The organism is Mycoavidus cysteinexigens (assembly GCF_003966915.1).
In the GTDB taxonomy this organism is placed as follows: domain Bacteria; phylum Pseudomonadota; class Gammaproteobacteria; order Burkholderiales; family Burkholderiaceae; genus Mycoavidus; species Mycoavidus cysteinexigens.
This window is the reverse complement of sequence record NZ_AP018150.1, coordinates 2,018,503-2,133,845: the sequence shown is the minus strand read 5'-3', so window position 1 is coordinate 2,133,845 and position 115,343 is coordinate 2,018,503. Positions and strand designations below refer to the sequence as shown.

Sequence of the window (115,343 nt, the reverse complement as noted above, 5' to 3'; positions counted from 1 at the left end):
GCAGGTGATGCAGAAATTGGCTTTGCATTTGATGGCGATGGTGACCGGCTAGGTGTAGTTACCAAAGATGGCCAGATTATCTATCCAGACCGCCAGTTGATGTTGTTTGTGCGTGATGTGTTATCGCGCCATGTAGGCGGGCAGATTATCTATGACGTAAAATGCACACGTAAGCTTGCACCATGGATACGGACACATGGCGGTGAGCCATTGATGTGGAAGACAGGTCATTCACTGATTAAAGCAAAGCTGCGCGAAACCGGTGCGCCGCTTGCGGGTGAAATGAGTGGACATATCTTTTTTAAAGATCGCTGGTACGGCTTTGATGATGGCCTTTATACGGGGGCGCGGTTACTTGAAATACTGTGTCGCACGGATGACCCGAGTGCGTTACTTAATGGGCTACCGGATTCGATTGCAACCCCTGAGTTGCAAATAAAATTAAGCGAGGGAGAAAATTTTAAGCTGATTGAAGAATTGCAAAAATCGGCGCGCTTTAATGGAGCCAATGAAATAGTGATGATTGATGGTTTGCGGGTTGAATATCCAGATGGTTTCGGTCTGGCGCGAGCATCCAATACTACGCCTATGATTGTGCTGCGCTTTGAAGCAGATGATGAAGAAGCGCTTGAGAGGATCCAACGAGATTTTCGCCGCGTGATTCTGGCGAAAAAGCCTGATGCTAAACTGCCTTTTTAAGCGCTTTTAACAAAAAAGCACCCAAGTATAATTTTCGTTTAGGTTTGAGTTGTAAGCCATTTGATTTAGATGCAGAAAATATTAATAGTGAAAGTATCGTCACTTGGCGATGTAGTGCATACGATGCCTGTGATCGCCGATATTCGGCGGCAGCATCCGACCGCGCAAATTGATTGGCTAGTTGAAGAGGGCTTTGCTGATCTTGTGCGTCTTGTGACTGGGGTACGCCACGTGATTCCATTTTCGCTGCGTCGTTGGCGTAAACGCTTATGGGCACCTGCAACCTGGGATGAAATGTGTCAATTGCGGCGGCGTTTAGCAAGCGAAGCTTATGATCTTGTAATTGACTGCCAAGGCCTCATCAAAACTGCTTGGGCCGCGCATTGGGCGCGGGCCGGAGGCGCTTGGGTAAGCGGGCTGGGTAATCGCACAGAGGGTTCTAGTTATGAATGGCCGGCGCGCTTTTTGTACGATCAGTGTGTTTCGATCGAGCCGCGCATTCATGTTGTTGAGCGTTCACGCCAGTTGGTTGCCGTTGCGCTTGGAGATCCTGTACCGTTAGCGACCGAGATTGATTTTGGTTTGGATCTGCACACGGCCATAGCGGCGTTTATAGAAACTGGCTTTAAGCTGCCGTCGCCCTACGTGGTTTTGGTGCATGCTACTTCGCGCGCAGATAAGCAGTGGCCGCAAGAACGATGGATCGAACTTGGGCAGCTACTGCTCCATGCCGGCATATCGTTAGTATTGCCTTGGGGGCAGGCGGCGGAACGTGCTGTCAGCACAAAGATTAGTGGGTGGCTCAATGCGCGTATGGCGTCAGTAAGCAGTACAAAAGCAGCCGCCTACGTGCCGCCAGCATTAACTTTGCCGGCAGTGACCGGCTTACTGGCTGGCGCAGCGGCTACAGTAGGCGTTGACACCGGGCTGGTGCATATTGCGGCGGCATTAAAGCGGCCCACGATTGAGCTGTACAATTTTGATACCGCTTGGCGCACGGGGGGCTATTGGGCGCCAAACATTGTTAATTTGGGGGGTGCTCAACACTCTCCGAAAATGGATGATGTACGGCGCGCGCTAGTTGATTTCGGTCTACTGTAATTCGCTTATGTGCAGCCATTTTTGTGTCTGTAATAACCTGCATATGATGGCGCGGCGGGCGATTTTGGCTTCCCTGACTAAGGCTTTCTGTTAAATCTCGTTGATGCTACGCCAAATTTATCGTGCTTTGTGGTGGTTGATCGCTCCGATTGCTGTGTTGCGACTTTTATGGCGTTCCCGCCGCGAGCGCAGTTATGCGCGGCATATTGGCGAACGTTTCGGCTTTGGTTATGCGTCTGATTTGCCAGAGAGTGATGCGCCTGTGCTATGGGTGCATGCAGTCTCGGTGGGCGAGACACGCGCAGCGCAGCCATTGATTGAAGCTTTGCTGGCAGCCTATCCAGAGGCGCGTGTATTAATTACTCATATGACTCCTGCTGGCCGCGCCATGGGCGAGACGCTTTTGGGCGCGCGCGTATTGCGTTGTTATTTGCCCTACGACATGCCATTTGCTGTGCGACGTTTTTTAGCGCGCTATCGGCCAGTACTTGGGGTGGTGATGGAAACAGAAGTGTGGCCAACGCTAATCGATGAGTGCCGCCGAGCTGGCGTTCCACTGGCATTAGTTAATGCCCGCATGTCTGAGCGTTCCTATCAGCGCGCCGCTAAATTTGGGCCGGCGGCCCATAAAATCTTTGGCGGCTTGGCGCGCATATTTGCGCAAAGCGAAGCGGATGCACAGCGACTTAGCGCGTTAGGCGCGCGCCAAGTTACGGTGCTAGGAAATCTGAAGTTTGATATGGCTGCGCCTGCTGCACTGGTTGCTCGCGGCCAAGCGTGGCGTTTAGGATTTGGCGCGCGCCCAGTATGGGTCGCGGCCAGCACGCGCGCGGGTGAGGAAGCGCTGGTACTTGACGCATTTAAACGTAGTGGGCTGGCGAATCAGGCTGTATTGATTTTAGTGCCGCGTCATCCACAACGTTTTAATGAGGTTGCTGCATTACTTGCACGCGAGGGTTGGCGCTTCGCTCGGCGCTCCGCCTTACATGCGCCGATCTCTGCGGTTGCTGCTGATGGTTTTTCAAAACCAGCAACCGATTACGCCCAGCAGCCACTGTTTGAGCCTAAGATGCAAGTATGGCTTGGCGATTCGATGGGTGAGCTAGGCGCGTATTACGCTGCGGCGGAGGTGGCTTTTATCGGTGGTAGTCTGTTGCCATTTGGCGGGCAGAATTTGATCGAAGCATGTGCGGCGGGGGCGCCAGTTTTAATTGGCGAATATACCTTTAATTTTGAGCAGGCCAGCGCGGATGCAATCGCGGCAGGCGCAGCGCTACGCGTAGCGGACTCAGCTGCACTTGGCGCAGCGTTGCGCACATTGCTTACAGATAGATCCCAGCGTACCACCATGAGTGCCGCGGCATTAGCGTTTGCTGCGCTTCACCGCGGCGCAACAAAGCGCACCGTGGAAGCGCTAAGGTTGCTGCTCAAAGACTTAAATTAAAATTTCTGCAGGACGTCAAAAACTAAAACGTGGCGCTTCGATTGCGTTGACTAAAGGGGTGACCCAAGTTTCGAATAAATCTTCGCTATGGTATTCCTTTTGACCCACGCAAGTAATCAGTTGCGCTTTCATCACTGGCGCAGCGCCAACAAAAGCGCACAGGCGGCCGCCTGGCTTAAGTTGCGTGAGTAATGCGGGCGATAAGACGGATAATCCGCCGGAAACCACAATAACATCGTAAGGCGCTTGCTGTGGCCAGCCGTGCACCCCATCGCCAGTTATAACGTTGACCTTTGAGATATTGTTTTTACGCAGATTTTCTTGCGCGAACGCGGCAAGTTCAGGATGGATTTCAACCGTCAGTACCTGCGCACTGTGATAAGAGAGAAGCGCCGCCATATAACCGCTGCCCGTACCGATTTCAAGGACTGACTCATGAGGTTTCAATTGAAGCGTTTGTAGAAGCCGTGCTTCAATTTTGGGCGGCAGCATATGCTGCCCGCAAGGTAGCGGGATTTCTAGATCGGCGAAGGCAATATTTTGGTAGGCGGGTGGCGCGAAGTTTTCGCGTTTAATGATTTCAAGCAAATTCAGCACATCCTGGTCGGACACCTGCCAGGGGCGAATCTGCTGTTGAATCATATTGTGGCGGGCCTGTTCGAGATTCATAATAAAAGTGGCTATTTAGCGTAGGCCGAAGAATGATAAAAATTAGGTAAATACAGTAGAAAAAGCTGCCAAAAGCTCAGCCCAAGTGGCGCACAAGCGGCCACTCAGTTTATGATAACGGGTATTGTATCAAACTGATGAAACGATGAGTCCTCCTTTCACTAACACTAAGCGCCGCCGCCAGATCTTATGGGGGGGCGCCGGATTTTTTGTGCTTGCGCTGTTGCTGGTTGCTTGTACAAAATCTCTCTTCCCATTTGTTTCTGGGCAGTATACTTTCTCGGTGCAGGAAATCCAGGCCGCGGTCGAGAAGAAATTCCCCTATGAGCAGCAGCTTATACAGATTTTTAAGCTCAACTTGACTCAGCCTAAAATCACTTTACAGCCCAAAGCAAACCGGCTCGCGATTGCGCTAGATGCGCACATTAGCAGCCCTTTTATGGCGCAGCCAGTAAAGGGTCAATTCACGCTCAGCAGCGAGCTTGCATATGATCGTGTGAGCCGCTCGGTAGTGCTTAAACACCCACAAGTCGACCACTTGCAACTGGATGGCATGGAGGATGAATACAGGCGGCAAGTCAATACCGCTGCTGCATTGTTAGCAACTCAATTATTGGATAACTATCCAATTTACACTTTTAAGCCTGATCAACTGTTATTTGCTAACGTGAATTATGAGCCCAGTACGATTACTGTTGTGTCGAGTGGTGTGCGGATCCAGCTTGTTGAGCGTTAAGCTCTAGCTTATAAGACGGTCTATTGGGCGCCCCAGTTTTCCCTGTGACGAAATTTAGCTCAATCTTTGCTGGCCCGCATGGAACGAATTTTTTTCTGCGATTGAGAGTCAAAAGGGGCAATTAAGTTGGTTGCTTAAGCGCTTGCCTCCTACCTGAAAACTCCAAGTGGTATTGATTGGGCGAACTGAGCGCGTATACCAATTTTGCCAAGTATGGCGGCTTAAATCGTGCTTAGTAAAGGATGGTTGGATCAGATAGCAGCATAACGGATACTCATTTACTCTAGCAAAAAGGAACGTAGTTTGAACATCGATTGGATACTTGCTTTTAAGGCGCTGTTACTTGGCATAGTCGAAGGATTGACCGAATTTCTACCGGTCTCAAGCACGGGTCACCTGATTGTGGTGGGAAGTCTGCTTAATTTTACTGGTGCGCAAGCCAAAGCATTTGATGTGGTGATTCAGTTTGGCGCGATTCTCGCCGTATGCTGGGAATTTCGCCGTAAGATTGGAGAGCTTGCGAGCGGTATCGTAAGCCGCCGCCCCAATGCGCGTCGTTTCATCTTAAACATTATTGTCGCGTGCATACCTGCGGTGATCTTCGGGCTGATGTTTGATAAACAGATTAAAGCGTTCTTGTTTACGCCGGTGTCAGTCGCGTTAGCGCTGGTTATTGGGGGGATCGTCATTCTGTGGGCGGAGTGGCGGCAATCTCATGGGGATAAGAGGCCACGCGTGCGTGCGCTAGATGAGCTAACCATAACAGATGCGCTCAAAGTAGGGCTCGCGCAATGTTTGGCTTTAATTCCGGGCACCTCCCGTTCGGGTTCAACGATTATTGGCGGCATGTTATTTGGGCTTGAGCGGCGCATTGCGACAGAATTTTCTTTTTTCTTAGCAATTCCCCTCTTGTTTGGCGCGACTGTCTATGAATTATATAAAATGCGCGCCATGCTTGAGACAATTGATATTGGCGCTTTTATTTTGGGTTTGATCGCTGCGTTTGCGAGTGCATTTATTTGTGTACGCTGGCTGTTGCGCTATATCACTACCCATGATTTTAAAGTTTTTGCCTGGTATCGGATTGGTTTTGGCTTATTGATTTTAATCACAGCCTATACCGGTGTGATCAAGTGGGCCGCATAACTACTTAGTCTCGACTAGGGAGCGGATGCTCCCCGGTTGAATTTAGTCTGCGCGGCGCTGAAACACCAAATCCCATACTCCATGTCCCAGCCGTAACCCACGTTTCTCAAACTTGGTGACTGGGCGATAAGCGGGGCGAGCTGCGTAGTCGCGCGCGGTATTTTCGAGTAAAGGTTGAGCGCTGAGTACATCAAGCATTTGCTCAGCATAATTTTGCCAGTCTGTGGCGCAATGCAAGTAAGCGCCGGCTTTCAGGCGAGAGGCAAGTAAGCTGACGAAAGGAGCTTGGATCAAGCGACGCTTATGGTGTCTTTTCTTATGCCATGGATCTGGAAAAAAGATATGAATGCCATCTAAGCTCGCAGGAGTAATCATGCGCTCAATGACTTCAACCGCATCGTGTTGGATGATGCGGAGATTTTCAAGCTGGTGTTCATCGATAAGTTTTAATAATGCGCCCACGCCGGGCTGATGGACCTCAATCCCTAAAAAATTGCTATCAGGCAAATGGGTCGCAATGTCAGCCGTTGCGGCGCCCATGCCAAAGCCAATCTCCAATATACAGGGTGCGTTTCTGCCGAAAGTCGCTTGCCAGTCAAGTGCTGCGGTGGCGGCGGAACAAGGCAACACAAAGCGTGGCGCAAGCGTGTCGAGTGCATACTGTTGTGCGTTGGAGATACGTCCAGCACGCGTCACAAAACTGCGCACGCGGCGCTGGGCTAAAGCTTCAGGGGTGGGGTTAGACTCTATCAATTTCGATTCTTGTAGATACGGTCAAAAGCCAGCGCGCGCGCCGCTTCTGCCTCGCTGCTAAAAAAACGACGGCGCAATTGTTGGATTTGCAATGCTTTTTCGTCGTTGGATAAACCGGCGGTGGTTTCAATTTGTGTCCGTTGGCCGGCATAATCTGCGTATTGCGCTTGCCAGGCTTCTTCTGCCTGGCGTGCTTGTTGTATGCGCTCGGTGGCTTCTGGGCTAAGTTCCACAGGTTGGCTTTTTTGTGGCGGGCCTAGGGCTAACAAGCGTTGCTTCTTTTCAGTTTCACTTAGGGTTGTATCAGCCCCAATTTTAAAGCGTTCTAGCGCGGTTTGGTTTTCTTTATTTTCTTGCGCAAACCAAACTTCAGCTACATCGCTTAGATACTGTTGCTGTAGCGCTTGCTCCTGATTAAGTGTTGTCAGCATTTCATCGACTGCGCCGGAGGCGGATGAATGGTTGGATTGCTGTCCGAGCGCCGCGCGATAAGTTTGATAGCGGCGCCATAAATCTAGCGCTTCTTGGATCGCGGCAGCAGAGGTGAGTTGGGCGGTAATTTGCTGAAGTGCAAAAGCATTCAGTTGTTCAGCGGGAAGTTCATTTTGCGCAATTAGCAGAAAATCAAAGAAATCGCGCACATCGCTGGTTTTTTGTAAATGTTGATGCGCATCCTCTTTCAAAAGCGTAGGTATGGTTGTCCCTTGTAAAGAGGCGGGCAGGTTAACACTGATGGAAGATGCTGCGTCACCAGCGAGCCATGACGTCGGCATAGAGGGCTGCATTGCAGGTAGGGTGAGCTGCGCTGCGGTTGGCGCAGGCGCTGCCATTATGCGCCAGCCGAAATATCCCACCACTGTTCCAATCACGGCTACGAGTACTCCCAGCCATATTGAATGCTTCATCATGGTTATTTTTTGAAGAACCTAGAGATTATTATTAACGAGTCGTATCAAGTGCGCGTAAATGACAGCTCGTGGATCAGGCGAACCTATTTGTAAACGACCGGCTACGCCATTCGCTTCGTTTAAGTGGTCCCATTTATACGCTCCCACTACTTTACCAAATAAGCTACTGCATACCGGCACTGCACCGTCATTCTCACCACCCTCTTTTAACTTGATCATCGTACCAGATACTGAGAAGACGAGATCGATAAAACTAGGCATTTTTAGGTTACTAAAGTCAAACGGCCGGTAGTAATAATTCCCTGTCCACGAATAAAGCTTTTGCACGTGGCCTGCGCGGACATCTTGCTCTTGGCCATACCCACACCTTTGCGAACTGAGTCCCGCGGTTGGAAAATCTCGCGTAAAAGCGGCGGCGCCTGCTGGTGTCATAAGTTTGAGCGGGTTTTCGACGTCTTGCTCATAATTGGCATCATTAAACCAACTCATCAGAGTTCCGACGAAATTGGCGACAGGCGCTGCCAGCTTAACTAAAAAGCGACCAATATCCATTTCGGCATATTCTAGCAGCTCGGTTCCTTTATGCGGCGAGCCGATAGTGGTGATGGAGGCAACTTGCGCTGGCATAATCGTTGCTACATAACGGGAATCAAAGCCGCCTTGGCTGTGTGCAATTAAATTAACCTTTGGCGCGCCGGTTACATCCAGGACGCGCTGTACTTGCGCGCGTAATTGTTCACCGCGCACTAACTCACTATTAAAAGCGGCAACATCCGCGACATAAACTTGTGCGCCATGGCGGGCTAGGTAAACTGGAATTTGATACCAATATTCCGATACGCCAAACCGAATCGCGGCGCCGGCTATGCCGTGAACTAAAATGATTGGGTACTGCGTGTGCGCTGTTTGATCCGTTGCGCTAACTGAAGGTTTAGAGGCAATGATGTCGTACTCGGCACAAGCTAATGAACTCACTAAAAGCGTGCTCGCTGCGATACAACGCCTGAATAAGCCATGCGTTCTCATAAAACTTCTCCCTATATATGGCTTTAAATATTGACTGCTTTAAATGCAAGATAGCTAGATGGTTAAAGGCTTTTGAGAGGCATGCGAAGCACCCGCTGAAAATCCGAAGTGGCTGATTTAGAGTAGGTTTTCGGAAGCTGCATTGAGGCTTGTTGGTTAAGGCAGTAACGAGGTGCTATGCTTCGCGTTTTTTATTTTTTTAGATTTGCATGAAGCGCGCTCATCGATATACATCCGGGTTGATTATGGCTTGTGCTACGACTTTGCCAGTTCAGGTCAGCGCCCAACCCGAAGAAGAAGTCCGCCATGGTTTAACGCATCAGCCAGTGGTGGTGACGGCAACGCGGCAAGCTACGCCGTTGAAGGTCATAACGAACCCTAAAGAATTTAACCAAACGCCAGTGAGTGATGGTGCGGACTACTTGAAAAAAATTCCTGGGTTTTCGGTGATCCGAAATGGCGGCGCGAATGGAGACCCTGTATTGCGCGGCATGTTTGGCTCGCGTTTAAATATCCTGACCGATGGCAGTACGTTATTGGGAGCATGCGGCAACAGAATGGACGCGCCGACTTCTTATATTTCGCCTGAAAACTATGATGAATTGACGGTCATTAAAGGGCCTCAAACCGTAACTGGAGGCCCAGGGGCCTCAGCCGGCACGATTCGTTTCGAACACCGCGCGCAAAGATTTGACACGGCGGGTATCCGCTTTGATGGAAGTGTGTTGGGCGGAGCGTGGGGCCGTAACGAGCAAAGAGCCGATTTAACCGTGGGTGCTGCAGAAGGGTATCTGCGGCTAATGGCGAACCAGGCGCATGCCGGCGACTACGCGGATGGGGCGGGTCAGACCGTGCCATCTGGCTGGGATAAATGGAATACGGATGTCGCGCTAGGATGGACGCCTGCGGCGCATACGCGCTTAGAATTAAGCGCTGGTACTGGCGATGGCGCCGCTCGATATGCTGGGCGGGGTATGGATGGCGCGCGTTTTAAGCGCAATAGTTTTGGTTTGCGTTTTGAGAAAAAACATTTAAGTGGCTTATTGGATACGCTAGAAGCACAGATTTATTACAATCACGCAGACCACGTAATGGATAACTACACATTGCGTCCGGTTCCGTCGCAGGGGCCAAAAGCGTCTGAAGTAGAGCGCCAGATTGTAGGGGCGCGTCTGGCAGCTACTTTACCGTGGGGCAATGACGTCAAACTGGTAAGTGGTTTGGATGCGCAGACTCATCAACGCCAAGGGCGTTTCGGTGCAGGATTTGGCGCTTACGAGAGCAAGCCATGGACGAAACAAGTCAGCCTTTCCCAAATGGGGTTTTTTAACGAATTGACCTGGTATATGACCGAGCACATGCGTGTAATTAGCGGTGCTCGCTTAGACTGGGTCCAGACCAAAGACCATCGGCCTTTTAGTCCTACTTCTAATCAGCAGCGTCATGCTGTTTTGCCTAGCGCGTTTATGCGCTATGAGCGTGATTTAAATCGTCTTCCTGCTATGTTGTATATAGGTATTGGTCATGTCGCGCGTTTTCCTGACTATTGGGAGCTTTTTTCGCCCGACTTAGGCCCGACGGGTTCGCTGAATGCGTTTGCTGGCATTCAGCCTGAAAAAACCACCCAGCTTGACTTGGGTGCACGCTACGTGACGGATCGATTGCAAGTATGGACGTCGGCTTATTTGGGGTATGTGAATAATTTTATTTTATTTAAAACGCTGAATGCAAAAACGGCAACGACGCAGGTCAATGGCCGCATTATGGGCGGCGAGTTGGGAGCGAGTTGGCAGTTAGCGAGTCATTGGAGCGTGGAAAATAGCCTGGCCTATGCTTGGGGTGAAAATACCCATGAGGGTAAGCCTTTACCTCAGATGCCACCGTTAGATACGCGTTTTGGGCTGCGTTATGATGATAGCCGCTTATCAGCTGGAGCAATTTGGCGGTTGGTTGCTGCGCAGCAGCGATACGCATTAGCTCAAGGTAATGTGGTTGGCAAGGATTTGGGCCGAAGTGCCGGCTTTGGTCTATTGTCGCTGAATGCGGGTTATCAAATCAATAAAATCGCGCACTTGGCAGTGGGTATAGATAACGTGTTGAATAAAAATTATGCTGAGCATTTAAATCGAGCAGGGAATGCAGGATTTGGCTACCCAACGGATAACTTGGTCCCAATTCATGAACCGGGGCGGATGGTGTGGGCGAGGCTTAGATTGAGGTTTTAGGCATAGCGATTGTTTAATTTAGAAAAATGGCAAAGTTCTGCTGTATGCAGGTTCTATTTTGCGTATTCTTGACCAGAGCGCTTAACCTAGTCGCTAGCGTAGATCTAAATTCAGTTGGCCGAACAGTAAGTAGATTGCATTACCAAGCTTGATAACGGTAGTCATAAGGATTGGTTGTTGCATCGTCTGATTGAGCTTTATTAGGTTGGTTCCGGATCTTGGCACTAGAGTTTACTTGAGTGCTCTGAGATGGAACGGTGGTGTCAGGTACTTGAGCGCTCTGATGTGGGGCAGCGGGGGCTGGTACAAAGGTTGCTATATCAAAGAGGGTCAGTTTTTTTTCTTCGCATGTCTCCATTAAAGTATGTATATTATTAATCATTTTCTCTAAATTGATAAGCTGATCTTCCCTTATGGGGATTAAATTGCAAGTATTAAGTGCCTTGTATTTATCTTTTAAATCTAAATGATTTAGACGTAAATTTTTATATATTTCTGCAATCTCATTAATTGGCTTTCCTTTTATTTGTTTTATTTTTGGATTAATTTCTTTAAGTGTATTTTTCCTATGAAATTTTTGTTCAGGCTCCTTGAGTAAACTGATTTTTTCCCCTGCGTTATCATAAGCATTAATATTAAGATCATTAAGCTTTTTGAGATAAATTTCTTCGATTTCAAAAGGTAATTTTTCTATCTGAGATGATAAATCACTACGTATTCTTTCTAATTTTTCGTCAATAACTTTAAGGTCTTCTTCGTCATACTCTGCACTTTCTGAGGGATTGCATAAAATTTGTACTCTCCGATCAATTAAAGAAGATTCTTCTTGTTTTAGTTTGAAGAAATTATTATATAGATTGAAAATAAGTTGTTCAGGTTTATTTGCTTCGAGTAAAGCGGTGGGCCCTTGGATTAAAGAGGCATCCTTTCCTGATAAAGAGACATGAGAATTGTGAAGTATTTGAGGGGGCAGGACTTGTTGATAGTCTACTTGTGTTGGGAATAAGCGTTGCCTTACTGGATAATTATTGTGTTTTGAGGGGGTGGGATTAGAAATTGACGGATTTTGGGATGCAGTCGAAATATCAGCTGCTTCCAATTGCTGTTCATTAGTGGCTTGATTGCCATTCATCTGAGCAGATATTGTTGCATACATACTTGCCAAATATTTTAACATTTTTGCTTTCCTAAACTATAGAAGCAAAAATGTAATATGCACCCCATTTATTCTAATGGCTAATTTGCGAAATTAAGTGAGTTAAACCGAAGTTTTATTCCTAAACAATAAATTCCGCAATTCCGCAGGAGAGTCAACGATATAATTGGCCTGCCATTTTTCAGGTGACAATTGCCCACCATAGCCATACGCTGCGGCAATGGTTTTCATCCCGGCTGCTTGGCCAGCCTGTATATCGCGTAAATCATCGCCGATATAGACAATCTGCGTCGGTATAAGCTGAAGTTGTTGGGCCGCGTATAAAAGCGGCGCTGGGTGCGGCTTAGCATGAGCTGTAGTGTCTCCACTGACCACACAGCTTGCGTGATTAAGGCCGAGCCGTTCTACTAACGGTTGCGTCAATCGGTCGATTTTATTCGTTACAATGCCCCAGCGCACCTGATGGGCGGAGAGTTCGGCGAGCAAGGCGGCAATGCCTGGAAAAAGCACGGTTGCACTGTCAAGGTCAGCCGCATAGTTAATTAAAAATTCTTCAACCATCGTTGGAAGGTCAGCGTGGGTTGCATCAACCCCGAATGCGCCTTTGAGCAGTCCGCGTGCACCGGCAGAAGCAAACGGCCGTAACTGCTCAAGCGGTAGCATTGCCATACCGCGTGCCTGGCGCATTTTATTGGCTGCCGCTGCAAGGTTAGGGGCAGTATCAGCAAGTGTGCCATCCAGATCGAACAGAATTGCCCGTTCGGCACTCGGTGAGATAAATGAGATATTGGTGTGACTGGACATAGAAACAGCCGGATTAAATTAGGTTGAAAGCGAGCTCGATTGGGCGGCCAGTTAAGCTTATTGGGTTAGGTTTTCAGGCCTTGCGCCGACAAGCCAACATATAATTAATGCGGGTGTCATTAGAGAGCGTAAAGCGCTGGCTGATTGGCGCATAGCTGACCCCTTTAAATGTGTGTAAACGCAAACCTGCTGCACGCACATAGGCACTCAATTCAGCCGGACGGATAAAGCGGGCATAGTCATGTGTGCCGCGAGGTAACATACGAGCGATATATTCTGCTGCAATGATGGCAAATAGATAAGATCTTAAATTCCGGTTAAGGGTTGAAAAAAATACCCAGCCGCCTGGTTTAACCAGCTTGGCGCAAGCAGTGACAATGGCGCTCGGGTCCGGCACATGCTCGAGCATTTCCATGCAGGTCACCACATCATAAGCACCTGGCTCACGGATGGCGAGCGCTTCGGCTGAGATTTCTTCGTAGTCTAGTGCTACGCCACTTTCAAGGCGGTGCAACTCAGCGGCGTTTAATGCATCAGAAGCTAGGTCAATGCCTTTGACCTGAGCGTTAAGCTGAGCCATTGATTCAGCCAGAATACCTCCACCACACCCTATATCTAAGATGCGCTTGCCATTCAGTTGCGCATAAGAGTTAATCCATTCAAGCCGCAATGGGTTGAGTTGGTGCAGGGGTTTGAATTCGGCATTCGGATCCCACCAGCGATGGGCTAAAGCGCTAAATTTTCTGAGTTCGTGTGGATCAGCGTTGATCATCGATTTAATCTGGACTGTAAAAAAAAGCCCTGCAGCAGCAGGGCCTTCGTATCACTATATACCGCTTAGCTTAATAAGCAGGCTTAACCGTCGTTACCTCAGGTTGAGTCGGCTGATTGGTTTGCGCGGTCACGGTGCCTACCACTTCAATTTCAACGCGGCGGTTTGGAGCCAAACATTCAATCAAATCCTTGCGTTTCTTTTGGTGGCAATCGGTGACTACAGGATTACGCTTGCCTTTAGCTTCCGTATAAATCCGGTTGGCGTCAACACCTTGGCTCGCCAAATAGGTTTTAACGGCTTGCGCCCGTTTCATTGAAAGCTGATCATTGTAACCATCCTTACCGATTTTATCAGTATGGCCTGTCGCAACGATGACTTCAAGGTTAAGGCTCTGGACTTTATGTACCAGTGTATCCAATTCGGCCTTGCCGCTTGCTTTGAGTACTGCTTTGTCAAAATCAAACAGTGTATCCGCCTGATACGTTACTTTTTGGCTAGTAATTTGTGGCACGACAGGAGGTGTCTCAGTAGCTTGAACGACAAGTGCGCCATCGCATTTTGGATTGGCGGTGGTTGGCGTCCAAGTTGCACTGCGCCAGCACAGTTCATTGGAACCATTGGTCCATACATATTCTTGACTGCCGTTGGCCCAATTGTCGGTGCTTGTTTGTTGCGAAAGCGGCACCGATTGCGCCGAAGCGGATGCAGCGAAAGCTGCAGTAGCTGCGATGAAAGCGAGCTTGGATAGTTTGTTCATATTTCTCCTCTCGAGTTTGAGATATATCGCAGGTTTGCTGCGTGTCTGATGATTAGAAAAATGATGCTCGCAGGGTGGCATTGAAAGCAAGTGAAAAATACTCAATAAATTGCACTGCAATGTCTGTTTGCGCATAGCTATTCTGCCATATCGTATCCTTCCGTCGGTGAAGATTCTTTCTAAAGCGGGCTGTGATTAGGTGATTGTGGCAAGCACGCAACAGGTGGGCGGGGATAACTGGGCTTGGACAAACAGCTGCGCATGCTAAAATTACGCGTTTTTCATCTGTACCTTGGCTCTTGATACAGCCCCTTATTCTTAATGCAGTAGCCGTTAGCGCGGCTTCTTGCCGTAGAACCAACTAGCCTGATACATGGATCAATTCGCCAAAGAGACTTTACCCATCTCGCTTGAAGAGGAAATGCGTCGTTCTTACCTCGATTACGCGATGAGCGTTATCGTAGGACGAGCTCTGCCCAGTGTGTATGATGGCCTTAAGCCAGTGCATCGGCGTGTGTTGTATTCAATGCACGAGCTGAATAATGACTGGAACCGCGCGTATAAGAAGTCCGCCAGAATTGTCGGGGATGTCATCGGTAAATATCACCCCCATGGCGACGCAGCCGTCTACGGTACGATTGTGCGCATGGCGCAAGACTTTTCGTTACGCTACATGCTGATTGACGGCCAGGGTAATTTTGGTTCGGTCGATGGGGATAATCCCGCAGCGATGCGTTATACCGAAATTCGGATGGCTAAGATTGGCCATGAATTGTTGGCAGACCTGGATAAAGAGACGGTCGACTTCGAGCCGAATTATGATGGCAGTGAAAGTGAGCCGGTGGTGCTGCCCGCGCGCATGCCAAATCTACTGGTGAATGGCTCGTCAGGGATTGCGGTTGGGATGGCAACAAATATCCCGCCCCATAATTTGAATGAAGTGGTGGACGCTTGCCAACTGCTGTTGCATCGCCCTGAGTCATCGATCGACGACTTAATCGAGATTATTCCGGCGCCTGATTTCCCAACTGCTGGCATTATTTACGGTATTGCTGGGGTACGTGATGGCTATCGTACAGGCCGTGGTCGTGTGGTGATGCGGGGTAAAACGCATTTTGAGGAAATCGACCGAGGCCAGCGTAACGCGATCATCATTGACGAGCTGCCGTATCAGGTCAATAAGCGGATGTTGCTTGAGCGTATTGCTGAGTTGGTGCATGAAAAGCGCTTAGAGGGTATTTCCGATATTCGGGATGAATCGGACAAAAGCGGCATGCGTGCCGTGATTGAGCTCAAGCGTGGTGAAGTGCCCGAGGTGGTGCTGAATAACCTGTACAAAAATACTCAGCTACAAGACACCTTTGGCATGAATATGGTGGCCTTGGTCGATGGTCAGCCAAAGCTCCTGAATCTGAAAGAAATGCTGGCGTGCTTTTTAGCACACCGGCGCGAGGTGATCACGCGCCGTACGGTATTTGAATTGCGCCGCGCACGTGAGCGTGGACATGTATTGGAAGGGCTCGCAGTCGCGTTGGCGAATATTGATGAGTTTATTGCGATTATCAAAGCCGCTCCTTCGCCACCGAGCGCGCGGCAAGAATTAATGGCGCGCGCATGGGATTCTCCGCTGGTGCGCGATATGCTACTGCGCGCCGCGAGCGATACACCTGGCGGTGGTGAGGCGTATCGGCCAGAGAGCTTAAATCCGAGCTTTGGGATGCACTCTGATGGGCTCTACAAACTATCCGATGTGCAGGCGCAAGAAATTCTGCAAATGCGCTTGCAGCGACTGACTGGACTTGAGCAAGATAAGATTTTGGCGGAATATCGCGAGATGATGACGCAAATTTCCGATCTGCTGGATATTTTGGCAAAACCGGAGCGGATTCGCATCATTATTGGCGACGAGTTAGCGGCAATTAAAAAAGAATTTGGCGATGCGCGTCGTTCGCAAATTGAATTCAATGCAACTGAGCTCAATACGGAAGACTTAATTACGCCGCAAGACATGGTTGTGACGCTGTCGCATAGCGGTTATGTAAAGGCGCAGCCATTATCCGAATATGGTGCGCAAAAACGGGGTGGGCGAGGCAAGCAAGCGACTTCGATGAAAGAAGACGATTGGATTGAAACCTTATTTATCGCGAATACGCACGATTACATTCTGTGTTTTTCTAATCATGGCCGGGTGTATTGGGTTAAGGTTTATGAAGTGCCACAGGGTTCGCGGAATGCGCGGGGGCGGCCTATCGTTAATATGTTCCCATTGAATGAAGGTGAACGGATCACCGTGGTGCTGCCGGTTAAAGAATTCTCTACGGAACGTTACATCTTCATGGCTACCTCGCTTGGCACGGTCAAAAAAACCCCGCTTGAAGCTTTTAGCCGTCCGCTCAAAAAAGGGATTATTGCGGTCAATCTAGATGAAGGTGATTATCTGATTGGCGCGGCGATTACGGATGGCGAGCATGATGTCATGCTTTTTTCAGACAGCGGCAAGGCGGTACGTTTTAGCGAAAACGATGTGCGGCCGATGGGGCGTGGTACGCGTGGCGTGCGGGGCATGAGGTTAGAAGAAGGGCAGCAGGTCATCGCCTTGTTGGTGGCGGATAATGAGCGTCAGTCTGTGTTAACCGCTACTGAAAATGGCTTCGGAAAGCGTACCCCAATTGCTGAATATACGCGTCATGGGCGCGGCACCAAAGGGATGATTGCGATTCAAACGACAGAGCGTAACGGCAAAGTGGTTGCCGCCGTATTAGTTGAGCCGGAACACGAAATTATGCTGATTACAACGGCGGGAGTATTGATCCGCACGCGTGTTTCAGGCATACGAGAAATGGGCCGCGCAACCCAGGGTGTTACACTCATTAGCTTAGACAAAGGAACCACATTATCGGGACTGCAACAGGTCGCTGAAACCGAGACAGAGGAAGAGGCGGATACCGAGACCAGCCTTGAGGCAGGTTCTAACCCTGAAACACAGTTAACTTCTATGGAGTAATTCATGCAGATACAATTTAAACAGTGGATGTTGTTAGCCCCTTGGCTTTTGTTGGCGCCGGCTTTTTCTATGGCTCAGCCGCTGAATATGCAAGGTGATGCGTCTTCGACTTTGGCTCCCGCAGCAGTGCCGGTCGATCCAGCTCAGCAGGCAGCGATTAAAGATTTGCTGGCGGCGATTGATGCGGATAAGCATGCTACCGCAATTGGCAACAGCGCCCAGATGCAAATGAAGCAGTTAGTGCCGGCGATTTTGTCCGATGCTTTGTCAGAGAATAAAAAACTGACTGATGCACAAAAACGCGCAGCCGTTCCACAATTGCGGCAAAGCGCGTTAGCTAAGCTTGCTGAGCAAGCTGGCCAGCCGTTCACAACCGCGCAATTTCACCAGGATGCGCTGCAAGCGCAACGCGATGCTTATGCTAAGTATTACACTGCAGATGAAATTAAAGATTTAACCAAATTCTACAAAAGTAAAGCGGGCAGCAAATTTCTGCAAGTACAAGACCAAGTTGGCGGTTATGTGCTCAACAGCTTAATGCAGAAATACATGCCACCATCGGTCCAAGCGACGCGTGAGCAAGCTGATAAAGAGATTGAGTTGGTTGCCAAGTCGCGCGCTCCGCAAAAACCGGCAAACAAGGCAAATAACCCTGCGAAGTAATCCGAGTGATGCGTTTTTAAAAAGAATGGCCGTTTTGCATATCGCTGTAAAACGGCCATAATGCATTTAATTTAGGTCAGATTGTCTCGCTCTTTGCTGCACGCTTCTCGATGGCATAGGCACAGATTAAAAGTTATCTGCTTTTACCTGACTCAGAATGCTTTTGTGCTGCGTAGTTCGACGCATGATAGCGACCCAAAGATTAGCTGAAATGCCCTTGAATATAAGTTATACAGATGCGCGCCTTTAATTTTTCTGCTGGTCCCGCGGCACTCCCCGTTGAAGTTTTGCAGCAAGCTGCCGATGAGATGCTGGATTGGCATGGTACGGGTATGAGTGTCATGGAAATGAGCCACCGTAGCCGTGAATTTGAATCGATTCATCAAGCTGCATTGGCGGATTTAGCTGAATTGCTCGACTTGCCGGAAAATTACCGGCTGCTTTTCTTGCAAGGCGGAGCACTTGCTGAAAATGCATTGGTGCCATTGAATTTGCTTGGCGCGCGTAAAGTGGCGGATTATGTGGTGACGGGATCTTGGTCGCACAAATCGCAATTGGAGGCGCGCCGGTATTGTGACGTACACATTGCGGCGACGAATGAAAAAAAAGCGCCTACTCCTCACCAAGCTGGCGAGCGGATTGGTATTCCTGCGTTTACAGACTGGCATATGTCGGCGGATCCGGCCTATCTCCATCTTTGCACAAATGAGACCGTAAATGGGGTTGAGTTTTTTGACATCCCGCATCTAGGTGACGTGCCATTAGTCGCCGATGCTTCATCGCATTTATTATCACGCCCGCTGGACGTAACCCAATTTGGCGTAATTTACGGAGGGGCGCAAAAGAATATCGGTATCGCCGGAGTGACTTTAGTCATTGTGCGCGAAGATCTGTTAGATCGAGCGCTGGCGATTTGTCCTTCGGCTTTTGCATGGAAGACGGTTGCCGCGCACAACTCAATGTATAACACACCGCCTACTTATGCGATTTATATCGCGGGTCTGGTCTTTAAATGGCTTAAGCGGCAAGGTGGACTCGCTGCGATTGAAGCGCGCAATATTGAAAAGGCGCAACTGCTTTATCAGACTATTGACGCCAGTGATTTTTATATTAACCGGGTTGAGCCAGCAGTTAGATCGCGCATGAATGTACCGTTTTATCTTGCTGATGAAGCGCGTAACGATGACTTTTTGGCTGGCGCGCGCGCGCGCGGCTTGCTGCAATTAAAGGGACACGCGTCAGTTGGCGGCATGCGCGCCTCAATTTATAATGCAGTGCCGCTTGCGGCAGTCTCTGCGTTGGTTGCTTATATGCAAGAGTTTGAGCGCCGCCATGCCTAGCCAGGTGCTGCTCACAGAGCTCAAGCTGGAGCCGATGATCTACTTTTTTATTGCCGCCTTATTTTGAATAGCATGGATGATGAACAGCCGGCGCTGCAGCCTTTACGCGACCGTATTGATTTGATTGATGAACAGTTGCTTGCGTTATTAAACCAGCGTGCAGGGCTAGCGCTTGAAATCGGTGCGATCAAAAAGCATTTTAAAACACCGATATTTCGCCCTGAGCGTGAACTATTAGTGTTTACGCGTTTGCAAGCACTTAACCAAGGGCCTTTGCAAACCGAGCAAATTGCCGCGATTTGGCGAGAAATCATGGCGGCGAGCCGCGCCCTTGAAAAACCGTTCACGGCGGCCTTTCTTGGGCCGGTTGGCACCTATAGCGAAGAGGCTCTCCATCAATATAGTGGATCTGCAGTAGAAGCGTTGCCTTGTCCATCGATCGATGAAGTATTTCGAGCGGTAGAAGCGGGCGCTGCCAAGATTGGCATTGTCCCAATTGAAAATTCAACTGAGGGCGCCGTCTCGCGCACGCTTGATTTACTTTTAGATTCGTCACTTAGGCTAACGGGTGAAGTGGTGCTACCCATCCAACATAATCTATTAACTCGCACGGGCACATTGGCTGGCGTCTCGCGGGTGTGCGCTCACGCGCAAGCGCTGGCGCAATGTCAACATTGGTTGGCGCTGCATGCGCCCCAGCTTGAGCGGCAAGCAGTGGCGAGCAATGCCGTTGCCGCTCAATTGGCGGCTGAGGATGCAAGCGTAGCGGCGATTGCCAGTGAACGTGCTGCGACGCGTTACAATTTAGCCATAGTGCAGGCTATGATTCAAGATGATCCGCATAACCGCACGCGCTTTGTGGTGATTGGGGAGCAAGCGTGTGCGCCCACTGGGCGCGATCAAACGGCGCTGATCTTAGCGGTAAAAAACGTAGCGGGCGCAGTGTTTCGGATGCTCGAGCCTTTGGCGCGTCATGGCGTATCGATGACGCGTTTTGAATCGCGGCCAGCCAAAAGTGGCGCTTGGGAGTATTATTTTTATATCGACCTAGCCGGGCATTATGCCGATGCGCCATTAGCTGCCGCATTTGCCGAGTTAGAGCAAAGCGCGGCGTTTATTAAAATTTTGGGTTCTTACCCGCGGGCGCATTAACATGTACTCAGACGCGCCTTTTTCTGCCGCCTCTTCTCCTTCTGAGGCTTTGCCCGCTAGTGATTTCTCGTTTAAAAAATTAGTGATTGTTGGCGTGGGTTTGATGGGGGGCTCTTTGGCGCGTGCACTGCGGCGGGCGCCCGCTGAGGCTAGAGGAACAATTGTTGGAGTTGGCCGCACGCTGGACTCGATTGCTCGCGCGCTGCAGCTGGGCGTAATTGATCAGGCTGTCGCGTGGTCTGATCCTATGGCGTTAAGCCAAGCTCTGTCTGGCGCAGATTTAATTGTCTTGGCCGTGCCTGTGGCGCAAACGGGTGGCGTGCTTGAGCGCATTGCGCCGTATCTTGAGGCGCAGGCATTAATCACTGATGTGGGCAGCACAAAACTGGATGTGCTGGCTGCTGCGGCTACCGCTTTGGGCGATAAAATAAATCAGTTTGTGCCAGGGCATCCAATTGCTGGGCGTGAGTTAAGTGGGGTTGAGGCGGCGCTAGATACGTTATATGCGCAGCGTAATGTGGTGTTGTGCCCGCAGCCAGAAAATACCGAGTCAGCATGTGAACGTATCGCAGCGATGTGGCGCTCGGTTGGGGCGAAGATTCATATTATGACGCCAGCGCAGCACGACCAAGTATTGGCTGCGGTCAGTCATTTGCCGCATTTACTTGCCTTTGCATTGATTGAGCAGTTGCTTACAATGGGTAACCTTAAGCTCAAGCTCGCTCTTGCGGGAAGTGGGTTTCAGGACTTCACTCGGCTGGCCGCGTCAAACTCGGAAATGTGGCGCGATATTTGTTTGGCTAACCGGAGCGCCTTGCTGGCAGAATTGGACGGTTATCTAGCAGTAGTAAACAATTTGCGCAGGGCCCTTGAAGAGAGTGATGGCCTAGCCATTCAAGCCCTGTTTGAGCGCGCTCGCACTATACGCACACACTGGTCATTATCTAAAAATGAAACATCTTGATTTAGGGCCGTATACCTATGCCGGGGGTACGGTGCAGTTACCGGGCTCAAAAAGCATTTCAAATCGCGCGCTTTTGCTAGCGGCGCTGGCATCTGGAAAAACCGTTATTGCTAATCTGCTAGAGGCGGATGATACGCGCGTGATGTTAGATGCATTAACTCAACTTGGCGTGCATTACGTACGACAAGGGCAAGATTATCTAATCGACGGGATAGGCGGTACGTTCCCCGTTAGAAAAGCACAGCTTTTTCTGGGCAATGCGGGTACGGCGGTGCGATTACTAAGCGCTGCCCTTGCGTTGCAAGCGGGAGAGGGTAGCGCGTACCAAATTTCTGGCGTGCCGCGTATGCACGAAAGGCCGATTGGGGATTTAGTCGATAGTTTGCAAGAGCTAGGCGCGTCGCTTGCCTATGCTGGGCGTGCTGGTTTTCCGCCATTGGTGATTGAGCGTATGCAGCACATCGCGCCGGCGCAGCAACTCCACGTGCGCGGCGATGTATCAAGCCAATTTTTGAGTGCTTTGCTTATGGCGCTCCCGCTATTGCCAGTGGCGGCGCGCCGCACCATGATCAAAATTGATGGAGAATTGATTTCAAAGCCCTATATTGATCTTACGATGAATCTGATGGCGCGCTTTGGCGTGCCAGTAGAGCGTGAGGGCTGGCACCATTTCACTCTTGCCACAGACTCTTCTTATCAAGCACCAGGCCATATAACCGTTGAAGGGGACGCATCATCGGCCTCTTATTTTTTGGCGGCCGGCGCGGTAGGGAAAGGACCATTGCGAGTGCTTGGGGTAGGGCGCGCAAGTATCCAAGGCGATGTTGGCTTTGCCGATGTGTTGACGCAGATGGGCGCAAATGTAACGATGGGACCGGACTGGATCGAAGTCAGCGGCGCTGCAAATAGCCAACGCCGGCTTAAAGCCATTGATATGGATTGTAATTTAATTCCCGATGCTGCTATGACACTCGCAGTGCTGGCGCTTTTTGCTGAAGGGACGAGCACATTGCGTAATATTGCAAGTTGGCGCGTCAAGGAAACGGATCGTTTAGCCGCGATGGCGGCTGAACTTTGTAAATTGGGCGCGATGATTGAGGTGGGCGCGGATTTTTTACGCATTACGCCGCCGGCTACGCTAAGCGCGGGGGCGGTGATTGATACATATGACGATCACCGCATGGCCATGTGCTTTTCGCTAGTGAGTTTGGCTGGTGTTCCAATTAGAATTAATGATCCAAATTGTGTGGCCAAAACGTTTCCTGACTATTTTGAGCGCTTTGCCGCAATCGTGCGATGACGACTGTTAGAGAACATGCAAAACAGCATACAAAGCTGCACGCACCCGTAATTGCGATTGATGGGCCAACGGCGTCCGGCAAGGGAACCGTGGCGCAGCAAGTGGCACAGCGGTTAGGCTTTCATTATCTTGATAGTGGCGCATTGTATCGGTTGCTGGCTTTGGCGAGTCTGCGGCGCCAGTTAGCGGTACAGGATGTGGCTGCCCTTACTCTATTAGCGCGTGAGCTGCATATTGTATTTAGAGACGGATATGTAAAACTCGATGGGGTTAAAGTATCGAATGAAATCCGGGCCGAAGAAATTGGCAATCGCGCTTCTGAAATTGCCCTACATGCACCCATAAGACTCGCGTTGCTTGCTCGGCAGCGCGCCTTGCGTACCTTACCGGGTCTGGTGGCGGATGGCCGGGATATGGGTACGGTGGTTTTTCCAGACGCGACCTTAAAAGTTTTTCTGACGGCCAGCGTTGAGGCGCGCGCGCAGAGGCGCTATAAACAATTGATAGAGAAAGGTTTTCCTGCTAGTATAGAAATCCTTTCGCAAGACTTGGCTAAGCGTGATGCGCGTGATATACAGCGCGTGAGCGCTCCGCTTAGGCCTGCTGAAGATGCGAAAATACTCGATACTTCCAATCTTTCTGTAGAACAAGTGGTTGGTAAAATACTCGAGTGGTTCGTTGCATTATCGGTCCCTGTCTCGCACGCCCATGCAAGTGCATAGGCGTATCGCCATAGGGGCCGGTGCTGCTTAGGTTGGCTGCTTTTGAAAATTTGTAAAGAGCAGCTTGGTGATTAACTTTTAACCCCGCGCGCAGTTTTGCCGTAAGTAACTATACCAATATAGTGCGCGTAGTACATCCTAATTTTATGTCCGATTTACAAACCTCAACCTCTACACCTCATATCGAATCCTTCGCTGCGCTATTTGAAGAATCGCTTTCTCGCCAAGATATGCGCGCGGGTGAAGTGATCTCCGCCGAAGTGGTGCGTTTTGACCATAATTTTGTGGTCGTGAACGCCGGTCTCAAATCCGAAGCCTATATTCCAGTTGATGAATTTTTAAATGACCAAGGCGAGCTTGAGGCTCAAGTAGGCGATTTTGTTTCAGTTGCAATCGATGCGCTGGAAAACGGTTATGGCGACACAGTCTTATCGCGTGATAAAGCTAAACGTCTGGCTTCTTGGCTCTCGCTTGAAAAAGCGCTGGACGATGCTGCGCTGGTCACTGGCACAATTACCGGTAAGGTTAAAGGTGGTCTGACGGTTATGGTAAACGGCATCCGCGCCTTTTTGCCAGGTTCATTGATTGATACGCGTCCAGTTAAAGACACCACGCCTTATGAGGGTACGACAACTGAATTCCGCGTGATTAAATTAGATCGCAAGCGTAATAATGTGGTGCTCTCGCGCCGCGCTGTGATTGAGGCATCACAAGGTGAAGAGCGGGCGAAACTGCTTGAAACCTTACAAGAAGGCGCAGTGGTTGAAGGTATCGTTAAAAATATTACCGATTATGGCGCATTTGTTGATTTGGGCGGCATTGATGGGTTATTGCATATCACGGATATTGCTTGGCGGCGTGTGCGTCATCCAAGTGAGGCGCTGACTGTAGGCCAAACGATCACAGCCAAGATTCTCAAATTCGACCAAGAAAAGAACCGCGTTTCACTGGGGGTCAAACAGCTCGGTGGCGATCCATGGGAAGGCATTGCGCGTCGCTATCCATCTAGCACCCGTTTGTTTGGTAAAGTCACTAATATTACTGACTATGGTGCATTTGTTGAAGTTGAATCCGGCATTGAAGGCTTAGTGCATGTGTCCGAGATGGATTGGACGAATAAAAACGTTGCTCCAGGTAAAGCCGTACAGTTGGGTGATGAGGTTGAAGTGATGGTGCTTGAGATTGACGAAGACCGTCGCCGTATTAGCCTTGGCATGAAACAATGCAAACCTAATCCATGGGACGACTTTAGCCGTAACTACAAAAAAGGCGACAAACTTTCAGGCGCGATTAAATCCATCACTGATTTCGGTGTATTTATTGGCTTGCCTGGCGCGATCGACGGTTTAGTGCACTTGTCCGACCTGTCATGGAATGAAGCAGCCGAAGAGGCCGTGCGCAAATTTAAGAAAGGCGACGAGGTTGAGGCCGTGGTATTAGGTATCGACGTTGAAAAAGAACGCATTTCGCTTGGTATTAAGCAGCTTGAAGGCGATTCATTTAATAACTATGTTGCGGTGCATGACAAAGGTTCAGTCGTGCAAGGCACAGTTAAATCAGTGGACGCTAAAGGCGCTGTAGTAGCGCTGACAACGGATGTCGACGGCTACTTGCGTGCTTCTGAAATCGGCCGTGATCGAGTTGAAGATGCGCGCACTGTACTTAAAGAAGGTGATGCGGTTGATGCGATGGTCATCAATATTGACCGTAAAGCGCGTAGCATTAATCTATCAATAAAAGCAAAAGATGCCGGCGTGCAGCCAGATAGCCAACGCGATAACGCAGCAGCAAGCGGGACCACCAACCTTGGTGCACTGCTTAAAGCCAAGCTGGATAGTCAAAATCAGTAAGCGGGCATGACCAGATCTGAATTGGTCGCGCAACTCGCGGCGCGCTTTCCGTTACTTGTGCTTAAAGACACAAGCCTGGCGGTAAGCGCGCTCCTCGATGCGATGTCTGGAGCACTGGCTCAAGGCCATCGCATCGAGATTCGTGGTTTCGGTAGTTTTTCTGTCAATTGTCGTCGCCCTAGGGTTGGTCGAAACCCCAAGTCAGGCGAAGAAGTCTTAGTGCAAGAGAAATACGTGCCGCACTTTAAACCAGGCAAAGCATTACGTGAGCAAGTAAATCGTTGAAACAACGAAGCGCTCTTCTCTCATTCAATTCCCCTATAAAATAGATAATTACAATTAATTTCTAATTTTAATTAGAAAAATCTATAATAGTCTTCATCGCGTATGAACACATGCGCAGCAAGTGGTAGTTCTTCTTCCAGGAAAATTTGTGCAGATGTGCGAACTTGGCTGCAGAGAAGCTATCAAAGGGTTAGATTTTTCTTTTTTTTAAGGTGATTTTAATGATAGGCGGATATGCAGGTAAAAAAGGGCAGCCTTTTCCTTTAGTGGAGGAAAAGGATTTTACTCGACAGCGGCCTATTCGTATATCTGTGACGCTAGAATTGTCAGACCACGATCAATCAATGATGTTTTCTTCTGCTAATCATGCATTGAAAAAACGTAATATCCATCGTGCGTCAGTTGAAAACGCATTGGCGCGTGGAGCGCAGGAAAAGCGTAGGGCCATGAATAGACTAGCCAAAATTGAGCCGTCTGAAATAATCCCTCTAGATTCATTAAGTCCGATAAATTCTAATGAGGATAATATTATTACAGCTACAGAATTTTTATCTGAGTCGCCAGGCTGCGTGCCTAAGCAGGTAGATTCGGCGGAGTGCCAAACCAAGGCTTCATACAGACAAAAAATGGGACAGATTCTCGATCAGGCATGGCGCAAGATTTCAGGAGGAGAGGAACAAGTATTTCACAAGAGCAGCAAAAATAGAGTGGTTATGGAGCAAGCCCCTATTTCATATACCGGAATGCTCCCTATAGATAGTAGTCTGGGCGGTGTTAATCAAAAACAACTACGCCAGCAGCGATCTATTGAATGTGCATTAGTAGGGCTTAATAAATTATTTGTTACGGATTCAGATGGCGTATTCAACATTCAAAAATTTAAGGAATGGATACAAAAGCAAGATGTAGAAAGTGTGGCAAAGCTTAAAAAAAATGCAGATGCGAGTGGATTTATGCGCTCTTTTACTACGGCACTTAAATTAGGTACAACTCTTTTAAAAGAGAAAGAGACAAATTTTCCGCAAGATGAGAGGCAAGAAGCACTAGTAAAAATCGCGGAATTTTACAGAGACAATCAAAAGAAACTTGTGCCGCTTGGTGATAAGAATACGTATAGCGAAGAGTTCTTCAAAAGCTTGGCTAATGATAAAAATAACATTAATGAAATAATGACCTTAATTAGAAACGCTGTTGAACTGTTTCGACCATTTTCGCAAGCGGAAGATATAGACGGTGCCTTACCTGAAAAAGAAGAGATTGACGCTATATGGCTTCGCATGGATATAAATCCTTTATCTTTTGCAGAAAGAATATGGCTTGAAGTAACTCCAGGAAGGTCCTCTTCATTCAGGCACCGTAAAGATACGCCTCGTCGGCCGATTACGAGATCTCATTCTCTTAGATGCTGATAAGATAGGACGTATGCAACAGTCATTAAAAGGTCAGAGTCCAAAACTAAATACTGAAGAAGAGAATTTAGCTAGCTGAAGGAATATAAATCCTTGCGGAGCTGGCGGCCGGAATCCTGAGTTTTGATGCTCTCCAGCCCGCCAGCGTTTGGATTGATAAATATTAATAGTGAAATATATTTATGCGAATCCTTTAAGATCAGAAAGACCTGTGACTCTTTTAATCGTATCTAGCTCTAATCCTAGATTCTGCAGATTTTGAGCAATAGCAAGTGCTTTTAGTTGCTCGCCTTTGCGCTGGCCCTCACGCCAGCCTTCTCTCCGCCCTTCTTCGCGCCCTTCATCTCGCAAAAATTGCCCTAGTGTTTTCATCTCTTCATCCTCTCGACATTGTCTTACGTTTTCCATCAAGAACTGTAAAAACAGCCCATCATCGCCACGGCCTTCTTCAACTAAATAGTAGATTAACTGCCTCAGTTTTTCAACCGGCAAGGGGTAACATTGCAACAGTTCGGCTAACTGCGGTGCAAACTGCATTAAATTTTGCGTGCCTATGTATTTTTGCGCTAAGGTTAGCGCCGCCATACGTTTATAGCGCTTTATTTCTTCGTCTGGAATAGTGGGTAGATCTAGAATTTTGACCGATGCAGGCAGCCCCAAGCGTTTTTGCGCTAACTGCTTACGCTTAAAGCAATTCAAATAATTCGTAGGTCCTGGATAAGGCCGTTCGCCCCGGTAAAAAATCATCTCAAATACAGCTGGTAGTTGTTTATGACCTTGTTCAAGATGCTGCTGCATGATGCCGTTTAAGTAACTTGAAAGCTTAAACGGCGGAAGAGCGCTGGCAGTACTCTCATGTTCCATTAAGATATACAGCTTGTCTTGTCCGTCTGGGCTATTCACTGAATACACTATATCGGCAAAGCGCTGGCTGAGATTACTTTGCACAAAAGCGCCTGAAACCAGTTGTAGCGTATTGAAATCACATTCTTTTTGCAGATACAGCGGCAAATGAAGCTGCAAAAACTCTTGCGCTATATCAATATCTTTTAAGAAAGACTTATACAGCGCATCATGCGGCATGGATAATTTTTTCATTTCAACTGTATGCTTTAGCAGCTCAAGTACGGTACTGTTATTGTGTAGCGCTTATCCGATGAGTAATAGCTAGCCGAATGGCTATATTTGATTTGAAGGCTTTTCTGTCTAGCTTTGATGCGTCGCGCTTAGATCGCTCAGTTATAAATTTGAGGACGGTTCTAACGAACACCAGTTATTCTGTTGAGGCTAGGTGGTGTCACTGTTATTAAAGATTTTTATGCTCTCCGGCTGGGAGTCGCTTCGTTTATAATACGCTTTTGCTTCCTGCGCTGATAGGCGATTAAAGCCTCTCTGTTTTCCTAATTCAAGCACTTATGGGCTTATTCGCATGCGCTTTCTAGTTTGGTTAGTTCGCCTTCTTGTGTTTGCAGTGCTACTGTTATTGGCGCTGGCTAATACGCAAACCGTAATATTGAATTTTTTTGCGGGATACAGTTGGCAAGCGCCTTTAATTACGATTGGATTTGCTTTCTTCGCCGTTGGTGTATTCGCTGGATTGCTTTTTACGCTTCCTACAAATTTTCACCGGCAATTTGAAATTGGGCGCCTTAAGCGTGAGCTCAAGCGTGTACGTGAGCTACCGAATGCGCGCGATGAATTGCCGCCGCCACTGATCTAATCACAACAATAAGTACGGTCTACGCATGGATCTTGATTTCTGGTGGCTGCTGGTTATTCCGCTCATTTTTGGTTTGGGCTGGATGGCGGCGCGTTTTGATCTTAAACATTTGCTAGCGGAGGGGGCGCATCTGCCGCGCTCTTATTTCCGTGGCCTTAATTTTCTGCTCAGCGAACAACATGATAAAGCAATTGATGCTTTTATTGAGATCGCCAAACTCGATCCTGAAACCACTGAGCTCCATTTCGCGTTAGGCAATTTATTTCGTCGCAGAGGTGAAACGGAGCGCGCTATTCGAGTGCATCAAAATTTACTTAATCGTACTGATTTACCAGTGGTGGAGAGGGATCACGCGCTTTATGAATTAGGCCAAGATTTTTTGAAAGCGGGTCTTTTTGACCGCGCCGAAGCCGCGTTTGAGCTGTTGGTGACAGGGACATACGCAAGTGAAGCGCAACGCAGCTTATTAACAATTTATGGCATTCAAAAAGATTGGCGGCGAGCCATTGCAATTGCCGAGCGGCTCGAAGCGTTGGGGGTGCAGCCTTGCCGTAAGCAGATCGCGCAATTTTACTGCGAGCTTGCTGAGGAGGCGTTGCAGCGTAAACAAATCGATGAGGCGCGCAGTGAGCTTGAGCGTTCGCTGGTGGCTGATCCCGCCAATCCACGGGCAATTATTCTACGGGGGGAGGTTGAATTTGGGTTGGGAAACCTAACCTCTGCTATAGATGAATGGACGCAAATTGAGAAAGAAAACGCGATATATTTGCCACTGGTCGCTGAGAAGTTGATGCGTGCTCATGAGAAATTGGGCCGCGCGGAACAAGGTAGCCGCTTATTGATTGACTACCTTGAGCGCCATGCGTCACATGATCTATTAGATATTGCGTATCCGCATATTGCGGCACAGCAAGGAATTGAGGCCGCGCATACACTGGCGCGCGCGCAAATGCAAAAAGCGCCCAATTTAGCGGGCATGATTAGACTGCTTGACGCGCAACTGGCCACGGCTACTGACGTGCGCCGTAGCGAGTTTGAGTTGATGCGCACGCTATTAGTCCAGCGCACAAAAAATTTGCCGCGCTATATTTGTCGGGATTGTGGTTTTCGCGCTCGGCTTTTTTATTGGCAATGTCCGGGATGTCGCGGCTGGGAAACCTATGCGCCGTGCCGTACTGAACCTATGTCGAATAGCTAGGTTTGGATTTGTCTTTTCGCTAACATTATTGACTCTATTGAGCTTTATCAAAACAAATAAGAACGCATGAATATTACGATTATCGGCACGGGTTATGTGGGTCTTGTCACCGGAGCCTGTTTGGCGGAGACAGGCAATCATGTATTTTGCATTGATGTCGCGGCGCATAAAATCGATCTTTTGAATCATGGTGGGGTTCCTATTTATGAGCTTGGACTACAAGAAATGATTGCGCGTAATCGCGCGGCTGGCCGGATTCATTTTTCGACTGATCTCGCAGCCGGAGCCGCGCATGGCGACATTTTATTCATCGCCGTGGGTACTCCGCCGGATGAGGATGGGTCGGCCGATCTGCAATATGTATTAGCGGCGGCGCGTAATATTGGCCAGCACATGCAGGGCTTCAAAGTAATCGTGAATAAATCGACGGTGCCGGTTGGCACTGCGCAACGCGTCCAGCAAACGATTGCAGTTGAACTAGCTGCGCGCGCAGTTGAGCACTCGTTTTCCGTTGTCTCGAATCCAGAGTTTTTGAAAGAAGGTGAGGCGATTGGTGATTTTATGCAGCCTGACCGGATTGTGCTGGGCTGCGACAATGATCAAAATGGCGTGCGTGCAGCCGAAATCATGAGGTGCTTATATGCACCATTTAACCGTGATCATAAGCGTATTTTGCAAATGGACGTGCGTTCGGCTGAATTAACCAAATACGCGGCGAATGCAATGTTGGCAACCCGTATTTCTTTTATCAACGAACTGGCTAATTTGGCTGAGTGCATGGGCGCTGATATTGAAGAGGTGCGCCGTGGGATTGGCCCTGATCCGCGGATTGGCAATCATTTTCTATCTGCAGGATGTGGCTATGGTGGCTCTTGTTTTCCAAAAGATGTGCAGGCTTTAATTCGCACCGCGAGCGAATATCATCAACCTTTGCCTCTTCTGTCTGCGGTTGAAGCGGTTAATGATGCACAAAAGCAAGTGTTAGTGCGAAAAATTGTTGCGCGCTTGGGTGAGGACTTATCCGCTTTTCGGTTTGCTGTTTGGGGGCTGGCGTTCAAGCCTAACACCGACGATATGCGCGAAGCGCCAAGTCGAATATTGATTGCTGCATTATTAGCGCGTGGCGCTACGGTGGTGGCTTACGACCCAGTGGCGATGGACGAAGCCCGGCGCGTTTTTATGCTTGATTTGCAAAATGCGCCGGCGGCACACGCCCGCTTGTCACTCTCTGAGGATCCTATGCAGGCTGTCGCGGGAGCGGATGCGCTGGTGGTGGTTACAGAGTGGAATGAATTTAAAAACCCTGATTTCCAGCGTTTACGTGCACAGCTTAAAAAACCTTTGATTTTTGATGGCCGCAACGTATATGAACCTGCTGAGATGAGCGAATTAGGCATTGAATATCATGCAATAGGTCGGGTTTATGAAGGGTTTTAATGTATCTGCTGCTTTTGCTGAACAAGAGGGGCTATGGCGGTTGTAGATAAGGAAGCGCTGACGCAAACTTGCCATCGTGCCCCTGCGGTGCGGGAGCAACTGGCCCTGGCGCGGGTATTGGTGGTGGGAGATGTGATGCTTGACCGATACTGGTTTGGCGATACCGCTCGCATTTCTCCTGAGGCGCCAGTGCCGGTAGTACATGTCCAGCGTTGTGAGGAACGCCTAGGCGGGGCGGCTAATGTTGCGCGAAACATTGCGGTGCTTGGCGCGCAAGCTAGCTTAATCGGCGTAGTAGGCGATGATGAGGCGGGTCGCCAGCTCGCTAAGCTACTTGTTGAAAGTGGTGTTGATGCCTACCTTGAGCGTGATCCAGCACGACTGACAACGGTGAAGCTGCGCGTTGTATCGCGCCAGCAGCAATTATTGCGCGTTGATTTTGAAAAAAAAGTAATGCCTGAAACGCCGTCCCCTGGCTTGACGGACTTTAAAGCATTGCTGGCCAAGCAAGCGGTGGTATTGCTGTCTGACTACGGCAAAGGGTATCTAGCGCCTTATATGACGGATATGATTGCCACCGCCCGTTCTGCTGGCAAGCCGGTGTTGGTTGATCCGAAGGGCAATGACTGGACGCCTTATCGCGGCGCTACGCTGATTACTCCAAACCGCGCTGAGCTGCAGGCTGTGACTGGCGACTGGCAATCAGAAGAAGATCTTAAGCAACGCGTTATGCAGTTGCGTTTGGCGCTTGGTATTGAGGCTTTATTACTCACCCGCTCAGAAGAAGGCATGACGCTTTATCACGGTGAGCGCGTGTTTCATATTAATACGGTGGCACGAGAAGTTTATGATGTGGCAGGCGCGGGAGATACGGGGATTGCTACATTGGCTGCACTGTTGGCAGCGAAGATGCCGCTGATTGACGCAGTCACTTATGCGAATCGGGCGGCGGGGATTGTCGTTGGCAAACTCGGCGCAGCAGCAGTAGAATATGACGAACTTTTTTCTGCCTCTGACGAAAAAACGAAGCAAGTTTGATGCAGCGTAGGTGATCAAATATCTCGCCACGATGTAGCTTAATAATTTTACAGAATATATTGATGACTTTGATTGTAACTGGCGCCGCGGGTTTTATTGGTAGTAATCTGGTCAAGGCTTTAAACGCGCGTGGCGAAGATAATATCATTGCAGTTGATAACCTAACTCGTGCCGATAAATTTAAGAATTTAGTGGAGTGTGAACTCGCGGATTATCTCGATAAAACTGAATTTATCGAACGTTTTGCGCGCGGTGCGTTTGGCAAAATACGTGCGGTTTTTCATCAAGGTGCGTGTTCAGATACGATGGCGACCGATGGCCGCTATATGATGGAGAATAATTTTGCGTATAGCCGCTCGTTGCTCGAGATCTGCGGTGCGCAACAGATTCCTTTCTTATACGCATCCTCTGCGGCGATTTACGGAGGGAGCCAGCACTTCTCTGAAACACGTGCTTGCGAGCATCCACTTAATGTTTATGGCTATTCTAAATTCTTATTCGATCAATTTGTCCGCCGCAAATTGCCGCTGACGCAAACCCAGATTGTTGGTTTTCGCTATTTTAATGTTTATGGGCCAGGTGAGGCTCATAAAGGACGTATGGCCTCGGTCGCCTTACATAATTTTAATGAATTTCGGGCGCAGGGCCGGGTGAAATTATTTGGTGAATACAATGGTTATGCAGCTGGGCAGCAGCAGCGTGATTTTGTATCGGTCGAAGATATCGTCAAAGTTAATTTGCACTTCTTCGATCACCCTCAGCAATCAGGCATTTTTAATTTGGGGAGTGGCCGAGCGCAGCCTTTTAATGATATTGCGGTAAGTGTAGTGAATGCTTTACGCCGCGCCGGCGGTGAAGCGGCTTTACCGCTTTCGGCACTGGTGGCGCAGGGCTTGATTGAATATATCCCTTTTCCAGATACGTTACGCGGCAAATATCAATGTTTTACTCAAGCTGATTTAACGCAGTTACGCAAAGTTGGCTATAGCGCCCCATTTTTGGATGTTGAGCAAGGCGTTACACGTTATGTAAATTGGCTGATTGGCCAGCTATAACTGCTGGCGCATAGCGCCTACACTGGATCTCCTTAAAGCAATGCTAACCACGGCATTGCGTTAATCACTGCCAAAGGAGAGCCAGAATGCTCAAGAATCTATTATTTATCGTATCTATCCTAACGCTAATCTTTACCAGCGTTATCCATTCTGCATATGCGCAAGTCGATGTGAACGCTGCTAATGTAGCCACTTTGCAAAGCATAAAAGGGATTAATTCGGTCAAAGCAGAAGCTATTGTTAAAGAGCGCGATACGCATGGTCCATATCAGGATCTGGCGGATTTAGCTGCACGTGTGAAGGGGCTAGGTCAGAAGTCAGTGACTAAGCTCCAACAACAAGGACTGGTCATTGGCGCCACAGTAAAGCCGCCGGTCAAATCAAATATAGCCGTCAAGTCTCGCCCCGCTGAAAAAAAGTAATATAAATGCGTGAAAGCCGGCATCCTTTCTGCTCTAAGAATAAGTTTGCTTAGCGTATGAGGGGTGCCAAAAGGGCAGCTCGCAATATTCGGGGCAGCCTCCTGACCCGCTAAACCCCTAGGGAGTCGCCAATCAAACGACTTCGCGTCTCATACCATAATTTCGGTTTGGTCACCCAGATTAAGTGCTGCTTGCTTATGCTCAATGCATATTTTAACTCTGCATTGCCTACCCGTAGTCGATGCACTAAATGAGGGAGAGCATGATGACTTACCTTGATTGTGATGATGAAGTGATCTGGGGCTTGATCGATGTGATTAGTGCAGCGGTTGTTGGCGACAGCACTTTTCAAGAGAAAGAGGGGGATGGGCCAGACCCAGGCGATATTGAGTTGATGATCAATGCTGTGCGCGTTTTGCGGCCGAATTTACTCGAGTTTGAAATCTATGAGGCCATGCTGCTCATGAAGCGAGGCTTGCTTGATGATGCGGTTAGGACGATTAATCGCATTCTTAGTCTACGGCCCGATTTTAATTATGGTAAAGCCATCCTGGCTTTTTGCCTATTGAGGAAGCGAGATCCTAAGTGGACCATTCTAGCTGATCAAGTGATAGAAGCCAACGAACCGCCAGAAGCGGTGAAATTGGTCACGTTGCTGCAAGAATACATAGCGTTTGTTGAGGGTCGGCTTGCTCCCAGTGAAATACACGCGGTTAAGATTCTAGAAGAGAGTTCAAAGGCGCAGGTAGAGGCTTTTAATACAAGTGCTGAATATTTCCCACGTGCCTAAGTTAAATTTTAATGAGTTTTGAGGAGTATAAATCATGGACCCCTTTTTGACTGCGCAGGTAACGTCTGCCATGCCTTCTGACCTGACCTCTTTGAGCAATCCGACTTATGTTGCCCAACAGAACGAAGCGCAGATACAAAAATTTGAAGGAATGTTCAATGGCGATGGTCCACTCGTTGCCTCAGAGCAGTCTTCACACAGTTTATCCGTGATCGGCCAAGTTGCAGAAGAACAAGATGCACTGCTGCGACATTCGATGCAAAATGTGGCTAGCGTGATGGACAATATGCCCAATATGAGCATACAACAAATGCACGCGGCCTCAATGCAAGTTTCGATGGATATGATGATGACTAGCTTTAACATGCAAGGCAAATTAGCTGTCGTAGATGGCGCTAAAAAATCCGTTGAGACCCTTTTCAGGAACCAATAACTATGTTTCATACCCAGTTTGGCAGACGTTGGCGCTTGTTCGCCGCGATTGCACTAATAGCGCTGCTGGCGGCCTGCCAGAAAGAGCTTTATGGCAACCTGGGTGAACATGACGCAAATGAAATGATCGTTGCGCTACTGCAAGCAGGTGTGGATGCGCGTAAATCGAGTCCTGATGGGGGCAAGACCTGGAGCATTGCAGTTTCGGGCGATCAAGTAGTGCGTGCAATGGAAGTGTTGCGCGCTAAAGGATTGCCTCAGCAAAAATTCTCCAATTTAGGGGACATGTTTAAGAAAGACGGCTTGGTATCGACCCCAACTGAAGAGCGGGTGCGTTTTATTTATGGCGTTTCACAAGAGCTTTCACGCACGCTGTCAGAAATAGATGGCGTGGTGACCGCTCGGGTGCATATTGTATTGCCTAATAATGATCCGCTAGCGCAGCATGCACAACCTTCTTCGGCATCGGTATTCATTAAATATCGTCCCGATGCAAATGTCGCTACGCTCTCGCCGCAAATCAAAAATTTGGTGGTTCATAGCATTGAAGGCTTGTCTTACGAGCAAGTGAGCGTAATTACAGTGCCTGCGGAGCCCATTAATACAGCAATCGCTAATCCAGATCATGCGGTAGGCTGGTTAAAAACACTCTGCATCGTGTTCATCGCGTTACTGGTTGGAGCCGGTGCCGTACTGGCTTGGTTAAAACCTGATGTGCTCATGGCGAATCAATATCTACGCAAAATTGTGCAGCAGGTTCAAACATTGAAAAAAGGTTCACGCAAGAAAAATGCGGGCGGGTCATAAACTTGACTTTAATCAAAAGCAAAATGGGAATTGGGCACCATGGCTGCACAGGACTCGCTACTCGCTACACACCAAGAATATGCTGCGTTAATTGCAGCTTATAGTAGAAATCTTGCGGTGTTGCCGCGCTATATCCACGCCTCCTGGTGGGGTGGATTAGCTAAGCTGGTGGTGCTCGGTTACCAGGGCGAAGGACTTAAATGTACGCGTGCTTTATTTGCGCTGGCAGATATGAAACTCCCTCGATTGGAGGATTTTCAAGGTCTGTCAGGTAAGTTAGGCGCTTTAGCTAGCCCCCATGCATTACAGTGTTTCCGTTTGCGGGCATTGGCGTTTCGTCGCAGTGAGCTGCGTCATAGCATTGACCGGAAAAGCCGTGCGTTACTGCGTACTTGGCTGGATGCGGCAGAATTGGATCAACTGATGGCTTTACCGGGGTCTCCGCAAACCGCGTTGTTGGAGCGTTCATTTGAGATGAAACCGCTGATTGCTTTGCAGCAAGCTGAGCTTGAATGGGAAGGACTTTGCCTCTTCGGACGTGATCGCATATGGGCGCCAACCGGCCCGTTTGCCTGGTTGAAAATGCATTTTCCACGTGAGCAAGCGCCGTTGCCATGGGTTATGGCGACGTGTAAGCAAGATGGCGGCATTGATACACGATTTGATCCTAATGGCAGTGAGGCGGTGCTGGCAATGTTGCCTGATTTAAATGGGGAAGAGCTATGTTGATCTGGCTGCGCTATCCAAAACGCGCTAATGCTGCCAAGCTCGCGCAAGCAGGCATAGGCATTGAGGGCGATGTAATTCCTGCGGCCGCGCTTGGGCGTTTGCTTGAGTTGGAGGATGGCTTTGCAGCACTCGCAGGCGAGCGAGAGCAAGGGCAGCGCGAACTCGAAGAAAAAGCTAAAAAGGTATATGAAAACGCTTACAAAAAAGGGTATGCAGAAGGCCAAGAGCAGGCGCTTGATGAGTGGTATGAACGTGCTTTAGCGGCCATGAGTGATTATCAGCAGATTCGTTTGCGCATGCGCGAGCGGCTAGCGGGATTGGTCGTCTCAGCAGTTGAACAAATAGTGCAAACAGAAGACACCAAAACTTTATTCGCGCGCGCTCTGTCGACTTTGGACCAAATTGTTGAGGGGGCTTCTTCGCTTACCGTCTCAGTTAATCCATCTCAGCTCGAAGCAGCCCAGCAGACCTTTGAAGAGTTTGTCAGTAAGTTGGGCCAACTAGGCCGGCCAATCAAATTAATTATGCGCTCAGATAGACGGCTTGCGCTTGGAGCTTGCATCTGTGAATCTGATTTTGGCATTGTTGATGCAAGTTTAGACATTCAATTGCAGGCGTTACGCGCTGCTGTTGAGCGGGCTCTTACCGCAGACATTACGCAAGCGCCTCACGCTGTAGCCAGCGAGATGAATGCAGATGAAGAGGATTCAGACGAAGAAGATTTAGATGAAGAAGATTTAGACGAAGAGTATTCAGACGAAGAAGATTTAGACGAAGAGGATTCAGACGAAGAGGATTCAGACGAAGAAGATTCAGACGAAGAAGATTCAGACGAAGAAGATTCAGACGAAGAAGATTCAGACGAAGAGGATTCAGACGAAGAAGATTCAGACGAAAAGGATTCAGACGAAGAGGATTCAGACGAAGAGGATTCAGACGAAGAAGATTCAGACGAAGAAGATTCAGACGAAAAGGATTTAGACGAAGAGGATTCAGACGAAGAAGATTCAGACGAAGAAGATTCAGACGAAGAAGATTCAGACGAAGAGGATTCAGACGAAGAGGATTCAGACGAAGAGGATTCAGACGAAGAAGATTCAGACGAAGAAGATTCAGACGAAGAAGATTCAGACGAAGAAGATTCAGACGAAGAAGATTCAGACGAAGAAGATTCAGACGAGGAGGATTTAGGCGAAGAAGATTCAGACGAAGAAGATTCAGGCGAAGAAAATTTAGGCGAAGAAGATTCAGGCGAAGAAGATTCAGACGAAGAAGATTCAGGCGAAGAAGGTTCAGCCACAGGAAATTTAGACGAAGAAGATTTAGATGCAGAAGATCCAGACGAAGTAAATTCTGAAAAAATTCCTACAAAACCTTATCCACCGTCGGCAGGTTAAATCAAATGAACCAAATGCGCGATTTCCAAGGTCTGACTGATTTAATTGAGCGCGAGCTCAGGTTACGGCCGTCTGTCCAGCAAGCTGGCAAAGTCATTGAAGTCACCGGTACGCTGATTCGCGCTACAGGTATCGAGGTTAAACTGGGCGAGATGTGCGAGTTGCGCAGTCCAGAGGGCAAACTACTGCAATATGCTGAAGTGGTTGGCTTTGCCCAAAGTGTTGCGATTCTTTCTCCTTTTGGTAGCTTAACCCACCTTTCACGCGCCACTCGCGTAATTGGTCTGGGGCGTCCGCTTTCAGTTAAAGTTGGGCCGCAACTGTTGGGTCGTGTGATTGATGCGCTGGGCGCGCCGATTGATCAGCGCGGCCCACTTGAATATGAGGCGCTGCGGCCGATTTTAGCCGATCCTCCTGATCCAATGAGCCGCCGTTTAATCGAAGAGCCATTTTATACGGGTGTGCGCGCGGTGGATGCATTTATGACGTTCGGCGACGGCCAGCGGGTAGGGGTCTTTGCCCCGGCTGGAGTAGGCAAAAGCACGTTGATGGGCATGTTTGCTCGAGGCTCAGCCTGCGATGTTAGTGTCATTGCATTAATTGGCGAGCGCGGTCGTGAAGTGCGTGAATTCATTGAGCAGATTCTTGGCGAAACGGCGTTAGCGCGCTCAGTGGTTGTGTGTGCAACCTCAGACCGTTCTTCAATTGAACGCGCGAAGGCCAGTTATGTAGCGACTACGATTGCTGAATATTTCCGTGATCAAGGATTGCGCGTTCTGTTGATGATGGATTCTTTGACTCGTTTTGCGCGCGCGCAGCGTGAGATTGGGTTGGCGGCGGGTGAGCCGCCTACCCGGCGTGGTTTTCCCCCTTCGTTATTTGCTGAGTTGCCGCGTTTACTAGAGCGCGCTGGCACGTCAGATAAAGGTTCTATTACGGCACTTTATACAGTGCTTATGGAAGATGAAGATAGTAGCGATCCAGTGGCTGAAGAAGTGCGCAGTATTCTTGATGGTCATATTATTTTATCGCGTGAGATTGCCGCCCGTAATCAGTACCCGGCAATTGACGTACTGGGCAGCTTATCGCGCGTTATGCATCAGGTCACTCCTGAGCCGCACCGGGAGGCCGCGGCGCGCGTGCGACGTCTATTGGCTAAACATCGTGAAGTAGAAACCCTATTGCAGCTTGGTGAATATCAAGCAGGCAGTGACCCTGTTGCAGATGAGGCGATCGCAAAAATCGAAGCGATCCGTAGTTTGCTATCGCAGCGCACAGACGCGCTTGCCGATCCGACTGAGACAATTGAAACGCTACAGGAGCTCGTCAGCGAATGAAAGATCGTCGAATGATAGCGTTTACTACATTGCTTGCCTCGCGTAAGCGGCTCGCAGAAAAGCTAGAAAAAACCTATGCTATGCAACGCACTGAATATGCTGAGCGGGTGCAAGCAGTTGCCGCAAAAAATGACGAAATCGCTGAGCAACTGCAAGAGCAGCAAACGCGTACGATTGCCATTAATAATATGATGAGTGGCGAGGCGTTGCTTAAAATCGCTGAATTGGAAGCGGCTTGGCAGTATCTAAATTTGGTTAATGAGAGGCATCAGCAATTAGAAGCGGAATTAGTACCGCTCCAAAAAGCGGTGCAAGCTAAAGAAGCTGAAATATCCGAGACGCGTCAACGCATCGCCAAAAATGAGGCGCAAATTGAAGCTTATTCTAAGTTGGTGCGCGTTGCACGACGCGCACAATTGCGTGCCGCTGAGAATGCGCTAGATGAAGAGGCGGAAGAGGCTCTATTAGCGCAACGGCGCTTACGCGATGTCGCAAAACATAATCTCTAGGAGCGAGTTATGGAAGACTTGCTATTGTTGCACCATCTTACGGAGTCGTTCATTGGGTTGTTACTGACGATTGGGATATGCAGTACGCGGATTTTGATTGTTCTAATGGTTTTGCCTGCTTTAAGCGACCAAGTTTTGCAAGGTACGGCTAGAAACAGTGTCGCCATCATGTTTGGTACTTTTGTCGCTTATGGCCAGCCAGTGAGTTTGCAGGAAATGCCCGCGTTGACGATGCTGTTAGTGGTAGGTAAAGAGGCGATGTTAGGGTTAATCCTGGGTTTTGCTGCTTCGACTATTTTTTGGGCTGCTTCTAGTATTGGGGTGTTAATTGACGATTTGGCCGGCTTTAATAATATTCAAGTCAGTAATCCAATGCGTCAAGATATTAGCACTCCTATTTCTTCGTTGTTAGAGCAACTTACAATCGCTGCTTTTTGGGTTTTGGGCGGCATGATTTTCTTGTTGGGTGCGCTTTACCAATCTTTCCATTGGTGGCCGATCGAAAGTTTGACGCCGGTGGCGGGCTCGATACTTGAAGCATTCGTCTTGCGTCAGACAGATACATTGATGGAAATTATTTGTAAGCTAGCAGCGCCGATGGTACTGATTTTAGTTTTAGTCGATTTGGCGTTCGGGTTTTTAGCCAAAGGCGCGGAAAAATTGGATCTTATGGCATATGGTCAGCCTGTCAAAGGAACTATCACATTGTTTATGTTGGCGATTTTTATTGGGATTTTTCTTAACCAGGTTCAGGCGCAACTATCCCTTAAAGATATTGCCGCCCAGTTTCAGAATTTGAGCAAACCGCATTGAGTGGATTGTCGTAGAGTCGTTATGCTGGAAAATTAGGCGGCGAGAAAAATCGATGTAAAAACTGTGTGAATGCGCAGCATAAAACGACCTTTGAAGACATTGGTAAAGAGTGCTTATTGTAGATTTCTTTTATCGCGGAGGCATGAGGACAGTGAAAATCTGGATCCGGTTACCAAGAACCACTGCCATAAGAGCAAATCGTTATTGGCTTTTATAAAAAAAACCTTTAAAATGCGGGCTTCTATAGGCTCGTAGCTCAGTTGGTTAGAGCACCACCTTGACATGGTGGGGGTCGTTGGTTCGAATCCAATCGAGCCTACCAACGAATATTTCATTTGATTAATACTAATGCGGTCTTAACGAGAGATGGTTAAGGCCGCATTTTTGTTATCTTTTTTGTATGGCTGCGCTAGAAGTTATTGGCTTCTAAATCGCGGCTAGGAGCGCTTGATGATTTCAGTACATTTACTTGACGGCTCCGTGCGCGACTTCGAGCGCCCAGTCTCGGTGGCTGAAGTGGCGGCCTCAATTAGCTCTGGGCTTGCTAAAGCAGCGCTCGGCGCGCGCCTTGATGGAAAGCTGGTTGATACTTCAGCGCTGATTGAGCGCAATGTATCCTTGGCGATTATTACGGGTCAGGATGAAGAGGGTTTGAGCATCATCCGCCATTCGGCCGCCCATTTGCTTGCTTATGCGGTTAAAGACCTTTATCCGGAAGCTCAGGTGACAATCGGACCTGTGATCCAAAATGGGTTTTATTATGATTTTGCATATAGTCGCCCGTTTACGCCAGAGGATCTTGAGAAAATTGAAAAACACATGCGCGAGTTGGTGAAGCGCAACGAAGCGGTGCTGCGCCGGGAAATGCCGCGCGAGCAAGCGATTCATTATTTTAATGGTATCGGCGAACATTACAAAGCCGAACTTATCGAGTCAATTCCACCTGGCGAAGTGATTACATTGTATTCGCATGGTGGTTTTACTGACTTATGCCGTGGCCCGCATGTGCCGAATACGGGCAAATTAAAAGCCTTCAAATTATTGAAAGTCGCGGGCGCATATTGGCGGGGTGATGCGCGCAATCAACAGTTGCAACGGATTTATGGTACTGCTTGGGCGACCCAAGAGCAGTTAGACGCTTACTTATACCAGCTAGAAGAAGCTGAAAAGCGCGACCATCGTAAACTTGGCAAGCAGCTTGACCTTTTTCATTTGCAAGATAATGCCCCGGGCATGGTGTTTTGGCATCCGTCAGGCTGGGCGATATGGCAGCAAATTGAGCAATATATGCGGACTCGTCTCACCGTTGCCGGCTATCGTGAAATTCGCACGCCACAGGTGATCGATCGTTTATTATGGGAGCGCTCCGGCCATTGGCAGAACTATCGTGAAAATATGTTCACGACTGAATCTGAAAAACGTGACTATGCGATTAAACCGATGAGTTGCCCGGGGCATGTTCAAGTTTTTAATCACACGCTACATTCATATCGTGATTTGCCATTGCGTTTGGCGGAGTTTGGTTCATGTCACCGTAATGAGCCTTCAGGCGCATTGCATGGCTTGATGCGTGTGCGCGGTTTTGTGCAAGACGATGCGCATATTTTTTGTACGGAAGAACAAATTATTGCTGAATCGATCGCCTTTAATACATTGGCGATGGAGATTTATAAAGATTTTGGTTTTACGGACATTGCGATTAAGTTATCGCTACGTCCTGAGCAGCGTGCGGGTTCCGATGAAGCTTGGCAGCGTGCAGAAGAAGGGTTGCGCCAAGCTTTATCCGCCTGCAATTTAAATTGGCAAGAGTTGCCGGGCGAAGGCGCTTTCTATGGCCCCAAGATTGAGTATCATATTAAAGATGCGCTGGGCCGTTCATGGCAGTGTGGCACGCTGCAACTTGATTTTGTCTTGCCAGAAAGACTTGATGCTGAGTATGTAGCAGAAGATAATAGCCGCCGTCGACCCGTGATGCTGCATCGTGCCGTATTGGGTTCAATGGAGCGCTTTATTGGAATTTTAATTGAACATTATGCCGGTGCGTTGCCGGTATGGCTCGCGCCAACCCAAGCGGTAGTGTTGAATATCGCCCAAAGTCAAGCGCTTTACGCGGGCGAGGTCGCTGAAACTCTGCAAAAGCAAGGTTTCAGGGTTGAAGCTGATTTGCGCAATGAAAAAATTAGCTATAAAATACGCGAGCATACGTTACGCAAGATCCCGTATTTGCTGGTTGTAGGCGACCGGGAACGGGATGCTAAAATGGTCGCTGTGCGTGCGCGTGGTGGCATAGATCGTGGAGTGATCTCGCTTGACGATTTTGTTGCGAGTTTGCACAATGAAATGTTGAGCTTTAAATAACATCGTTTAAAAAGAGCCTTTTATAACAATCAGGTGACTTTATAAAACGTTTGGTTAAGTTAGCACGTTGAGCACAGTGGTTTTTTGAATTTAAAAAGGAAATAACATCGCTACAGATAAGTCTTTGCACCGCCTAAATAGCGGAATTACAGCGCCTGAAGTGCGTTTGTTGGGTGTAGATGGCGAGGCCATTGGGATTGTAAAGTTGGCTGAAGCTTTGCGTTTAGCGGAACAAGCCGAGATTGATTTAGTCGAAATTGCGCCTCAAGCAGCTCCTCCAGTTTGCCGCTTAATGGATTATGGGAAGTTCAAGTACCAAGAAGCCAAGAAGGCGCACGAGGCAAAGCTTAAACAAAAAGTGATTCAGGTTAAGGAAGTTAAATTCCGCCCGGGCACAGATGATGGCGATTACAATGTCAAATTACGTAATTTGACGCGCTTTCTCGAAGAAGGCGATAAAACCAAAGTCACTTTGCGTTTTCGAGGCCGTGAAATGGCCCACCAGGAAATTGGCATGCGCATGCTTGAGCGTTTGCGTGCTGACCTGGAAGAACATGGTCAAGTTGAGCAAATGCCCAAGATGGAAGGGCGACAGATTGTAATGGTGTTATCACCTAAGAAGAAAAAGTAGCTGAATAGCTTAAGGGCTATGCAGTGCAAGGTTTTAGCGATGACGCGGCAGGTTTGCGGGGTCGCTAAAAAATTCGGCAGAGCATTGCCGGTATAAGTGATCAGAGGTTGTTTAAGGGTAGCGTAGATAAGCTGCACACCTTTGATTCATGTTCGAAAAACAGGAGTTTTAATGCCTAAAATGAAAACCAAGAAAAGCGCAGCTAAGCGCTTTGTGGTGCGTCCAGGTGGAACCGTTAAACGGGGCCAAGCTTTTAAGCGCCATATCCTTACCAAAAAGTCGACGAAAAGTAAGCGTCATTTGCGCGGTAGCACACAAGTGTGTGCCGCTGATATGGGCGCGGTGCGCGCCATGCTTCCATTTGCTTGATCTCACACTCATAGGAACAGGAGAAAACCATGCCTCGAGTTAAACGTGGGGTCACTGCACGGGCCCGCCATAAAAAAGTCATTGATGCTGCTAAAGGGTATCGTGGCCGTCGTAACAATGTCTATCGGGTTGCCAAACAAGCCGTAATGAAAGCGGGGCAGTATGCCTACCGCGACCGTCGCAATAAAAAGCGCGTTTTCCGTGCTTTGTGGATTACCCGTATCAATGCAGCTGTGCGCGAGCATGATATGACGTATAGCGTATTTGTGAATGGCCTGAAAAAAGCGGCGATTGAATTGGACCGTAAAGTTCTGGCCGATATGGCGGTGATGGATAAAGCCGCATTTGCAGCCATTGTTCAGCAGGTTAAAACAGTGGTTGTAAACTAACTACCCTATTGAGGCGCCTCGCGCAATCGTGTTGAGGCAATTTATATAGTGCTTTGAAATATGGGGTTCTTGCTGAACCCCATTTTCATTGTAGCGCTTGCAGCAACGTTATATTTGGAAAAACCGATGGATTTGGAGCAGATTGTCGCTGATGCTCGTCATGCTTTCGCGCAAGCAGCCGATGCGGTTTCTCTCGAAAATGAGAAAGCCCGTTTTCTTGGCAAAGCGGGGCAGTTGACGGAGCTTTTAAAAGCGCTTGGCCGGCTTGATGCGGAAACGCGCAAGCGCGAAGGGGTGCAGATTAATCTCGCCAAGCAGCAAGTAGAAGAAATGCTGCGTGCGCGGCGTGAGCAATTAGCGGATAAGCTGATGCAACAGCGCCTTGCGGCGGAAGCGATGGACGTCACCTTACCTGGCCGGGGCGCAAGTAAGGGTAGCTTACATCCTGTGATGCAGACCTGGGAACGGGTTGAACAGATCTTTCGCTCGATTGGCTTTGATCTCGCTGAAGGGCCTGAAATTGAAACGGACTGGTACAACTTTACTGCGCTGAATAGCCCGCTAAATCATCCGGCGCGTTCAATGCAGGATACGTTTTATATCGATGCACGGGATGAGAAAGATCAACTCCTGCTATTACGCACGCATACCAGCCCGATGCAGGTTCGCTATGCACGTATGAACCAGCCGCCCATCAGGGTGATCGCTGCGGGGCGCACTTATCGCGTCGATAGCGACGCAACGCATTCACCCATGTTTAATCAAGTAGAAGGGCTTTGGATCGATGAAAACATTAGTTTTGCCGATCTGAAAGGCGTCTATACAGAATTTTTGCGACGCTTTTTTGAGCGCGATGATTTGCAGGTGCGTTTTCGCCCATCTTACTTTCCATTTACTGAACCTTCTGCTGAAATCGATATGCTATTTGAGCAAGGCAAAAATGCTGGCAAATGGCTCGAGATTTCTGGCGCAGGCCAAGTCCATCCAAATGTGATTCGCAATATGGGTTTTGCCCCAGAACGCTATACCGGCTTTGCCTTTGGCAGTGGTTTAGAGCGGCTCACGATGTTACGTTATGGGGTGCAAGATTTGCGCCACTTTTTTGAAGGTGACGTGCGCTTTTTGCAGCAGTTTGCGTAATTTTCTATCGATTTATTTTTACAGAGTGTGTCATGCAATTCCCGCAATCCTGGTTAAGGAGTTTGGTTGATCCAACTTTATCGACGGAGTCATTGGCCCACGCGTTGACGATGGCGGGGCTTGAAGTTGAAGCGCTGCGCGCCATCGCGCCGCCGACCTCAAAGGTGGTCGTAGGGCAAATACGAGAAGTGGTTAAGCATCCAGATGCGGATCGTCTGAATGTGTGCCAAGTTGACGTTGGCGCGGCTGAGTTGCTAACTATCGTCTGCGGTGCGCCAAATGTTGCCGTGGGTTGTAAAGTGCCATGTGCGCTGATCGGGGCGGAGTTGCCCGCGGCAGAGGCCGGTGGCGCGCCTTTTCGGATTAAGCGGAGCAAGTTGCGCGGAGTGGAAAGCCAGGGCATGTTGTGTTCGGCGCGCGAGCTTAAAATCTCAGGCGATGGAGTCGGTTTGCTCATTTTGCCGGCGGATGCGCCGGTTGGACAAGATATTCGGCAAGCGTTGCACCTGGATGAGATAGTTTTTGACATTAAACTGACGCCCAATCGGGCCGATTGTTTATCGATTTTAGGGATTGCTCGTGAAGTCTGCGCGATCACTGGCGCGCCTTTGCGCCAACCTCAATTCGAGTCTGTGCGCACTACTTTGACGGAAATTTTGCCAGTTAAAGTTGCTGCCAGTGATCTGTGCGGACGTTTTTCAGGACGGGTGATGCGCCATGTGAACGCGCGCGCGCAAACCCCTAAATGGATGGTGGAACGCCTTGAGCGTGCCGGACAGCGCAGTATTTCAGCGTTGATCGATATTTCCAATTACGTGATGCTGGAATTAGGCCAGCCAACGCATATCTTCGACCTTGACAAACTGCACGGCCCGCTCGAAGTGCGTTGGGCGCAGTGTGGCGAAGCGCTCAAACTACTCAATGGAAATACGGTTGAGTTGGATCAGACCGTCGGCGTGATTGCCGATCAACAGGCTGTGCAAAGTATGGCTGGGGTGATGGGGGGGGATCATACCGCCGTCTCGCTGGATACATGCAATATCTATCTCGAAGCTGCATTTTGGTGGCCAGATAGTATTCGCGGGCGCGCGCGCCGGTACAATTTCGCCACTGAAGCCGCGCATCGTTTTGAGCGCGGCGTTGATTATGCGGCTACCGTTGCCCAGCTTGAATATATGACCCGCTTGGTGGTTGATATTTGCGGTGGGGAAGCGGGGCCGATTGACGATCAAGTGATTGCGCTGCCAGAACGCGCGCCAGTGGCGTTAGACGCTACCCGCGCGAGCCGCATAATCGGGGTAAATATAAGCGTAAATGAAATCGCAGAAATATTCACGCGTCTTGGCTTGCCTTTCGAGTTTCAAGACGAGCAATTTATCGTCACGCCCCCATCTTATCGTTTTGACCTCGAAATTGAAGCCGACCTGGTGGAAGAAGTAGCGCGCATTTATGGCTTTGAGAAGATCCCAGCGCGCCTGCCAGTCGCACTCAATATCATGCGCGAGGCGACGGAGACTCGGCGTTCCGTGCATGCGATCCGACATCAACTGGCGGCACTTGGCTATACAGAAACCATTAATTTTAGTTTTGTAGACGAAGCATGGGAGCAAGATTTTGCTGGCAATGCGGCGCCGGTGCGGGTATTAAATCCAATTGCAAGCCAACTCTCGGCGATGCGTAGCACATTGCTGGGTGGTTTGGTCAATCAGTTGAGTTATAACCTAAAACGTAAAGCTGCGCAGATTCGCTTATTTGAAGTGGGGCGGGCCTTCTCTTTAGACCCGGCCGCGCTAGCGGGCGATTTAACGGTGGCTGGGTTAAATCAGCAATCATTGGTGAGCGCGTTAGCCTATGGGCCGGTGTGGCCGGAGCAATGGGGCGTGGCGACGCGTTGGGTAGATTTTTTTGATCTTAAAGGTGATTTGGAGGCGCTTTTTGCGCCGGCAACGCCACGCTTCACGGCAGCTAAGCATCCCGCCTTGCATCCAGGGCGTAGCGCGCAGATTGAGTTGGCCGGCAAACAGGTCGGTTGGCTGGGCGAGTTACACCCACGCTGGTTACAAAAATATGATTTACCCCGTGCTCCCATTTTCTTTGAGATTAATCTAAACGCGTTATGCGAACGTACTGTGCCGACGGCGCTCGAGGTCGCCAAATTTCCGCCTGTACGGCGTGATATTGCGGTGCTCGTTAGTGCTCAAATTAAGGCGCAGGAGCTGCTTGACGAAATGCAAAAAGCACGCGCTGATGAAGCCTGCAAATATGTACAGCAGATTACACTGTTTGATGAATTTCGCCCTCAAGTAGAAACGGATGCACAGCTTCCCCAGCAAAGAAGTCTTGCGTTTCGAATCACCTTGCAAGATACTGAAGGGACTTTGCAAGATGCAATGATTGATCTAGCCATTAAAACTTTGGTTGATCGTCTAGTGCGCATCTATGATGTGCGCTTGCGTAATTGATAGCTTAAGAGTACGAATGCAATGGAATGGAGCGCAGATTTAGTGGAGCAACGGGCGATGTTAGGGCCGAAAAATTCAGCAGAGGATTCACCTAACAGCTTATGCGCAAGCGCTCCAAGCGAAGCGTCGGTTGAGATAGCAGGCGAAACGCCCACCTTGACTAAAGCTGAACTGGCTGAATTTTTATTTGATCAGGTCGGCTTAAATAAACGTGAAGCCAAGGAAATGGTGGAAGCTTTTTTTGAATTGATTAGTACTGCGCTTGAAAGAGGCGAAAGCGTAAAACTATCTGGCTTTGGCAACTTCCAGTTGCGTGATAAGTCGCAACGGCCTGGGCGCAATCTGAGAACCGGTGAAATCATCCCGATCGCTGCGCGCCGAGTCGTAACATTCCATGCCAGCCAAAAACTTAAGGCGCTGGTCGAATGCAATATGCCGTCGGCGCAGGCATCCGCGTATACGCCGCGATAGTGGGTTAAGGTGAGCTCAGTGATGCTGCAAAAAGTAACATTGCTTCCGATTCCTGCAAAACGCTACTTTACGATTGGTGAGGTGAGCCAGCTCTGCGCTGTAAAGCCGCATGTATTGCGTTATTGGGAGCAAGAATTCACTCAGCTTCGGCCGGTTAAGCGGCGGGGCAACCGGCGCTACTACCAGCATCATGAAGTCCTCCTGATCCGTCGCATTCGGGAGCTACTCTATGAGCAAGGTTTCACGATTAATGGCGCGCGCAACCGCTTGGATAGCCATCAGACATGCGCTGAGGGTAACCTATTGACGAGCGAGTCTGAATCTTCAGCACAAATTCATGCGCTGGATCTTAGTCAGTTACGTGCTGAGATTGAGCAGGTGATTAGAATTTTGCAAAAATAATCCGTTAAAACAACTTTGTTTTACTCGAGAAACACCAACCCGCATTTTTGCTCTGCTATAATTCTTGACTTCTTCGGGGCGTAGCGCAGCCTGGTAGCGTACATGCATGGGGTGCATGTGGTCGGAGGTTCAAATCCTCTCGCCCCGACCAATAAAATCAATGAGTTATAGATTCGCGTCTGTAACTCATTGTTGTTTTCTGGCTTTCGTTACCGTCTAGTTACCGGAATGTCGCCAACTCGGACTCTTGTTCACAGGTTCGTCATCGCTTTTATGCAAAACCAAGGAAGACAGCTAAAGCACGATTCACAGACAGCAGCGTTTGTTTATCCAAGCGGCCAAATGAAAGTCCTACTTTTTCTCGCGGAACTGTCTGCACTTTATCAATCATGATCTGCGATTCTTTTTGCAAGCCATTAGTTTTAGAAGGAGTTACCGCCAAGCGAAACACTGATGGATCTCGTAGCTCACTCGTTACAGGTAGTACAGTAACGGATGGATGCTCATTAAAGAGATCAGATTGAATAATCAGTGCAGGGTGCGGTTTGCCATAAGCGCCTTGCAAAGCAATTGTTGCCAAATCTCCACGCTTCACTTCCAGCCCTCTGTATCAGAAGCCTCTTGCAGCCAGTTTAGTATTTCGGTTTCGTGTGGATCATTTCTCAACGCCAATGATTGTTGGCGGCACTTATCCGTAAAATCTTGGCGGCGAGTATCTGGTACCCAAATTTGTATTGGGCGAAAACCTGCTGCACGTAATTCGTCACGATGCTTTTTTATACGGTGAGAGATACTATTTTCCATAGAACACCTCTGTATATTACATGAATCATGTATAGATCCAAATTATGTTACATGCAACGGGAGAGGGGCAACGTGCAAATACAAAATCTGCGAAATGACGCAAAGCCATATGCTTTCATGTTTTGGTATCCTGTGCGTAATGCTCGAACGTTCGACCAACGGATTAAAAGTAATCGGGATATCTATTCTAGCGAATGCTAAAATCTTCTCAAAACGCTTGTTTATAAAGGGTTTCGCTGAATAGCGCGCTACTCACTATTCTATGTAATTCTTCATTTTTGTGTAATTTTCTACGCACGATTACACAGAAATTACACAAACTTTTTAGTTGGTTTTGAATGCTCTGTCTGCTTCTGCTTATTCTGAGCATACCGTTTTTGTTCCTCACTCTCTTGAGGTTGAGTGGGATATTTTCTGTTCCAGCGCTTGCGCCGAGAACAATGGAAAGCCTATTCGATCTGGCGGAAGTCAGTTCCTCGCTATTTAGCACTGAGGTGGAAACCCTGGCCGATCAATTAGAACCGTGGGCAACGGATGAAAGAGGAGGGGGTGAATGAACGGGCCACTGGTATAGTACGTGTTGAAGCCGCAGAATATATCGTGTACCCCTAGCCCTATTTAAGGCGATGCTGGCGTGTCCTTACGTTACAAATCGGCAACCGACGTGAGATTTACCGCTAGGTCGCCTTGGGCCAGTTTGATGATGATTGGATTTCGTATCTTGTTAATCGCAGAAAGTAATTTTCTCCATTAATTTAGAAATTTTAAATCGTATATGCAAGATAAAAAATTAACTTCGAATAAAATTAGTTTAGCGCCTTTGGTTATTGAGCAGCTTTATAAGCAAGCTGCAAGTTACATCGATAGCGCTCGCCAAACTGTTTATCGTGTCATCGATACACAAATGGTCAGTGCTTACTGGTGTATTGGTCGTGATATAGTGCAAGCAGAGCAAAAAGGGCATGCACGTGCGGAATATGGGAGCAATTTATTGCCCGCACTCTCAGAGAAGCTTACAAAGAAATACGGTCGTGGATTCGGTATTTCCACTTTACGAGATATTCGCCAATTCTACTTGATTTATTCTGATTACATGCCAATTCACCACGCGGTGCGTGGTGAATCAGAAAAGCAATTGAATTCTAGACTGGGGTGGATCCATTACCGTGCGCTAATGAGATTAGATCGACCTGAAGCACGGCAGTTTTATGAAATTGAAGCCGAAAAAAATCATTGGTCTGGCCGAGAACTTGAAAGGCAGATTGCGAGCTTATTGTTTGATCGGCTGGCTAGAAGCAAAGATAGAGATGGCATAATGAGACTAGCCTGTAAAGGTCAAGAAATTACTAAACCAGAGGATACGATTAAAGAACCCCTGGTTCTTGAATTTCTTAATCTACCAGAATCACATCGATTAGTTGAATCAGAACTCGAAGAAGCTTTAATAAATAATCTACAGCATTTTTTATTAGAATTAGGTAAAGGTTTTGCATTTGTAGCAAGGCAAAAGCGGCTCTCGCTAGATGGTGATCATTTTTATACGGATCTTGTCTTCTATCATGTCATTTTAAAATGTTACGTTATCATTGATCTTAAAATTAGAAAGCTCTCACATGCTGATTTAGGCCAGATGCTGCTATATGTTAATTATTTTGACCGAGAAGTAATTGAAAAAGACGATAACCCGACGATCGGACTGATACTCTGTACCGATAAAAGTGACGCAATGGTTCAATATACGCTTGGTGATAAGACTAAACAAGTTTTTGCCAGTAAATACCAATTTCATTTGCCGACGGAAAAAGAGCTAGAAGCAGAACTCAGACGAGAAATAAAAGAGATAAAGCAAAAATTAGATGGGTAGCGATTGTTCGAAAACCTTAGGATCACAAAAGGAATGTCATCGTACCTTCCCCAAGGCTTTTCGTTACTGCCGCAGCAGGATATAAATGTGTTTCAGATAAAGTTATTTTTTGTTTAAATGGGGATAAAAAAGGTGTAGATCAGACATTACAATTTAGCCCTTACAAAAAAACTGTCCAGACTGAAAGTTATGTTAAATCCAGCCATTATTTCGTAGTGAAAGACCTCCATGGGGATCTTTCGCTACGACATCTTAACATCCGACTCTCAACTCTATTCCCAATCTTCTTCAGAGTCTGTATCAAAGTCGTCCCCACCACGTTGCTCCAACAGCGCTCGATTCATCTCGCTTAACTCAACCACCCCTTCCAATAACGTATCCTTCACCATCAGCTTATTATCCAGTCGTGACATCCAACGCAGGTGCGCATGAACTCCATCCTCCTCTCCTATCAGCTCCCACTGCCGAACCAACTTATCGCCACTGCCAGTCAACAAATAGGAACCCTCCGGCGTCGCCTTCCAGGCTACGCTATAGACTCCCTCGGTAAAATCTTGAATCACTCCTAAACACTTACCCGAAGCGACCTTCCAAAGACGCACCGTATTGTCCTCACTCCCCGAGGCGATCTGCGAACCGCTCGGCGAATACACCACGCTCCTAACCCAGTCAGTATGCCCTTCTAAGATGTATCCAGCCGCTCCGCTGTGCGCGTCCCACAGCCGCACCGTATTGTCCCAACTGCCCGAGGCGATCTGCGAACCGCTCGGCGAATACACCACGCTCATAACATAGGAGGTATGGCCTTCTAAGATGTGCCCAACCGCTCCGCTTTCCGCGTCCCACAGACGCACCGTCTTGTCATGACTCCCCGAAGCGATCTGCGAACCGTTCGGCGAATACACCACGCTCATAACCCAGTCGGTATGCCCTTCTAAGATGTATCCAGCCGCTCCGCTGTGCGCGTCCCACAGACGCACCGTCTTGTCCTCACTCCCCGAGGCGATCTGCGAACCGCTCGGCGAATACACCACGCTCATAACAGAGTTGGTATGGCCTTCTAAGATGTGCCCAACCGCTCCGCTGCGCGCGTCCCACAGACGCACCGTATTGTCAACACTCCCCGAGGCGATCTGCGAACCGCTCGGCGAATACACCACGCTCATAACAGAGTTGGTATGGCCTTCTAAGATGTGCCCAACCGCTCCGCTTTCCGCATCCCACAGACGCACCGTATAGTCATGACTCCCCGAGGCGATCTGCGAGCCGCTCGGCGAATACACCGCGCTAAAAACAGAGTCGGTATGGCCTTCTAAGATGTGCCCAACCGCTCCGCTGTGCGCTTCCCACAGACGCACCGTCTTGTCAACACTCCCCGAGGCGATCTGCGAACCGCTCGGCGAATACACCACGCTCAAAACAGCGGAGGTATGTCCTTCTAAGGTGTGCTCAGCCGCTCCGCTGTGCGTGTCCCACAGACGCACCGTCTCGTCCTTACTCCCCGAGGCGATCTGCGAACCGTTCGGCGAATACACCACGCTCCAAACAGCGGAGGTATGTCCTTCTAAGGTGTGCTCAGCCGCTCCACTTTCCGCGTCCCACAGACGCACCGTTCTGTCATCACTGCCCGAAGCGATCTGCGAGCCGCTCGGCGAATACACTACGCTCTTAACCCAGTCGGTATGGCCTGTCAAGGTGAACCCCGGCGCGCCGCTTGTCGCGTCCCACAGACGCACCGTCTTGTCCTCACTCCCCGAGGCGATCTGCGAACCGCTCGGCGAATACACCACGCTCAAAACAGAGGCGGTATGGCCTTCTAAAGTGTGCCCAGCCGCTCCGCTGTGCGCGTCCCACAGACGCACCGTCTTGTCCCCACTCCCCGAGGCGATCTGCGAACCGCTCGGCGAATACACCACGCTCCTAACCCAGTCGGTATGGCCTTCTAAGATGTGCCCAGCCGCTCCGCTTTCCGCGTCCCACAGACGCACCGTCCAGTCATCACTCCCCGATGCGATCTGCTCGCCGTTCGGCGAATACACCACGCTAAAAACAGAGTCGGTATGTCCCGCTAAGGTGTGCCCAGCCGCTCCGCTGTGCGCGTCCCACACTCGCACCGTCTTGTCCTCACTCCCCGAGGCGATCTGCGAACCGCTCGGCGAATACACCACGCTAGTAACACCAGAGGTATGTCCTTCTAAGGTGTAGGATTTTTCCCAATTCGAAGTCGAATAGATGCTGATCGTGCCGTTCCAAAGCCCTACCGCACAGTTTTCCCCATCCGGGGAATACGCGCAGGAATACACATAGCTCTCTTCTTCGAGATAAGCCCATTCGCCAAACCGTACCCCAGCCATCTTGGCTGCGCTTAAATCCGCATGGCGAAGCCAGCTATTCCGAAAATTGACCTCGCTTAAATCCGCCCCTTGCAACTGCGCTGAATCGAATACCCCAAAGCTCAGATCTGCCCCAGGTATCTGAACTCCTTTTAAATCCGCTGCATTGAACTGCACTCCAGCTTTAACCAGGATCGTGATTGCGTTCGCCGCAGCCATACTCACGCTATCCTGGCTCGTTGATGCTTTAATCCATGCCAACAGCGGTTTCAGCAGCCCTCCATTTTGCTGAACTCGCTCGACCAAAAAGCGCTGAATCGCTACATCCTCCACCACATTGAAAGTATTCAATAAGGCCTCAGCATCCACTTCAACAGAAGGGCTGAGCGCTTCCCATAACACCCGCACCTTTCCTACCCAGTTTAACGGCGTAAAATGATCCGATGACGCCAATTCCGTGAAGTTTTCCAGCTCTTCCCACACCGCGCGCGCCACTAAATAATCCTGGATCGATTTGTGAATAAAGCGATATTGCTGTTGCTGGCAAGTGAGCAAAGCGCTAAAACGCAGTAGCTTTTTTCCCTCATCCTGATTGCTCAGAAAGGCTTCATACCTTTTATCCTGCGGTATTCCACGACGAGTGAGCGGAGAATAGGCTGCTACCGTAGTTTTAGCCTCTGATAGGGCTAACGCGAAGTCGGTATTAAATGTTTCGCTATGCTTGATAAATCCTTCTTCTTTTAAACCATAGAAAGCGCTCTTCTGCGTCTCCGTCAATTTAGACTGAATCGCATCTAAACGCTCTAACGAACGCTTAAACCACGTCTGCACAAACTGCTCGTAGAGTTTGATTCGGGTTAAAGCCACTTGGCCGGGCCGAGCTTCGTCTAACGTCGGCAACACGCTTAAGGCCATTTTGAGCAAAAAGGGTGTGCCCAAGAGTTCTTTGACATTTGGGATACGCGCTAATCTATCTTGATAGTCTTCAGCACTCCACTGAGCCTGCATATGCTTAACATATTGATGAATATAGGTTTCGATCGACTGTTCTGAAAACAGTGCGAGCTGATACTCCAGCAGCACACGTGAACGTCCTCGTGGTTGCAGATGGTTTTGATAGCCTTCCGTTAAATATTCGGGCCGGCAACTCAGTAGGATTTTTGCTTGCCATTGATCCAGTTTTTCATCCGCATATAAATTCCTCTGTTCCGCAGGAATCTCATCGTAGCCATCTAAGATGAAAATAAAGCGCTGGCTTGCTCGCAACGCGTCGATCTGCTCTGGCGAGAAACCATATTTATCCGATAAATACTGACCAATGAGATTCTTGTTGGGCTTATCTATCGTCGGTAAAGAGATATACAGCGGGATCGGTCGCTCTCCCGAAGCCGCACTATAGTCTCGCCATAAGCGACGCGCTAAATGGCGGTTAAAGGTTGATTTACCTGAACCCGCTTCGCCTCGTAGTAGGAGTACCTGGGTTTTCTGGCTAGAATCCTGGGCTTGAGTCAAAAAGGCGGTTACCGCTTCGTCTAAATCAAAAAGAGTGTTTTTATCTGTGAGGGTCGCCGCCTGTGGGGCGACATACATCGCCAGCCCATCCTGAATCTCTCCCGGCTCTTCCCACGCAGTGAAATATTCTGCTTCGATATTCTGCCCTAAGATGGCCAACGGTTCTTTCTTCGAGCATAGCTCTCGCGCTTGCTGCTCTATAAAACGATCGAGATAGGCAGACTTTAATTCTCCAACAGACGTATGGATTTCTTGGATTTGCGGCAGAAGCTCTGGATTCGCTGAGTAGTAATGCACGTTGACCGTGTTATTCTTGCCATGGACTGGCGCATTAATCGTCCCTTGGCAGTTTTGTACTAACGTCTCCACCCCGGCGAGCCGTTCAATGGCAACGGGATGGTTTTTTTTATTTAAATGTTCACTACTTGACCCACGCTCGACTTCTCGCTTTCTCGAAGAAGCGCTACTGGCACTATAGCGTTCAAAAAGAGTCTGTTCCTTTTGATCTAATATGGCAGCTTCTGCAGTCCGTCCTAACGCCTTTAATAACCCACTGTATTCCGAATAAATCAACCCAAACATTCTGACTGTTTGACGATCAACAAAAGATTTTTCGAGCACTTCTTCCAGCAAATTTTGGGCAACTTTATAGTGATTCCCTGCTTCAACGACTTGACCTTCTCTTTTATACCAATCCGCGGCCTTTTTATAGTGTTGCACTTGCTCAAGCAGTTGCTTAGGGGTTTGGGGCGCACGCTGCCCCTGTGCAACAGGATTGGAACTTGAAAACAAGCCACTGGCAGGTGTAAACATCACGTTCCTTGTACGAGTATTTTCTAATTCTCGTTCGGTTTAATGAACAAGCCGTGTAGAAAAGCCGAATTTTTTAAGATTGAACAATAGGTAAAGTCTACAAATAAGAGAGTACGCGCCTATTTTGTGCACTCCGCTCAAAGACCGCATCGTCTTCATCCACCATTTTTCCGAATTGTACCGATGGGCCAATGATTTTTGCAAAAAATCATAGCGTAGGGATGGACGATCGAGTGTGTGGGACGCATCCATTCACTTTTTTGTCCCTGATTTCCGAGCCTACTCCCGGTCAAAATCCCTCTTTTTTCCGTGGTCAAGTCTGTCGGGTAGCAGCAGTACATTACTGCACCACCGCCCCCTAGGAACGCAACAGGCGAGTTTCCCCGCATTACGCTCGAGCCTTTCAAAGCCCCGTTTCAGGAGCCGGCTTCGTCACTTTTAAACCAAGGCTATGAATTTGCATATGGCAGTTTGGATGAACCATCACAAGGTTCCTCGACGCATCATTTCCTCCATCGACGCGTCGCACGATATGATGGATGTGCCACCCTGTTGCTTTTGTTAGCAGTTGGTGACACATACAACAGCGGCGATTCTGGTCAAGCCAGAGTCGAAGGAGCTTTTTATAACCCGCTAGGTTTTCTCTCATTTTCTGGCCATATCGGCTTTCAAAGTAGGGTTCCCATGCGGGATCGAAAGGATTCGCTTCGGCTTTGATTTTTACATGACGTTGAATTGCCACATCTGCGGCTAAATTCAAAGTTTTCATGACCACTGTGCCATCTGGACGTTTTTCATCCGTTGATGCTGCAAAGACCCAAGTCCGGGTTCCGATGGAATGGAAATACCGGTGCTTGATCCAGCGCCCTCCCTTTTGAGGGTGCCTACGACAGCACCATTGCCACAACGCACGCCATATTGCGTTATCGACTTTGACAAAGGTTTGCTTGGTGGCTACGTGCCGATGATAGTTCGCCCATCCTTTGATGACAGGGTTGAGTAAGCGAATCAAATTGACTTGCTTAATTGCCTTGTTGTCTTTAATGCTTGAGCGAATTTTCGTCAGAACCGCTTGAATATTCTTTTTTGATGTGTTTGATTAAGAACTTGCCGTTGTATTTGCGGACGTTCTGACCCAAGAAGTCGAATCCTTGTGCAATATTTGTGATCTTAGTCTTCTCTGGTGATAAAGTTAGCCCTCTCTCACTCAGAAATTCTTTGATCACAGGTAACACTTCGTTTTCCAGTAACTCTTTGGAAGCTCCTGTGACGATGAAATCATCACAGTACCTCACAAGGTTAACTTTAGGATGATGTTGACCACTTTTTGAACTGACCCCAGAAAGTTGGACGGTAAGTTAGTTAAGAATAAAAAGGCTGTGACCGTAGTCGATATTGAACAGGGCTCAGCCCATCCAATCTGAGTTTAATACGCTCATGGTTATAGTAATGAATGTAATCACTTAAACCTACTTGTAATTCGTCAATATTACAAAATTTATTCAGATAAAAGAACTCAGATTTTATTGTAGCGAAGAAGCTCTCCATGGCCGCGTTATCGAGGCAGTTGCCTTTACGTGACATACTTTGTGTAATGCCTTTTTGCGCAAGTTCCTCACGATAGGCTGCCATTTGATATTGCCAACCTTGATCTGAGTGCATGATTAGCTTGTCATCAGGCCCAAGGCAGGTAAACGCTTTACTTAACATAGTGCTAACCATCGCCAACGTAGGACGTGGGGCGATTTGATAGGAGATGATTTCTCCGTTATATAAATCCATAATTGGAGAAAGGTATAATTTCTGGCCATAGACATGGAATTCAGTGACATCCGTCACCCACTTCTGGTTAGGTCGCTGGGCACTAAATTGCTGTTGCAAGAAATTGGGTGCAATGCCTTCTATCGAGCCTTTGTAGGACCGATATTTTTTGGGCCGCACAAGCGATTTTAACTGTAATTGTCCCATCAAACGCTGAACTGTCTTATGGTTAACGAGAAAGCTTTCCTGCCGAAGAACGCTTGTAATTCGACGATAGCCATATCGCCCCTTGTGATAGGTAAAAATAGTTTTAATCTTCGCTTTGAGCGTTGCGTATTTATCGATTTTTTGCAATCCATTCAGTTGGTAGTAAAAGGTACTACGCGCCAAACCGGCCACTTTAAGCAAGCCCATTATCGGATACTGTTGCCTTAATTCAAGCACTATTTGTGTTTTTTGCTTTGTGCTGATTTTTTGCTCGCTTGAATCAAGGCTTCTAGCTTTTTTAGATATGCATTCTCCATGCGTAAATAATTTAATTCTTCGAGCAACTGCTCTCGAGTGCGCGTCTCGTCATTTCCAGACTTGATTGCAATACTTGAGGTGCCTCGCATTTTCTTAGATTTTCCTCTTTTGCCAGGAGATAGGGCTTCTATACCTCCGATATGATACAGGCGCTCCCACTCCCCTAGAGCACTTGTCTTACGAATATCAAAGTACGCTGCCGTTTCGCGATACGATAGATGGTTATCCCACATGTGCTGGAGGGCTGTAAGCTTGAAATCCGCACCGTATCGTCTGTATTTCCTTTTGAGGCCTGACAGACCGTGTATTTGGTAAGCTGCTGCCCATCTACGCAATAGCGAAGGCTCAACATCATACCGCTTCCCCAGAGCAATGGCTCCAGCCTTACCTGCCAGATAAGCCTTCACGACTTTTAGCTTAAGTTGATCGCTGTATTTATCCATGAAAAAACCCAAAAAAGTTTAGATCGGTTTCCAACTTTCTGGGGTCAGTTCATTTCACGGACACCCTTAAACTATCAAAAAGGAGTCTGTAATGCGTAAAAGCAAAGCGCCATATCCATCGGCCTTTCGTCAACAAATCGTAGAGCTTGTGCAAGCAGGTAAGAGCGCTAAAGAGCTATCTAAAGAGTTCGGATGCTGCACTAAAACAATCTTGAGTTGGGTCGCCCAAGCCTCAATAGCTCAAGCCCCTAAATCATCGATCAAGGTGGGCCTAACTACGGCAGAGGGAGAAGAGCTCAGTCGCTTACGGCGTCAAGTACGACAGCTTCAAATGGAGCGCGATATCTTGGCAAAGGCTACGGCCTGGTTTGCCGCAAAAGGCGAGAAGATATCTACCCCCTCTTCGAGCTCATGATGGCGAATCAGGCCGAATTCCCCGTGCAGGTGCTGTGCCGAGTGTTAAAAGTTTCGCGTAGTGCGTATTACGCTTGGAGTCAGCGTAAACCGAGTGCTCGTCAACAAGAAAATACGCAGCTGATAGAAGAGATTCGCATCATTCATGCTGAGTCAGATGCGACGTATGGAATGCCCCGTATTCGAGCTGAGCTGATGGAGCAAGGCTGGGCCGTTAGCCGTCGCCGAGTAGCAAGGCTGATGCGCCTTCAGGGCCTACGTGGCGTGTGCCGTCGTCGCTATCAAGTGACCACTCGGCGTGACTTACGGCAGCCGCCCGCACCTGATCTGGTGAAGCGTCAATTTGTTGCTGATGAGCCGAATCAGCTATGGGTGGCGGATGCTACGTTTGTGCCGACTGGAGCTGGCTTTATCTATCTGGCCATTGTCTTGGATGTGTGGAGTCGACGTGTCGTGGGCTGGGCCATTGGCGAGTCTCTCGTTACAGAGCTGATGCTCGACGCTTTGAATATGGCACTTGAACAACGTCAGCCTGAGAATGTGATTCATCATAGCGACCAGGGCTGTCAATACACCAGTTTTGCCTTTAGCAATCGCTGCAAGGCAGCGGGCGTGAAACTGTCTATGGGCAGCGTTGGTGATGCCTACGACAATGCGATGGCAGAGAGCTTCTTTGCCAGTCTTGAGTGCGAATTGCTGGATCGGCGTAGCTTTAAAAGTAAGTCTGACGCTCGCTTAGCTGTATTTACGTGGATTGAGGCTTGGTATAACCCTAAACGTAGGCATTCCTCTCTTGATTACGTTTCACCGATTCATTTTGAAAGGAAACATTTGCAAAAAAACGACATTCAGCCTGATGACTCTCTATACGAGTCAGAGGGTCTGATACTGGGCACAATGGATTCTGTTTTACCTAGTATTCATGCCGACTTACAAAACAATTTCATCTCTGTTTCCAATTGATTTATGGAAACCCTTTACTGTCCGTGAGAAGGGGGCAACATCAAAAGAAGGTTTCAATCTCAACGTCTCGCGCTACATCAGCACGACGCAAGCAGAGGAAAAAATAGATTTGAAAGAGGTTCACCAGCAATTGGGGGATATTGAAAAGGCAATCACGAAGGCACGAGACAAGCACAACGAGTTTCTTAAGGAGCTGGGGTTGCCACTATTGCCGTGAGTCGTAATACTATTTCCAATTGAAATAGTATTAATAATTCAGTTCCATTTGGTGGTAACCCCCCCCCATTTTTAAGGGATTTTAAAAGTAGAAAGCTAAGCTGAAAGAGCTAATTTTTAGAGTGGGGGGATTACCCTTTCCAGAGTTGCAGCCCCAACCAGAAAGTCTCGCTTGTGTGAAGCTTAATGTTGGACTCTGCGCCGTCTTGCTACCCACTCGCGTAATCGATCCAGATATAAATACACCACCGGCGTCGTATACAGCGTCAAGATCTGGCTGACAAAGAGGCCGCCTACAATCGAAATACCGAGTGGGCGGCGCAATTCAGAGCCTTCGCCTTGACCTAGCACCAGCGGCAGCGCGCCAAGCATGGCTGCGCAAGTGGTCATCATAATCGGCCGAAAGCGTAATAGGCACGCATTAAAAATAGCCTCGCGCGGACGACTGCCGCGGCGGGTGGCGGCAAGCGCAAAATCCACCATGATGATGGCGTTCTTCATCACAATACCAATCAGAAGCGTCACCGCAATCAGGGCGATTAGACTAAATTCGGTACGAAATAAAAGCAGCGCAAGCAAAGCGCCTACACCGGCTGAAGGTAAGGTTGAAAGAATGGTGAGCGGATGGATCGTGCTTTCATACAAAATACCCAGCACAATGTAAACCGCCGCGAGCGCTGCGAGAATTAGCAGCGGTTGGTTTGCTAACGACTTTTGGAAAACTTTTGCTGTGCCTTCAAAGCTGCCATGGATGCTCGCTGGCATGCCGATTTCGTTCATTGTATGGTTAATTACGATCGCTGCATCTGACAGTGATTTATCTGCAGGTAAATTAAACGAAAGCGTGACCGCAGCAAATAAACCTTGGTGAAATACGGCCAGCGGCGTGTGGCCGGGTTCGTAATGCGCAAATGCTGAGAGTGGTACCATGGTTTGCGCTGCGCTATGGTTGGTCGCGTTGAAATAAATATCTTTAAGCGCCTCAGGGTGCTGTGTATAGCGCGGCGCCAGCTCCATTACTACATGGTATTGGTTGAGGGCATTATAAATGGTTGAGACTTGCCGTTGGCCAAAGGCATCGTATAGAGTATTGCCAATCTGCGCTGGCGTAATGCCAAAGCGTGCAGCGCTAGCATAATCAATTATGATTTTATTTTCTAAGCCTTTTTGTTGTAGGTCATTATTGACGTCAATCAGTTCGCTTTTGCGCTGTAGGGCTTCGGTTAGTTTTTGTCCCCAACGATAAAGTTCGGCCGAGGATTCTCCCAGTAAAGTGAATTGATATTGCGCATTGCTTTGTCTGCCGCCGATCCGAATATCTTGCGAGGCAGCTAGAAAAAGTTGGCTGCCTGGCACCGCATTGAGTTTGGGACGGAGCCGTTCGATCACTTGCGCCGCCGTCAATTGGCGCTCAGCCCGGGGCTTTAATGAAATGCTCATGAAACTTGAATTGGCGCGTCTTGCACCGATAAAGCCGGCGATGGTCTCGACCGCAGGATCGGCTTTGATAATTTCCATGGATTGCGCGAGCTTTGTTTTCATGAGCTGGAATGAAATATTTTGGTCGGCCCGAATGCTGCCAACTAAGAGTCCAGTGTCTTGTTGTGGAAAAAAGCCTTTGGGAATCGTGATATATAGATAGATATTGAGTGCAATCGTGGTCAGCAAGACCACCCCAATGAGTTTAGGGTGCTCTAGCGACCAGTTGAGGGAACGCCGGTAGCTGCGCGGCAAAGCGTCGAGAAAACCTTGCATGCGTTTTTGTAGCATGGATTGAGCTACGGGTTCTTTGGGGCGCGCGCGCAAGAAGCGCGAACACAGCATGGGCGTGAGCGTGAGCGATACAAAGAGTGACATGCCAATCGTCAGCGAGAGCGTGAGCGCAAATTCTCGAAAAATTCGCCCAACAATGCCATCCATTAACAAAATAGGAAGAAAAACGGCAACCAGCGAAATTGAAATAGACAATACCGTAAAGCTGACTTCGCGCGCCCCGGCCAGCGCCGCGCGCAATGGCGATTTTCCGGCCTCAATATGGCGTGAAATATTCTCCAGTACTACGATTGCATCATCCACGACAAAGCCTGCCGCAATCGTTAATGCCATTAATGAGAGATTGTCGAGGCTATAGCCCAAGAGGTACATTGCGCTAAAAGTGCCGATGATTGAAATCGGCACAGCGAGACACGGAATCAGCGTTGCCCGTGCATTGCGCAAAAAGGCGAAGACCACAAAAATGACCAGGCCAACTGCAATTGCAAGCGTATATCCGGCGTCTTTTAAGGACGCGCGAATGGTTTTCGTACGGTCAGCAATCGGTGTAATGTTGACGGCAGCGGGTAGTGCGGCCTGTAGCTTAGGCAATATTGCCTTGACCCGGTCAACCGTGTCGATGACATTGGCGCCGGGCTGCCGATATAAAATCACCAACACCGCGGGTTCATTATTGAGTAAACCGAGTGTGCGCACATTTTCCGTGGCGTTGCTTACCTGGCCAATGTCGGCTAAGCGGACTGCTGCGCCGTTGCGGTACGCAATTATGAGGTTGCGATATTGGCTGGCTTGGGTCGCTTGGTCGTTTGTATAGAGTTGATAGCGTTGCGCGCCATACTCTAGTGCGCCCTTAGGCAGGTTTTGATTGGCTGCTGAGAGCGCTGTGCGTACCGTCTCCAGGCCAATGCCGTATTTGAATAACGCATGTGGGTTAAGCTCAACCCGCACCGCAGGGTTGGCAGAGCCACTCACAGCGACTTCACCAATGCCAGGGATTTGCGACAACGCTTGTTGCAGGACAGTCGCGGCGGAGTCGTAAAGTTGGCTACGGGTTAGCGTTGGCGAGGTGAGCGCGAGGATTAAGACGGGCGTGTCGGCTGGGTTGACTTTGTTATAGCTAGGATTTCGTTTTAGATGGCTAGGCAGATCGGCGCGCGCTGCATTAATGGCCGCTTGCACATCGCGCGCGGCGCTATCGATATTGCGTTTAAGTTCAAACTGTAAAATAATTTGCGCTGCGCCGCTTGAGCTGACCGAGCTCATTTCGGTTACGCCATTGATTTGCCCCAAGCGCCGTTCAAGCGGACTGGTCACACTGGTGGCGACAACTTCAGGGCTGGCTCCCGGCAAACTGGCTTCTACCGAAATCGTTGGAAAATCAACTTGTGGCAGCGGCGATACTGGTAGTTTAAAAAAAGCAAAAATACCGCCCAGGACGATGCCGGCTGACAGCAGCGTCGTGGCAATTGGGCGAGCAATAAACGGACGCGATAAATTCATACCGGGTTTAAGATTGAGCTTTTTTAAAGCGTGCTGCTAAACGGTCGAAAGCGAGGTAAATAACCGGCGTTGTAAATAATGTTAAGACCTGGCTCACAATCAATCCACCCACAATCGCAATCCCCAGCGGCCGGCGTAGTTCGGCGCCGACGCCTGAGCTAAACATCAACGGTATCGCGCCAAAGAGTGCCGCGAGAGTGGTCATTAAAATGGGCCGAAAGCGTAATAAGCATGCTTGATAGATCGCGTCGCGCGGCGTTTGCTTTTGCTTGCGCTGTGCCTCGAGGGCGAAATCGATCATCATAATGGCGTTTTTTTTGACGATGCCAATTAATAGCACAATGCCGATGACAGCGATCACATCGAGATCGTGGCCACTGATGATTAGAGCGAATAAGGCGCCAGCGCCGGCTGAGGGGAGCGTGGATAAGATCGTGACGGGGTGAATAAAACTTTCGTATAACACCCCAAGCACGATATACATGGTGACAATCGCCGCCAGAATCAGAAACAATTGGTTAGTGAGCGAGGCTTTGAAGGCCAGTGCCGCGCCCTGAAAACGTAGCGTAAATGAGTTGGGCAGCCCAATCTCGGCGCAGGCTTTTTCAATTTCTCGGACCGCTGTGCTGAGTGAGGCGCTGGGTGCTAAGTTGAAAGAGACGGTGGCGGCTGGAAATTGGCTCAGGTGGTTTATAACGAGCGGCGCGCGTTGTTCGCTGAGGCTAGCAATTGCGGTGAGTGGAACTTGGCCATTGCTGGAAGTTGCCGATGGCAAATAGATCGAGCCAAGCGTAGCCAGTGCTCCCATCCCTTGTTGCCAGGCTGGATCAGCCTCCAAGATGACCCGATACTGGTTTGACTGGGTAAAAATAGTTGAAATGATACGTTGGCCAAAAGCCGTATAGAGTGCGTTGTCTACGATTGCCGGCGTGATGCCAAAGCGTGCTGCCTGATCGCGGTCAATTTTTACGTAAATGGATAAGCCATTGTTTTGCAAGTCGGTGGCTACATCAGCGAGCGCTTTAGATTGTTTTAAGCGCGTTATTAACTTAGGCAGCCAGACCTCAAATTCATCGAGTTGGGTGTTTTGTAAAGTAAACTGATATTGCGTCGGGCTAACTGTTGCATCAATCGCCAAATCCTGTACCGGCTGCATATAAAGTGACACGCCGGCAAGCGCGTCCACGCGTGGCTGGAGGCGTCGAATAATTTCGCTGGCATGAGCTGAGCGTTGCTTGTGTGGGCGCAGATTAATCAGAAAACGTCCGCTATTCGATGCAATATTGGTTCCATCAATGCCAATGAACGAGGACAAGCTAAGCACATCGGGATCTTGCAAAATTTCAGTAGCCAGCGCCTGCTGGCGCTGCGCCATAGCGGCGTACGAAGTGGTTTGAGATGCCTGTGAAATGCCTTGAATGATGCCGGTGTCTTGCACCGGAAAAAATCCTTTGGGAATGAATAAATACAAGAGCACAGTACAGAGTAAAGTGCCTAGCGCGAGGAATAATGTCAGCGTTTGATGGGCCAATACCCAAGTCAGCGTGCGTCCATAGTAATTAATCGTTGCCTTGAAAAAAGCCTGGGTTTTGACGGTAATGGCAGGTTTGCGTTGGGCGTGAGTAGACTCAGATGCTGCGCCGGGCAGCAGGTAGGCACACATCATTGGCACTAATGTGAGCGATACTAACGCTGAAATTAAAATAGCAATCGCCAAAGTCAGCGCAAATTCATGAAACAGCCGGCCTACCACATCTCCCATAAAAAGCAGTGGAATTAGCACGGCAAGCAGTGAGATCGTGAGAGAAATAATCGTAAAGGCAATTTGCTTTGAGCCTTTTAACGCGGCTTGCAGCGGACTCTCGCCTTCTTCAATGAAACGCGCGATATTTTCGATCATCACAATCGCGTCATCCACTACAAAGCCGGTCGCAATCGTGAGCGCCATCAAAGACAAGTTATTGAGCGAGAAGCCCCACAAGTACATGATCGCGAGCGTGCCGATAAGCGATAAAGGAACAGATAAACTCGGGATTAAAGTCGCATAGAAATTGGCCAAAAATACAAACATAACCAGCACCACGAGCGCGATTGCCAACACGAGCTCAAATTGAACATCATGCACTGAAGCGCGAATGGTCGTAGTGCGGTCGGTCAGCACTGTGACTTGCAAGGCCGCGGGCAGTGCCTGTTTTAATTGTGGCAGCAAGTCCTTAATATTATCCGTGGTTTGGATAACATTTGCGCCAGGTTGGCGTTGTACGTTCAAAATCACGGCAGGCGTTGTATTCATCCAAGCGCCGAGCTTATCGTTTTCCGCGCCTTCAATCACGGTCGCCACGTCGGCCAATTTAATCGGCCGGCCATTCTTATATGCGATTAGCGCGTTGGCGTACTCGTTGGCGTTTTGCAATTGGTCATTGGCGTTGATTGTGTAGGCGCGCGAGGGGCCATCAAAGCTGCCTTTGGGCAAATTAACATTGAGCGTGCCCAAAGTAATGCGTAACTGATCAAGGGTTAGACCGTAAGCGGCCAGGGCGCGTGGATTGGCGCGAATCCGCACCGCCGGCCTATGTCCACCGCTCAGAGTCACTAGCCCAACGCCTGAAACTTGCGATATTTTTTGCGCCAACTGGGTGTGGGCGAGGTTTTGCACCTGGGTTAATGGCAGCGTGGCTGAGGTCAGGGCCAGCGTTAAAATGGGCGCATCGGCTGGGTTGATTTTGGCATAAATGGGAGGGGCGGGAAGATCCGCGGGCAATAAATTGCTGGCGGCATTGATGGCGGCTTGCACTTCTTGCTCAGCGCTATCAAGCGGCACATCAAGATTGAATTGCAACGTAATGATGGCGGCTCCGGCTGAACTGGCCGAGGCGATCTGTTTTAACCCTGGCATCTGGCCTAATTGGCGCTCAAGCGGGGCGGTAATCGACGACGTCATCACCTCAGGGCTGGCGCCTGGATAAAAAGTTTGCACTTGGATGGTTGGATAATCCAGGGCGGGCAAAGCGGAAATAGGCAAAAAGCGGAGCGCGACCAAACCAGCCAACATAATGGCCGCCATTAATAGGGTGGTGCCAACTGGCCGGAGAATAAAGATGCGTGAGGGATTCATGCCGGTTGGGAGGGTGCAACAGCGATTTTTGTGCCTTCGCGCAAGCGGTCTGCGCCGTCAATCACGACCCGTTCCCCTGGCGTCAAGCCGGTTTTGATGCTCGTGTACTCGGCTTTAACTGGGCCAGTTTTAAGGGTGCGCACGGAGACCGTGTTATCGGGATTGATGACATACGCATAGGTACCGATCGAACCGTTTTGAATGGCTGAGCTAGGTACAATAGTTACGCCATCTAGTGTATCAACCAGTAGATTAATATTAACGAACTGGTTTGGGTAGAGCATATCATTCTGATTCGCGAAATGTGCCCGCAATTTTACCGTGCCGGTCGCTGGATCAATCTGATTATCGATGGTTTTCAGATAACCCGTTTCAAGTACTGTGCTGCGGTTGCGATCATAAGCAGAAACCGGTAGCTTTTGCGTGGAGCGCAAACGTTTGAGGACGGTGGGTAGCGTGTCCTCCGGCAAGCTAAAAATAACGCTAGTCGGCTGCATTTGAGTAATCACGACGATGCCGTTGGCATCGCTCGGTTGTACATAATTACCCACATCAACTTGCCGTAAGCCAACGCGGCCGTTAATCGGGGAGGTGATGCGGCAATACGTTAGATTCAGTTGGTACTGGTCGACCTGAGCCCGATCCGCTTGCACGATACCCCGATACTGTTCGACGAGAGAGGCTTGGTCTGCGACTTGCTTGGCGGAGATTGAATCCTGTTTCAACAAAATTTGGTAGCGTTTAAGGTCTGCTTGCGCTTGTTTGAGTAAAGCCTGATCTTTGGCAAGCACGCCTTGCGCATTTTGCAAATTAATTTGATGCGGCCGAGGGTCAATTTGCGCGAGCAAATTGCCTTTTTGCACAAATTGCCCTTCTTTGAAAGAGACTTTCATCAACCTGCCTGCGACTTGCGTTTTTGCGGTGAAGCTGGCGAGCGGAGTGACGGTGCCTAGCGCATTGAGTTCAATTGGCATTGCGCCGCGCGTGACGTGCGCCACCCGTACGGTTTGTACTTGAGCGCTGTCTAGGCGTGAGCTGCTATGTCCTTTAGCGGGTGCATTGGCGTGAGCTAAATAGAGCCATCCGCACCAGATGAGTAGCGCGAGCGTGAGCGCGAAAAGGGTGAGCAATAAGATGCGCCGCTGCCGCATACCGTACAACTTCTTAAGCCCTTGCATAAAAAAACGCGTTTGATCTGTAAGGAGTTTTCCGGCGGTCATTTGATCTTCCTTTGGCTTAGCATCTTCACGATGTTCTGACTATCCGTAACAGGGTGCGCGCCACAAGTGCGGCTGCTTTGCTTATAAACGCTATAGCGTACACCAGATAAGATGAAAAGTTATCAATGCGGCATAACGCGTTGTTTAAATCTTTCTCTGAGCAAGCGTAATGCGTCGGATCATTACAAGCGCCATGCTAGAATCTAGAATTACTGTGGCATTTACGCCAGAGCTTTTCTGATTTACACGGCGTTTTTTTGAATGATCCAATCTACTGCGATACTCCGTACAGTGGCGTGCTCGATATTTGTGCTGGCGCTAGCCAGTTGCAGCTCGCCCAATCCCAGCGCCATTGATTACCAAGGCGCAGCAAAAAGTAAACCCACGCCGCTCGTGGCACCGCCTGATATGGCGCAGACTGCGGCTCGTCAGCGCGTCCCCGCGTCTGATGGCGTGGTAACCCTCTCTTCCTATTTGCATCCTGAGCGAATTGCCGCGCCGCTTGAGCAGGCGCTTGAGCCATTGGTAGGGATGCGGATTGAGCGAAAAGGGAGTATGCGCTGGTTGGTCGTGGAGCAGCAAACTGCGCAGCAATTATGGCCGCAAATCCGTCAGTTTTGGCAAGAGCAAGGCTTTTCTCTAACGCTTGACTCGCCTGAGCAGGGTCTAATGGAAACGGATTGGAAAGAAACCTATGCCAAAATTGATCAGGGCATGATCCGCAACACGCTAGCCAAAGCATTGCCGAGTGCTTATGTGACCGGTGAAAGGAATCGGTACCGCGTGCGCCTGGAGCCGCGCCCGCAAGGGGGAACCCATATCTTATTAAATCAGCAGGGTATGCATGAGGTATTGATTGGTCGCAACAAAGAAACCAGTGAGTGGCAAAACACGCCAAATGATCCGGTGCTTGAGGCGGAATATTTACAACGCTTGATGTACGCGTTGGGGCCGAATAAGTCAAAGCAAGCAGTAGCGGCGCAAAATCCCTCAGCTTCTGCTGCTCAGCCAAGCGCGGCTGCCCCAGCCAGTTTGTCTCAAATCGATTTCGCTGAGCCATTTGAGCGGGTTTGGTTGTATGTAGGCTATGCGCTTGAACGCAGCAACTTCACGCTTGAAACAAGCAACCGCGCACAGGGCATATATACCGTGCGTTATGTTGAATCAGCAGCTTTGAATGCACCTCAATCTGGTTTTTGGAGTCAAGTTTTTCATGGCAAAAAAGAGAAGGTAGCGAAACAATACAAGCTGCGTGTGCGCGCCATGACCCAGACCACAACCAATGTGGCGGTGGTCAATGAAGATGGCGAGGTCGATGTTTCCCCAGCAGCGCAACGCATCTTAGCGTTACTGGCTGATCAATTGCATTGAATAATCACGGCGAACAAGTTAGAATCTCTGCTTTGCAGTAATTTGCGTGAGCAGAACCTGTGCCGACGTGGTGAAATTGGTAGACACGCTATCTTGAGGGGGTAGTGGCGCAAGCCGTATGAGTTCGAGTCTCATCGTCGGCACCATGTATTTTTAATGTCAGCTCGTTAGTTTATGTTTGAGTTGGCATTATTGCTTGAGTATATAGATATGGGTTATCTCAGCGGGCGCGCAGCAGCGCCCATGAGCTAGCCTAGAACGATAGAGGATTGTCTTGAACCTCACAGCCTGGTTTCCTGTTTTGCTCTTTATCCTCACGGGCGTAGGCTTGGGTATGGTACTGCTCGGTATTGGCAAAGTACTTGGCCCTAAGCGTCCGAATAGCGAGAAAAATGCACCTTACGAGTGCGGCTTTGAGGCATTTGAAGATGCGCGCATGAAATTTGATGTGCGTTATTACTTAATTGCAATCCTATTTATTATCTTCGATTTAGAAACCGCCTTTCTTTTTCCGTGGGGTGTTGCGTTAAGGGATATTGGCTGGCCGGGCTTTCTCGCAATGATGATTTTTCTGTTGGAATTCGTGCTCGGTTTCGCTTATATCTGGAGAAGAGGTGGGCTTGACTGGGAGTAATCGAATGCCGGCGGCAGATGCGGATCGCATTGATGTCAGGCTGGAGCGGAGCGCAAAGTTATGAGTATTGAAGGCGCCCTAAAAGAAGGGTTTATCACCACGACCGCGGACAAGTTGATTAATTGGACGCGTACGGGCTCGTTATGGCCGATGACGTTTGGTCTTGCTTGCTGTGCGGTTGAAATGATGCACGCGGGTGCATCCCGTTACGATTTGGACCGCTTTGGCGTTGTGTTTCGGCCTAGTCCACGTCAATCTGATGTGATGATTGTCGCGGGTACGTTATGCAACAAAATGGCAGGCGCTTTGCGCAAGGTTTATGAGCAAATGGCGGAGCCACGTTGGGTGATTTCAATGGGCTCATGCGCAAACGGTGGTGGTTATTATCATTACTCATATTCTGTGGTGCGGGGTTGTGATCGCATTGTGCCAGTTGATGTTTATGTGCCCGGTTGCCCACCAACGGCTGAGGCTTTAATTTACGGCATTATTCAGTTGCAGGCTAAGATCACGCGCACGAATACGATTGCGCGTTAGTTTTTCTGCAATACGGCTAAATCAGATTTTGATACGGTATTTAGAAGTGGGGCCTTCCTCGATGACAAACAAACTCGAAGCGCTGATGGCGAATCTCGAGACAGTATTTGGCGCTGATTTGCGCATCAGTCATGCGTTTGGGCAGATCACGGCCGTGGTGAAAGCCAGCGATTATCTTAGTGTAATGCGCCAACTACGGGATGAACCCTCGTTGCGTTTTGAGCAATTGCTGGATTTGTGCGGAGTCGATTATTCAGCTTGTGCCGAAGAAGCTAAGAGCAAGCTGATGGCGGATCAAGTCGACCCTACGTTAGCTCCTGCTCGTTTCGCCGCCGTATTGCAGCTTATCTCGATTACGCATAATTGGCGTTTGTGCGTCAAAGTGTTTGCGCCCAATAACGAATTTCCAGTTCTACCTTCGATTGTCCAAATTTGGAATTCGGCCGACTGGTATGAACGAGAGGCATTCGATTTGTTCGGTTTAGTCTTTGACGGGCATCCTGATTTGCGCCGGATTTTGACCGACTATGGCTTTATCGGCCATCCATTTCGCAAAGATTTTCCCGTGTCTGGTTATGTTGAGATGCGTTACGACCCTGAGCAAAAACGGGTGGTTTACCAACCCGTCACCATCGAGCCGCGCGAAATCATTCCGCGCGTGATTCGCGAAGACGGCTATGGCGGCTTAAAGCCAGGTCAACCTCATTAACTCAGACTACAACGGATTGAAGCGAAGATTAAGTTGGGATCGCTAAGATGGCAGAAATCAAAAATTACACGCTGAATTTTGGACCCCAGCATCCGGCGGCCCATGGCGTATTGCGGCTGGTGCTTGAGCTTGATGGCGAAGTCATTCAGCGCGCGGACCCGCATATTGGTTTGCTGCACCGAGCCACTGAAAAGCTCGCGGAAACCAGAACTTATTTGCAATCAGTGCCCTATATGGACCGTCTCGATTATGTATCGATGATGGTCAACGAACATGCGTATGTGATGGCGATTGAGCGGCTGTTGGGCATTACTGTGCCAATCCGCGCGCAATATATCCGCGTGATGTTTGATGAAATCACGCGCATTCTGAATCATTTAATGTGGCTTGGCTCACATGCGCTGGATGTCGGCGCGATGGCGATATTTCTTTATGCCTTTCGTGAACGTGAAGATTTGATGGACGTTTACGAAGCGGTGTCAGGCGCTCGCATGCATGCTGCTTACTATCGTCCAGGCGGCGTTTATCGCGATTTGCCTGATGCGATGCCGCAATATAAAGCGTCCAAAATTCGCAATGCAAAGGCGCTGACGAAGCTGAACCAAGCACGCCAAGGCTCGGTGCTGGATTTTATTGATGATTTTAGTCAACGTTTTCCGAGCTGTGTCGATGAATATGAAACCTTGCTGACGGACAATCGGATTTGGAAGCAGCGTTTAGTGGATGTTGGGGTTGTGAGTCCCGAGCGCGCGCTGCAACTGGGTCTCACTGGGCCGATGCTGCGTGGCTCAGGGATTGAATGGGATTTGCGCAAAAAACAGCCTTATGAAGTCTACGATCAGTTGGATTTTGATATTCCAGTGGGTGTCAATGGCGATTGCTATGATCGCTACTTGGTGCGCATTGAAGAAATGCGGCAGTCGACTCGCATTATTCGGCAATGCGTAGAGTGGTTGCGTCACCACCCAGGTCCGGTCATGATCGATAATACTAAGGTGGCGCCGCCTAAGCGGCTTGAGATGAAAAGCAATATGGAAGCGCTGATTCATCATTTTAAGTTGTTCACGGAAGGCTTTTGTGTGCCAGCAGGGGAGACTTATGCTGCGGTCGAACATCCGAAGGGCGAGTTTGGTATTTATTTAGTATCGGATGGGGCTAACAAACCCTATCGACTCAAAATTCGTGCGCCAGGTTTTGCGCATTTGTCAGCTTTAAATGAAATGGCAAAGGGCCATATGATCGCGGATGCGGTAACCATTATCGGTACGCAAGACATTGTCTTTGGTGAAATTGATCGTTAATCAGGAATTGCACCTAGGTTGTAATGTAATTAAGAGTGAACTGGAAAATGCTCTCTGCTGAAGCTTTGAAAGAAATTGATCGTGCGCTAGCCAAATATCCGGCTGAGCAGAAACAGTCTGCTGTGATGGCGGCGCTTGCCATTGCGCAGGACGAGCAGGGTTGGCTCTCTACGGAAGTGATGGGCTTTGTGGCGGATTATCTTGGCATGCCGGCGATTGCGGTACAGGAAGTCGCAACTTTTTATGCGATGTATGAAACGGCGCCGGTTGGCGTGCAGAAAATTACCGTTTGCACAAATCTGCCTTGCGCTTTATCTGGCGGGGAAGCGGCCGCTGATTATTTAAAGCATAAGTTGGGGATTGGCTTTGGTGAAACTACGCCAGATGGCAAATTTAGCTTGCGCGAAGGCGAATGCATGGGTGCTTGCGGTGATGCGCCAGTGTTGTTGGTGAACAATAAACGAATGTGTAGTTTTATGAGCCGTGACAAAATAGATCAATTGCTGAAGGAGCTTGAGCAATGACGTGTTTGCACGAACGCCATTTGCAACCATTGATTCTCGCTGGATTGAATGGTGCTAATTGGCAACTCAGCGATTACGTTGCGCGTGGCGGTTACCAGCAATTAAAGCGCATTCTGACGGAAAAAATACCCCCTGAGCAAGTGATCGCTGAAGTTAAAGCTTCTGGTTTGCGCGGACGGGGTGGCGCAGGTTTTCCGACGGGGCTTAAATGGAGCTTCATGCCGCGTCAGTTTCCGGGCCAGAAATACCTGGTATGCAATTCTGATGAAGGCGAACCCGGCACTTTTAAAGATCGCGATATTCTGCGTTACAACCCCCATGCGTTGATCGAAGGTATGGCGATTGCGGCCTATGCGATGGGTATTACCGTTGGATATAATTATATTCACGGTGAAATCTGGCAGGCCTATGAACGTTTTGAGCAAGCGCTTGAGCAAGCTCGCGCGGCAGGATATCTAGGCGCTCATATTCTGGGCTCAGATTTTTCATTTGAGCTCCATGCGCATCACGGTTATGGTGCGTATATCTGTGGCGAAGAGACCGCCTTGCTTGAATCCATTGAAGGCAAAAAAGGTCAGCCGCGCTTTAAGCCGCCTTTTCCGGCAAGTTTTGGCCTATTTGGCAAACCGACCACGATCAATAATACCGAAACGTTTGCCGCTGTCCCATTTTTGTTTGCGCTGGGCGGACAGACCTATTTAGAGCTGGGCAAGCCAAATAACGGTGGGACTAAAATCTTTTCGGTCTCAGGCGATGTAGCTAAACCTGGCAATTACGAAGTGCCGTTAGGTACGCCATTTGCCGATTTATTAGCTTGCGCGGGCGGGATGCGTGACAATGCTCAGCTCAAAGCGGTGATTCCCGGCGGCTCATCAGCGCCGGTGGTGCCCGGCGCTATCATGATGCAAACGGATATGGATTACGATTCGATCGCGCAAGCGGGCTCTATGCTGGGCTCAGGCGCTGTGATTGTAATGAATCAAACACGTTGCATGGTGCGTGCGCTATTGCGCTTAGCTTATTTTTATTATGAGGAATCATGCGGCCAATGTACGCCATGTCGCGAAGGCACGGGTTGGTTATACCGCGTGGTGCATCGAATCGAGCATGGCAAGGGTGCTCACAATGATCTTGAGCTACTCAATTCAGTTGCTGAAAACATCATGGGCCGCACCATCTGCGCGTTAGGCGATGCGGCTGCGATGCCAGTGCGTGGCATGCTCAAGCACTATTGGCAAGAATTTGAGCATCATATTGAACACAAGCGCTGTCTGGTTGGGCAACCAGTAGAAGCTTTTTAATACGGTTTCAAAATGGTTGAATTGGAAATAGACGGCAAAAAAGTCGAAGTGCCTGAAGGCACGATGGTAATTCAGGCTGCACAGCAGGTTAATACCTATATTCCGCACTTTTGCTATCACAAAAAACTGTCAGTTGCTGCCAATTGTCGGATGTGTTTAGTTGAAGTTGAGAAAATGCCCAAAGCGGTGCCTGCTTGTGCGACGCCGGTAGCGGCTGGCATGATGGTTAAAACGCGCTCAGAAAAAGCCGTTAAAGCCCAGCAAGCCGTGATGGAATTTCTCCTGATTAACCATCCGCTTGATTGCCCGATTTGCGACCAAGGCGGTGAATGTCAATTGCAAGACCTTGCCGTAGGGTATGGCAAAACACAGTCGCGCTATAGCGAAGAAAAGCGCGTAGTTTTTCATAAAAATATTGGCCCGCTAGTCTCCATGGAAGAAATGGCGCGCTGCATTCATTGCACGCGCTGCGTGCGTTTTGGTCAAGAAGTGGCTGGCGTGATGGAGCTTGGGATGCTGGGCCGCGGCGAGCATTCTGAAATTACGGCTTTTGTTGGACAAACCGTCGATTCGGAATTGTCAGGCAATATGATTGACTTGTGTCCGGTGGGTGCTCTGACTTCAAAACCTTTCCGTTACAGTGCGCGGACTTGGGAGTTAGCGCGCCGTAAATCAATTAGCCCGCATGATAGCGTGGGCGCTAACTTGGTCGTGCAAGTCAAAGGCAACCGGGTGATGCGTGTTCTACCCTTTGAAAATGAAGCGATTAACGAATGTTGGCTGTCTGACAAAGATCGTTTTGCCTATGAGGCGCTCAATAGCAGCGAGCGCCTCACGCAGCCCATGATTAAGCAAAATGGGCAATGGCATGAAGTGGCTTGGCATAGCGCATTAACTTATATTACAGAAGGCTTAAGCAAGATCAAGGAAAATCATGGCGCAGCTTCAATTGGCGCGCTCGCCAGTCCGCATAGTACGTTAGAAGAGCTCTATCTATGGCAGCAACTTGCGCGTGGAATTGGCACTGAAAATATCGATTTCCGTTTGCGGCAAATTGATTTTAATCAAGCTCTGCCTAAAGCGCCATGGCTTGGCATGGCGCTTGAAGATTTATCAAACCTGGATAGCGCGTTGATTGTGGGCGCGTTGCTCTGTAACGATCATCCACTGTTTGCTGCGCGTTTGCGGCAAGCGGCAAAAGCCGGCGCACAGATCAATTTATTGCATGCGCTTGATGATAATGCACTGATTCCAAGCGCCCAGCGGCTGATAGCGGCGCCTTCCGAGTGGCTAGAAGAATTGGCTGGGATCGCGGTGGAGCTGGCGCAGGCACAGGGGATAGCAGCGCCTGAGGGATTGCATGGCGTCACGCCATCGGCTGCTGCCCGAGCGATGGCGGCGCGGCTTAACCAACCTGGGCTAGGCGCGCGGCGCGCGCTATTATTAGGTAATGCAGTGGTTCAGCATCCAGATTTTAGCTTGCTCTATGCGGTTGCTCAGTGGATTGCGCAGCACACTGGCGCGCAGCTCGGTTTTTTAACTGAGGCGGCGAATACAGTCGGTGCGCATTTGGTGGGCGCAGTGCCGGGAGCGGGCGGTTTGCCTGCGGCAGAAATGTTTAAGCAAGCGCGCAAGGCTTATCTCTTGTTGAATGTAGACGCTAACTATGACACGGCCAATCCAGCGCAGGCGCGTTCTGCGTTAGCCCAAGCTGAAATGGTGGTGAGCTTATCAAGCTTTAAGCATGGACTGGATTATGCTGATGTGTTGCTGCCCGTCGCGCCGTTTACCGAAACCGCCGGGACTTTCATTAATGCACAAGGTACCGTGCAAAGTTTTAATGGTGTGGTGCAGGCGCTAGGTGAAGCTCGTCCAGGTTGGAAAATCTTGACGGCACTGGGCAAATTGCTCGACTTGCCAGGCTTTTCTTATGACTCGCCTGAAGCTGTGCGGGTCGCTGCGCTGGGCGGGATTGAGGTTGCCGCACAGCTCTCTAACGCCAGCCCGCTTGCGCCATCGCTAGAAGCTAAGCAGGTTAAGCCAGCGGCTCAAAATGGCGGGCCGGTGTTTGAGCGTTTGCCTGAGGTGCCAATTTATCATGCTGATCCGCTGGTGCGCCATGCTGAATCATTGCAACTCACCCGTACCGCACAGGCCGCAGAGCGTGTATCGTTGCCCACCGAGTTATTCGACCAGTTGGGTTTGACCGCAGGCGATATAGTACGCGTCAGTCAGGGAGAATATTCGGTGACGATGCCGGCGCTGCGCGATGCGCGTTTGCCACAAAATGTGCTGCGGGTGCCAGCCGCAACTCGCGCCTCAGCTCAGCTTGCGGGCCTGTTTGGCGAGCTGCAAGTAGAAAGGGTGTAAGGCACAAGGACTCTCATTATGTTCGATACAATCAACACGCTCGGTATGCAGGCGCTCGGCTCAGCCTGGCCCACTGTATGGATAATTTTACGTATTCTGGTGGTCTGCGTTGGCTTGCTATTGTCAGTCGCTTATTTGATTTTATGGGAACGCAAGCTGATCGGCTGGATGCATCTGCGCCTTGGACCCAATCGGGTCGGCCCATTAGGGTTGCTACAGCCGATTGCGGATGTGCTTAAGTTGCTGCTGAAAGAAGTCATTCGGCCCACTAAAGCAACGCATTGGTTGTATGGCTTGGCGCCGATTATGACAGTAGCGCCGGCGTTAGCCGTATGGGCGGTGATTCCATTTCAGGCCAAAGCGGTTTTGGCGAATGTGAATGCCGGCCTTTTATACGTGATGGCAATTTCATCGGTGGGTGTGTATGGCGTGATCCTTGCCGGTTGGGCATCAAACTCCAAGTATGCTTTTTTGGGAGCAATGCGCGCCTCAGCGCAGATGATTTCTTATGAAATTGCGATGGGGCTGGCTTTGGTTGTGGTTTTGATGACCGCAGGCAGTTTAAATCTGTCAGAGATTGTGCATTCTCAGCAGCGTGGCATGTTTGCGGACTTAGGGCTTAACTTACTCTCATGGAACTGGTTGCCGTTATTGCCGGTGTTTGGCGTCTATTTTATTTCGGGTATTGCGGAAACCAATCGCCACCCATTTGATGTGGTTGAAGGTGAGTCAGAGATTGTTGCGGGACATATGGTGGATTATTCAGGGATGGCGTTTGCGCTTTTTTTCCTGGCTGAATACATCAATATGATCGTCATTTCGGCGCTCACCGCACTACTTTTTTTAGGCGGCTGGGATGCGCCCTTGGCAGCGCTTTCATTTATACCTGGCGGGCTTTGGTTCGCGTTCAAGATTTTTCTGTTGCTCTCGATTTTTATTTGGGCGCGTGCAACTTTTCCGCGCTACCGCTATGACCAAATTATGCGCTTAGGCTGGAAGATTTTTATTCCAGTGACGTTGGTCTGGCTCGCGGTGGTGGGATTTTGGATTATGTCGCCCTGGAATATTTGGCGCTAAGAATCTTAAACCGAACTCTGATAACGTGACGTTGCGTGGTTTTGGCCGCGTTGCCAAGCCGATTGAACGGATCAAATTATGTTAACCGCGATTAAAAATTTCTTTAAGAATTTTTTCTTAATTGAGCTCTTCAAAGGGATGGCGCTGACCGGGCGTTATGCGTTTGCACGCAAAATCACCGTGCAATTTCCAGAAGAAAAAACCCCTCTCTCGCCACGCTTTCGGGGCTTACATGCGCTGCGTCGCTATCCGAACGGGGAAGAGCGCTGCATTGCTTGCAAGCTGTGCGAAGCAGTGTGTCCAGCGTTAGCGATCACGATTGAATCAGAATTGCGTGAAGATAATACGCGCCGCACGACACGTTATGATATTGATTTAACGAAATGTATTTTCTGTGGTTTATGCGAAGAAAGTTGCCCAGTCGATTCGATTGTTGAAACGCAGATCCTCGAATATCACGGCGAAAAGCGAGGTGATTTATATTTCACCAAAGAGATGCTCTTGGCCGTGGGAGACCGCTATGAGGCTCAAATTGCCGAGACTAAGGCTGCTGATGCGCCCTATCGTTGATTGAGAGACTAAATGGAATTCACAACTATACTGTTTTACATTTTTGCGTCGATCCTCGTCGTATCCGCGTTGCGCATCATTACAGCGTCTGATCCGGTGCAATCCGCGCTTTTTTTAGTCTTGGCTTTTTTTAACGCGGCGGCGCTTTGGCTCCTTTTGCACGCTGAGTTTTTGGCGATTCTACTCGTGCTAGTTTATGTCGGCGCAGTGATGGTGCTATTTCTCTTTGTTGTGATGATGCTCGATCTTGACTTAGGGAAACTGCGGCGCGACTTCAAGCGTTTTGTGCCAACCTCAATGATTATTGGCGGTTTAATGATTACGGAGATCGCCTTAATCCTATGGCGCGGGTATGGTGGAGCGACTGCCCCAGCGAATCATTTACAAGTCCAGGCGAATGGCGAGACAGTTTCAAACACGCATGCACTAGGCAAATTAATTTATACCGATTACATTTTTGCGTTTGAAATTGCCGGGCTCTTATTGCTGGTGGCAATGATTGCGGCGGTTGCGCTAACGCTACATCATGGCAAAGATCGTAAACGGACTGACTCGGCCAAGCAAATTCGCGTGCGTCGCGAAGACCGGGTACGGATCGTTAAAATGCGCTCTGAAGCAAGCGTGGAGAGCGCCGCCAATCCAGTTGGATCGACTGACCCAGCTCGTGGCAAAAGCACAAGCTGAATGCAGAAGGAATAAAAATGACCCTAACCCTGGCCCACTATCTAGTCCTTGCAGCGATTCTATTTGCAATTAGCATCGTCGGCATTTTTTTGAATCGACGCAATCTGATTGTGATTTTGATGGCGATTGAATTAATGTTACTCGCGGTCAACACTAATTTTGTGGCTTTCTCACGCTATCTTGGCGATGCGCATGGTCAGGTTTTTGTCTTTTTTGTCTTAACTGTAGCCGCCGCTGAAGCAGCAATTGGGCTGGCGATTTTAGTTACCCTGTTTCGCAGATCCGATACGATCAACGTTGAAGATCTCGATCAGCTTAAAGGTTAATTAGGTTATTCCATAATGACAGCAACACTTGACTCTAATTTGCTGCTTGCAATCCCGCTGGCACCTCTCGCTGGTGCTGTGCTCGCCGGGCTGTTTGGCAAAACCATTGGCCGCGCAGGCGCACATACTGCGACGATACTGGGTGTCGCGCTTGCCTTTGGCTTATCGGTTTTGACTTTATATCAGGTGATGGGCGGAGCCGCCTATAACGCAACTGTATATGAATGGATGCGCGTACCGACGCAGTTGGGAACGCTTAAATTTGAGATTGGTTTTTTAATTGATTCATTAAGCGCTCTGATGATGTGCGTGGTCAGTTTTGTTTCGCTGATGGTGCATATCTATACGATTGGCTACATGCGCGATGACCCGGGCTATCAACGTTTTTTCTCTTATATTTCGCTGTTTACGTTCGCGATGCTGATGCTCGTTATGAGCAACAATTTTTTGCAGCTTTTTTTCGGCTGGGAAGCCGTCGGCGTTGTATCGTATTTGCTGATTGGTTTTTGGTACACCAAACCAACCGCTATTTACGCCAACATGAAAGCTTTTCTCGTGAATCGGGTTGGCGATTTTGGTTTTATTCTTGGTATTGGCCTGCTGTTCGCTTATGCCGGATCGCTTAACTATGGCGACGTGTTTGCGCAACGCGAGACCTTGGCGGCCCTCACTTTTCCTGGCACCCAATGGGGGCTGTTAACGGTTGCTTGTATTTGCCTTTTTATTGGCGCAATGGGCAAATCCGCTCAGTTTCCGCTGCATGTTTGGCTGCCTGATTCAATGGAAGGCCCAACCCCAATCTCTGCACTGATTCACGCTGCTACCATGGTAACGGCAGGTATCTTTATGGTTGCGCGGGTGTCGCCGCTGTTTGAATTGACTGACAGCGCCTTATCTTTTGTTTTAATCATCGGCGCCATCACTACTTTGCTGATGGGTTTGCTGGGCCTGGTGCAAAATGACATCAAGCGCGTTGTCGCTTATTCAACGCTCTCACAGTTGGGTTATATGACGGTTGCCTTAGGCGTGTCGGCTTATCCGGTGGCGATTTTTCATCTGATGACGCACGCGTTTTTTAAGGCTTTGCTATTTCTTGCGGCAGGTTCCGTGATTATCGGGATGCATCACGAGCAAGATATGCGCTATATGGGCGGCTTGCGCAAAGCCATGCCGATTACTTGGCTGACTTCGCTGATTGGCTCGCTAGCCTTAATTGGCACCCCGTTTTTCTCAGGGTTTTATTCAAAAGATTCAATTATTGAGGCGGTTCAATATTCATCGATTGCCGGCTCGGGCTTTGCCTATTTCGCTGTGGTGGCGAGTGTATTTGTCACTGCTTTATACTCGTTTAGAATGATTTTCTTGGTGTTTTATGGCAAACCGCGCTTTCATGAAGCCGATCATAGCCATAGTGCTCATGCCCACACTCCGCATGAATCGCCTTGGGTCGTCACCGTGCCGTTGATTTTGCTTGCTATTCCCTCAGTTCTGAGCGGTGCGCTAGCGATTGGTCCACTGCTCTATGGTGATTTTTTCAAGCATGGGGTCGCCTTTGAGCGCGTCATTTATATCGGCGCGAATCACCTCGCCTTGTCTTCAATGGCCGCTGAGTTTCATGGCTGGGTTGGGATGGCGCGGCACGCCTTGACCACGCTGCCGGTATGGCTCATGTGCGCAGGAGTGGCGGTGGCATGGTTATGTTATCTACGCTATCCCGCCTTGCCCGGCATGATTAAAGCCCGTTTTCGCTGGTTTTATACGCTATTTGAAAACAAATATTATTTGGACAAGCTCAATCAAGCGGTGTTTGCGCGGGGCGCACTCGCGCTTGGCGCGGGTTTCTCCCGCACCGGCGAGCGCAAAATTATTGACGCCGCAGTGAATGGCAGCGCGCGTCTCGTGGGCTGGTTTGCAAGCGTCATGCGCTCTTTGCAATCGGGTTATATTTATCACTATGCATTCGCGATGATCGTTGGCATGTTAGCGCTGCTTACGCTCTTTGTCACGATTGGCGGCAAATAAGCAGAAAGAGAACCGTATCCAAATGCAATCTTTTCAGTCTTTCCCATTTCTCAGCCTAGCGATTGGCCTGCCGCTTGCTTTTGGCGTTTTGGTTTTGATCAGTAGCGCTTACCTCAAACCTGCATGCGTGCGCTGGCTTGCCCTGCTCGGTGCGAGCCTGAGTTTTGTCGTTACCTTGCCTCTCATAATGTACTTCAATGCGCAAACCGCGGCTTTGCAATTTGTTGAGAGGGTCAATTGGATCGAGCGTTTTAATGTCTCATACTATCTTGGCATTGATGGCATTTCACTTTGGTTTGTACCGCTCACGGCCTTGATCACAGTATTGGTGATGATTGCTAGCTGGACCTCAGTGACGCGACATATTGCGCAATATTTGGCCGCCTTTTTGATTCTCTCTGGCTTGATGGTGGGGGTTTTTTGCGCCCAAGATGGCCTATTATTTTACGTATTTTTTGAAGCAACCTTGATTCCGATGTATCTCATCATCGGCGTTTGGGGCGGTCCAAATCGGGTCTATGCAGCGTTCAAATTTTTCCTTTATACGCTTTTCGGCTCGCTGTTAATGTTGGTTGCGCTGCTGTATTTATATGCGCGTTCGGGTAGCTTTGAGCTAATTGCGTGGCAACAGTTGCCGTTATCGATGCTGCCGCAACTCTTGTTATTTGGCGGGTTTTTTATGGCCTTTGCGGTGAAAGTGCCGATGTGGCCCGTGCATACTTGGTTGCCTGACGCCCACGTTGAAGCACCGACGGGTGGCTCTGTGGTGTTAGCGGCGATCATGCTAAAGCTCGGTGCTTATGGTTTTTTGCGTTTCTCGCTGCCGATTGCGCCGGATGCGAGCCATCTACTAGCGCCGGCGATGATTACTCTGTCGCTTATCGCGGTGATTTATATCGGTCTGGTGGCGTTGGTGCAAACGGATATGAAAAAACTTGTCGCGTATTCATCGATTGCGCATATGGGCTTTGCGACGCTAGGCTTTTTCATGTTTGATGCGCTGGGCATGGAAGGCGCGCTGGTGCAGATGATTTCGCACGGTTTTGTCTCTGGCGCAATGTTTTTATGCATTGGCATATTGTATGACCGCATGCATACCCGCATGATGGCGGATTATGGTGGTGTAGCCAATGTCATGCCCAAATTTGCCGCATTCTCTATGCTATTTTCAATGGCTAATTGCGGCTTGCCAGGCACCTCAGGTTTTGTCGGTGAGTGGATGGTTATTTTAGCCGCGGTCCGGTTCAATTTCTGGATTGGCTTGTTGGCGGCACTCACTTTGATCTTAGGCGCAGCTTATACGTTGTGGATGTATAAAAAGGTACAGTTTGGCGCGGTGGCTAACCAGCAGGTCGCCCAGCTCAAAGATCTTAACCGGCGCGAATTTTCAGTCTTGTTGGTACTGGCGGCATTCGTGCTCGCGTTAGGCGTTTGGCCAAAACCCCTGACCGAAGTTATGCATACCTCAGTCGCTAACCTGCTGTCTCATGTGGCGCAATCGAAACTACCCTCATAAAGTCGCCGCAAACCGCGGCGCTCGGCTTGAGGTGGATTTGCCGTAGCTTTTATTGCGCTAAGCTAGCGCTGCTTTGCTTCATTTCAGTCCAATTATGCAAAACACCTATATGACCCTGTTGCTGCCCGATGCCTTGTTGTTGTTGGCAGTCATCCTTGCTTGGCTTAATGATATTTTCACTGGCGCGACAAATCGAGCCGGCAATCGCACGACTTATGTGATTGCCGTAATGGCGTCGCTGCTAAGCGCATTGGGCTATCTTTGGTTTGCCGCCCAGGGCCAGTCACATTATTTTTTCGAAAACATGTATGTGGTCGATCCATTCGCCAACTTGATGAAAGCGACCGTGACCGCAGGGTTTGCTGTGGCGCTGATTTATTCAAGGAAATACATTGAGGAACGTGGGCTTTTGCGCGGCGATTTTTATTTGCTGGCAATGTTCTCATTGCTTGGACAGTTGGTGATGATCTCAGGGCACAATTTTCTGCTGCTCTATCTCGGGCTCGAGTTGATGTCATTGTCGCTCTATGCATTGATTGCACTGCGTCCTGATGACGTGCAACAGCCAACGGCTTCAAGCATGATGTCTAAATTGGCCGCAGAAGCCGCCATCAAATATTATGTATTGGGCGCATTAGCTTCGGGCTTTTTGCTCTATGGCATATCGATGCTGTATGGCGCAACCGGTTCACTTGATCTAGACGAAGTCTTCCGCGCGATTGCCTCTGGCCGTATTAACTATACGGTATTGCTATTTGGGGTAATTTTTATTGTGGCAGGGGTCGCTTTTAAGTTAGGCGCTGTACCTTTTCACATGTGGGTCCCCGACGTTTATCATGGCGCACCTACGGCGATGACACTACTCATCGGGGGCGGGCCGAAGGTCGCGGCTTTTGCTTGGGGTTTGCGCTTACTGGTGGTCGGCCTACTGCCATTGGCGATCGATTGGCAACAGATGCTCGTGATCCTGGCCGCGCTTTCCTTGATTGTGGGTAACTTAGTTGGCATTGCGCAAAAAAGCATCAAACGTATGTTGGCTTATTCAGCCATCTCGAATATGGGTTTTGTGCTACTTGGCCTGTTGTCGGGCGTGGTGGGCGGCCGCTTAGATAATATTGTTGGTGCTTATAGTTCAGCAACGTTTTACAGCATCATTTATTTACTGACCACGCTGGGCAGTTTTGGCATTGTGATGCTGCTTGCGCGGCGTGACTTTGAAGTAGACAGTATTGATGCATTTAAAGGGCTTAATCAGCGCCATCCGCTGTTTGCATTAGTCATGTTGGTGATGATGTTCTCTTTGGCCGGGATTCCTCCCACAGCAGGGTTTTACGCAAAGTTTGCCGTGCTTGAAGCGTTGATGAATACCGGTTTGACTTGGCTGGTGATATTGGCGGTGCTTTCCTCTCTCCTAGGGGCTTTCTATTATTTACGCATCGTTAAGCTGATGTATTTTGATGCGCCTGTCGACCAAGCGCCGTTGGTTGCCTATGCGGGCGCGCGCATTTTGCTGGTTGTCAACGGTTGCGCACTATTAGCATTAGGCTTAATGCCTGGCCCGTTGCTGTCGCTGTGCACGCGCGCGCTCCAGCAAACCTTGTTTCCTTAAAATGCCGATAGCGGGTTGGTTTATCGTAGGGTTGGCCTGGTTCTCGGCGAATGTGCCATTTTTGAATCAGCGGCTCTTTGGCGTGTTGCCGTTATCGTGGGTTCTCGCCAAGGGTCGTAAACAAATCGGCTGGCGCTTGCTTGAATTAATTTTGCTTTATTTTGCTTTAGGCGCGCTGAGCTTTTTGCTGGAAGCGCAAGCCGGGAATGTTTTTGTGCAAAGCTGGCCATTTTATGCGGTGACCTTTTGCTTTTTTCTAGTGCTGGCTTTTCCCGGATTTGTGTTTTGTTATTTGATGAAACGTTGAAAAAATCGTGCTTCGGGAGTAGGCTAGTCTTTGCTTGATCACCTTATAGGAACTTTATAACGAGCCTAATCATGGCTGTATTCATTAAACTGTGTCTGGTGAACTCAGTAACAGATCCTGTGGTGCATAAGAAGGAAGGTCTCCCCTTAATACGTTGGCAGCCAGTACATGCCCACTACTTATAGCTAACATTTCCGGTGTATTTTTACTATTCGTCCGTGCAGTCGGGTTGGCGCCAGCCTCTAAAAGCATATTGATTGCGTTCGCCCTTCCGGCGGCTGCCGCTGCGTGTAAAGGTGTCCAGTTCCAATTATTGCGAGCCGTTACATTTGCTCCCTGTCCCAATAAATATCGAATCACTCTAGGGTTTCCCGAAAAACTCGCATGATGTAAAGCTGTGTTTCCATTCTTTGATTCGGTGTTTACCCCAGCCCCTACATATACTAGATCTGCTATCTTTTGAGGGCTTGTATATGGGTTTTTAGCTTTTTGACGTAATTTGTGGTCAAGCTTCTTTTGTTTAACATTGCTTACCAGTTGCTGTAACGTAGCACGTATAGACCTTGGAGGATTATTGATCGGCGGCGTAGAGTGCGGCGTTTCATGGGAATAAGCAGGGGGCATTGGACCGAGATGCCGGTTTCCAGATGCAGGGGTAGGCTGAATTGGCATAGTAAGTTAAGATAGAATAGATTAAATTCAGTGTATAGAATCGAGTTTTAAAGCGTTTCAGTATCAACGAATCTAAGCCAACTTAGGCGAACCTTAATTGGCTTTGCTCAGGCTAAAATTGATCCAGTAGGCTATAAGAAGTAGTAACCTCTGCCCTGTAAGGCCGAGAAGCCTATGTCATTTATATTTTTTGTGGGCAGGCGCAAAATCCGCTATTTCCCAAAAAAATCCTAAAATTTCTTTATCGATCCGATGATCATTATCCTCTCTCCAGCTAAATCGCTTGATTACAAAACCCCGGCTCAACTTGAGTACGCTACGCTGCCTGCTTTTGCTCAGGATTCAGCTCAGCTGATTGACATACTGCGGACTTTCTCTCCGGCACAGATTGCAACTTTGATGGGTCTTTCGGATGAGCTCGCGCACTTGAATTTTCAGCGTTATGCCGATTGGTCGCCGGCATTTCCCGGGGCCCAGTCAAAACAAGCCATACTGGCTTTTAATGGCGATGTTTATGCTGGACTTAACGCAGCAACGCTTACAGCAGATGCATTGCTGTGGGCGCAAGCTCATTTACGTATTTTATCGGGCTTATATGGCGTATTGCGGCCATTGGATTTGATGCAGCCATATCGGCTTGAAATGGGGATTCGTTTGCCCAATTCTCATGGCAAAGATCTATATGCTTTTTGGGGCGAGAGAATCACCCAAGCGCTGAATGCCGAGTTAGGCCATACGCTACAGAGCGCTTCCCCCATTTTGCTCAACCTTGCATCGGCGGAATACTTTAAATCTATTAAACCTAAGCTGCTCAAGGCAACTGTAATCACCCCAATTTTTGAAGACTGGAAAAATGGGCGTTATAAGATCATTAGCTTTTACGCCAAACGCGCGCGAGGTTTAATGGCGCGTTATGCGGTCTTGAATCAGATTGATGAGGTGGTGCAATTAAAGGATTTTGATAGCGAAGGGTATCGGTTCGAACCCCAAGCATCCGATGAACTGCATTGGGTGTTTAGGCGGCGCATGGCGGCATAGGCTCGCCTTCTCAAAAGATAATAACTGGGCTAGTGCTCAGACAAGAAATGCTGGTTTAGCTTCTGCGCTTGTACTGTTGCCTCTGCTGCAACACATCTCCAATTTCTGTACAATCCAGGCTCTCTGGTTTACCTAGCTCGGCCGGCCAACATAATTCTGAAATAGCCGGCTAGGTTTGTTTAAGTCAGAGCGATATAAAAAATTTCTAATAGCGATAATATAATTTAAAAGGAGGATGCTGATGTTAGGCATTAGTAACTGCGCGTATCGTATGGCTAACAAATTTTCAATGCTTTTGTTGCCTCACTACCATGCTGGAAATCAAAATAAAGTAGTGGAGAATTTGGCTCTAGAAGCTAGGCCGTATTTCTCTGAAAAGCCACCTAAAATAATAACTCATCATCGAGTGCAAAGTTCGCCAGAATCTCGGCTAGACTCGCTACCTTTCGAAATCTTGGAAGACATCATGCAACATTTAGATGTAGAAAGTAGGAAAAACTTGCTTGAAGAAAGATTGCTTGAAGCTAGCAAGGGCTTTTTCGAAGCGTTAATTAGCTGGCTCCCTTACAGTCAGTCAGCAGTTTTGCCTGAGGCCAAATTAGAAAATTTGTTTTGGCGGAGAATTCCACCGAAATACCGGCAAATTCAGGCCCAAACAGATTCTCGTTTACAAACTTATGTCTTGAATCGGTTAAAAGAATTAGCGGGCTCAGGTCAGCTAGATAAAATCGTGGAGGACCATCAGCTTTTCGAGCTAATCCGTCTTATTTCTAGTCCCGTGATATGGGATTTTTTTAAGCAAGAAATTCACCCAAAACCTAGATTAGAAGGGCTATGGAATTGGGTAGACAGCTGGGGATTTTCTGAAAAAACACCTATTAAAGGTGGTCGAATTTCGGCGTCAGGCGCTCAACCAAACCCTAGATTAGAACAAATATTACTCGATTGGGTCGAGCGCTCAAAAACTGAAGGGATGCAAGAAATAGCAGGGAACACCTTATCTATCGAAGAGGTGCAAAAGATAGCCGCGAATGCCTTAACTATATTGGTTAAAGCGGGCATAGATTTAAGTGGGCACGATTTCAACAAAATCCGCGTCCCAGCGGCAGATTTAAGCCAAGGCTGGTTTAATAACACTCAGTTTAAAGGGGCGGATTTAAGCAATGTCAATTTCTACGGCGCAACCTTAGAAGGCGCTGATTTGCGAGAAGCTAATTTGGTGCAGTTAAATTTTTGGCGGTTGCCCACTGTATGGGTAGGCAGCTTGGTGCATGACTGCCGTTATTCACCTGATGGGTCTTGGTTGGCTGTGAGTACGGATGAGGGCCAAATTAAACTGTATCAAGCGAAAACTTTAAAGCTGGAGCGTACGCTGGATGGACATAGCGCTGCTGTGGTACGCCTGAGTTTTTCGTCAGACAGTAAGCTTTTAGCCTCAGCGGATAAAGATCACAACGTGATGATATGGGATATAAAACATAAAGCGTTACTGAGTGAGCTAGTAGGGCATACCGATGCGGTAATGAATGTAAAGTTTTTGAAAAATAGCGAGCTGTTGGCGTCAGGAAGTGCAGATGGTAGGGCGATGTTATGGAATCTCCAATCTGAAAAGTTTAGTCAAATTCAGGGGCCTAGTGCTGTGCTGGCCCTGGATGCGTTGCCTAATAATGAGCTTTTAGTATCATGGGCCGGCATGGGGGCGCTAAGGTGGGATGGAGTTGTGCAAGAACCGTCCTATTTTTGCAAAAATACACATCAAATCCAGAGCATGAAGGTATCTTCAGACGGTAAGTTTTTAGTATTGGGGGCGTTTAATAAGGTAGAGCTGTGGAGCCTGGAGAAACAGAAAAGGCTGGGTATTTTTGAAGGGCATCACGATCGAGTGAATGCTCTGGAGTTTTCGCCAGACGGCGAATTTTTGGCAACGGCGAGCGAGGATGAAACGATCAGACTATGGAATTTGCGAAGCGTGCTTGCGTCAGGTAAAGAATTTTCGGTAGCGGTGAGCAAGGATGGATCGCCGATGCTCGCATTGAAGGAAGAGGAAAGCATAGCGTTGTCACAGTCTCAGACTCAGACTGCTTCGCCAGAGGGTGAACCTTTAGCGTCGGTGAGTGGCAATGGCGTACTCAGGATGTGTGGAAGATTAAGCGCCGACTCGTATGTTCAGCTTAAAGGGTACCGAAAAGGAGCATGGGGGATGAGTTTTTCACCTGATGGTAAGGTACTTGCATTGAGCGGAAATAACCAGGTTGTACTGTGGAATTTCTCTGGTTGGAGAGAGGGAGTATATTCGGACCCCGACTTATTTCAAGCAGAGCCGAGCGTAAAGGGTATGGGTATCAAGGATGCCAAGGGGTTAGACCCCATAAATAGGCATTTCCTACAACAAAAGGGCGCAACTGGGAATCCTAAGCCTTTAGAGCTTGGAGCTCAATGCATTTAAGATAAAGCAGAAAAACTGAGGTAGGCTAGCGGGTCTTAAACAGATTCGCTGGCATTTAGCAAAACCATAAAATTGAGAGAGCTGTATTACGAGAGAGGTTGAGCGTGACTCATTTTCAGTCGGCAATCCGATCGAGGTGTTATTCGCTCTAGCGCGTAGACGGGGTGCTGCGTCTTTGAGGCGTGCGTTTTATGCGGCGCACCGTTTTGTGTTTGACTGATGCTGGCTTGGGTTCGTTATAATCAAAGGCAAAGAGCTGATTGGCTGAATAGCCGCAGCGAAATTCCAAAACATCCGGTTTAGATCGTTTAGCTTTGCGGTAGCCAACGCCGGATATGGATACGATTGTATCTACCTTAACCCGCTGTTTTTTGTTATTGAAGGGCTGTTGATGCCAAGGCAAAATACTGGCTTGTCCATTATCTAACGCGCCATCTGGAAATTCAATCCGCGTGTACAGCGGTAGCGTGGTCGCAACAAAACTGGCGTGAGCAGCGCAGTCCGCGACAAGCGGATTGGCTTGTTGTTGCGTGATAAATTGCTTGACTAAATCCAGGCGCTCATCACGCCGGCCCGCATGGCTTGAAAGCGGTAATAAGAGCATCAAGCAACCCACCAGCAGTACAATAATCTGCATAAACTGGCGCATTGGACAGACGATATGGATAGTAAAAATTTGTCTATTTATATTCTTGCAATGTGGTCGGGGCGACATGATTCGAACATGCGACCCTCTGATCCCAAATCAGATGCGCTACCAGGCTGCGCTACGCCCCGACAACAAGACCGCAATTCTATTAGATGTTGCGCCCCACGTCAAAAGATTCTACGAAATAAATTGCGATGGTCTGGATCATGCAGTGGATCGGGGGTTTGCTGGGTGCTGCGCAAAATACCATTTGCGTCAAAATAAAAGTGATAGAGTACGTACCAGACATCATTGTCCATATAACGGTAACTCCATACTTCGCGTTGCATGCGAGGGAACTTAGCGATTTCTACGGGTTTGCCGAAATTGCTCAAAACATCGTGTTGAGTCCATAAGCCAATTTGCGCTCGCTCAAACTCTGATTCCGCCAAAACTTGCCGTACTCGAGAAATTTTACTGTCAGCCTCGACGTCTATAGCTGTTGTTCTCTCGCCGAAAGGCTGCGCGGGCCACATCAGGCGCTTGCCGCCATTAGGCAGCTCGTAGACTTCACGCGGCTGGCCTAGTTTTGCGATAGCGGAGGCTTCATCTGGGCCAAATTGCCCGTTTTGCCAGGGGGAAGCGCAGGCCACAACGACAAGCGTAGCCATGCTCATCAGTATTTTGCGCAGCCATGAGTTTGAGAAAAGAGACCGAGAAATGAACTGTATCTGCATGAAAATTCCGAAACAAGGGACAGTAAAGTTAGTGTAAATGGTAAATTTTGGAGGCGACAAACTTCGAGTTGAGGATGTCTAACGCCTTTCCGTGTAGTATGTACTATACAGAAAGCATAGTATACTCACTCCTTCATGTTCTCATGAAAGTGAGCGTCTAGCTTAGCGGTAGTCGCTCAGATAAATTTATATAGGTTAAGTCGTAGGTTTTTCACGGCGCGGCCTTTCTTCCGTGACCGCTTGTTTTTATAAAGGAAAGTTATGTCAATTGCAGGTGAAAAAAAATCTGAAGTTATTGCGCAATTTGCGCGTGGCGCCAAAGATACCGGTTCGCCCGAAGTGCAGGTGGCTTTGTTGACGGCGCGCATTAATGAGTTGACCGTGCATTTCAAAGCACACAATAAAGATCACCATAGCCGCCGAGGCTTGCTGCAAATGGTAAGCCGCCGCCGCAGCTTGCTGAAATATTTGCAAAAGAAATCGCTCGAGCGTTATCAAGCACTGATCCAAGCATTAGGACTACGTAAGTAAATGCTGTATTGAGATCGTATGCCTGCATCAGCCTTACTGCTGATGCAGGCATTTTGCTTTTTGCAGCATATAAAATAAGGAATATTATGTTTAAGAAAATTGTTAAAGAATTTCAATGGGGACGCCATACCGTCCGGCTTGAAACGGGCGAAATAGCTCGTCAGGCGAGTGGTGCTGTGCTGGTCAATATGGATGAAACGGTCGTGCTGGCAACGGTAGTTGGCGCAAAAAGCGCAAAGCCCGGTCAGGATTTTTTCCCGTTGACAGTGGATTACATCGAAAAAACTTATGCGGCAGGCAAAATTCCAGGTGGTTTTTTTCGTCGCGAGGGGCGTCCCTCTGAGGGCGAAACGCTGATTTCCCGTCTTATCGACCGGCCTTTGCGTCCGCTTTTCCCAGAAAATTTTTACAATGAAGTGCAAGTCGTGGTGCACGTATTATCAGTGAATCCGGAAGTGCCAACAGACATTCCGGCCCTGCTGGGCGCGTCGGCTGCGTTGGCCATCTCTGGGATTCCATTTAATGGTCCGGTGGGCGCTGCGCGCGTCGCCTTTATTGATGGTCAATATGTGCTTAATCCGAGTTGCAGTGAGCTTAAAACCTCTCAGCTTGAGCTTATCGTAGCAGGTACTGAGCGGGCAGTATTGATGGTTGAGTCGGAAGCGGATCAATTGTCTGAAGAGATTATGTTAGGCGCTGTGGTGTTTGGTCATGAGCAGATGCAAACGGCAATCGATGCGATCTATGAGCTAGTGCGTGAAGGCGGCCAACCGGAATGGGATTGGCAAGCTGCGCCGAAAGACGAAGTGTTGTCTAACCGAGTTAGTGCGCTTGCGTTGAACGCTTTGCAAGCAGCTTATCAGATCCGTCAAAAATCACTGCGTAGCGAGCGCGTGCAGGCGATTTATAAAGAGGTGAGCAAACAGCTTCTAGAAGAGGCGCTTGCAGCGGGCACGAGTGCGCCGGATGAGGTTGCGCTTGGTCATATTTTATTTGACCTTGAGGCGCAGATTGTGCGCGGGCAAATCTTATCAGGTGAGCCGCGCATTGACGGGCGCGATACGCGCACGGTGCGGCCGATCTCAATTCGCACGGGGGTTTTGCCACGCACTCATGGTTCTGCGCTTTTTACGCGCGGTGAGACGCAGGCATTAGTGGTCGCTACGCTGGGCACCAAGAATGATGAACAGACGATCGATGCGATTACGGGCGAATACCGCGACCGCTTTATGCTGCATTACAATATGCCGCCTTTTGCGACTGGCGAAACGGGCCGGGTAGGAACCCCCAAGCGGCGTGAAATTGGTCACGGCCGGCTGGCCAAACGCGCGCTGATGGCTTGTTTGCCTGACGAAAAAGAATTTGGCTATACCATTCGCGTGGTTTCCGAAATTACTGAGTCAAATGGCTCATCGTCAATGGCCTCCGTATGCGGCGGCAGCCTGGCGCTGATGGATGCAGGTGTGCCGCTCAAGGCGCATGTGGCGGGCATTGCGATGGGGCTGATCCTAGAAGCAAATCGTTTCGCTGTGCTGACCGATATTTTAGGCGATGAAGATCATCTGGGCGACATGGATTTCAAAGTGGCCGGTACGGAAGCGGGTATCACTGCATTGCAGATGGATATCAAGATTGCTGGCATTACCAAAGAAATCATGCAAGTCGCGTTAGCCCAAGCCAAAGAAGGGCGTTTGCATATCTTAGGCGAGATGAAAGGAGCAGTGTCAGGCGCGCGTACTGAATTATCGTCATTTGCGCCGCGCATGGTTACGCTTAAGATCAATCCAGACAAGATTCGTGATGTCATCGGCAAAGGTGGCTCGGTGATTCGGGCACTCACTGAAGAAACCGGCACGACGATTGATATTTCCGAAGACGGATTGGTCACGATCGCGAGCGCCAACAGCGAAGGCATTGCTGAGGCTAAGCGCCGCATTGAAAATATCACGGTAGACGTTACCGTTGGCCAAATCTATGAGGGCACCGTGCTTAAATTGCTTGATTTCGGTGCGATTGTGAATATTTTGCCAGGGCGTGATGGCCTGCTGCATATTTCAGAAATCGCTAACGAGCGGATTAAAGAAGTGGGTGATCATCTGAAGGAAGGGCAAATGGTAGAGGTCAAAGTGATCCAAACCGATGAAAAAGGTCGGGTGCGATTATCTGCCAAAGCCGTGATCAATGACAGAAATCCGGTCATGGAACAGGCAAGCCCAACTCTAGAACCGATGGACCCGATCCGTTAAACGGGTTTTTTTCTCGCTATGCAGGCCATCGCCATTACCGCTTATGGTGCGCCGGAGGTATTACAACCGGTAGCGTATAAGCGGCCTGTTTTGCAGCCTGGCGAAGTATTGATTCGGGTGAGCGCAGCCGGGGTCAATCGCCCCGATCTATTGCAGCGTGCCGGTCATTATGCGCCGCCGCCAGGCGCTTCTGTGCTGCCTGGCTTAGAGGTTGCCGGCGAGATTGTAGATGGCGATTGGCAGCATGCAGATAACCGCTGGCGGCTTAAAAAAGGCGACCGTGTTTGCGCTTTGCTGCAAGGCGGCGGCTATGCTGAATTTGCTGCCGCTCCTCTTGCGCAGTGTTTGCCGGTGCCTGCTGGATGGTCAGAGCTTGAGGCTGCTTCATTGCCTGAAACCTACTTCACCGTTTGGAGTAATTTATTTGACCGCGCGCAGCTCGGCGCAACTGAGCGTGGGCAAGATGAAACGTTACTGGTGCAGGGTGGCTCAAGCGGCATTGGTGTAGCGGCGATTCAACTCGCGCATGCGTTGGGTCACCGCGTATTCGCTACCGCCGGTAGCGCGGCTAAATGTCGTGCTTGCGAAAGCCTTGGTGCAGAACGGGCAATCGATTACAAAACCGAGGATTTTGTGGCTGTTACCGCTGCGCTAACGAACGGACGAGGCGTTGATGTGATTCTCGATATGGTCGGCGGCGATTACATTGCGCGTGAATTAAAAGCCTTGGCGCAGGATGGCCGACTTGCCTTAATTGCATTTTTAGGCGGCGCGAAGGCTAATCTCAATCTGGCTGAGATGCTAACGAAGCGCTTGACGCTCACGGGCTCAACCTTACGCCCACGTTCGACCCATTTTAAAGCGCGTATCGCAGCGCAGCTGAAAGAACGCGTCTGGCCGTTATTAGAAGCGGGTAAAATTCGGCCTGTCATCGACCGCGTCTTCCCGATGACAGAGGCAGCAAGTGCTCACGCCTGGATGGAAGAAGGGCGGCATATTGGCAAAATTATGCTGGCATGGTGAGAGTTGATAGTCCGGCCTGATGAAGAAATTGGTCGGCGGTAGTGGCAGGAAGTTTGCTGATGGCCTCTCTAAAATAAGGCATCTCACGCCACAGCTCTTTATCTCCCACGATGTAAAATCGGCGCTGAGCGCGGGTCAGCGCTACATTTAAAAGATTCGGCTTAGAGGACGCCCATTGCGCAGCTCCTCTATGCTGGTGGTCAACCCCGAGCACCATAATAACGGTATCCGCTTCTTTGCCTTGGAAAGTATGTATGGTACCGATGTTCGCTCTACACCATTTTTCACATCCCCTTATCTTCAAGGGGTGCCGGCTTGCCGCATGCAACGCGCAGCGCCTTAATTCGTCTTTGATGGCTTTGAAGGGCGAAATAATATAAAGCGCCGGCCATTTTCTATCGCGTAGATACAGTTGCATCAGGATTTCAATAACAAACTGAATTTGCTCGCGGACATCTTGTTTCCTATTGACTGGGCCTTTAATGTCAATCCATGCGCTTGGACAATGAATCGGCGCTGCGTCGGGTAAACTCCTTTCTTTTAGGCCAAAAATCATCTTACCTTCGTAAGCGATCTGATTCGATAAAGAGAACATTGGGTCAATGCAGCGCCAATGCACGCGCAGAGGACTCCCAATCCATACAGGCGGATTACCCTCCATGGTTATCGTAGCGCCATAGGGATTTGCGTGATCCGCAAGCTGTTGCACGGAGACCTTGTTAGGCGCATAAGTTCCTTTACAGGTATGCTCCGAGAGTTCGGCAAGCGCTGTTACCAATTTGCTTGGTAGAGTATATACGGGCTCGATTTGCTGCGGATCTCCAACCACCACCGCCCGCTGTGCTCGCCACAGCGCTCCTACCGCGGCTTGCGGTACAGCTTGTCCAGCTTCATCAATGAATAACCAGCCTAGAGAATTGGGGCCAAGGCCTCGAAATTGATTGGCAAACGACGCAAATGTGGTAGAAACGACGGGTACAATCATAAAAAGACTTTGCCAAATCGGCAAAATATGTTCTTCTTTATCGGGTTGTCTGTTGGAAAGCAAGCGGGTGATGGCCCGAATGTTCTCCTTAAAATTCGGCCACCGACATTTTGCGACTTCGGCCAGCCATGCTTCATGCAATGTCAGAGCAGCGCTAAAAAGGGTCGAACGACAGTGTGCGAGTTCCTGATCATGCCAGAGTCCGTTTTTCTGAAAAAATTCTGTGTCTAGCTCATCTAATGATTTTGGTAATTTAAGGTAAGAAAATTTGTGATTTAATTCCTCAAATTGCGCTATTTTCTGCGCCCAAAGCGCGGCTTTTCTCTCTAGCGCCTCTTGAGCTTTTTTATACGTATCAAGGGTAAGCTCTAGCTCAAGTTGTAAACTAACATGCTGTTTTTTGAGTGAGCTAATTTCTCTTTTTATCGTAAGCCGTTTAAAAAATGAGGTGAGCTTTTTCCACCAATTAGCATGAACCCATCTTTCTAATTCTGTAAGCTGTTGGGTTAGAGTTAAAAGCTGTGCTTTGACCTGATTAATGTGTAGTTTAATTTGTTGATAGAAAGCTTTCGCTTTGTGTAATTCATTCTCTTCTCCGGCAAAAAAGAGTTTTTTGGCAGAGTCTGTTACTTCATTCAGCAGTTCCGCATATTTTATGCGTTCGGCAATTTTGCTCAGGGTTGCTTGTTCTGCTTTCTTAAATGCTTCTGCCGCCTCGCTAAAACTCAAGCCTGCGTAATCTTTTTTAAGCCAATCAAAAATATTTTCGGGTGGCTCGAGTCCTGCCCAAGAAGCTTTTTTATGCGGATCTTTTTTTAAGAAAGCAAATCGCTCTTTAAACTTCCAACGATTTGTTGAATTGCCTAGCGCGCAAGAAATTAAACCCCATGGCATATCTTGCTCAGACAATGCGTCAAATGAGTCACTGTCTTTTTGAGCGGCCACTTTATGGGCAATGGGCTGTAAATATTGCGTCGTGCGCCAAGCCTTGCCAAGCTGTTTGCGCTTGGGTAAATCGCGGGAAATATTCTCAACGGCCGCGTTGTTGGATGAGGCAACTACCATTTCAAACCCGGTGAGCTTAGGATTGAGTGTGAGAATGCTGATGGGCTCTGGCTCGGCTGGGAATTGGACTTGGATGTTTCCGTCAAATGCATGATGCGCTTGCTTGAAGGAAGCCAACACCTGTGCTCGGCGCACGATATTATCCGAAAATAAATCACGCAATAGCGTGGTCTTACCGGTGCCGGGTGGGCCATTGACTGAGAACAGGCCGGTTTTATGCAGAGTTGATAAAGCAGTATTCACAGCAAACTGTTGCATGAGATTCATGCCTTTTTCAGCGTCATCGAGCCAATGTCCGAGATTAAGATACTTTGGGTGAAGCCTCTCGAAAATTAACTGACGGCCAGCCTCTGAATAGAGGTCAAGGCGCTCGCGTGCTGGAATGGCGGTTAAATATTGCTTGAGTGGTGTCGGAATTGGGCGGGTTTTTACCCAAGTTATCGCGCGTTCAATATCTTGAATGAAAAAGCTATTAAGAATATCAATCTCAAATTCAAATATTTCATCGTCCTCATCTTCAAGTGCCGTATCAGTGTCGTTCGCATCCGCTTCAGTTTGCGGCGCTGCATTGAACTTCAAGGGAGCCGATGGTATTTCCGCGGAGGTTAAACCTCCCATAACGGGTGAAGCTTTTTTTTGGGTGCATACCTTAAGCAAAGCAACGGCTTGATTGCTTTGAGAGGAATACTCTGCCCAGACGCAAAAAATTTCATGTAAAGCAATAATTTCTATGCCGGTCAGCGGCCTGGTTGAGCTTTCTTCATGGTCTGCGGGTACTGAGCGGTTAGCAAGAAAATTCTGCAGCAGTTCGGTGAGTCGATTTTTGCTGTGTTCAAATGCTTCGTGAGTAAGAGCCTTCAGACCGTGCTTTTGGGTTTGTCCTAACGCCCAGGGTAAAGTGGAGATAGACACTTGCTCAAAACGCGGTCCGCCTTGGGCGGTGAACTTAAGCTTGGCAAAGCACGTGAGTCCCTCGAGTTCGGTCCGTTCATCTTCTTCGTACTCTGGTGCGCCATTCGCTTCAGCTTGGAGATTTTGCGCACAGATTTGAACAATTTCACTTTTATCGAAAATATTCAGATAAAGATTAAATCCAGTGATTTCGTACTCATCAGGAATATTCGCTTGCCAGAGATGCTCCGGCGCGTCTGCCGCTTGCCTTAAAGCGGACTCGTACAGCCAACGAACCTCCCAATCCTTTGCATCGTCAACCAATCCGCTAAGGTCAAATGGGATAAAAAATTCGAGTTTGTGCCAATAACGCAAAACCGCGAGAAGGCGCTCTTTGTCATCAGTGGTTAATTCTTTCGCTTCTTCTAGTATTGGTGCGTTCGTCATTTTCCCCCGACCTTTAATATCTGTTTGATCTTATAAGCTTGAAGTCATGACAAATGTTATCATTATATAAATGAAACTTTTAGAATCTAAGAACAAACTTATTGTCGGTAATTGGAAGATGCATGGCAGCTTGGCTGGAAATGCGCTTCTATTAAACGCACTCGCGGCAGGCGCGGCTAAACTTAATGCTTCTGTGCTGACTGCCGTATGTGTGCCATTTCCATATCTGGCTCAAGTCCAAACCCTGTTGCAGCAGAGCTGCGTTGCGTGGGGGGCGCAGGATCTCTCGGCGCATTTAGCAGGCGCTTATACGGGCGAAGTGGCGGGGTCGATGGTGGCCGAATTTGGCGCGCGTTGGGTGATTGTCGGGCATTCAGAGCGACGTTTATATCATCAAGAAAGCAACGAGCAAGTGGTGCTTAAGGCAAAGCGCGCGCTTGAAGCTGGCTTGACGCCAATTATTTGCGTGGGTGAAACCTTGGCTGAACGTGAAGCTGGACAGACTGAGCAGGTGCTTGGCCAGCAGTTACAAGCGGTACTGACTGCCCTGACGGTTGCCCAAGCAGAGCGTATGGTGCTCGCCTATGAGCCGGTTTGGGCGATTGGCACGGGCAAGAGCGCAACTGTGCAAGAAGTATCTTCAGTGCATCTGTTTTTGCGCCGTATATTGGCTGCGGTGGATGCTAAGCTGGCTCACGTTAGGGTGCTGTATGGAGGAAGTATGAAGCCAGACAATGCCCGCGCACTATTGGCTGAGCCAGGAGTGGATGGGGGCTTAGTGGGGGGCGCTTCGTTGCAAGCTGGAGATTTCCTTGCGATTTGCCAAGCAGCGCAAGCCTAGGCGCTCGCAATCATTTCTGAATATGTTTTATAGATTAAGGTGAATCCATGCTGGTGTTAAAAAATTTGATTTTTGTTGCGCAATTCTTATCCGCGCTTGGCATTATTGGTTTAGTGTTGTTGCAGCACGGTAAAGGTGCTGATATGGGCGCAGCATTTGGCAGCGGTTCATCCGGCAGTCTTTTTGGCGCAACCGGTGCGGCGAATTTTTTATCTCGCACAACGGCAATATTGGCGGTCATTTTCTTTATCTCTACGCTTAGTTTGACTTTTATTGGCTCGCATAAGCCTAAAGCTTCAGCCGGCGTCTTGGAAGGCGTAATTACGCCGGCGCCTGCATCTGCTGGCGCCAATGCGGGCAAAGCGGCTTTGCCCCCGGTCGATGCGCCCGCACCAGGTCAAGATGTGCCAAAGTAAAATTGAATGCAAGCTAACCCGCAAGACATCGAGGCATGAGCTAGCAAGGTGAGATAGTCTATTCTAAAGAAAAATAAAAATGCGTATTGCCCTTGCTCAAATCAATGTAACGGTTGGTGATTTCGTTGGTAATCTAAAAATCATGGTTGCGGCTGCGCGTGATGCTTATCAGCAGGGCGCTCATTTAGTCATCATGCCAGAGCTGGCCTTATCTGGCTATCCGCCTGAAGATTTATTGTTGCGTCCATCATTTTACGCCGCTAGCGCGGCGGCGCTAGCGCAACTTGCCTCTGAATTAAGCGCCTTCGAAGGGTTGCACGTCGTAGTGGGCCATCCCTATCGGATGAATGCGCATGAAAACCGGCCGCTTAAATCCAACGTGCCGCCAAGCGATACATTTAATGCGGTTTCGGTTTTACGAGAAGGTCGCGTGCTTGGCACATACTTCAAACAAGAGTTGCCCAATACCGAGGTGTTTGACGAAAGACGCTATTTTGCGACAGACCCAAAGCCTTACGTTTTTGAACTAGAGGGTGTACGCTGCGCAGTCCTGATTTGTGAAGATATTTGGTATCCGACTGCAGTACAACAAGCGAAAACTGCAGGCGCACAGCTTTTGCTGGTTCCAAATGGTTCGCCCTATCACCTTGGCAAGGATAATTTGCGCCTAGAAATAGTGCGCGCGCGCATCCGAGAAAGCGGGTTGCCATTGGTTTACGTAAACTATGCTGGGGCGCAAGATGAGCTGGTGTTTGATGGGGGCTCTTTTGTCTGTAATGCGCAAGGGGAGTGTGTCGCTCGGATGCCGCAATTTGAAGCCGGTGTTGCGTTGGTTGAGTTTGATGGAATAACGCCCCAACCTAGCAAAATTGCGCCGGAATCTTCTCTCGAGGCGCAAGTCTATGCCGCACTGGTACTGGGTGTGCGTGATTATGTAGAAAAAAACGGTTTCCCGGGCGTACTGATTGGACTGTCAGGCGGCGTCGATTCGGCACTGGTATTGGCCATTGCATGCGATGCACTCGGGTCAGAACGTGTCCGCGCAGTGATGATGCCATCACCCTACACCGCTGAGATTTCAGTGATCGATGCGCGTGAGATGGTGGGCCGTCTCAAGGTTCGCTATGACGAAATTGCAATCACTCCCGCATTTGAAGCGTTTCGTTTATCGCTTGCTCAGGTCTTTGATGGATTAGCCGCAGATACGACAGAAGAAAATATTCAGGCCCGCATCCGCGGTACCTTATTGATGGCGCTATCGAATAAATTAGGCTGGCTTGTGCTCACTACAGGTAATAAGAGTGAAATGGCTGTCGGGTATTGCACGTTATATGGCGATATGGCAGGCGGTTTCGCTGTGCTTAAAGATATTGCCAAGACTTTAGTCTACCGGCTGTGCCATTACCGGAACACCAGCGACGCTTTTGCGTTTAAGCAAATTATTCCTGAGCGCATTCTAACGCGTGCGCCTTCTGCTGAGTTGCGGCCGAATCAAATTGATCAAGACAGCCTGCCTCCTTACGAAATTTTAGACGCGATTATGCAGCTATATATGGAAGCAGGCCATTCAGGTGCTGACATTGTGGCCGCTGGATTTGAGCCAGCAGACGTTGCGCGCATCACGCGGCTGATTAAACAAAACGAATACAAACGGCGTCAAGCGCCGATCGGCCCGCGCATTACTGCGCGCGCCTTTGGGCGCGACTGGCGTTATCCGATCACTTCGGGCTTTAGCGAAGTACTATGAACAATTATGCTATCTGCGATTAATTGGCGCCGATTAAAAATTTTAGTTTGCCTTCTGACTTGCATCATTTTCATCATCGGCGCGAATAGATTGTTGGCAACAGATGCGCCAAACAAATCATTTTAAAAAACTTCATCAAGCGTTTGAGCGATGAGAGTGCGTTTACCCCACTGCTGTAAGGTATCTACATTGGCTTTATTCAGCCGTTGCTGATATGGCTCAGCCAACAAACCAAATTTGTTTTCTAACAGAGTTTTTAACAACGTAGATTGGCCTCGTTGCACACCTTCTGCAAGGCCCTGCTTTCTACCCTGTTCTCTGCCAATGCGCTCGAAACTTATCATATACGGCATGTTACGTTCTCCTTCAAGTTGTTTAATTGAACTATTGTAGATAATTTAAAACTCTTTAGGTAATGTCAATACCCCTTCGATAAAATGACACAGATTGAAAATCGCTTCTCGCGTTAACCCTTTTTGATATAACTGCCGCATTAACGCAAATTTATGCTGGTAACGTGCATTGGGATCACTACGCGTCTCCAACGCCGCAAGATGCGCAGCCACGATCGTGCCAAATGGGTTAGAGTGCTCTAATAAAGTGGCGCGTTGCGCTCGATAGTCGATGAGTTTGCTGGTTAGAAAGCGAAAATGGTTCACTTTATGACCGCAGACTTGCATCGGATAGCTTTTAGGGCGCCAGTTACAGCGCTCATCGGTTAAAACCGCCATCGTGAGGACCGGCTGTCGGTAACGATCATATAAGCGGTAAAAATATTCAAAAAGCCGCTGCGCAAAGTCAACCTCATAGTGGCCCTGAAACTCGACATGTAATAGCACGAAGCAGGTTGCCCCACTTTTTAAGCGCACTCTAAGCAATTTATCTACGAGCTTTTTACCCACTTGGCTTTTTACGCTCAGGCTTTGCAGCTCCTTATCCAACGTTTGATACTGAGCGTCCCAGGCAATTTGAGCCGCAATTTCCTGATAGAAAAATTGCATGAACTCTCGAAAGTAGACATCTAATGCGCTCTTCCAGGCTTCATCGGCATGGGAGCGGGGCGTACTGATTAAATTCGCCATGAGAATCTTTTAAGAACTCAGTGAATGGATGATTTAATCTACTGTATACGCTCGGCTTTGGTTTTGATATACGCCAAAAGTTATAAATTGGGTGGGCGGGCAGCGGGTATTAATGGATTTTTTATATTTATTGCTCACTCATCGCTGTAGCTATGTTTATCGATCGCAGCCTTAAGCCAGTAATGCGCTGTTTAGGGGCAGGAGTGGGGCTTATTTTGTGTGGATGAAGAAATAGTATTTCGCTTGACTTGGCAGGCCATTTTAGGTGGCCTGCACGGTCGAGATTAGAGAGGAAGTGCTTGACGCACTGATTGATCAGCTCAGCGCTAAGCTTTCGAGGTAGCGTTGGGCATCGAGCGCAGCCATACAACCTGTGCCGGCACTGGTAATGGCTTGTCGGTAAATCGAATCTTGTACATCACCGGCAGCGAAGACGCCCTCTATACTGGTTGCGGTTGCATTGCCGACGAGCCCAGCACGGGTGCTGATATAACCATTTTTCATCTCAAGTTGCCCGGTGAAGAGATCGGTATTCGGTTTATGGCCAATGGCGATAAATACGCCGTGTAAGGGGAGGTCGGTTATTTGATGGGTTTGCGTGTGCTTAACCCGAATGCCTGTGACACCTGTAGCATCGCCTTGCACTTCATCTAGCACATGATCCCATTTGATTTCGACTACGCCAGCCTTTTCTTTTGCGAGTAATCGGTCCACCAAAATAGGTTCAGCCCGAAAAGTGTTGCGGCGATGAATAACGGTCACTTTTTTAGCGATTTGCGTCAGGTATAACGCCTCTTCGACAGCCGTGTTGCCGCCTCCAATGACCGCCACTTCTTGTTGTTTATAGAAAAATCCATCACAGGTCGCGCACGCAGAGACGCCTTTGCCCATAAAGGCTTCTTCAGACGGCAAGCCAAGATATTGCGCAGAAGCGCCGGTGGCGATAATCAATGCATCACAGGTGTACTCGCTTGCCTCGCCCAGCAGGCGCAGTGGCCGTTCATCAAGCTTTGCTGTGTGGATATAGTCAAATACTATCTCTGTATTAAAGCGTTGCGCGTGCTCAAGAAAACGCTCCATTAATGCTGGGCCTTGTAAACCTTCGGCATCGGCAGGCCAGTTCTCGACTTCCGTGGTGGTCATTAACTGGCCGCCTTGGGCAAGGCCGGTAATGAGCATCGGCGACAAGTTTGCGCGCGCTGCATAGATGGCTGCCGTATAGCCGGCTGGGCCAGAACCTAGAATAAGAACTTTTGCATGTTTTGTGGATCGCATATCGAGGACGGAAAATTTAGAGTTTGAGCGCCAAATAGCATATTATATGTTTGTTTAAGCGTGTCAGCTTATGCGATTGTGCGTATTTATAACCGCATAGTGTTGCGTTGCGGATTAATTTCAGCCTCTGCGCGCGCCCGTTTTCAGTCTAAACGGCCTTAATCTCTTGGCGTTGACTTCTTAAGCTGGAAATAGTAAATATTGGCTCATGGCGAAATCTTCTTTTTCTTATAGTGCACAGGCGTTGCCGCGCCGGATCTCTCACCTGGTTATTGAAATTCGCTGGCTGCTGCAGCTTGCGTGTGTATTTTTGCTGTTGATGGCGCTGATTAGCTATAGTCCATTGGATCCAAGCTGGACCCATGCTGTGCAGGCTAACCATATTGCTAATTGGGGAGGGCGCGTAGGGGCATGGATGGCGGATATTTTGCTCTTGTTCTTCGGCTTTTCAGCTTATTGGTGGGTGGTATTGTTTGGGCGTCGGGTGGTCTTGGGTTACTGGCGCATAGCACGCGCTCCGGGGCAGCCTGAGCTCAGCCAAAAGCCCTCGGCAACAACGCAGCAATTGCATGCGCCCTTGCCGGAGGGGGGCTGGCTGCTTGAATTATTTTCTTTCGCGTTAATCTTAATTGCTAGCGTTGGGCTTGAGTCAATGCGGCTCTGGTCCTTATCCGCTAACTTGCCGCGTGTGCCTGGCGGTGTGCTGGGGGATGCGGTAGCGGCGCAAGTCTTGCATGCTCTGGGCTTCACGGGCGGTACGCTGGCGCTTTTGCTGCTGTTGGCGATTGGGGGCTCGCTATTTTTTCGCTTTTCTTGGTTAAATGCAGTTGAGCGTATTGGGGATGGGATTATCGCTGCGCTGAGGTTCATTAAAATGCGCTATGAAGCGCGCCGTGATCGAAAAGTAGGCGAGGTTGCTGCAGTCCGCCGTGAAGGCAGGCTTGAGCAAGATCGCGTGCGAGTTGAAGAACATGAGCCGGTGCGGATTGTGCAGGCAGTCAACCCGGTGGTGAAATCCGAGCGGATTGAAAAAGAAAAGCAGCAAGCGCTTTTTCATGATTTGCCTGATAGCATTTTGCCGCCGCTTGCGTTACTTGATGCGCCGTCAGCTGTGCAAGAAACGATCTCGGCGGACACCCTTGAATTTACTTCACGTTTGATCGAAAAAAAATTAAAAGACTTTGGCGTTGACGTCGTCGTGATTGCGGCTTATCCGGGACCTGTGATCACACGCTATGAAGTCGAGCCGGCGGTGGGTGTTAAGGGGAGTCAGGTTGTTAACCTAGCAAAGGATTTAGCGCGTTCGCTTTCGTTGGTGTCAATTCGCGTCGTGGAGACCATTCCGGGCAAAAATTATATGGGCCTTGAATTGCCCAATTTACGTCGCCAAACCGTCCGTTTATCTGAAATTTTAGGTTCTGAAGCGTATGCTGCCGCTACTTCAGCGCTGACGATTGCACTGGGTAAAGATATTAGCGGCAAGCCTATCGTTGCTGATTTAGCCAAAATGCCGCATCTGCTGGTAGCCGGCACGACTGGGTCGGGTAAATCCGTCGGAATTAACGCGATGATTTTATCGTTGCTATATAAAGCAACGGCTGAGCAGGTTAGGATGATTTTGATCGATCCGAAGATGCTTGAGATGAGTGTTTATGATGGCGTGCCGCATCTGTTATGTCCGGTGGTGACCGATATGCGGCAAGCCGGGCATGCATTAAATTGGACGGTCGCTGAGATGGAGCGCCGTTATAAATTAATGAGTAAGCTTGGTGTGCGTAACCTCGGTGGTTATAACCATAAGCTGGATGAGGCGCACAAGCGCGAAGAGACCCTCCCGAACCCATTTAGCCTGACGCCAGATGCGCCTGAGCCGCTTGAGCGGCTGCCGCATATTGTGGTGGTGATTGATGAGTTGGCAGATCTCATGATGGTAGTTGGCAAAAAAGTCGAAGAATTGATTGCGCGCATCGCCCAAAAAGCCAGAGCTGCGGGCATTCACTTGATTCTTGCGACGCAACGGCCGTCCGTCGATGTTATCACGGGCTTAATTAAAGCCAATGTGCCGACGCGTATGGCTTTTCAAGTTTCATCAAAAATCGACTCACGCACGATCTTGGATCAACAAGGCGCTGAATCGCTATTGGGCATGGGCGATATGCTGTATCTGCCGCCTGGCACGGGTTTGCCAGTGCGGGTACATGGTGCTTTTGTGGCGGATGACGAAGTACACCGCGTGGTCGAAAAACTCAAAGGGCAGGGAGAGCCCAATTATATTGAGGGTATTCTGGAGGGCGGCGTGAATAACGAGATGGATGAAGAAACGGGCAGTCTCAATGGGGGGGGGCAAAGCGCTGAAGCAGATCCACTCTATGATCAAGCCGTTGAAATTGTCATCAAACATCGGCGCGCATCCATTTCGCTGGTGCAGCGTCATTTGCGCATTGGCTATAATCGCGCCGCTCGTTTACTTGAACAAATGGAGCAGGCAGGGTTAATATCGACCATGTCGGCAAATGGCAACCGTGAAATTTTGGTGCCAAATCGTGATTCAAATTAGACGGGGCAAGCAATGAAGCTTAAAACAGCAACTTTATTAAAGATTAAACTTGGACTTAAAAGACTAACGGCGGTATTCATAGCGATCAATGTTTTGTCGCCTGTCTATGCTAGTGAGTCTCCTGCCGCTACTGAGCAGCTCAATAATTTTATTGTCCAAGTACAAACGGCGAAAGGCCATTTTGTGCAGCAGCAGATTAAAACTGATCCAAAGCGCATGAAAGATGTGAATGATCCGGGTACCTGGCCGCGAGAAGCATGCTGCAAATCAAGCGGCTTCTTCTTATTTGAGCGGCCCGGTAAATTTATTTGGACTTATGAAGAGCCTTCTCGCCAAATTTTGCAGTCTGACGGTACATATTTTTATGTGTACGATAAAGAGCTCAAGCAAGTTATCAAGCGTAAGCTTGACGGTGTGCTAGGGGTCAGCCCGGCAGCGATTTTGTTTGGCAGCAATGATCTTAATAAAAATTTTAAGTTGCGCGATATTGGTAAAGAAGCAGGATTAAATTGGCTTGAGCTAAAACCCAGAGCTGCTGACACGCAATTTCAACGCATTCTCATAGGCTTTCGAAAAGGAAATTTAGAGGCCATGAAATTATTTGATCTGTTTGGAAACGTCACTTTATTGGTTTTCACAGATATGAAGAAAAACCCGAGCATACCTCCTGATCGCTTTAAATTCACGGTGCCGCAAGACGTAGACGTGGTTCAGGGATAAACTGTATCGCGCCTCATCTTCGTGCCTTATGTTCTGTAAGGGCAAGCCGTGTCTGATCTGTTCGCACAGAAGCCTGCTGCACCACTCGCTGAAGCCCTTCGCCCTAAGGCCTTGGACGAGGTGATTGGGCAGTCTCATCTACTAGGTGAAGGCAAGCCCCTAAGACTGGCTTTCCAGTCGGGCAAGCCGCACTCTATGATCCTCTGGGGGCCGCCGGGTGTTGGTAAGACCACCTTAGCAAGGCTCACGGCCACGGCCTTCAAGTGCGAGTTCATAGCCCTATCCGCAGTGTTTTCGGGCGTGAAAGATATCAGGGCCTCTATGGAGCAGGCAGAACAGAACTTGGCGATGGGCAAGCACACCATCTTGTTCGTAGACGAGATTCACAGGTTCAATAAGTCCCAACAAGACGCTCTTCTTCCTTATGCGGAAAGTGGCTTGGTGACGTTTATTGGCGCCACGACTGAGAACCCTTCTTTTGAAGTGAACTCGGCCTTGCTGTCACGTGCACAGGTCTACGTGCTGAAGTCGTTGACAGAAGAAGAGTTAAAACAACTCTTGAAGAGAGCGCAAGAAAAAGTACTGGATCATCTTGAGTTTGATGAATTGGCAAGGGGCACCATCATTGGTTATGCAGACGGTGATGCTAGAAGACTCTTGAACCTGCTGGAACAGTGTCAAACGGCTGCGGGCGTTGCTGATGTTAAGAAAATTGACGCCGATTTCATTCAGAACGCCTTGACCTTAAACAGTCGGCGTTTCGACAAGGGTGGGGACAATTTCTATGACCAGATCTCGGCCTTGCACAAGTCGGTGCGTGGTTCGCATCCTGATGCTGCTCTCTATTGGTTAACGAGAATGCTGGACGGTGGGGCTGATCCGCGGTATCTGGCAAGACGGATCGTACGCATGGCCTGGGAAGACATCGGGCTTGCTGACCCAAAGGCGATGCAGATTGCCAACGATGCGGCTCTCACCTATGAACGGTTGGGAAGCCCCGAAGGCGAGCTGGCACTAGGCCAAGCAGTGATCTACTTGGCTGTTGCCGCCAAAAGCAATGCTGGCTACAACGCCTACAACCAGGCTAGAGCCTTCGTGAAGCAGGACAAGAGCCGCGAAGTGCCGGTTCACCTGCGCAATGCTCCTACCAAATTAATGAAGGAACTGGGCTATGGGCATGAATACCGATATGCTCATGATGAACCCAATGCCTATGCTGCCGGTGAGGCCTATTTGCCTGACGGCATGACAGAGCCGGGCTGGTATCAACCAACCCCAAGAGGCTTGGAAATTAAGATTGGCGAGAAGCTGGCTCTGTTGAGGAAGTGGGACGAAGAGGCAGGAAAGAAATGAAAAGGGGTATAACGCCCCCTTTTTACTGTGTTCGTTCTGGTTCGCCAATGCTTTTCAATAAAACATAAGCGCAGCGCCACCTTAAAACCTACGTTAGAATCATAGTTTATCCTGTTCATCCTATCTTATTGTCCATGCTTGATATCCAGCTATTGCGTAAAGACCTTGATGTTATCGCGCACCGTCTTAAAAGCCGCGGTTACACGTTAGATTGTGCAACCTTTATGAAACTGGAGGCTGAGCGCCGCGAGCTGCAAGTGCGCACTGAAGAGCTGCAAGCGCGCCGTAATAGCCTTGCCAAGCAAATTGGCATTGCAAAAAGCCGCGCGCAAGAGTGTTCTGCGCTTATCGTTGAAGCGGACGAGATTAACCATATTCTCAAAGATTCGGCGTTACGGCTTCACGAGCTGCAAGCACGGTTAACGGAATTTATGCTGGATACCCCTAATTTGCCGCATGAGAGTGTGCCTCTGGGCCGCGACGAAACGCAAAATACTGAAATAAGTCGCTGGGGTGCGCCGTGTCGATTTGAGTTTGAAATTAAAGACCATGTAGATCTTGGGCTGCCGTTGGGGCTAGATTTTGATAGCGCAGTCAAGCTCAGTGGCACGCGTTTCGCGGTGCTACGCGGCCCGCTCGCACGGTTACAGCGTGCTTTGGCCCAATTTATGTTGGATTTGCATATCAATCAGCATGGTTATACAGAAATTCAGGTTCCTTACCTTGTCAACGCCACTTCTATGCGCGGCACCGGTCAGTTACCTAAATTTGAAGAAGATTTATTTAAAGTGCCGCATAAAGCCAGTGGCGAAAGTAATGCGTCTGAAGATTTTTACCTCATTCCAACCGCTGAAGTTCCGCTCACTAACTTGATGCGAGAAACCATTGTTACAGCGGATCAATTACCGCTCAAATGGGTTGCCCATACGCCATGTTTTAGATCGGAAGCAGGTAGTTATGGCCGTGATACGCGCGGCATGATTCGCCAACATCAATTTGAAAAAGTGGAGCTGGTGCAAATTGTGCCGCCTGAGCAATCTGATCAAGCGCTCGAAGAGCTTGTGAGCCACGCTGAAGCGGTTTTGCACAAACTTGAATTGCCCTATCGGAAAGTTTTACTGTGTACCGGCGATATGGGTTTTGGCAGTGCAAAAACCTACGATCTCGAAGTCTGGCTGCCATCACAAAACACTTACCGCGAGATTTCGTCCTGTTCAAATATGGAAGCGTTTCAAGCACGCCGGATGCAAGCGCGTTTTCGGCGGGGGCAGGGTAAACCTGAACTTATCCATACGCTAAATGGCTCGGGCTTAGCAGTGGGGCGTACTTTAGTTGCGCTGCTTGAAAATTTCCAAAATGCGGATGGCACAATCAGCGTGCCAAACGTGTTGCAACCTTATCTAGGGGGTATGAAGAAGCTTGAGGCGAGCGTATAAGCTCTTATTTAAACGCCCAGATTTGGGGGTGACCGGCCAAGGGAAAAGGCAACAGAGTTTCACGGTGTATTTTCCTTTGGCATTGACTTTATGTATAGTTTTTAATTATTAAAAAAATAAATAGTATCATTCGAATTTTTGAATAATTAAATTTCCCTAGTGCTTTACGAGCACGATGGTTTCTTCCTCTATTAAGCGCATAACCGGTTTGTGAATAAAACAACATAAAAATAAGAAGTCTCCCCTGCGCAGCTTACCTCAGTGTTAATATCAATCAGATTTAGAGCAGAAGCAGTATAGTGGTAAAGCGTTTGCCTTTTGAATAATTAAAAGAATTGAGCATGAACTGCTTAGTGCTATAAGTTTTTAGTATATGGGTCAAATTGACAGTGGGCGCACATGTTTAATGCAGGATAGTTTTGAGAAAGGCAATGCGGGGAACAGGTCACGTTATCTGTGATGCGCTATCCCTCCTTGGTGTAAAAGCCCGGGCTCTCCGCGCAAGAAAATGCTTAAAGAGATTAATCAGCGACGTATTCGTTATTTCCATGAAGTGCTTGCGCGTGGAACGATTCGTGGTGCGGCAGAGCACTTAAATGTTGCTGCTTCAGTGATTACCCGACAGCTTCGTTTGCTTGAAGAAGAGTTGGCGGTGACTCTTTTTGAGAGGCGTGCGCGCGGCGTCGTCCCTACCGAAGCCGCCGACGTTGTATTGCAATATTATCGGCAGTGTAATGCGAGTCAAGAGTATATGGAATCTTGCTTGCAAGAAATGCGTGGCATGCAGCGCGGGAGTATTCGGATTGGAGTTAATGAAGCGTATGTTCCGCCATTAATGGACGATGTGCTCAATGATTTTAGCCAGCAGTACCCGCGCCTCAATATTCATGTTGAAGTTTTGTTAACCACTGAGATTATGGCGCAAGTTATTCAAGATGAGATGCACATAGGGCTGGCCTATAATCCACCGGAAAATCCTGATATTCATTGTTATTTGAGAGCCAAGCGTCCTATCCGTTTGCTTGTCAGAAAAGGCCATCCGCTGATTAATCAACAACGTAAAATCGTTATTGCGGATGTGATGGACTATCCTTTAGGTCTGATGTCCGCTACTTCTGGCGTAGCACAGACAATTCAACTTTTAGAGGCGACAGAAAAAATTCGATTAGCGCCGATATTGACGACGAACTCAGTGCTTGTGTTGCAAGAATTTATCAGAGGTGGCGGTCTAGCATTTCTGGCTCCTGCGATGACTAATCCAAAGATTCTTAGCGGCGAAGTGATTGCATTGGAAATTGATCACCCGATTCTAACTGCTCCAGAGATTCATTTATTTGTGAGGCAGGGGCGGCCGCTTTCTGCCGCGATAAATCAGCTTTTAAAGCAAGCTGAAACTAAATTATCGCTTTTCAATTAAGGGATCTGACGGGATCCCTATATAAAAAATAGCTGTAATAATATCAGGCCGACTAGAAAAGGATTGAGGTGAAAGCAAATATTTGTTGGGTGAGGGGGGAGCGTTTCTCAAGTGTGCGCGTGAGTTAGCTTGATTCTTTGACCATTTGAATTCTGCCTGACGGCGCTCAAGATGAAATATAGGTTTGTTACTTGATGTTTACTTTTTTTTGTATAAAGTAATAAAAAGGTTTTGATAAAAATCAATTGTTCGATACCGGTCCTATGGGGAAGTGCGCGAGTATCTGTAGATATAGAAGCATGGTCAGTTTTTGTAGTTTTTTCTGTCTGGCAAGAGGCTAGAACGAGAGTTCGTTTAGATTAATTTAGTTTTTTGCAGCACGCAAGGGGAACTCATGGAAAAGAATAACTGGATGCGCACTCTACATAGCACGGTATCGATATTTGCATTGATGGCGCTGTTGCTGACCCTGCTGTTTGTCTTTATTTTGCCCCGTCCGGCATATGCGGCACTCCCAAATAAAACCCTTCTTTATTGTTCTGAAGCCAGTCCAAGAAGCTTTGATCCTTCCCAAGCGGGCGCGTCTGTTGAATATACAGCGGGTGCTTTCACAGTCCATAATCGGCTGGTCGAATTTGACCGCGATGTCATGAAAATTGGACCTGGCCTTGCTACACATTGGGAGATTTCGCCGGATGGGTTGCGTTATACCTTTTATTTAAGGCGTGCCGTAAAGTTTCATACAACATCGTTCTTCAAGCCTACGCGGGATTTTAATGCAGACGATGTACTCTTTACTTTTGGGCGGATGCATGATCCACAACATCCATTTCGCAAGGCTTATCCCGTTCCGTTTCCCTATTTTACTAATCTGGGCCTGGACAAAGAAATTGTAGAAATTAAAAAACTTGATGACTACACGGTGCGCTTCACTTTAAAATCGGTTAATGCCCCGTTTTTGATGAATTTGGGATTGGGCTTTGCTTCAATCTTGTCCGCTGAATATGGGGAAAAATTGTTAAAAATGGGCAAGGCGGCTGATATTAACCAGCGGCCAGTTGGCACGGGCCCTTTTATTTTTAATGACTATACCAAAGACGTATCAATCCGTTTTGATGGCAATCCCAACTATTGGAAGCCAGAAGACGTACAAGTATCAAAGTTGGTTTTTTTAATTACGCCTGATCCTGCATTAAGGTTGCAAAAACTTAAGAAGAAAGAATGCCATGTGATTAATCATCCGAATCTAGATGACCTGGATGCAATCAAGAGCGAGCCGAATCTCAAGTTATTCAGCCGACCCGCTCTGATTCTTCATTATTTGGCTTACAATATGTCGCATAAGCCGTTTGACGATATTCGCGTGCGCCAGGCACTGGATATGGCAATTAATAAAGAGTCGATTAACCAGATCGCCTTCCGTGGGACTGGGAAAGTAGCGGAAATACCCATCCCGTCGGTATTTTGGAGGCAAGATGGACCCCATGCGAATCGGTCATATAATTTGCAAGAAGCCAAAAAATTATTGGCGCAGGCAGGCTATCCAAATGGCTTAAAGCTTTCGTTGTGGGTAAACCCGTTGCATAAATCAACAGAAGTCGCGGCTGAAATGATTCAGGCCGATTGGCGTAAGATGGGTGTAGAAGCGAGCATTAGGTTGTATGAATGGGGCGAATACCTTAGGCGCGCGCGCGCCGGTGAACATGATGTCGCGCTAACGAGCTGGACCGGCTCTCCTGATCTAGACGATTGGTTGGGGGTATTATTGACCTGTGGGGAAAGAAATAACAACAATTATGCGCAATGGTGCAACCCATCGTTTGATGGATATATCCAAAAGGCGCGCGAGACAATAAACCCCACTGAACGCGAGATTTTTTATAAAGAAGCATTGCAGATTTTTATTCGTGAACAACCCTTTACGCCCCTTACCCACGTAGCAGTTTACCAAGCAACTAGAAAGGAAGTGACCAACTTCAAAGTGAATTATCTTACCGCTGTGTTATTTACGGGTGTGGGTTTGGAGTGAGCAAGTTTTGCCCCCTTTTGATAAGGGGGTAGTTAAGGTTTAAGCTGACATTTTTCTTATTTAAGTAGAAAATGGAAAGAGAGATAAAGAAAATTTAATGCATCAGAAATAATAAAAAACCAGGTTGGGTGATTAACTCCAGAAGTAAAAAGCGGCGGCGACATTAAAAATTGCCTTAGCGTGACCTGAATGTAGGCAGCGTCGAATGAGTGATGAGTTGGGCAAGAAAGGGGTCTTTGTATCTGGTTCCGGAATCCATTCGGCCGCTGCCTTCATATTATCGATGCGTTGATTTCGCCACACTGTAACTAGCTTGGACCTAAAAGAAGTCCAAGATGAGTTAATCCAGAGTGCCGTATCCGGCAGCATTTCGTCAACAAATGATCGAATTGGTGCAGCTTGGTAAAAGTGCTAATGAGTTAGCACAAGAATTTGGTTGCTATGCCAAGACGATCAAGAAATGGGTAACCCAAGCATCCACTACTCCAGCGCATACCGCATTAAGTACAACCAGTCTGAGTACTGCTGAGCGCGAAGAGCTGAGTCGATTACGCCGCCAAGTACGTCAACTCCAAATGGAGCGAGATATTCTGGCAAAGGCTACGGCCTGGTTTGCCGCCAAAGGCGAGAAGATGTTCACCCCCTCTTCGAGCTTTTAATGGGGAATCAGGCCGACTTGCCTTTACAGGTATTATGCCGCGTTCTTGGAATTTCACGCAGTGTATACTATGCTTGACGCGAGCGCCAAGTCGTCGTAAGCAAGCAAATTTGAAACTGATAGTATGCATTCGCACTATACATGCTCAATCAGATGCCACCTATGGTATGCCCCGTGTGCGTGCTGAACTCATGGAACAGCGTTGGATTGTGAGTCGTCAGCATGTGGCGCGGCTGATGCGCATGCAAACATCATTCATCATAGCGATCGCGGCAGTCAATACACTAGTCTTGCTTTTGGCAGCCGCTGCAAGGCAATGGGCGTAAAATCTTCTATGGGCAGCGTGGGGGATGTTTATGATAATGCGATGGCGGAAAGCTTTTTTGCCAGCCTTGAATGTGAATTACTCAACCGTTGCAGTTTTAAAAGTAAAGTAGAAGCACGCTTAGCCGTATTTACCTGGATTGAGGCATGGTACAACCTCAAGCCTAGGCACTATGCTATCAATTATATGTTACCTATTATTTTTGAAAAAAGCTGTTTGCAAAAAATGGGCTAACTCTAATACAGGTGCACACATCTCGTTTTTACCATAGGAACAGCGGGACCTATCAGACCATTGCACGCCGAAGCATGCCATTAATAAAAGGAGTTTCTCGTGGGTAAAAACCCTGTAGACGATCTATCAGGACAATCCCAGTCAACCAGCATAGAGGGGATACCCGCCCCAAGCGGCAAAGCCAACCTTATCGACACCGACTACGTTATCGGGCAGGACAATATCCGAGGTCAGTTCTCTTTTTCCCTGGATATTCACGGTAAAGTTTTCATCATCTCCGCGGCTACTATTCTGCTGTTCGTCATCGTAACGCTTGCACTGCAGAATGAAGTCGAACCGCTTTTCAGCGCTATGCGCAGTTGGTTGACTGAGCATCTGGCCTGGTTCTTCATGAGTGTCGCCAATATCTTTGTGGTGTTATGTCTGGCGCTGATTGTCTCGCCACTGGGCAAGGTTCGATTGGGCGGCAGGGATGCCACGCCGGATTATTCGTACCTGGGCTGGCTCTCCATGCTGTTTGCCGCCGGGATGGGTATTGGCCTGATGTTCTACGGTGTGGCAGAGCCCATGTCCCATTACTCTGCGGCCATGGGAGGTGTCACACTCGACGCCGCCGGGGCGCGTACCGACTGGGCCCCTCTGGGCGGCGCAGCGGGCGACATGAAAGCCTCCGCCGACCTGGCCATGGCCGCGACGATCTTTCACTGGGGCCTGCACCCTTGGGCCATCTATGCCATCGTTGGGTTATCCTTGGCTCTGTTTTCCTTCAACAAAGGCTTGCCGCTTTCGATACGCTCGATTTTTTACCCAATACTGGGTGAGCGCGTCTGGGGATGGCCCGGCCACATCATCGACATCCTGGCGGTATTCGCCACGTTGTTCGGGCTGGCGACTTCGCTGGGCATCGGTGCCGAGCAGGCCGCAGCGGGGATTGAACACCTGTTTGGCATTCAATCTACCAACGTGAGCAAAGTCGTGCTGATCATCGGCATCACCCTGATTGCCCTTTGGTCGGTGCTCGCCGGGCTGGAGAAGGGCGTCAAGCTGCTTTCCGAAATCAACATGGGCCTGGCGCTGTTGCTGCTATTGTTCATTATTGTGGTTGGGCCAACTCTGGCTATCCTCACCGGCTTCTTTAAGAATCTGGTGACCTATGCTGAATATTTACCGGCACTTTCCAACCCCTTTGGTCGCACAGATACCAAGTTCACCCAAGGCTGGACTGCGTTCTACTGGGCCTGGTGGCTCAGTTGGTCGCCTTTCGTAGGCATGTTCATTGCCCGTGTCAGCCGTGGCCGTACCGTCCGCGAGTTCTTGATATTGGTTCTGTTAATGCCTTCGCTGGTGTCGGTATTGTGGATGACTACCTTTGGCGGAACCGCCATCGACCAAACCGCTCTCCAGGGTCTCAGCGGGGTCAAGGATGCGGTGTTGGAGCTCAAGCTGTTTGCCATGCTCGAAAGGCTCCCGCTTAAGGAAATCACGTCACTGCTCGGTATCGTGCTGGTGATCATATTTTTTATCACCTCTTCGGATTCCGGCTCCCTGGTCATCGATACGATCACCGCCGGCGGCAAGGTCGATGCGCCCGTTCCACAGCGTGTCTTCTGGGCCATCATCGGAGGGGTGATTGCCA

The 115,343-nt window shown here is 48.9% G+C and carries 98 protein-coding genes, 4 tRNA genes and 3 pseudogenes (2 of these 105 only partly in view); 78 read left to right on the top strand and 27 right to left on the bottom strand.

The features are described from left to right. From MCB1EB_RS09110 to waaA, 3 genes are all read left to right on the top strand, one after another. Positions 1 to 699: the 3' portion of a phosphomannomutase/phosphoglucomutase gene (locus MCB1EB_RS09110; RefSeq protein ID WP_045364979.1), read on the top strand. Its footprint begins 684 nt before the window's first position; only the last 699 of its 1,383 coding nucleotides appear in the window; its start codon lies beyond the left edge, outside the window; it ends in the stop codon at positions 697 to 699. Between the two features lie 69 nt (positions 700 to 768). Continuing rightward, positions 769 to 1,800 carry a lipopolysaccharide heptosyltransferase I gene (gene waaC, locus MCB1EB_RS09105; RefSeq protein ID WP_045364981.1) on the top strand — a complete coding sequence of 344 codons (1,032 nt, stop codon included), beginning with the start codon at positions 769 to 771 and terminating at the stop codon, positions 1,798 to 1,800. Positions 1,801 to 1,903: 103 nt separating this feature from the next. Further along, positions 1,904 to 3,244, top strand: a complete 1,341-nt coding sequence (waaA, locus tag MCB1EB_RS09100) for a lipid IV(A) 3-deoxy-D-manno-octulosonic acid transferase (protein ID WP_045364983.1) — start codon at positions 1,904 to 1,906, stop codon at positions 3,242 to 3,244. 15 nt (positions 3,245 to 3,259) lie between these two features. On the opposite strand, the gene MCB1EB_RS09095 is transcribed toward waaA, so the two are convergent. Continuing rightward, a complete protein-coding gene (locus MCB1EB_RS09095; RefSeq protein ID WP_026921303.1) occupies positions 3,260 to 3,913 on the bottom strand; it encodes a protein-L-isoaspartate O-methyltransferase family protein in 654 nt (217 codons plus the stop codon). Between the two features lie 145 nt (positions 3,914 to 4,058). Here MCB1EB_RS09095 and MCB1EB_RS09090 point away from each other — a divergent pair, with 145 nt between their 5' ends. Together MCB1EB_RS09090 and MCB1EB_RS09085 are read left to right on the top strand one after the other, a co-directional pair. Beyond that, a complete protein-coding gene (locus tag MCB1EB_RS09090) occupies positions 4,059 to 4,649 on the top strand; it encodes a DUF1439 domain-containing protein (RefSeq protein WP_045366378.1) in 591 nt (196 codons plus the stop codon). A gap of 309 nt (positions 4,650 to 4,958) precedes the next feature. Beyond that, a complete protein-coding gene (locus tag MCB1EB_RS09085; RefSeq protein ID WP_045366381.1) occupies positions 4,959 to 5,795 on the top strand; it encodes an undecaprenyl-diphosphate phosphatase in 837 nt (278 codons plus the stop codon). Between the two features lie 42 nt (positions 5,796 to 5,837). On the opposite strand, the gene trmB is transcribed toward MCB1EB_RS09085, so the two are convergent. Genes trmB through MCB1EB_RS09070 form a run of 3 tightly spaced genes read right to left on the bottom strand, consistent with a single transcriptional unit; the run spans position 5,838 to position 8,482 of the window. Further along, on the bottom strand, positions 5,838 to 6,548 hold the full coding sequence (gene trmB / locus MCB1EB_RS09080; RefSeq protein WP_045364985.1) for a tRNA (guanosine(46)-N7)-methyltransferase TrmB: 711 nt from the start codon (positions 6,546 to 6,548) through the stop codon (positions 5,838 to 5,840). Beyond that, positions 6,545 to 7,453 (bottom strand): lipase secretion chaperone, encoded by a 909-nt coding sequence (locus tag MCB1EB_RS09075; RefSeq protein ID WP_161566213.1) that lies wholly within the window; start codon positions 7,451 to 7,453, stop codon positions 6,545 to 6,547. Before MCB1EB_RS09075 ends, trmB begins: the two co-directional genes overlap by 4 nt. Before the next feature lie 21 nt (positions 7,454 to 7,474). After that, positions 7,475 to 8,482, bottom strand: coding sequence for an esterase/lipase family protein (locus tag MCB1EB_RS09070; RefSeq protein ID WP_045364991.1), 1,008 nt, complete (start codon positions 8,480 to 8,482; stop codon positions 7,475 to 7,477). Positions 8,483 to 8,691: 209 nt separating this feature from the next. On the opposite strand from MCB1EB_RS09070, the gene MCB1EB_RS09065 reads away from it, so the two are divergent. Then, positions 8,692 to 10,707, top strand: coding sequence for a TonB-dependent copper receptor (locus MCB1EB_RS09065; RefSeq protein ID WP_081953568.1), 2,016 nt, complete (start codon positions 8,692 to 8,694; stop codon positions 10,705 to 10,707). A 139-nt stretch (positions 10,708 to 10,846) separates the two neighbouring features. On the opposite strand, the gene MCB1EB_RS09060 is transcribed toward MCB1EB_RS09065, so the two are convergent. The 4 genes from MCB1EB_RS09060 to ompA form a co-directional block, all read right to left on the bottom strand. Beyond that, complete coding sequence (locus MCB1EB_RS09060; protein ID WP_045364997.1) at positions 10,847 to 11,884, bottom strand: hypothetical protein; 1,038 nt, start codon at positions 11,882 to 11,884, stop codon at positions 10,847 to 10,849. A gap of 81 nt (positions 11,885 to 11,965) precedes the next feature. Beyond that, complete coding sequence (locus MCB1EB_RS09055; RefSeq protein WP_045364999.1) at positions 11,966 to 12,667, bottom strand: HAD family hydrolase; 702 nt, start codon at positions 12,665 to 12,667, stop codon at positions 11,966 to 11,968. Positions 12,668 to 12,740: 73 nt separating this feature from the next. Continuing rightward, positions 12,741 to 13,439 (bottom strand): bifunctional 2-polyprenyl-6-hydroxyphenol methylase/3-demethylubiquinol 3-O-methyltransferase UbiG, encoded by a 699-nt coding sequence (gene ubiG, locus MCB1EB_RS09050; protein WP_045365002.1) that lies wholly within the window; start codon positions 13,437 to 13,439, stop codon positions 12,741 to 12,743. Between the two features lie 70 nt (positions 13,440 to 13,509). Next, a complete protein-coding gene (gene ompA / locus MCB1EB_RS09045; RefSeq protein ID WP_045366384.1) occupies positions 13,510 to 14,199 on the bottom strand; it encodes an outer membrane protein OmpA in 690 nt (229 codons plus the stop codon). Positions 14,200 to 14,572: 373 nt separating this feature from the next. Between ompA and gyrA the strand changes: the two genes are divergently transcribed. The 10 genes from gyrA to MCB1EB_RS08995 all read left to right on the top strand — a co-directional run bounded on the left by gyrA (position 14,573) and on the right by MCB1EB_RS08995 (position 26,888). After that, positions 14,573 to 17,203 carry a DNA gyrase subunit A gene (gyrA, locus tag MCB1EB_RS09040; protein ID WP_045365005.1) on the top strand — a complete coding sequence of 877 codons (2,631 nt, stop codon included), beginning with the start codon at positions 14,573 to 14,575 and terminating at the stop codon, positions 17,201 to 17,203. Between the two features lie 3 nt (positions 17,204 to 17,206). Next, positions 17,207 to 17,866: a DUF2059 domain-containing protein gene (locus MCB1EB_RS09035; protein WP_045365008.1), complete on the top strand. Its 660-nt coding sequence runs from the start codon at positions 17,207 to 17,209 to the stop codon at positions 17,864 to 17,866. Positions 17,867 to 18,102: 236 nt separating this feature from the next. After that, positions 18,103 to 19,206: a 3-phosphoserine/phosphohydroxythreonine transaminase gene (gene serC / locus MCB1EB_RS09030; RefSeq protein WP_045365010.1), complete on the top strand. Its 1,104-nt coding sequence runs from the start codon at positions 18,103 to 18,105 to the stop codon at positions 19,204 to 19,206. Between the two features lie 72 nt (positions 19,207 to 19,278). Then, positions 19,279 to 20,358, top strand: coding sequence for a prephenate dehydratase (gene pheA, locus MCB1EB_RS09025; RefSeq protein WP_045365013.1), 1,080 nt, complete (start codon positions 19,279 to 19,281; stop codon positions 20,356 to 20,358). Between the two features lie 103 nt (positions 20,359 to 20,461). Beyond that, positions 20,462 to 21,322, top strand: a complete 861-nt coding sequence (locus MCB1EB_RS09020; protein WP_431311513.1) for a prephenate dehydrogenase — start codon at positions 20,462 to 20,464, stop codon at positions 21,320 to 21,322. Next, positions 21,309 to 22,622, top strand: a complete 1,314-nt coding sequence (aroA, locus tag MCB1EB_RS09015) for a 3-phosphoshikimate 1-carboxyvinyltransferase (protein WP_045365019.1) — start codon at positions 21,309 to 21,311, stop codon at positions 22,620 to 22,622. The genes MCB1EB_RS09020 and aroA overlap by 14 nt, the downstream gene beginning before the upstream one ends. Then, on the top strand, positions 22,619 to 23,344 hold the full coding sequence (gene cmk, locus MCB1EB_RS09010) for a (d)CMP kinase (RefSeq protein ID WP_045365022.1): 726 nt from the start codon (positions 22,619 to 22,621) through the stop codon (positions 23,342 to 23,344). The genes aroA and cmk overlap by 4 nt, the downstream gene beginning before the upstream one ends. 146 nt (positions 23,345 to 23,490) lie before the next feature. Beyond that, complete coding sequence (gene rpsA, locus MCB1EB_RS09005; RefSeq protein WP_026921289.1) at positions 23,491 to 25,194, top strand: 30S ribosomal protein S1; 1,704 nt, start codon at positions 23,491 to 23,493, stop codon at positions 25,192 to 25,194. A gap of 6 nt (positions 25,195 to 25,200) precedes the next feature. Then, entirely contained in the window at positions 25,201 to 25,479 is a 279-nt protein-coding gene (locus MCB1EB_RS09000; protein WP_045365025.1) for an integration host factor subunit beta, read from the top strand. 212 nt (positions 25,480 to 25,691) lie between these two features. Continuing rightward, a complete protein-coding gene (locus MCB1EB_RS08995) occupies positions 25,692 to 26,888 on the top strand; it encodes a hypothetical protein (RefSeq protein WP_152034323.1) in 1,197 nt (398 codons plus the stop codon). A 180-nt stretch (positions 26,889 to 27,068) separates the two neighbouring features. On the opposite strand, the gene MCB1EB_RS08990 is transcribed toward MCB1EB_RS08995, so the two are convergent. After that, positions 27,069 to 27,986, bottom strand: coding sequence for an Rpn family recombination-promoting nuclease/putative transposase (locus MCB1EB_RS08990; RefSeq protein ID WP_045365032.1), 918 nt, complete (start codon positions 27,984 to 27,986; stop codon positions 27,069 to 27,071). 331 nt (positions 27,987 to 28,317) lie between these two features. On the opposite strand from MCB1EB_RS08990, the gene MCB1EB_RS08985 reads away from it, so the two are divergent. The 24 genes and pseudogenes from MCB1EB_RS08985 (at position 28,318) to MCB1EB_RS08870 (ending at position 48,945) form a co-directional block, all read left to right on the top strand. Further along, positions 28,318 to 28,608, top strand: coding sequence for a LapA family protein (locus MCB1EB_RS08985; protein ID WP_045365035.1), 291 nt, complete (start codon positions 28,318 to 28,320; stop codon positions 28,606 to 28,608). 25 nt (positions 28,609 to 28,633) lie between these two features. Beyond that, entirely contained in the window at positions 28,634 to 29,806 is a 1,173-nt protein-coding gene (lapB, locus tag MCB1EB_RS08980) for a lipopolysaccharide assembly protein LapB (protein ID WP_045365037.1), read from the top strand. A 66-nt stretch (positions 29,807 to 29,872) separates the two neighbouring features. Beyond that, entirely contained in the window at positions 29,873 to 31,243 is a 1,371-nt protein-coding gene (locus MCB1EB_RS08975) for a UDP-glucose dehydrogenase family protein (RefSeq protein ID WP_045365040.1), read from the top strand. 33 nt (positions 31,244 to 31,276) lie between these two features. Next, a complete protein-coding gene (gene rfaE1 / locus MCB1EB_RS08970) occupies positions 31,277 to 32,281 on the top strand; it encodes a D-glycero-beta-D-manno-heptose-7-phosphate kinase (RefSeq protein ID WP_052394017.1) in 1,005 nt (334 codons plus the stop codon). A gap of 62 nt (positions 32,282 to 32,343) precedes the next feature. Beyond that, complete coding sequence (gene rfaD, locus MCB1EB_RS08965; protein ID WP_026921287.1) at positions 32,344 to 33,336, top strand: ADP-glyceromanno-heptose 6-epimerase; 993 nt, start codon at positions 32,344 to 32,346, stop codon at positions 33,334 to 33,336. 86 nt (positions 33,337 to 33,422) lie between these two features. Continuing rightward, the gene (locus MCB1EB_RS08960; RefSeq protein WP_045365043.1) at positions 33,423 to 33,758 is read left to right on the top strand and encodes a ComEA family DNA-binding protein; all 336 of its coding nucleotides are present in this window, start codon (positions 33,423 to 33,425) and stop codon (positions 33,756 to 33,758) included. A 265-nt stretch (positions 33,759 to 34,023) separates the two neighbouring features. Continuing rightward, on the top strand, positions 34,024 to 34,548 hold the full coding sequence (locus MCB1EB_RS08955) for an HrpB1 family type III secretion system apparatus protein (RefSeq protein WP_232034103.1): 525 nt from the start codon (positions 34,024 to 34,026) through the stop codon (positions 34,546 to 34,548). 34 nt (positions 34,549 to 34,582) lie between these two features. Next, the gene (locus tag MCB1EB_RS08950) at positions 34,583 to 34,981 is read left to right on the top strand and encodes a hypothetical protein (protein WP_026921286.1); all 399 of its coding nucleotides are present in this window, start codon (positions 34,583 to 34,585) and stop codon (positions 34,979 to 34,981) included. A gap of 2 nt (positions 34,982 to 34,983) precedes the next feature. Beyond that, a complete protein-coding gene (gene sctJ / locus MCB1EB_RS08945) occupies positions 34,984 to 35,787 on the top strand; it encodes a type III secretion system inner membrane ring lipoprotein SctJ (RefSeq protein WP_081953570.1) in 804 nt (267 codons plus the stop codon). 39 nt (positions 35,788 to 35,826) lie between these two features. Then, on the top strand, positions 35,827 to 36,516 hold the full coding sequence (locus MCB1EB_RS08940) for a type III secretion protein HrpB4 (protein ID WP_052394021.1): 690 nt from the start codon (positions 35,827 to 35,829) through the stop codon (positions 36,514 to 36,516). Further along, positions 36,510 to 37,913: a type III secretion system stator protein SctL gene (gene sctL / locus MCB1EB_RS08935; RefSeq protein WP_052394024.1), complete on the top strand. Its 1,404-nt coding sequence runs from the start codon at positions 36,510 to 36,512 to the stop codon at positions 37,911 to 37,913. The genes MCB1EB_RS08940 and sctL overlap by 7 nt, the downstream gene beginning before the upstream one ends. 5 nt (positions 37,914 to 37,918) lie before the next feature. Beyond that, entirely contained in the window at positions 37,919 to 39,250 is a 1,332-nt protein-coding gene (sctN, locus tag MCB1EB_RS08930) for a type III secretion system ATPase SctN (RefSeq protein ID WP_045365046.1), read from the top strand. Further along, positions 39,247 to 39,759, top strand: a complete 513-nt coding sequence (locus tag MCB1EB_RS08925) for a hypothetical protein (protein ID WP_045365048.1) — start codon at positions 39,247 to 39,249, stop codon at positions 39,757 to 39,759. The genes sctN and MCB1EB_RS08925 overlap by 4 nt, the downstream gene beginning before the upstream one ends. A 9-nt stretch (positions 39,760 to 39,768) precedes the next feature. Next, entirely contained in the window at positions 39,769 to 40,572 is an 804-nt protein-coding gene (gene sctT / locus MCB1EB_RS08920) for a type III secretion system export apparatus subunit SctT (RefSeq protein WP_034956882.1), read from the top strand. A 245-nt stretch (positions 40,573 to 40,817) separates the two neighbouring features. After that, positions 40,818 to 40,894, top strand: a tRNA-Val gene (locus MCB1EB_RS08915). Between the two features lie 128 nt (positions 40,895 to 41,022). After that, positions 41,023 to 42,930: a threonine--tRNA ligase gene (gene thrS, locus MCB1EB_RS08910; RefSeq protein WP_045365052.1), complete on the top strand. Its 1,908-nt coding sequence runs from the start codon at positions 41,023 to 41,025 to the stop codon at positions 42,928 to 42,930. 124 nt (positions 42,931 to 43,054) lie between these two features. Further along, positions 43,055 to 43,561 (top strand): translation initiation factor IF-3, encoded by a 507-nt coding sequence (infC, locus tag MCB1EB_RS08905; protein WP_081677994.1) that lies wholly within the window; start codon positions 43,055 to 43,057, stop codon positions 43,559 to 43,561. A gap of 171 nt (positions 43,562 to 43,732) precedes the next feature. Further along, positions 43,733 to 43,930 carry a 50S ribosomal protein L35 gene (gene rpmI / locus MCB1EB_RS08900; RefSeq protein WP_026921280.1) on the top strand — a complete coding sequence of 66 codons (198 nt, stop codon included), beginning with the start codon at positions 43,733 to 43,735 and terminating at the stop codon, positions 43,928 to 43,930. A 29-nt stretch (positions 43,931 to 43,959) separates the two neighbouring features. Further along, the gene (gene rplT, locus MCB1EB_RS08895; protein ID WP_045365056.1) at positions 43,960 to 44,319 is read left to right on the top strand and encodes a 50S ribosomal protein L20; all 360 of its coding nucleotides are present in this window, start codon (positions 43,960 to 43,962) and stop codon (positions 44,317 to 44,319) included. Between the two features lie 126 nt (positions 44,320 to 44,445). Further along, entirely contained in the window at positions 44,446 to 45,459 is a 1,014-nt protein-coding gene (gene pheS / locus MCB1EB_RS08890; RefSeq protein WP_026921278.1) for a phenylalanine--tRNA ligase subunit alpha, read from the top strand. Between the two features lie 32 nt (positions 45,460 to 45,491). Then, positions 45,492 to 47,921, top strand: a complete 2,430-nt coding sequence (gene pheT, locus MCB1EB_RS08885; RefSeq protein ID WP_045365059.1) for a phenylalanine--tRNA ligase subunit beta — start codon at positions 45,492 to 45,494, stop codon at positions 47,919 to 47,921. 138 nt (positions 47,922 to 48,059) lie between these two features. After that, positions 48,060 to 48,392 (top strand): annotated as a pseudogene (locus tag MCB1EB_RS08880) (integration host factor subunit alpha); the annotation flags it as partial. 21 nt (positions 48,393 to 48,413) lie between these two features. Next, on the top strand, positions 48,414 to 48,794 hold the full coding sequence (locus MCB1EB_RS08875; RefSeq protein WP_174232251.1) for a MerR family transcriptional regulator: 381 nt from the start codon (positions 48,414 to 48,416) through the stop codon (positions 48,792 to 48,794). A gap of 74 nt (positions 48,795 to 48,868) precedes the next feature. After that, positions 48,869 to 48,945: transfer RNA gene (locus tag MCB1EB_RS08870), tRNA-Pro, on the top strand. Positions 48,946 to 49,065: 120 nt separating this feature from the next. Here the strand turns inward: MCB1EB_RS08870 and MCB1EB_RS08865 are convergent. Both MCB1EB_RS08865 and MCB1EB_RS08860 read right to left on the bottom strand, forming a co-directional pair. Next, positions 49,066 to 49,389 (bottom strand): type II toxin-antitoxin system PemK/MazF family toxin, encoded by a 324-nt coding sequence (locus MCB1EB_RS08865; RefSeq protein ID WP_045365061.1) that lies wholly within the window; start codon positions 49,387 to 49,389, stop codon positions 49,066 to 49,068. Continuing rightward, on the bottom strand, positions 49,386 to 49,598 hold the full coding sequence (locus tag MCB1EB_RS08860; RefSeq protein WP_045365064.1) for an antitoxin MazE family protein: 213 nt from the start codon (positions 49,596 to 49,598) through the stop codon (positions 49,386 to 49,388). The genes MCB1EB_RS08865 and MCB1EB_RS08860 overlap by 4 nt, the downstream gene beginning before the upstream one ends. A 775-nt stretch (positions 49,599 to 50,373) precedes the next feature. On the opposite strand from MCB1EB_RS08860, the gene MCB1EB_RS08855 reads away from it, so the two are divergent. Further along, positions 50,374 to 51,462, top strand: coding sequence for a PDDEXK nuclease domain-containing protein (locus MCB1EB_RS08855; protein WP_045365067.1), 1,089 nt, complete (start codon positions 50,374 to 50,376; stop codon positions 51,460 to 51,462). A 272-nt stretch (positions 51,463 to 51,734) separates the two neighbouring features. Here MCB1EB_RS08855 and MCB1EB_RS08850 read toward each other — a convergent pair whose 3' ends face one another. The 5 genes and pseudogenes from MCB1EB_RS08850 to MCB1EB_RS08835 form a co-directional block, all read right to left on the bottom strand. After that, on the bottom strand, positions 51,735 to 56,120 hold the full coding sequence (locus MCB1EB_RS08850) for a WD40 domain-containing protein (RefSeq protein ID WP_126354002.1): 4,386 nt from the start codon (positions 56,118 to 56,120) through the stop codon (positions 51,735 to 51,737). A gap of 403 nt (positions 56,121 to 56,523) precedes the next feature. Next, complete coding sequence (locus tag MCB1EB_RS12430) at positions 56,524 to 56,889, bottom strand: HNH endonuclease signature motif containing protein (protein ID WP_232034101.1); 366 nt, start codon at positions 56,887 to 56,889, stop codon at positions 56,524 to 56,526. Between the two features lie 132 nt (positions 56,890 to 57,021). Continuing rightward, positions 57,022 to 57,147 (bottom strand): annotated as a pseudogene (locus tag MCB1EB_RS12425) (group II intron maturase-specific domain-containing protein); the annotation flags it as partial. Positions 57,148 to 57,160: 13 nt separating this feature from the next. Further along, positions 57,161 to 57,415 (bottom strand): reverse transcriptase domain-containing protein, encoded by a 255-nt coding sequence (locus MCB1EB_RS12420; protein ID WP_052394028.1) that lies wholly within the window; start codon positions 57,413 to 57,415, stop codon positions 57,161 to 57,163. 67 nt (positions 57,416 to 57,482) lie between these two features. Further along, positions 57,483 to 58,849 (bottom strand): IS3 family transposase gene (locus tag MCB1EB_RS08835; protein ID WP_438819611.1). Its coding sequence is split into 2 segments (ribosomal slippage): positions 57,483 to 58,378 and positions 58,378 to 58,849, totalling 1,368 coding nucleotides; the frame shifts between segments, so codons are not numbered across the junction. A 91-nt stretch (positions 58,850 to 58,940) separates the two neighbouring features. Here MCB1EB_RS08835 and MCB1EB_RS08830 point away from each other — a divergent pair. Both MCB1EB_RS08830 and MCB1EB_RS12215 read left to right on the top strand, forming a co-directional pair. Next, a pseudogene (locus tag MCB1EB_RS08830) lies at positions 58,941 to 60,091 on the top strand (IS3 family transposase); the annotation flags it as partial. A 94-nt stretch (positions 60,092 to 60,185) separates the two neighbouring features. Continuing rightward, positions 60,186 to 60,443, top strand: coding sequence for a type I restriction-modification system subunit M (locus MCB1EB_RS12215; RefSeq protein WP_175577357.1), 258 nt, complete (start codon positions 60,186 to 60,188; stop codon positions 60,441 to 60,443). A 182-nt stretch (positions 60,444 to 60,625) separates the two neighbouring features. Here MCB1EB_RS12215 and MCB1EB_RS08820 read toward each other — a convergent pair whose 3' ends face one another. From MCB1EB_RS08820 to MCB1EB_RS08810, 3 genes are read right to left on the bottom strand one after another with little or no spacing between them, the layout of a single operon-like run. Further along, entirely contained in the window at positions 60,626 to 63,715 is a 3,090-nt protein-coding gene (locus MCB1EB_RS08820; RefSeq protein WP_045365078.1) for an efflux RND transporter permease subunit, read from the bottom strand. 7 nt (positions 63,716 to 63,722) lie between these two features. Further along, positions 63,723 to 66,830 carry an MdtB/MuxB family multidrug efflux RND transporter permease subunit gene (locus tag MCB1EB_RS08815; RefSeq protein WP_045365081.1) on the bottom strand — a complete coding sequence of 1,036 codons (3,108 nt, stop codon included), beginning with the start codon at positions 66,828 to 66,830 and terminating at the stop codon, positions 63,723 to 63,725. Continuing rightward, positions 66,827 to 68,050 carry an MdtA/MuxA family multidrug efflux RND transporter periplasmic adaptor subunit gene (locus MCB1EB_RS08810; RefSeq protein WP_052394030.1) on the bottom strand — a complete coding sequence of 408 codons (1,224 nt, stop codon included), beginning with the start codon at positions 68,048 to 68,050 and terminating at the stop codon, positions 66,827 to 66,829. The genes MCB1EB_RS08815 and MCB1EB_RS08810 overlap by 4 nt, the downstream gene beginning before the upstream one ends. 261 nt (positions 68,051 to 68,311) lie before the next feature. Here MCB1EB_RS08810 and bamC point away from each other — a divergent pair, with 261 nt between their 5' ends. From bamC to MCB1EB_RS08725, 17 genes are all read left to right on the top strand, one after another. Beyond that, entirely contained in the window at positions 68,312 to 69,421 is a 1,110-nt protein-coding gene (bamC, locus tag MCB1EB_RS08805) for an NlpB/DapX family lipoprotein (RefSeq protein WP_045365083.1), read from the top strand. Between the two features lie 61 nt (positions 69,422 to 69,482). Beyond that, positions 69,483 to 69,567, top strand: a tRNA-Leu gene (locus MCB1EB_RS08800). A 128-nt stretch (positions 69,568 to 69,695) separates the two neighbouring features. Beyond that, entirely contained in the window at positions 69,696 to 70,055 is a 360-nt protein-coding gene (locus tag MCB1EB_RS08795) for an NADH-quinone oxidoreductase subunit A (protein WP_026921270.1), read from the top strand. Between the two features lie 60 nt (positions 70,056 to 70,115). Further along, on the top strand, positions 70,116 to 70,592 hold the full coding sequence (locus MCB1EB_RS08790; protein ID WP_026921269.1) for a NuoB/complex I 20 kDa subunit family protein: 477 nt from the start codon (positions 70,116 to 70,118) through the stop codon (positions 70,590 to 70,592). A 61-nt stretch (positions 70,593 to 70,653) separates the two neighbouring features. Then, entirely contained in the window at positions 70,654 to 71,301 is a 648-nt protein-coding gene (locus MCB1EB_RS08785; protein WP_026921268.1) for an NADH-quinone oxidoreductase subunit C, read from the top strand. Between the two features lie 47 nt (positions 71,302 to 71,348). Continuing rightward, positions 71,349 to 72,602, top strand: coding sequence for an NADH-quinone oxidoreductase subunit D (locus MCB1EB_RS08780; RefSeq protein WP_026921267.1), 1,254 nt, complete (start codon positions 71,349 to 71,351; stop codon positions 72,600 to 72,602). A 47-nt stretch (positions 72,603 to 72,649) separates the two neighbouring features. Further along, positions 72,650 to 73,126, top strand: coding sequence for an NADH-quinone oxidoreductase subunit NuoE (gene nuoE, locus MCB1EB_RS08775; protein WP_026921266.1), 477 nt, complete (start codon positions 72,650 to 72,652; stop codon positions 73,124 to 73,126). Further along, a complete protein-coding gene (nuoF, locus tag MCB1EB_RS08770) occupies positions 73,123 to 74,427 on the top strand; it encodes an NADH-quinone oxidoreductase subunit NuoF (protein WP_026921265.1) in 1,305 nt (434 codons plus the stop codon). Before nuoE ends, nuoF begins: the two co-directional genes overlap by 4 nt. A gap of 12 nt (positions 74,428 to 74,439) precedes the next feature. Then, a complete protein-coding gene (nuoG, locus tag MCB1EB_RS08765; protein ID WP_045365086.1) occupies positions 74,440 to 76,797 on the top strand; it encodes an NADH-quinone oxidoreductase subunit NuoG in 2,358 nt (785 codons plus the stop codon). A gap of 18 nt (positions 76,798 to 76,815) precedes the next feature. Continuing rightward, positions 76,816 to 77,874 carry an NADH-quinone oxidoreductase subunit NuoH gene (gene nuoH, locus MCB1EB_RS08760; protein ID WP_026921263.1) on the top strand — a complete coding sequence of 353 codons (1,059 nt, stop codon included), beginning with the start codon at positions 76,816 to 76,818 and terminating at the stop codon, positions 77,872 to 77,874. Positions 77,875 to 77,952: 78 nt separating this feature from the next. Further along, a complete protein-coding gene (gene nuoI, locus MCB1EB_RS08755; RefSeq protein WP_045365089.1) occupies positions 77,953 to 78,444 on the top strand; it encodes an NADH-quinone oxidoreductase subunit NuoI in 492 nt (163 codons plus the stop codon). Positions 78,445 to 78,456: 12 nt separating this feature from the next. Continuing rightward, positions 78,457 to 79,128 carry an NADH-quinone oxidoreductase subunit J gene (locus tag MCB1EB_RS08750; protein ID WP_026921261.1) on the top strand — a complete coding sequence of 224 codons (672 nt, stop codon included), beginning with the start codon at positions 78,457 to 78,459 and terminating at the stop codon, positions 79,126 to 79,128. A gap of 17 nt (positions 79,129 to 79,145) precedes the next feature. Continuing rightward, on the top strand, positions 79,146 to 79,454 hold the full coding sequence (nuoK, locus tag MCB1EB_RS08745; RefSeq protein WP_026921260.1) for an NADH-quinone oxidoreductase subunit NuoK: 309 nt from the start codon (positions 79,146 to 79,148) through the stop codon (positions 79,452 to 79,454). Between the two features lie 15 nt (positions 79,455 to 79,469). Next, complete coding sequence (nuoL, locus tag MCB1EB_RS08740) at positions 79,470 to 81,476, top strand: NADH-quinone oxidoreductase subunit L (RefSeq protein WP_045365092.1); 2,007 nt, start codon at positions 79,470 to 79,472, stop codon at positions 81,474 to 81,476. 22 nt (positions 81,477 to 81,498) lie between these two features. Then, positions 81,499 to 82,992, top strand: a complete 1,494-nt coding sequence (locus MCB1EB_RS08735; RefSeq protein ID WP_034956878.1) for an NADH-quinone oxidoreductase subunit M — start codon at positions 81,499 to 81,501, stop codon at positions 82,990 to 82,992. A gap of 94 nt (positions 82,993 to 83,086) precedes the next feature. Beyond that, entirely contained in the window at positions 83,087 to 84,601 is a 1,515-nt protein-coding gene (gene nuoN, locus MCB1EB_RS08730) for an NADH-quinone oxidoreductase subunit NuoN (RefSeq protein ID WP_034956876.1), read from the top strand. A 1-nt stretch (position 84,602) separates the two neighbouring features. Next, positions 84,603 to 84,908, top strand: a complete 306-nt coding sequence (locus MCB1EB_RS08725) for a DUF2818 family protein (protein WP_045365095.1) — start codon at positions 84,603 to 84,605, stop codon at positions 84,906 to 84,908. An 84-nt stretch (positions 84,909 to 84,992) separates the two neighbouring features. On the opposite strand, the gene MCB1EB_RS12660 is transcribed toward MCB1EB_RS08725, so the two are convergent. Next, entirely contained in the window at positions 84,993 to 85,532 is a 540-nt protein-coding gene (locus MCB1EB_RS12660) for an ankyrin repeat domain-containing protein (RefSeq protein WP_052394031.1), read from the bottom strand. 300 nt (positions 85,533 to 85,832) lie between these two features. On the opposite strand from MCB1EB_RS12660, the gene yaaA reads away from it, so the two are divergent. Both yaaA and MCB1EB_RS08710 read left to right on the top strand, forming a co-directional pair. Next, on the top strand, positions 85,833 to 86,618 hold the full coding sequence (gene yaaA, locus MCB1EB_RS08715) for a peroxide stress protein YaaA (RefSeq protein WP_045365098.1): 786 nt from the start codon (positions 85,833 to 85,835) through the stop codon (positions 86,616 to 86,618). Between the two features lie 466 nt (positions 86,619 to 87,084). Next, a complete protein-coding gene (locus MCB1EB_RS08710; RefSeq protein ID WP_161566212.1) occupies positions 87,085 to 89,064 on the top strand; it encodes a WD40 repeat domain-containing protein in 1,980 nt (659 codons plus the stop codon). A 148-nt stretch (positions 89,065 to 89,212) separates the two neighbouring features. Here the strand turns inward: MCB1EB_RS08710 and MCB1EB_RS08705 are convergent, their stop codons facing one another. The 3 genes from MCB1EB_RS08705 to MCB1EB_RS08695 all read right to left on the bottom strand — a co-directional run bounded on the left by MCB1EB_RS08705 (position 89,213) and on the right by MCB1EB_RS08695 (position 90,363). Then, entirely contained in the window at positions 89,213 to 89,701 is a 489-nt protein-coding gene (locus MCB1EB_RS08705) for a BspC domain-containing protein (protein WP_051213971.1), read from the bottom strand. Positions 89,702 to 89,764: 63 nt separating this feature from the next. Continuing rightward, positions 89,765 to 89,841, bottom strand: a tRNA-Pro gene (locus MCB1EB_RS08700). Between the two features lie 39 nt (positions 89,842 to 89,880). Beyond that, positions 89,881 to 90,363, bottom strand: coding sequence for a hypothetical protein (locus MCB1EB_RS08695; protein ID WP_431311537.1), 483 nt, complete (start codon positions 90,361 to 90,363; stop codon positions 89,881 to 89,883). A 327-nt stretch (positions 90,364 to 90,690) separates the two neighbouring features. On the opposite strand from MCB1EB_RS08695, the gene rpsO reads away from it, so the two are divergent. From rpsO to MCB1EB_RS08680, 3 genes are all read left to right on the top strand, one after another. Next, positions 90,691 to 90,960 carry a 30S ribosomal protein S15 gene (gene rpsO / locus MCB1EB_RS08690; protein ID WP_026921252.1) on the top strand — a complete coding sequence of 90 codons (270 nt, stop codon included), beginning with the start codon at positions 90,691 to 90,693 and terminating at the stop codon, positions 90,958 to 90,960. Between the two features lie 86 nt (positions 90,961 to 91,046). Continuing rightward, the gene (gene pnp / locus MCB1EB_RS08685) at positions 91,047 to 93,206 is read left to right on the top strand and encodes a polyribonucleotide nucleotidyltransferase (RefSeq protein ID WP_045365107.1); all 2,160 of its coding nucleotides are present in this window, start codon (positions 91,047 to 91,049) and stop codon (positions 93,204 to 93,206) included. An 18-nt stretch (positions 93,207 to 93,224) separates the two neighbouring features. Next, on the top strand, positions 93,225 to 94,229 hold the full coding sequence (locus MCB1EB_RS08680) for an NAD(P)H-quinone oxidoreductase (protein ID WP_045365115.1): 1,005 nt from the start codon (positions 93,225 to 93,227) through the stop codon (positions 94,227 to 94,229). On the opposite strand, the gene MCB1EB_RS08675 is transcribed toward MCB1EB_RS08680, so the two are convergent. After that, positions 94,213 to 97,617, bottom strand: coding sequence for a DEAD/DEAH box helicase (locus MCB1EB_RS08675; protein ID WP_045365117.1), 3,405 nt, complete (start codon positions 97,615 to 97,617; stop codon positions 94,213 to 94,215). The genes MCB1EB_RS08680 and MCB1EB_RS08675 overlap by 17 nt on opposite strands. 70 nt (positions 97,618 to 97,687) lie before the next feature. Here MCB1EB_RS08675 and tpiA point away from each other — a divergent pair, with 70 nt between their 5' ends. From tpiA to MCB1EB_RS08660, 3 genes are all read left to right on the top strand, one after another. Then, positions 97,688 to 98,458: a triose-phosphate isomerase gene (gene tpiA / locus MCB1EB_RS08670; protein ID WP_034956874.1), complete on the top strand. Its 771-nt coding sequence runs from the start codon at positions 97,688 to 97,690 to the stop codon at positions 98,456 to 98,458. A 47-nt stretch (positions 98,459 to 98,505) separates the two neighbouring features. Beyond that, a complete protein-coding gene (gene secG / locus MCB1EB_RS08665) occupies positions 98,506 to 98,874 on the top strand; it encodes a preprotein translocase subunit SecG (protein ID WP_045365120.1) in 369 nt (122 codons plus the stop codon). Positions 98,875 to 98,947: 73 nt separating this feature from the next. After that, entirely contained in the window at positions 98,948 to 100,621 is a 1,674-nt protein-coding gene (locus MCB1EB_RS08660; protein WP_045365123.1) for an NAD+ synthase, read from the top strand. 122 nt (positions 100,622 to 100,743) lie between these two features. Here the strand turns inward: MCB1EB_RS08660 and MCB1EB_RS08655 are convergent, their stop codons facing one another. The 3 genes from MCB1EB_RS08655 to trxB form a co-directional block, all read right to left on the bottom strand. Next, complete coding sequence (locus tag MCB1EB_RS08655) at positions 100,744 to 100,974, bottom strand: hypothetical protein (RefSeq protein ID WP_051213964.1); 231 nt, start codon at positions 100,972 to 100,974, stop codon at positions 100,744 to 100,746. Positions 100,975 to 101,019: 45 nt separating this feature from the next. Further along, positions 101,020 to 101,703, bottom strand: a complete 684-nt coding sequence (locus MCB1EB_RS08650) for an RpnC/YadD family protein (RefSeq protein ID WP_052394033.1) — start codon at positions 101,701 to 101,703, stop codon at positions 101,020 to 101,022. Positions 101,704 to 102,018: 315 nt separating this feature from the next. Beyond that, positions 102,019 to 102,978: a thioredoxin-disulfide reductase gene (gene trxB, locus MCB1EB_RS08645; protein ID WP_045365125.1), complete on the bottom strand. Its 960-nt coding sequence runs from the start codon at positions 102,976 to 102,978 to the stop codon at positions 102,019 to 102,021. A 208-nt stretch (positions 102,979 to 103,186) separates the two neighbouring features. On the opposite strand from trxB, the gene MCB1EB_RS08640 reads away from it, so the two are divergent. The 10 genes from MCB1EB_RS08640 to MCB1EB_RS08605 all read left to right on the top strand — a co-directional run. Further along, on the top strand, positions 103,187 to 105,535 hold the full coding sequence (locus MCB1EB_RS08640) for a DNA translocase FtsK (RefSeq protein WP_045365128.1): 2,349 nt from the start codon (positions 103,187 to 103,189) through the stop codon (positions 105,533 to 105,535). Between the two features lie 12 nt (positions 105,536 to 105,547). After that, positions 105,548 to 106,255 (top strand): outer membrane lipoprotein chaperone LolA, encoded by a 708-nt coding sequence (lolA, locus tag MCB1EB_RS08635; RefSeq protein ID WP_026921244.1) that lies wholly within the window; start codon positions 105,548 to 105,550, stop codon positions 106,253 to 106,255. Between the two features lie 48 nt (positions 106,256 to 106,303). Then, entirely contained in the window at positions 106,304 to 107,608 is a 1,305-nt protein-coding gene (locus tag MCB1EB_RS08630; protein ID WP_045365131.1) for a replication-associated recombination protein A, read from the top strand. 134 nt (positions 107,609 to 107,742) lie between these two features. Further along, positions 107,743 to 109,044: a serine--tRNA ligase gene (gene serS, locus MCB1EB_RS08625; protein WP_045365134.1), complete on the top strand. Its 1,302-nt coding sequence runs from the start codon at positions 107,743 to 107,745 to the stop codon at positions 109,042 to 109,044. 508 nt (positions 109,045 to 109,552) lie between these two features. After that, positions 109,553 to 110,461, top strand: coding sequence for a LysR family transcriptional regulator (locus MCB1EB_RS08620; RefSeq protein ID WP_045365137.1), 909 nt, complete (start codon positions 109,553 to 109,555; stop codon positions 110,459 to 110,461). Positions 110,462 to 110,855: 394 nt separating this feature from the next. After that, positions 110,856 to 112,490: an ABC transporter substrate-binding protein gene (locus MCB1EB_RS08615; protein WP_045365140.1), complete on the top strand. Its 1,635-nt coding sequence runs from the start codon at positions 110,856 to 110,858 to the stop codon at positions 112,488 to 112,490. A gap of 350 nt (positions 112,491 to 112,840) precedes the next feature. Further along, complete coding sequence (locus MCB1EB_RS12800; RefSeq protein WP_431311536.1) at positions 112,841 to 113,149, top strand: transposase; 309 nt, start codon at positions 112,841 to 112,843, stop codon at positions 113,147 to 113,149. A gap of 109 nt (positions 113,150 to 113,258) precedes the next feature. Then, positions 113,259 to 113,474, top strand: a complete 216-nt coding sequence (locus tag MCB1EB_RS12795; protein ID WP_438819610.1) for an IS3 family transposase — start codon at positions 113,259 to 113,261, stop codon at positions 113,472 to 113,474. Further along, positions 113,465 to 113,707, top strand: coding sequence for an integrase core domain-containing protein (locus MCB1EB_RS12790; protein ID WP_045365150.1), 243 nt, complete (start codon positions 113,465 to 113,467; stop codon positions 113,705 to 113,707). Before MCB1EB_RS12795 ends, MCB1EB_RS12790 begins: the two co-directional genes overlap by 10 nt. Before the next feature lie 99 nt (positions 113,708 to 113,806). After that, a protein-coding gene (locus MCB1EB_RS08605) for a BCCT family transporter (protein ID WP_045365153.1) crosses the window boundary here: on the top strand, positions 113,807 to 115,343 show its 5' portion. The gene runs 134 nt beyond the window's last position; 1,537 of the gene's 1,671 nt are visible here — the first part of the coding sequence; it begins with the start codon at positions 113,807 to 113,809; the stop codon falls past the right edge of the window.

Excerpts from the sequence above, each read along its gene's own strand:
- lapB (WP_045365037.1), top strand. The coding sequence starts at position 28,634 with ATGGATCTTGATTTCTGGTGGCTGCTGGTTATTCCGCTCATTTTTGGT.
- bamC (WP_045365083.1), top strand. The coding sequence starts at position 68,312 with ATGATCCAATCTACTGCGATACTCCGTACAGTGGCGTGCTCGATATTT.
- MCB1EB_RS08780 (WP_026921267.1), top strand. The coding sequence starts at position 71,349 with ATGGCAGAAATCAAAAATTACACGCTGAATTTTGGACCCCAGCATCCG.
- MCB1EB_RS09035 (WP_045365008.1), top strand. The coding sequence starts at position 17,207 with ATGCAGATACAATTTAAACAGTGGATGTTGTTAGCCCCTTGGCTTTTG.
- MCB1EB_RS09090 (WP_045366378.1), top strand. The coding sequence starts at position 4,059 with ATGAGTCCTCCTTTCACTAACACTAAGCGCCGCCGCCAGATCTTATGG.
- gyrA (WP_045365005.1), top strand. The coding sequence starts at position 14,573 with ATGGATCAATTCGCCAAAGAGACTTTACCCATCTCGCTTGAAGAGGAA.
- MCB1EB_RS08640 (WP_045365128.1), top strand. The coding sequence starts at position 103,187 with ATGGCGAAATCTTCTTTTTCTTATAGTGCACAGGCGTTGCCGCGCCGG.
- MCB1EB_RS08710 (WP_161566212.1), top strand. The coding sequence starts at position 87,085 with ATGCAACATTTAGATGTAGAAAGTAGGAAAAACTTGCTTGAAGAAAGA.
- aroA (WP_045365019.1), top strand. The coding sequence starts at position 21,309 with ATGAAACATCTTGATTTAGGGCCGTATACCTATGCCGGGGGTACGGTG.
- nuoI (WP_045365089.1), top strand. The coding sequence starts at position 77,953 with ATGTTAACCGCGATTAAAAATTTCTTTAAGAATTTTTTCTTAATTGAG.
- ubiG (WP_045365002.1), bottom strand. The coding sequence starts at position 13,439 with ATGATCAACGCTGATCCACACGAACTCAGAAAATTTAGCGCTTTAGCC.
- serS (WP_045365134.1), top strand. The coding sequence starts at position 107,743 with ATGCTTGATATCCAGCTATTGCGTAAAGACCTTGATGTTATCGCGCAC.
- rfaE1 (WP_052394017.1), top strand. The coding sequence starts at position 31,277 with ATGGCGGTTGTAGATAAGGAAGCGCTGACGCAAACTTGCCATCGTGCC.
- MCB1EB_RS08875 (WP_174232251.1), top strand. The coding sequence starts at position 48,414 with ATGCTGCAAAAAGTAACATTGCTTCCGATTCCTGCAAAACGCTACTTT.
- MCB1EB_RS08975 (WP_045365040.1), top strand. The coding sequence starts at position 29,873 with ATGAATATTACGATTATCGGCACGGGTTATGTGGGTCTTGTCACCGGA.
- MCB1EB_RS08650 (WP_052394033.1), bottom strand. The coding sequence starts at position 101,703 with ATGGCGAATTTAATCAGTACGCCCCGCTCCCATGCCGATGAAGCCTGG.
- yaaA (WP_045365098.1), top strand. The coding sequence starts at position 85,833 with ATGATCATTATCCTCTCTCCAGCTAAATCGCTTGATTACAAAACCCCG.
- MCB1EB_RS08735 (WP_034956878.1), top strand. The coding sequence starts at position 81,499 with ATGCAATCTTTTCAGTCTTTCCCATTTCTCAGCCTAGCGATTGGCCTG.
- rpmI (WP_026921280.1), top strand. The coding sequence starts at position 43,733 with ATGCCTAAAATGAAAACCAAGAAAAGCGCAGCTAAGCGCTTTGTGGTG.
- MCB1EB_RS08620 (WP_045365137.1), top strand. The coding sequence starts at position 109,553 with ATGCTTAAAGAGATTAATCAGCGACGTATTCGTTATTTCCATGAAGTG.
- MCB1EB_RS09020 (WP_431311513.1), top strand. The coding sequence starts at position 20,462 with ATGGGGGGCTCTTTGGCGCGTGCACTGCGGCGGGCGCCCGCTGAGGCT.
- nuoL (WP_045365092.1), top strand. The coding sequence starts at position 79,470 with ATGACAGCAACACTTGACTCTAATTTGCTGCTTGCAATCCCGCTGGCA.
- nuoE (WP_026921266.1), top strand. The coding sequence starts at position 72,650 with ATGCTCTCTGCTGAAGCTTTGAAAGAAATTGATCGTGCGCTAGCCAAA.
- nuoF (WP_026921265.1), top strand. The coding sequence starts at position 73,123 with ATGACGTGTTTGCACGAACGCCATTTGCAACCATTGATTCTCGCTGGA.
- pheT (WP_045365059.1), top strand. The coding sequence starts at position 45,492 with ATGCAATTCCCGCAATCCTGGTTAAGGAGTTTGGTTGATCCAACTTTA.
- sctL (WP_052394024.1), top strand. The coding sequence starts at position 36,510 with ATGTTGATCTGGCTGCGCTATCCAAAACGCGCTAATGCTGCCAAGCTC.
- MCB1EB_RS08960 (WP_045365043.1), top strand. The coding sequence starts at position 33,423 with ATGCTCAAGAATCTATTATTTATCGTATCTATCCTAACGCTAATCTTT.
- MCB1EB_RS08815 (WP_045365081.1), bottom strand. The coding sequence starts at position 66,830 with ATGAATCCCTCACGCATCTTTATTCTCCGGCCAGTTGGCACCACCCTA.
- MCB1EB_RS08820 (WP_045365078.1), bottom strand. The coding sequence starts at position 63,715 with ATGAATTTATCGCGTCCGTTTATTGCTCGCCCAATTGCCACGACGCTG.
- pheS (WP_026921278.1), top strand. The coding sequence starts at position 44,446 with ATGGATTTGGAGCAGATTGTCGCTGATGCTCGTCATGCTTTCGCGCAA.
- trxB (WP_045365125.1), bottom strand. The coding sequence starts at position 102,978 with ATGCGATCCACAAAACATGCAAAAGTTCTTATTCTAGGTTCTGGCCCA.
- waaA (WP_045364983.1), top strand. The coding sequence starts at position 1,904 with ATGCTACGCCAAATTTATCGTGCTTTGTGGTGGTTGATCGCTCCGATT.
- sctJ (WP_081953570.1), top strand. The coding sequence starts at position 34,984 with ATGTTTCATACCCAGTTTGGCAGACGTTGGCGCTTGTTCGCCGCGATT.
- MCB1EB_RS12215 (WP_175577357.1), top strand. The coding sequence starts at position 60,186 with ATGCCGACTTACAAAACAATTTCATCTCTGTTTCCAATTGATTTATGG.
- MCB1EB_RS09070 (WP_045364991.1), bottom strand. The coding sequence starts at position 8,482 with ATGAGAACGCATGGCTTATTCAGGCGTTGTATCGCAGCGAGCACGCTT.
- pheA (WP_045365013.1), top strand. The coding sequence starts at position 19,279 with ATGGATGATGAACAGCCGGCGCTGCAGCCTTTACGCGACCGTATTGAT.
- MCB1EB_RS08955 (WP_232034103.1), top strand. The coding sequence starts at position 34,024 with ATGACTTACCTTGATTGTGATGATGAAGTGATCTGGGGCTTGATCGAT.
- MCB1EB_RS08810 (WP_052394030.1), bottom strand. The coding sequence starts at position 68,050 with ATGACCGCCGGAAAACTCCTTACAGATCAAACGCGTTTTTTTATGCAA.
- pnp (WP_045365107.1), top strand. The coding sequence starts at position 91,047 with ATGTTTAAGAAAATTGTTAAAGAATTTCAATGGGGACGCCATACCGTC.
- secG (WP_045365120.1), top strand. The coding sequence starts at position 98,506 with ATGCTGGTGTTAAAAAATTTGATTTTTGTTGCGCAATTCTTATCCGCG.
- MCB1EB_RS08790 (WP_026921269.1), top strand. The coding sequence starts at position 70,116 with ATGAGTATTGAAGGCGCCCTAAAAGAAGGGTTTATCACCACGACCGCG.
- MCB1EB_RS08855 (WP_045365067.1), top strand. The coding sequence starts at position 50,374 with ATGCAAGATAAAAAATTAACTTCGAATAAAATTAGTTTAGCGCCTTTG.
- MCB1EB_RS08680 (WP_045365115.1), top strand. The coding sequence starts at position 93,225 with ATGCAGGCCATCGCCATTACCGCTTATGGTGCGCCGGAGGTATTACAA.
- cmk (WP_045365022.1), top strand. The coding sequence starts at position 22,619 with ATGACGACTGTTAGAGAACATGCAAAACAGCATACAAAGCTGCACGCA.
- MCB1EB_RS08655 (WP_051213964.1), bottom strand. The coding sequence starts at position 100,974 with ATGCCGTATATGATAAGTTTCGAGCGCATTGGCAGAGAACAGGGTAGA.
- MCB1EB_RS09060 (WP_045364997.1), bottom strand. The coding sequence starts at position 11,884 with ATGTTAAAATATTTGGCAAGTATGTATGCAACAATATCTGCTCAGATG.
- thrS (WP_045365052.1), top strand. The coding sequence starts at position 41,023 with ATGATTTCAGTACATTTACTTGACGGCTCCGTGCGCGACTTCGAGCGC.
- MCB1EB_RS08705 (WP_051213971.1), bottom strand. The coding sequence starts at position 89,701 with ATGCAGATTATTGTACTGCTGGTGGGTTGCTTGATGCTCTTATTACCG.
- MCB1EB_RS09065 (WP_081953568.1), top strand. The coding sequence starts at position 8,692 with ATGAAGCGCGCTCATCGATATACATCCGGGTTGATTATGGCTTGTGCT.
- rfaD (WP_026921287.1), top strand. The coding sequence starts at position 32,344 with ATGACTTTGATTGTAACTGGCGCCGCGGGTTTTATTGGTAGTAATCTG.
- nuoH (WP_026921263.1), top strand. The coding sequence starts at position 76,816 with ATGTTCGATACAATCAACACGCTCGGTATGCAGGCGCTCGGCTCAGCC.
- MCB1EB_RS08950 (WP_026921286.1), top strand. The coding sequence starts at position 34,583 with ATGGACCCCTTTTTGACTGCGCAGGTAACGTCTGCCATGCCTTCTGAC.
- rpsA (WP_026921289.1), top strand. The coding sequence starts at position 23,491 with ATGTCCGATTTACAAACCTCAACCTCTACACCTCATATCGAATCCTTC.
- rpsO (WP_026921252.1), top strand. The coding sequence starts at position 90,691 with ATGTCAATTGCAGGTGAAAAAAAATCTGAAGTTATTGCGCAATTTGCG.
- MCB1EB_RS08990 (WP_045365032.1), bottom strand. The coding sequence starts at position 27,986 with ATGAAAAAATTATCCATGCCGCATGATGCGCTGTATAAGTCTTTCTTA.
- rplT (WP_045365056.1), top strand. The coding sequence starts at position 43,960 with ATGCCTCGAGTTAAACGTGGGGTCACTGCACGGGCCCGCCATAAAAAA.
- tpiA (WP_034956874.1), top strand. The coding sequence starts at position 97,688 with ATGAAACTTTTAGAATCTAAGAACAAACTTATTGTCGGTAATTGGAAG.
- MCB1EB_RS08940 (WP_052394021.1), top strand. The coding sequence starts at position 35,827 with ATGGCTGCACAGGACTCGCTACTCGCTACACACCAAGAATATGCTGCG.
- nuoK (WP_026921260.1), top strand. The coding sequence starts at position 79,146 with ATGACCCTAACCCTGGCCCACTATCTAGTCCTTGCAGCGATTCTATTT.
- serC (WP_045365010.1), top strand. The coding sequence starts at position 18,103 with ATGCGCGCCTTTAATTTTTCTGCTGGTCCCGCGGCACTCCCCGTTGAA.
- MCB1EB_RS08750 (WP_026921261.1), top strand. The coding sequence starts at position 78,457 with ATGGAATTCACAACTATACTGTTTTACATTTTTGCGTCGATCCTCGTC.
- MCB1EB_RS09095 (WP_026921303.1), bottom strand. The coding sequence starts at position 3,913 with ATGAATCTCGAACAGGCCCGCCACAATATGATTCAACAGCAGATTCGC.
- MCB1EB_RS09055 (WP_045364999.1), bottom strand. The coding sequence starts at position 12,667 with ATGTCCAGTCACACCAATATCTCATTTATCTCACCGAGTGCCGAACGG.
- ompA (WP_045366384.1), bottom strand. The coding sequence starts at position 14,199 with ATGAACAAACTATCCAAGCTCGCTTTCATCGCAGCTACTGCAGCTTTC.
- MCB1EB_RS09000 (WP_045365025.1), top strand. The coding sequence starts at position 25,201 with ATGACCAGATCTGAATTGGTCGCGCAACTCGCGGCGCGCTTTCCGTTA.
- MCB1EB_RS12790 (WP_045365150.1), top strand. The coding sequence starts at position 113,465 with ATGGGCGTAAAATCTTCTATGGGCAGCGTGGGGGATGTTTATGATAAT.
- MCB1EB_RS08925 (WP_045365048.1), top strand. The coding sequence starts at position 39,247 with ATGAAAGATCGTCGAATGATAGCGTTTACTACATTGCTTGCCTCGCGT.
- MCB1EB_RS08675 (WP_045365117.1), bottom strand. The coding sequence starts at position 97,617 with ATGACGAACGCACCAATACTAGAAGAAGCGAAAGAATTAACCACTGAT.
- MCB1EB_RS09075 (WP_161566213.1), bottom strand. The coding sequence starts at position 7,453 with ATGAAGCATTCAATATGGCTGGGAGTACTCGTAGCCGTGATTGGAACA.
- waaC (WP_045364981.1), top strand. The coding sequence starts at position 769 with ATGCAGAAAATATTAATAGTGAAAGTATCGTCACTTGGCGATGTAGTG.
- MCB1EB_RS08985 (WP_045365035.1), top strand. The coding sequence starts at position 28,318 with ATGCGCTTTCTAGTTTGGTTAGTTCGCCTTCTTGTGTTTGCAGTGCTA.
- MCB1EB_RS08785 (WP_026921268.1), top strand. The coding sequence starts at position 70,654 with ATGACAAACAAACTCGAAGCGCTGATGGCGAATCTCGAGACAGTATTT.
- nuoG (WP_045365086.1), top strand. The coding sequence starts at position 74,440 with ATGGTTGAATTGGAAATAGACGGCAAAAAAGTCGAAGTGCCTGAAGGC.
- lolA (WP_026921244.1), top strand. The coding sequence starts at position 105,548 with ATGAAGCTTAAAACAGCAACTTTATTAAAGATTAAACTTGGACTTAAA.
- MCB1EB_RS08695 (WP_431311537.1), bottom strand. The coding sequence starts at position 90,363 with ATGGCTACGCTTGTCGTTGTGGCCTGCGCTTCCCCCTGGCAAAACGGG.
- MCB1EB_RS08850 (WP_126354002.1), bottom strand. The coding sequence starts at position 56,120 with ATGTTTACACCTGCCAGTGGCTTGTTTTCAAGTTCCAATCCTGTTGCA.
- MCB1EB_RS12430 (WP_232034101.1), bottom strand. The coding sequence starts at position 56,889 with ATGAAAACTTTGAATTTAGCCGCAGATGTGGCAATTCAACGTCATGTA.
- sctN (WP_045365046.1), top strand. The coding sequence starts at position 37,919 with ATGAACCAAATGCGCGATTTCCAAGGTCTGACTGATTTAATTGAGCGC.
- MCB1EB_RS12660 (WP_052394031.1), bottom strand. The coding sequence starts at position 85,532 with ATGCCCCCTGCTTATTCCCATGAAACGCCGCACTCTACGCCGCCGATC.
- MCB1EB_RS08615 (WP_045365140.1), top strand. The coding sequence starts at position 110,856 with ATGGAAAAGAATAACTGGATGCGCACTCTACATAGCACGGTATCGATA.
- MCB1EB_RS08725 (WP_045365095.1), top strand. The coding sequence starts at position 84,603 with ATGCCGATAGCGGGTTGGTTTATCGTAGGGTTGGCCTGGTTCTCGGCG.
- MCB1EB_RS08860 (WP_045365064.1), bottom strand. The coding sequence starts at position 49,598 with ATGGAAAATAGTATCTCTCACCGTATAAAAAAGCATCGTGACGAATTA.
- sctT (WP_034956882.1), top strand. The coding sequence starts at position 39,769 with ATGGAAGACTTGCTATTGTTGCACCATCTTACGGAGTCGTTCATTGGG.
- nuoN (WP_034956876.1), top strand. The coding sequence starts at position 83,087 with ATGCAAAACACCTATATGACCCTGTTGCTGCCCGATGCCTTGTTGTTG.